Raw genomic sequence first — 115,343 nt, forward strand, 5'->3', positions numbered from 1 at the left:
ATCTTACCTTTAGACAAAATTTACGCTATACCAAAAATACCCAACGATTTAAATATATGGTATACACTTTTGATGATGATAACTCTAATACGAGCATCTACCGTAGACCACAGACAGAACATATTAATAATAAAGAATTAACGGTTGATACTCGCCTTGAATCATTATTTGATACCGGCATGGTAACACACAATGCCACTTTAGGTTTTGATTATAAGTGGAATCGTGATGATAATCAGTTAAATCGAGCTTCAAATGGTTATATTATTGATTGGAAACATCCGCGTTACCATATTACTGTTCCTAAAGCTGGCGATAAATTGAATCCTCAAGATGATAATTTACAAGCATTAAAACAAATTGGCATTTATCTACAAGATCAACTTGAAATAGATAAATGGAATATTTTATTAGCCGGACGTTACGATAAATCAAAAGTGAATATCAAAAATCGTCTTGTAACTGGTAAGGATAAACGAATAGCAATTGACGATAATGCTTTTACTACGCGCTTAGGGGTATTATACGCTTTCGATAATGGTATATCGCCTTATGTTAGTTACAGTACTTCATTCCAACCCAATGCAAGTCTAGATATTAATAATAAAGCGTTTAAACCATCTAAATCAGCTCAAATTGAGACTGGTATAAAATATCAAATTCCAAATAGTAAAACCTTGTTAACTGCAGCTGTATATCATTTGAATGAAAAAGATGTATTAACTTATGATCGTTCTATTTGGCATAATGTACAAACTGGTAAAGTACGTTCTCAAGGCTTTGAATTTGAAGCACATTCTGAATTAACACCTAATATCGATTTAATAGCTTCTTATAGTTATGCTGATACTGAATACAAAAAAACTACAGTAGTTGGTCTAAAAGGAAATCCTATTGAGCAGACACCAAAACATCAAGCATCTATATGGGCGGATTATAAATTTATTGATGGTGCACTAAATGGATTATCCAGTGGTTTTGGTATACGTCATACAGGTAGTTCAAGTGGTTTTGAAAACAAAAATAATGATTATAGTCGTAAATATCGTTTTGCCGTATCTTCCTATACATTATATGATTGGACTCTGCGCTATGATTTTTCTGCAAAAATGCCAAGTATGAAAGGATTATCTTTGCAAGTTAATGCTAATAATTTATTTAACAAACATTACGTTTCCTCATGTGCTGGCGAATCAGCTTGCTTCTACGGTCTAGAACGTCAAGTTTCAGCAGCTTTAAATTATGATTGGTAATTTTTTGTCACATAAAAACAAGCAATTCTATTTAGGTGGAATTGCTTTATTAGCATTACCTTTATATGGTAATGCTAATTTACCTTGTATAGCTTTGGCGCCAGAAGCAACGATGGACAGCCAGCAATTGGATGATTCAGGCAAACTTTGTATACAGACCTATTTCAAACAAGATGATTTGATTGAAGGAAGTTATACTTCGCTAGATAAGCTAGATCTTTTGACCAAAGATCATAAGCATTTACGACAATTGAGTAGCAATAATAATGAATTTATTTTTACGGTGCCACAAAGTGATAATTATCAACTTATTTTGAGCGGTCAACCTAATCAATTATTTAAACTATCTTGGCAAGTCACACCAACCAACACCCCTAAAGCCTATACATTAATTAGTCCTGAGTTAATGAAACTTGAACAATCTTTATCAACCAATAAAGATACTAGTGTTTTTTGGCATAAAATCACTGAGCAAGGCACCCCTTTAATCGAACCGTATGATGAAAATCATGTGATAATGACATTTTTATGGCGGGGAGAGTTAAAAAATATCAAAATATTTGGTTCACCAACTGGTGATCACGATGACTTATATCATCTGGCTAATAGTGACGTTTGGTTTCGTAGTTACATCGTGCCTAAAACCACTCGTTATAGTTATCAGCTCGCACCTAATATTCCCATAACCGCAAAACCCATAGCGCAGCAAAGGCATGCTATTGTTGCAACGGCACAGCAAGATCCACTAAATCCTCATTTTTACCCAAGTGATGGGGTCGATAAATTTCATCGACAATCTTATGTTGAACTCGCTGACGCACCCGTACAATTTGGTATTAAAGCAGAAATAAACTCACCTAAAGGCAGTTTAACTCAATATAAATTTAAAAGTCATATTCTAAACAATGAACGCGATATCACGATTTACTGGCCAGCTAATATCAAAACATTGCCACTAGATGATCTAAACTTAGTTATTTTGTTTGATAGTCGCCAGTATCAACAAAAAACTGCTATTATTAATATAATGGATAATTTAATCGCGCATAAAAAAATCAGTCCGACGATTTTGGTGATGCTTGATACCATGGATAGCCAAACACGTTCCCAAGAATTACCGCCTTATTCAACAAAGTTAGCTGATTGCTTAGCCACCGAATTATTGCCATGGTTGAAACAACAACATATTGATGTTAAGTCAACTAATACCGTTATTGCTGGTTCTAGTTTTGGTGGATTAGCTTCGTCTTATATTGCTTTTTTATATCCACAGTATTTTCCTAAGGTATTGAGTTTATCAGGCTCTTATTGGTGGGGGCCAAAAAATCACACTGGTGAATGGCTCAGTGAGCAATTTGCCCAACAAGCACCTAAACCAATTAAATTCTACCTTAATGCAGGCTTATTTGAAGGCAACTTGCTAACTAGTAATCGTCATTTTAGCAATATTTTACGTGCTAAAGGCTATACTTATTTTTACCATGAAACAGCTAGCGGGCACGATTACTTACATTGGCAAGGCGAATTTGCCGAAGGTTTGCAATATTTATTAAATACGCACCATTAATATACCATAAATGATATTAGGCTTTATTATATGGTTCCATTGCTATTAGTCAACGGAACCATATTTTTTACTGCTTAATACTAAATAATGTTATTTATTTTTGTTAAACGCAGCGGCAAACGCATTTCCCATAGCACTATTACCCATAGAATGGTTATGATTTTGAGATTTAGCCGTTACTGATTTACCATTAGCCGGTTTTGTCGAATCTTGCTTAGGCATGACTGCATCATCTAGTCGCATGGTTAACGCAATGCGTTTACGAGCAATATCGACTTCCACTACTTTTACTTTAACAATATCACCAGCTTTAACTACTGTTCTAGGATCATCAACAAATTTATTGGATAAAGCTGAAATATGCACTAAACCATCTTGATGTACGCCAATATCAACAAAGGCACCAAAGTTAGTTACATTGGTTACCGCACCTTCCATAACCATACCGACTTTTAAATCTTGCATGGTTTCAATATTGTCAGCAAACTGCGCAGTTTTAAATTCTGGTCTCGGGTCACGCCCCGGTTTATCCAATTCTTTAATAATGTCAGTCACGGTTGGCACACCGAAATGATCATCCACATAATCAACCGCTTTAAGTGATTTTAAATAATTAGTATCACCTAAAATGTCTTTTAGTGATTTATGATTCTTATCTAAAATCCGCTCAACTACAGGATAGGCTTCTGGGTGCACGGCTGATGCATCTAATGGATTGTTGCCATTGGTAATGCGTAAAAAACCAGCACATTGCTCAAAGGCTTTAGGACCTAATCGCGCTACTTTTAATAACTGTTTACGGTCAGAAAATTGACCATTTTCATTGCGCCAATCAATAATATTTTGCGCGATGACTTTATTTAATCCGGCAATACGCGCCAATAACATCATTGAGGCGGTATTTAAATTCACCCCAACCGCATTTACGCCATCTTCCACCACTGCATCAAGCTTTTTCGCCAATAAGGTTTGACTCACATCATGTTGATATTGACCCACTCCAATTGATTTTGGATCGATTTTAACTAATTCGGCAAGGGGATCTTGTAAGCGCCGGGCAATAGATACCGCACCACGAATTGATACATCAAGATCGGGGAACTCTTGGGCTGCCAGTTCCGAAGCGGAATAAACTGATGCGCCGGCCTCACTGACAATCACTTTTTGCGCTTTAACTTCTGGGTATTTCTTTTGTACATCTAAATAAAAGCGTTCAGTTTCCCGTGAAGCGGTACCATTACCAATTGCAACCAGTTCAACTTGATACTTAATACAAAGTGCCGCTATTATCATGGCTGCCTTATCGGCTTGCCCAGTATGTGGGTAGATAGTTTCAGTCGCGACCAATTTACCGGTGGCATCCACTACTGCAATTTTAACACCAGTGCGTAATCCAGGATCCATACCCATGGTCACTTTCATACCCGCAGGGGCCGCCATTAACATATCATGCAAATTAGCCGCAAATACGTCGATCGCTTCTTGCTCTGCATTTTCGCGCAGAGTAGTCATTAATTCAGTTTCCATATGCAGCAAAATCTTAATGCGCCAAGTCCAATTAATTACTGCTTTACGCCACTTATCTGCTGGTTGATCATTAAAATGTACACCTAAATATTCAGTGATGATCTGTTCGCAATAACTTTCTTTAGGCGCTTCTTCATATTGCGGATCGGCATTTAATGAAAGTTGTAAAAAGCCTTCATTCCGCCCACGAAACATCGCTAAAGCACGGTGTGAAGGTACTTTTGAGATCAACTCACTTTGGGCAAAATAATCACGAAATTTAGCGCCTTCTTCCTCTTTACCACTAACGACTTGCGAAACTAAATGCGCATTGTTCCACAGATAGTGACGCACTTTGGCTAATAATGCTGCATCTTCAGCGAAACGTTCCATTAGAATGTAACGAGCCCCATCTAACGCAGATTTAGTATCAGCCACACCTTTATCTGCATCTAAATATTTCTCGGCTTCAGTTTCCGGATTTAATGTTGAGTTTTGCCATAAATCATCAGCAAGCGGTTCTAGTCCTGCTTCAATGGCAATCTGACCGCGAGTACGGCGTTTAGGTTTGTAAGGTAAATAAAGATCTTCAAGTTCGGTTTTACTAAGCGTTGAGATAATACTCTTAGATAATTCCGGTGTTAATTTACCTTGTTCTTCAATAGATTTTAAGATGGTTTGTTTACGATCTTCAAGTTCACGTAAGTAACTTAAACGGCTATCTAAAGTACGCAATTGGGTATCATCAAGCCCCCCAGTTACTTCTTTACGATAACGGGCAATAAAGGGAACGGTACTACCTTCATCTAATAATTGGATTGCAGCTAAAACTTGTTCTGGTTTTACGGTTAACTCACCAGCTATAATATGGCTAATTTGATTATTTATCATGATGTCTCAATATATTTTTTATCAATTAACGGAATTTGTTTTTATTATGAAAGGTGCTAATTATATAACAAGAGAGGGCTACTTAACACTCGAGTGTGAATTGAAATATTTATGGAAAGAAGAAAGACCCAAAGTAACTCAAGCCGTCTCAGATGCCGCAGCACTAGGGGATCGCAGTGAAAACGCGGAATATATATATGGTAAACGTCGGCTGCGTGAAATTGATAGGCGAGTACGTTTTTTAACCAAACGATTAGAATCACTCACCATTGTTGACCCTGATCCTCGGCAAGAGGGCAAAGTCTTTTTCGGAGCATGGGTAAAATTAGAAGACGAAAATGGTAATTTACAAGTTTATCGCATTGTTGGCGCTGATGAATTCGATCCTAAAAAGAACTGGATATCCATCAATAGCCCAGTTGCCAGAGCATTAATCGGTCACAAAGTTGATGATGAAATCTCAGTCATGACACCCAATGGCACTGCATTTTATTATATAACGGCAATTAGTTATAAAAGTCTAGATGTGTAAGGGTGTTTAAAATATAATCATTAATAATAGTGGGTAAGGGTTATCACATTGAAAAATATCAATAATTATCAGGAATAAATAAAACTAATCTGCTGCTCCAAGAATAGCGTAACGCCAAGACAAGGAACGATGATATTAATTGGGGTTTTTGTATTGGTATCTTTTAGAAAATGTCTTTGTGTGAATAAAGCATAACCGCACAATAGCTAAAAGATATGACAAATTGGCGAAAGATTATGTCAGCACTTTAATACTAGCTTGTTGGATAATGTAAAACGCAAAGTAAAACGGTAAAAATCATGAAATCGAAAAATCAACAATCCATAATTGGCAAACTATTTTTTATCAATAACTACAATAATATAGACAGTTTTATTAATAGTCTTATAATGCACCCAATATTAATGTCATTCATGAGAAAGGGAAAAATGGTATGAAAAAACTAGTTTTAGTTTCATTGTTAAGCATTCCAATGGTTGTTGCTGCATCAAATTGCGATCAAGTCAGTACCAGTATAGCCGAAAAAATTCAAAAAAATGGTGTTAAACCATCTCAGTTTCAATTAAAACTTTTGCCTACTGAGCAGTCACAACAACAAGTTGAAGGGAAAATTGTAGGTTCATGTGATGGTGGTAAACAAAAAATTATTTATGTGCGTTTAGATAAAGTACCTACTGCAACTAAAGCACCTGAAACAGCGCCGACTTCGCCAACAACTGAAGCAGCGAATTCAGTAGATGAATCACAGATAGATACTCAAAAACAAGAAACACCAGCACCTGCTTTAGAACCACAACAACAGCCAGAAGTAGAATCTGTTCCTGAAACATCACAAGATCAAGAATCTAAAGCAAATTAGTCTGATTGAAAACAAAATGGATTAAATTAAGATAGAGATTTAATCCATGGTTTGTTTTATATTAGGTCGCATTGACTGAGATTATACCAATTGAGCTTGATACGATTAATACTAGTAAAAGTAAAATAGTAATTATTTCAAATAATAAGCCTGATTAGTTGCTCCTTAATATTTTGATTACAAAAAAGGCAAAGTCACTTATTAGAGATGAATTTTATATTTACATTTGGTGTAATCAAAATTAACGTCATAGCGAATTAGATTGAATACAAACTAAATCTAACTTTCCCATTAGTTTAATAATGGGAAAATAGTTTAATTATAAAAAGTTATAGCAGATGCTGATAATGTTGTTTTATTGAATCATTCCAAACACTTGCTTGAACTTGTCCAATATGTTTTTGTTGCAAAAGTAGCATGACTAATCTGGATTGACCAATACCACCACCGATGGTTTGTAATAGTTGACCGTTGACTAAGGCTTGGTGCCATGCAAATTGTAAGCGTGGTTCATCATTGGTAATTTTTAATTGGCGTTTCAAGGTTTCTGGATTAACGCGAATTCCCATGGATGAAATTTCAAATGCACTGCTTAAAACTGGATTCCAAACTAAAATATCACCATTCAATCCTTTGGAACCTAATTCATTATCACTACTCCAATCATCATAATCAGGTGCACGTACATCATGTTTTTCATTGTTAGATAAATTACCACCAATACCTATTAAAAATACGGCACCAAGTTCTTTAGTAATAGCATTTTCACGTTCTTTAGGCGATAAGTTAGGATAACGTTTTAATAATTGTTCACTATCAATGAAAGTGATGGTTTCAGGTAAAAAACGTGATAAGTGATATTTTTCAGCAACAACTTTTTCTGTCGTTTTTATAGCAGAATAAATCTTTTCTACCGTCTGTTTTAAATAAGTTAAATTACGATCTTCTGGGCGCATAACTTTTTCCCAATCCCATTGATCAACATAAACAGAATGGATAGGAGAAAGTTGATCTTCATCTGGGCGTAATGCCTTCATATTGGTGTAAAGACCTTCGCCAACTTCAAAGTGATGTTCACTTAAGATTTTACGTTTCCATTTTGCCAGCGAATGAACTACTTCAAATTGTGCATTTGGAATAGCTTTAACTTTGACTTGAACTGCTTTTTCGGTTCCGGATAAATTATCTTGAATTCCATCACCAACTTGGCTTAATAAAGGTGCTTGAACTTCAATAAGTGATAATTTTTCAGCTAATTGCTCCGCAAAAAAATGTTTTACAAAACTAATTCGTTGTTGTTGTTCTTTGAATGATATTGTCATGTTTTCTCTCTAATATTAGTTAACTTGTGCTTATGAATTTAAATAAAGTAAACTAGAAAATAAAATTATGCAAGTTAGAATAATGGCTTGTTTACTGTAAAGATGTTTCAGGTTAAGCATATGTTTCAGTATAAAAACAGCCCCTATATTCAACTGTAGCCAGTGATGATTTGAAAAGAATATATAAGATCTAATTTGCAGAAATATAGGCTTTCAAAATATATATTTGGGGATGTTTCAAATAATAAAAAAAACTAATCTTTCAACGAAAGATTAGTTTTTTATCATGTTACTTGGTTTTTGATATTTAATCTATGCTTGATATTTTTTCATAACAATTGAAGCATTAGTACCACCGAAGCCAAAGCTATTTGACATAACTGTTGTCAATTCCCGTTTTGTCGGTTCTGTAATAATATTCATACCAATGGCTGCTTCATCTAACTCGTCAATGTTGATACTTGGAGTAATAAAACCATGCTCTAGCATTAATAAAGAATAGATTAATTCTTGGGCGCCTGTAGCACTTAATGAGTGGCCGGTCATTGATTTGGTTGATGAAATTGCTGGAATATTATCACCAAAAACTTGTTTAATTGCCCACAATTCTTTGACGTCACCAACAGGAGTCGATGTACCATGAGTGTTGATGTAATCAACAGGTACATCAAGGTCTTGAATAGCTAGTTGCATACAACGCATTGCACCTTCACCAGATGGGGCGACCATGTCATAACCATCGGATGTTGCTGCGTAACCTACTAATTCACCATAAATATGAGCGCCGCGGGCTAGTGCATGTTCTAATTCTTCTACCACTACCATGCCTGCGCCGCCGGCAATGACAAAACCATCACGATTGGCATCATAAGCACGTGATGCTTTTTCAGGATTGTCATTGTATTTAGTTGATAATGCGCCCATAGCATCAAATTCACATGACATTTCCCAACAAAGTTCTTCACCACCACCAGCAAAAACAATATCTTGTTTACCAAGTTGGATTAACTCAGCAGCGTGGCCAATACAGTGTACTGATGTTGCACAAGCAGAAGTCATTGAGTAGCTAACACCTTTAATTTTAAAAGGCGTTGCCAAACAAGCAGAAATTGCAGAAGACATTGATTTGGTGACTGCATAAGGACCCACTCCGCGTAATCCTTTCTCTTTCATTCCAGCGACAACTGCATATTGGGTTTTAGTTGAACCACCATAACCAGCGATTAATCCTGTTCGAGGATTAGATACTTGTTCAGGTGTTAATTTAGCGTCTTCAATTGCTTGTTGTAAAGCAAGATAGCCATAAATAGAAGCATCATTCATAAAGCGAACAACTTTACGATCAATAAGTCCTGTGGTATCTAATTTTACATTACCACATACATGGCTACGCATTCCACTATCTTTCATTTCTTGTGAAAAAGTAATTCCACTACGTCCAATTTTTAGCGATTCCAACACTTCTTTAGTATTATTACCTATACTTGAAAGAATCCCTAAACCTGTAATCACAACACGTTTCATTTAATAACCTGCTCCTAAATTATCTGGCTTCATCTGAAAAATTGTGGAGATTATAGCGTACACTTGTAAGCTGAACAATAGCCGTTATCTATTTATTCAGGTTATACAGGACTATTTATTTCTTTTTTACGATAAATTGTATGTTGATTATTCATATTTTCGTAGCTCTATTTAAATTTTTCATGCTATATCATGCTTTTTTTATTTACTTGCTTAGATAAATAATCCAGCTATAATGCTGTATATAAATACAGTTATTTAGGCGGAGTTAAAATGAATGAGAACATAATGACTAAACTTGAAATATTAGCCGAATCGGCCAAGTATGATATTTCTTGTGCTTCCAGTGGGACTTCACGAAGCAATAAAAGCAAAGGAATTGGTAGTGCATATGGTTGGGGAATTTGCCATACTTTTACTGCTGATGGTCGATGTGTTTCATTACTTAAAATAATGCTAACAAATTACTGTATGTTTGATTGTGCATATTGCATAAACCGTCAAAGTAATGATATTCCAAGAGCAGGATTTACGCCCAGAGAATTAGCTGAATTAACTATTGAGTTTTACCGTCGCAATTACATCGAAGGCCTTTTTTTAAGTTCTGGTATTGTTAGAACCCCAGATCATACTATGGAAAAAATGATACGAGCGGTAAAAATATTACGTAACGAATACGCTTTTAATGGCTATATACATATGAAAGCGATTCCAGGGGCAAGCAATGAACTAATTAGCCAAGCAGGGCTATTGGTTGACAGAATGAGTGTCAATTTAGAAATCCCAACCGAAAAGAATCTAAAATTACTTGCACCCGATAAAGATCATCAAAGTATCTATCAGCCAATGCACCATATTCAACAAAACTTGCTTGAGAATATAGAAGATCGTAAAAAAATAAGATCGACACCAAAATTTGTACCAGCAGGGCAGAGTACCCAAGTTATTATTGGTGCAACTGACGAAACCGATAAGCAAATTCTACAATTAACTGCCAAACTCTATAAAAGGCCAAGTATGAAGCGCGTATATTATTCAGGTTTCATTCCGGTTAACAGTTATGACAAAAGACTTCCAGTGTTAAAAGAAGTACCAAGAGTACGTGAAAATCGTTTATATCAAGCTGATTGGTTATTGCGTTTTTACGATTTTGATGTCAATGAAATAGTGAATGAACAGTACCCCGATTTGGATCTAACAGTAGATCCCAAACTTTCATGGGCGATACGCAACCCACAATTTTTCCCGATTGACGTGAATCGTGATAGTTATCAAAAGATTTTACGGGTTCCAGGCATTGGAGTTAAATCAGCCAAATTAATCATTATGGCGAGAAGACATCGCAAATTAAATCTTGAAGCGCTTAAACGAATTGGTGTAGTGTTAAAGCGAGCGCAATTTTTTATTGTTTGTCATGAAATGAGACGATTTAAATTACTTGATTCTTCGGCTGAATATATCCGACTTTCTTTACAGGAAAAGCCATTACTTGAGGACAAACCATCGAATATGCCACAACAATTGGTCATGGGATGGTAATTTATGTTAGTTTTTTATTATGATAAAACCTTTGAAGGGTTATTTTGTGCAGTTTTTGATGCTTTCAAACTTAAAAAAATGCCGGAAAGTTTATTAGCCCAAGATGAGGTTGCTCCGTTATTTGCTACTGAAAGCCATCATGTTGAAATTCGTAATAATAAGTATGAGCGGGTACAAGCAGCACTAAAAAAGAAGCTCAGCAAAATTACTCGCCAACAATTAGTGAATGTGTGGCTTTCAGAATTGCCAGACAGTGATTTAATTATTTTCCGTTATGTATGTAAAGTATTTAGATCGCCACATTCGATAGAGACGGATTTTGCCGATCCCGATGTTCTCGCGGTGCGAGAAATATCGCGAAAAGTAAGCAAGGAACGTGAATATCTAATGCAATTTGTACGCTTTAATGTCATTGAAAATTTTGTTACTAAGGCCGATAAAGAAGTAAAAGAAAAAATCTATTTTGCTGTTATTGCTCCACTTTATAATGCGTTACCGCTGACACTCAATTTTTTTAAAGATCGTTATGCCGATCAAAAATGGGCAATATATGATGAAAAACGGCAATATGGGTATTTATATGATTTGGAGCGAATCAAACGTATATCACTTGGCGATAAAAATGATCTAATTATTGATAGTCAAATTAATCAAGAATATTTGAGCCCAGATGAAGTTATTTTTCAAACCATGTGGTATCGTTATTGTGAGGCATTAACCATTAAGGAAAGGATCAATCCTAAATTACAACGACAGCAAATGCCAAAACGATTTTGGCAATATTTGCCTGAAATGAAAAATAGGTAACACTAAAAAAACCGTCGGTAAAAGCGACGGTTACGAGAATCTTTTAACAATACAAAAATTATTGAGAATCTATATCATTTATAAAACTATTGATGCTCTCTTGCCGTTGTTCTTGTTTTTCTTCATCAACTTTACCACCAGATGCTACAAAATCATGACGTTGGAAGTAAGCATTACGCATAAAATTATATGGATCATCACTATTTTTAAGTAAATCTTCGTACTCAATCGCCATAGCTCGCGCTTCTACACCGTCTACTACACCACGCACTAATGCCCATTGCCAATCAAGCCAAACTAAAGGAGGATAAAGTGTGTCCACTATACTGCCTCCATCATCTCGTAAGGTTGCCGAACCATAAAATGGTAAAACTGCATAAGGACCATAAGGAACATTGTAATGGCCTAATACATTACCAAAACTATATTTATTACCTTTTTGCAATTGAGGGTCAGACATACTTGCAACATCCATGATACCAGCAAAGCCAAAAACTGTATTTACAAAAAATCGTGCTAAGTGAACGCCAGCCTTATGTCCTTCACCTTGTAGTAAATTATTAACCATTGAGGCTGGCTCAGAAAGGTTAGAAGAGAAATTCACAACACCTGTACGAACAGGAGATGGCACATAATCTTTCCATGCTACAGCTGCTGGTCGTAAGATATAGGGATCTAGTGCGTAGTAGTTAATATTAAACATAGCCTTATTGAATCCAGACAAAGGATCGCTATATGAATTGGATTCAGGTTCATATGATGCACAACCAGTAAGTGTTATTATAGAAAATAACATACTAACAATTCTTTTTTTCATAATTTATTCAATTAAATCTATCTAATTATAATTAAGTTAATTGTATCATGTTTAGCCAAAATAGAAAATTTTTCGTTATTTGGTTAGCATTATCTTTTTAAATTTATTAAAATGAATAGTCTATGACCTCATAGTTAAATGGATATAACGAGCCCCTCCTAAGGGCTAGTTGCAGGTTCGATTCCTGCTGGGGTCGAAATTACTTAAACTCAGAATCACTTTAATTTACTTTATTTCCCACACACCACAAGGCTTTCAAGAGATTTAATCACTCAGGTTAACTCTCTTTTACGTTTGACAACGCAAAGCTAATCACGGTATATTTACGGTATATTTTAATCCCTCTCTCAAAAAATACCGTAAATATGTTAACTGTAAAAAACATCGAATCCGCTAAACCCAAAGAGAAGCCTTATAAGCTACCGGATTATGGTAGCTTATATTTATACATCACACCATCAGGTACCAAGTCCTGGCGTTTTGACTATCAATTCAAAGGTAAACGCAAAACGTTAACGATAGGTAAATACCCCCTCCTTAGTTTAACAGAGGCTAGGCAAGAAAGAGATCTTGCCAAAAGTATGCTTGCGCATGGACGAGATCCATCAGTGGAGCGGAAGAAGAAAACATTACTTTCTAACATAGCGCATGGTAGTAACTTTAGTAAGATAGCTATTGAATGGTTTGAAACCAAAAAAAGAAGTTGGTCATTAGATACCCGAAAGATGATAACAACTTATTTTGAAAAAGATATATTTCCTTATATCGGTGATATGGAAATATCGGAAATTAAACCTATTGAAGTGCTAAGTTGTTTGAAACTAATTGAAAACAGAGGGGCCTTAGAGATTGCTAAAAAGATGCGCCAACGGTGCGCAGAAGTATTTCAGTATGCAATCATTACGGAACGAGCGGAAAATAACCCGGCAAGGGAGCTATCAAAGGCGATGATATCTCGCACCTCGAAAAACTATGCATTTTTGATGGAAGATGATATGCGCGAATTCCTGAAAGCTTTACAATCTTATTCAGGTAATATACTTGTAAGATATGCTACCGAGTTATTAATAATAACCGCAGTGCGTACAATGGAATTGTTACGGTGTAAATGGGAATATGTCAATTTTGAAAAACAATACATTTTAATACCCGAGGAGTTAATAAAAAAAGGTAGGGTCCACTTAGTTCCGTTATCCGAACAGGCTATAAAAATACTGAAATTCTTACACCCGATAACCGGGCATTGCGATTACGTTTTTCCAGGCAGAAATAACCGCCAGTCTCATATGTCCAACGGTGCTATTCTGGGGTTGATAAAGCGGCTAGGGTTTGCCAACCGCGCAACAGGTCACGGTTTTAGGCATCAATTTTCAAGTGTGTTAAATGAACAAGGTTTCAACCGCGATTGGATAGAGAAGCAGCTAAACCATGAGGAAAGTAGTGTGCGTGGTATTTACAACCACGCACAGTATTTGGAGGGTAGGCGGGGGATGATGCAATGGTATGCGGACTATATAGATAGCTTAACCGCGTAGCTGTTTTTCCTGGCGCTCTTGCTTTTTCTGCTCAAGGTAGGTGTTAATGGTGGATAGTCGCCACCTTGGGCTTCTGCCTAAGTATAGATCGGGTTTAGGAAATGCCTTAGATTTTACCCACCGATCTAGTGTTCTATCATCTATACTAATATACCCGCACGTTTGGGTTTTGTTGTAAAGAGGATCTTCTATTGTATAATTATTTGCCACTAGTAATATCCTTCTGGGATAGCGAAAATTTTATTAATTCAATAGCTCTCAGGTATTGCCCTTCGTATATATTACCTTTATGAGTTTTTAGTACCTGCTCCGTAAATTGCTCAACCGTGCCAAAGAAGCAGCCCACCACCACCCATGTAAGGCCTAATGCGCCACGGTAAGCCGTTAACACATCTGAACGAGAGCCAACCGGATACAAACACAGGTAATCTTTATTCGAAGATATCTGCGCGGTGCCACATACCCGTGCTTCGCCGGATACCTGCGCATCGCCGGATACCTGCGCATCGCCGTATACCCGCGCTCTGCCGCTAACTTGTGCACCGCCGCTAACTTGTGCATTGCCGTATACCTGCGCATCGTCGTATGTTAATACGTCGCCGTATACCTGTGCTTTGCCGTGTACCTGTGCTCTGCCAGCCGCGGAAACGTAGCCGTATACCTGCGCATCGCCGTATACCCGCGCATCGCCGAACACTTGTGCATTGCCGAACACTTGTGCATTGCCATATACCCGCGCATTGCCATATACCTGCGCATCGTCGTATACCTTTGCGGTGTCATACACCCACACTTCGCCGCTAACTTGTGCATTGCCGTATACCTGTGCCTTGCCGTAAACCTGTGCTTTACTGTATACTTGCGCATCGCCGAATACCTGTGCTTCGCCGTATATCCGTGCGCTGTTATGTACCCACGCTTCGCCGTATACCTGTGCCTTGCCGTAAACCTGTGCTTCGCCGAATACCTGTGTATCGTCGTATATTATTACGTCGCCGTATACCTGTGCTTTGCCGTATATCTGTGCGCTGTTATGTACCCGCGCATCGCCATATACCCGCGCATCGCCATATACCTGCGCATCGCCATATATCCATGCTTTGCCGTATACCTGCGCTTTGCCGTATACCTGCGCGTCGCCTCTTACTTGTGCTTTGCCTCTTACTTGTGCTTTGCCGCTTACCTGTGCTTTGCCGAATACCCGCGCATCGTCGTATATCTGTGCGCTGTTATGTACCCGCGCTTCGCCTCTTACTTGTGCCTTGCCGTAAACCTGTGCTTCGCCGTAAACCTGTGCTCCTCCGGCTATGTACGCACCTTCAAATACCTGTGCACCGTCACATACCCACGAACATCCTACAAAACTTAAATTAGCTTCTGACTCTATGAACCCGCCTTTGCTTCCTGCTTTTATCACCCCCAATGAGGTATTTATATCTATTAACGCCCTGATTCTGTAGAGTTTATGCCCCTTGACTTCTAGACTTTCGTCTGTTAATTCGTATTTAGTATTTTTCATAATTATTTCCTTTAGATAATAGTATTCATGTGCTTTAAAATGTGGGCTATAACGTCAACAGTCCAACCATTGCCGAGAGTTTTATAGCGTTGAGTGTTGCTAATTCCTGCGGTGTGATTGTCTGGTAGTGTTTGAAGTCGTTCGCATTCGATTGGGGTTGCACGTCTATATTTATTTTCCGAAATTTGAATAAAATTACCATTCCAGCTCGCATATTGACGTGCTGTCATAGTTATAGCTTTACTGTTATCAGTGCATAAAGCGGAATAACATTTACTAATTTGATAATCCTTGTTGATATTCCACCACTCAACCCAGCCGTCAGTGCATATATCTACATCTGAATAATCGGATTTAATATCTCCGAATAAAATTCCCTTATCTTCTGGCTGCTCTACATCCCAGTTACACCAGTAAAGGCGTTTTCTATCCTGCGCCGACACTAACGCGCTATTAATCATGATAGGCTCAACACCAACAACAGATGTAATTACACGTTCATAATCTTTTTTCATCCTGACATTTTCGAGTAAAAATTTAATGCCAGAATTGAGTGACTTAACATGTGACAGTATTTCAGCAAATCTGAAAAATAATGCTGAACGTTTATCATCAAATGCAAGTTGTTTGCCCGCAAATGAAAACCCCTGACATGGTGACCCCGCTAATATCAAATCAATATCGGACCAGGGAATGCCCCAATCTTCCCAATTGTTTATATCACCAAGTCGGATTATGTCCGGGTAATTGTTTTGACTGACTTGGATTGCATATTTATCAATCTCGCTAGCGTAGTATGTTGTTACATTAATATTTGCGCGTTCGAGCGCAACTCGACCGCAACTTATGCCGTCAAATAAAGAAAGTACGTTCATTTTTTTTAAAAACCTTGGTGGGTTGAATAGGGCGTTAATACCCTTTCTTTTTCATGGATTCGAGTAGTATTTCTTGCATACTACGTTTAGTTTTTTTACGTTCGATAACGTCCTCGTCAACGGTACCGCGGGCTATAATTTCGTAAACAAAGACTGGCCTGTCGTAACCGGATTGCGCTTGGCGGGTGGGTCCTATGCGTTCGAGGATCTGATCTGAACTTTCGAGGCCCCACCAGTGAGCGAAATATACAAGGATATTACCGCCGTCTTGTAAATTTAAGCCGTGCCCGGCACTGTCCGGGTGGGCTAGTAGTATTGGTATCTTGCCCGCGTTCCAATCCCGGATTGTTTTCGGGTCGTTATCAAGTAACCTTGCTTGCTTAAACGCTTTTAATAATCTAACTTTGTCATGCTCGAAGTGGTATGCAACCAATACCGGCATCCCGTTAGCCTCACTCACAATACTTTCTAGTGCTTGTATTTTTTGGTCATGCACTTCAGTAAAATTCTTTTGGGTGTCGGTATAAATTGCACCATTTGCAAACTGTAAACATTTAATAGTTTTGGATGCCGCATTTAGCGCTTCAATTTCGCTATCACCAATTTCTAAAAACATTTCGCGCTCAAGCTGTTTGTACTGGCGATGTAGTTTATCCGGCAGATCAACATATACTTGGGTAATAATAGGGTCGGCAATATCAAACCAGTCTTTAGCATCTAGGGATATACATACATCTTTAAGCCTTTCTTGTATTTGTGGCTGTGCAAAGTCTGCGGGTATGATCTTGTGATAATCCCCATTAGGCACAACGTTAAACCACCTTTGGGTGAAAGCTTTAAATGTGCTCCCCAAACGTTTCCCTCCATCAACAAACCAATTTTGACCCCATAGATCAATCAACCCGTTAGGAGCAGGGGTACCTGTCAAATTTTGCCAACATTTAACCCTTCTAAATGCCACACGACGTAAGGATGCCGCGCGGACCCCCCCTTTACGTAACCTGAACGATTTAAGCTTAGTGCTTTCGTCGGCAACAACTTGTTGAAACGGCCAGCTATCTCCCAACGTTTCAACTAACCAAGGTAAATTTTCGTAATTAGTGGTGAAGATATTCGCATGTTTGTTTCCTAACGCCTCTAATCTTCGTTCGGCTGTACCGACGATAGGCTGTATACCAATGTTTTTAAAATCCCACTTGTTCACTTCATCGGGCCATGTTGATTGCGCAACCCGGAGTGGTGCGATAACTAAAGTAGGTGATGTGTAAAGTCCGCTCATATATGCAATATCTAAAACGCATAATGTTGATGATGTTTTCCCCATGCCCATGCCCGCCCACGTATTACCACGGGGTAAATCCAGTTGATGGCTTACAATTAGGCTTTGATAAGGGCGGGGGGTAAAAGGTTTGTTATTCATACAGAAATTTCCCATAGCAATGCACGATACGGGATTCCCCGTATCGTATTAGATTAACTAAATCGTTTGAGTTAATGGCTTTGTCTTAATGCTTCTTCTTGAATAAATTCTAATAGATCAAGCGATAGCGATTTACCGTAGGGATAGAAACTAAGCATTTGCGCGGTCTCTATAAACATACTAATATGCGCAAAAGTATCTTCTTTAGTAAAGCTACTTGGCAACAGGGTTTGTTTAGCTTTGGCTTTATTTGTGCGTGGTTTTTGAATTTGTTTAATTTCACCAGTTGAAGTAAATCTTTTTTGCGCTTCAAGGGCTTCGGTGATTGTCGGGAATACACCTACTTGGATCATCTCGCTACCATTCCATACGCATGCGCGATATGGGTTATATTTGCTTTTGCAGTGGTATATGCCTTTAGGTAGTACTTCCCTATTTGGTTTAACAACGATAGGGGGGTTGCCCACTTCTTTGTCCAGTATATCTAACACCCATTTACGAAAATCTTCCGCAACTGGGGTACGCGCAAACATGGCGATTAGATGTACCCCTCTAAGTGAAAAGATACGGGTTCGAGCCTTTAAATTCAACGAGGTACTCGAATCAAGTACGTTGGACATACCCGGTTTAAATTCTTTTTTGTAATTGGCATAAAGCCCCGTAACGGAACGGCTATTAGCATACCCTAACGCATTAGCGATATCTTTTGATTCAAACCAGATTTGATTATCAATATAGTGCGCTCTTAACTGGTGGTTGTTGAATGTAAAAATAGATTGATTAGACATGATTATGTCCTCTTATGGTAATTTTCGATATTAACCCAATTTCGACATTGGGTGCCAAGAGGTTCGAAAGCCCACCATAAGCAGGGCTGGAGTTATTCCCGTTACCGGTCTTTTATTCCTCGCCCTCTCGGCATAGATTTTGAGCATAAAAAAAAATCACGCTAACGGGGCGATTAATCCGCTTATGGCTATAGGTTTCGACACCTCAATAGCCAATATATCGCAACATGATATTTGATGTCAATTAGTCATATAAAAATCTCACATCGTGGGAGTCTAAAACCTCAACACGAAAACCTAGTTTGCGTAAGCGTTCGTGCTCCCTTATTTGCCCCATCCGAGGCCTTTCTCCTGGGCGTTTACATTCAACAAAAATAAGTTTTCCACCCGGTAGCATAACTAAACGGTCGGGCTTGTTTACCCGCCCGATAGGGGAAAGCTTATAAGTTATTCCGCCTAGCTCCTCAACCCTGCGGACAAGGTTGCTTTCTATTACGGATTCAAGCGGTTTCATTCTTCATCCCTATCAATTAGTGGTATTACTTCTAGTTTAATGGGCTCCACCGCATCAGATAGCTTAATTCCTTGGACGATGTTTCCGTTGATAAGTCTTACTGCGCAAAACCCTTCAACTCTCCCCAAAGCTTTAATGCATATATCCCCGTTGTGTATAAATGTATCGCCCGGGGCTAAATCATCAAAAGGCTTGGTTTTCTCAAAAATTGTATTGCTAATTTTCATCATGCACCTCCCATAAAATTTTATTAACTTCTTCGTCGGTTAAAGGCTCTATTAATAGGCTATCCGGTAGCCATTCTCTTGCTGCGGATATTCTTGTGTATATGCCAATCTCTCTAACAGGGCGTTGTTCTGTAGGATCATCGGAAAGCGTGATAATGTGTACAAGTACACCGTTATCGAATTTGAAATAATCAACGTTTTCTTGTCCCTTCTTTTTACGTCGGTATTTAAGCAACGGTTCTGAGTATTGCATGCTATTAATCCTTCTTATATCTGTAGGCTTCAAATCCTGCCGCGGCAAGCGGTAGGCCTTTTGCCCATTGGGGTGGGGTTGATAACATTTGGCTTAGATATTCATGCGAGTATTCAGGGGTGTCCGGCGCTTCGGTGATTATTTCATCATGTACGGTTAATACGATGTTAAAACCAATTTCATCTATACATGGCATGGACCAAGCCATGACATCACGCGCTACCGCTTGGGTAATGTTTTCGGCAATCTTACCGCCGTAGGTGTTAATACGTTCCCATTTTCGGGAATAGGTATTTAATCCCATATAGCTAATTTTGCCGTTTTCATCGATACGCGCGCCGGGATAGCACAGATACCTCCCCGACGGTAATTGAATGCGTAGCCATGCGCCTACCTTGTCTATAACTAGCTTATCGTTTACGTTGGTGGTTCGGGCTCCTCCTGTGATTACGGAACGCATATCACAATCTAACGATTTCCATAAATCAACTATATTTGGGTGAGCTTGTCGCCAAGAACGCTTAAACGCATCGCATACAATGTAAGCCTTATCTGATAGGCCGTAAGTACGTTTATTTTTTAGCGCCCATTCGTAAGCGTTTTTAGCTGAAAATAAGATATCTTCATCTACATTATGTAGCGCGGCATCCGCCATCGCGTCTAAGTCGATGCCGTATGCGGTGCTGAATGTAATAAAAGCGCCTACGCCGCCCTCGTAGCCGAGGGCTAACTCTTGGACTTTACCGATCTGGCGTTGGTCTTTTGTGACGCTTTCCGGTGATACGCCAAACGATTTAGAATAAGACAACTTGTAAAGGTCGTGACCTTCGCCGTTGTCGTAATCGTGAAACGCTTTTATTTTCCAACTTTCACCTGCAAGCCACGCCAGCACGCGCCCCTCAATATTGGATAAATCAGAAACCACAAGCTTTTTACCTTCCGGGGCGCAAATGCAACCCCTTAAGGTGTTACTGGTTAGCTTCATGATGTTATCGGTTAGCAGGTCGGCGTTACCTGATTTAATAGCTTCAATGCCTAGATCGATTTGCCATTGCGGTAGTGTAGGCCGCGTTAAGTTTTGGGGTTGAAATCCCCGACCCGCCCAGCGCCCTGTACGTGGGGCACCCATGAATTGAAGGGTACCGCGCAACCTACCGTCGCTATTAACACGATTAAGTAACGCTTTGTATTTACTGGTACTTGTGGTGCTTGCTTGTTGCCTGACGGCTAGTAGTTCTTTTAGCCCATCCGGTAAATCTGGGTCGCCTAACCGGCGTTCTATCGTAGCCGCGGTTAAGTCACTTAGCGTAATGCCGTATGCTCCTGCGATATGCTTTAGCATGGCATCACGTTGGGTTGCTGTTTGTACTTCGCCATCGGTCATGGTGTGGGTTTCATCAGCTAATCGCTGCTGTTCAACGTCGATACATTCAACAGCTTTTTCGGCCAAATCAACATCAATACAAACACCTCTATCGTTAATACGCTGATCTAAGTGCCAAAGTTGTAACTCTGTGCTACCTTCTTGCATGTTCCAATTGGGCATCCTTTTGACCACTTCGCGCATAGATACGATATCTTGTGTAGCATAGTGTTTAAATTTATCCCAGTCGCCCGGGTGAGTTTTGCGCGTAGCCCTGCGGATCTTGCTTGTTTTCGGGCGAGGTTTACAAAAAAGTTGAACTAAGGCTTTTCCTTCCTTATCCTTTGCTTGGTCGTTATCCAATTTGAATATTTCACATAGATCACCCAGCCCACCTTTTAAGCTGTGAGCGTAGGCAATGACCATGCTATCCCGCCAGCGATTAGGGTCGCTAATCGCTTTTACAATATCGGGCCTGCCTTTAAATAAATTGCCCCTTGCTAATACTGTTCGATCAAACATTGAATTTTGAGCAAATAGAATTACTTTAGGGTTTAACAAAAGGTTAATTACTTCCTGAGGGAAGGCATCCCCGTTTGCCAAATCAACAACATAAACTGGGCTATCGTTAAATGCATATTGAAATAACATGGTTTCAACGGTTTCGGCATAAGCGTAAACACCTTTACTTATAGGTTGCTCGTTATATGTTTCAGTGTCTAGATAAAGGATCGATTGCATCAGGACCCCTTTTTATACTAAACACCTCGTCAAATACGGAGGATATCCCATCATATGCAAACTCTTGGATTTCAGATTTTAACTTTTCGATATCCACACCCCCGAATGCATCGAGTTGCATAAAAACTTTCGCTAGTTCTAAAAATACGTTAGGTCTTGCGTTTTCTCGGGGGGCGTCTTTATGCAACCCGAACCCCTCACGGAATTTCCCATCAAGGTTTAAAAGCACCGCCATAGTGATAAGCTTTTTAGCGTCTGTATAAGTATCTAATTTAGACATGTTTGATCTCCCCTTAATTTGTTGTGTACTAACCGACTAAATCGTCAACGGAATCGTCAACCGATAAATCGTCGAAATCTTCATCTGATGCGATACCGCCACCTGTAAACGCATCGCCATCTTTGTAAAATTGAACCCCGGATAACGAAGCGCAAATACGTTTACCGAATTTGTTATCCATTGCCCATATGTCTATAACTGCATAAACATAACAACCTGCGTAAATTACGCCGTCGTCAGGGTTTAATTGGGTTTTATCCCTGTTGATAACATACGGCCGGGTTTTATTGTTTGCATTCAAAAAGTAGTTACCCTCAAAGCCTTCGATTTCGGCTTTTAAATCACCATCTTTTAAACAGCTTTTCAACTCGGCGTTGATTTTTTTTAGTACGACCTCGGCTTTATCCGCCCATTTTTCTTTTGCAACTTGTTCGATTGCTTTTTCGATATCTTTTACATTGGGATGGTTCCGTGGTAATAAAAACGTTGCATTGAATTGCGGATCACCTTCACCATTCACCTGTTCGGCTTTGAATAGTTGGGGAAATGCTAAACGTACGTTTTGTAGTTTTACTTTCATTATTAAATTTCCTCTTGTGTTAAGTCTGTAAAATCGTCCGCGTGTGAAATAGCGGAGCGTTTATCGGATTCTGGTACTATTGTTGGTTTACCCTCGGGGCGGGTTATGATCCCTTCAAGTTTTTTGATTCGTATTTCCGAACCTTTTAAAACCTTAAGAGCTTGGGTTGGGTTTATAAGTTTGCGGTTGTACATTTCATCTTGTTTTAGCCTAAAGCTTTTCAACGTATTTTCTGCATCTTCTTCGCTAGTCCATGATCGATTACCTTGTCGGCCTATAACAAGCTTGTACCCAGGTACGGGGTTGCCTATTTGTAACTGGGCTTGTACTTGGGTTTCAACCGCTTTTATCCATGACTTGATCATGTCTACGGCTTTAAACTTATTTGCTAAGTTTTCGCCTTCCTCGTTACTAATCTGCTCAATTAACGATTCATCTAAATTGGTAAAATCAGCGCCGACAGTTTTCACTACTTCATTGGCTAGTGCTTCGCATTTACCTGCGGCTTTACAAAAGCGGCATTGTGATTCACCTGCACAAAAATCGGTATCACTTTGCGGGCCGTTTAAGTATAAGTTATATGCACGACCGGCCTTTTCTTTTAGCTCTTTACCAAATTCGAGTAGTTCATCGGGGGTAACGCTGAATTCTGAGTAGTGGTTTAAACGCGGTTGATGTATGTGAATTGATACCTTGTTAATATCGTTTATCAGACTGTAATAATAATATGCGGCTAATGCATAAATAAGTAACTGCTTGTTATTTTCTGCACTGACGCGTACGCCTTTGCCGTATTTTAAATCGTGGATTTGTAACTCATTGTCACCCAGTAAAACGACATCCGCAGTGCCAAAAGCTTTTTCCACTTTATATTCAGTATTCATTACGTTTATGTTGTCACTGATATCTAATAAATCCGTAAAATCTAGCCTTTGTTCCACATCAAACACAATTACCTTTGACATTGAATCCCTGATACCGTTTACTGTGTCAACGTACTCTTGAATTGAGTCGGCCATTTCTTCATCAACGTCAATATCGTTGACAACGGTTTTCATACCTATTAAATTTTCAGCCCGTTTATTAAACTTAAAGCAGTATTCAGCTAATGCGTGGGCCGTTGTGCCTTCCGCTGCATAAATCGATGCTTTGTCGGGTTCATCTTTACCTAACCAAAGTGAAGCGGGGCATGAAAACCACATATTGGCCCCTGATGGTGATAGTATCGCGTGACCTGTCATGCTATACCTCGGATATTTCCGCTAGTTTATCTTTAATCGCTTTGAGGAAGTCTCGCCATTGGTTTTTAGGCACATCAACCGCTTTAGCAGCTTTAAATTGAGCTAGTACAACAACGGCGGCCTCTCGTTTTATCTTTGCAAGTTCTACGAAACTCTTGATGACTTCCTGTTCGGTGGGTTCGGTTGTTGTTGTTGTTGGTATATTCGCGGATTTGGTTGGTGCCGTTTCTGGCTTATCTTCCACCATTACCGATTGCGTTTTTTTAGTCGGCTTAGGTGGGGCGTTGTTTGTAACTTCATTTTCAGGAGAGGCGGGGGTGTTTCTAGAAAGAAGTAGTTCCCTGATCGAAACTAATACCGCGGTATTTTCGATGATAGCTTGTTCTAATGACATTTTCTTATACTCCAATTATGCTTATTAATATAAAGGTTATGCCAGAGGCAAAAAATAAAGGGATATCCCATTTTGACGGTGTATGACTTTCTGTATATCGTGGGTTGCGTTTAGCTTGTTCCCTCTTTAGTTTTTTAGCATTTAAGTCGATCATGTTTTATTTCCTAATTATTTAGAGAAAAGCTAGCTAAGCCATATGGGGAACCTAGCTAGCCTTAGAGTGGTGGATTATTACAAGTAAGAGTTTTCGCGTATGGAGCGAGGTATTATCAGCCTCTACGCGCATACCTAAGGGATAGGGTAACACTGGTTTCCCTACTTGCTGGCCCCATCCACCAAGGGTTGAGAAAAAAAAAGGGAGTTTTTTAATCCTCGTGATTTTAGTTAGTTTTTCATCAAGCTATATGGTTCTCTTTGAAAGCCTTATAGCTTGAAGGCCGCCCGGTGGGCGGCTTTGTTATTTGGATTTTGCTTAATTCGGCGTATATTATGTATCCTGATTTTTAAAGAGCAATTGCGTTAAAGAAATTAAATTTCTTATTTGCAATGGATACAGTTTACATAAACGAAATTATCGATGCAAATTTATTTTCCAATTTGCAATCTAATTGGTTAATATTTGAGCTAAATACGGTTTCTTACCGATGTAAAAAAGCCCGCGGGGAAGCGGGCTGCGAACATGTTTGTAATATTTATGGTGTAGGTACGTTTTTAGAGGTTACATACCTTGGCGTCATCCATATCTATTGAATTTGTGGGTTTGACTGAGCAAAACTTTACCTTGTATAAAAAACTGGTCCATTTCACCGTCGGATATCTCCCATTGTGAATAGTGTTTATTATCTGAAATTACTAACAGCCTATCCTTAACCCTTTGTAATCGCTTTACAAAGAGAGTATCACCGTAAACAAAAATATAAATACCGTCACCATCGTAGTAACTTTTTGATACATCAACAAAAACTAGATCGCCGGCTTCGATGGTTCCGGACATGCTATCCCCCCTTACCGTTAAGATCTTAACGTTATTAGCTGGTAAACTCCCGAAAATTTGATGTGCCCTCTCATTACTGTATTCTATCGCGCGTACTGAATCTATGGATTCGGTATCAACAAGGGTGCCCGCTCCGGCACTAACTTGAACATTTAACACCTCCACTAAAAACCCTTTAACCTGGTTTGGCGTGGGTTCTTTATCCGTTTTTATATCTCCTGTAGATGTTATTGTAAACTCGCTGATATCAAGATTTTTTAACACCTCGATCATCTCTATTGCTGGGGGTACCCTGGTTCCTGAGATCCAATGTGATACCGTGCTGGCTGGTTTTTTAATTAATGTGCTTAGCTCCACTTGGTTTATTTCCCTTTTGTTCATTTCTATTTTTAGTAAGTTGCTCCAGGCTTTCATGTTATCCCCCCTTATATAACAGTCACTTAATACTATCATCACTTGTAAAATATCTAAAAAAAGCTAAGGTTTCGTTTTTGCGGTTGTTATTTTCTATTTTTAATATTAAAATTGCAAAAACGAAATTTTAAAGAGGACAAAAACGAATGAAAAACCCGCAGGAAATTATTAGAATATTAATAGGGTTAGGCTTCACTCAGCGTGAAATTTCCGAGCATACGCAAGTACCTGCATCAACAATATGCAAAATACTAAAGGGTGATCAAAACCCACGATGGCAAACTGCCGCCGCTTTACAGTCTTTTCTAGATACCGTTAAACAATTTGATGACGAGAATATTTAATATGAAAATATATGGAGCATCTCCGTGTGATTGGTTACATTTTGATTTAGCGCTAGGGTTGACTGAAGATCTGTTACCTGTGGTATCAAATCCTAATGCGGTTATTTCAGATAATAGTACATTAAAATCACTAGGTAAAACACCATCGCGTTATAACCGGGAGGGTAAAGCGGTGGGTTTTCCGAGTTGGACTAATCACATCACAAACTCAAAGCAAATAGAAACTTGGTCAAAGAATCCCGATTACGGCATTTGTATTCAGACGCGGAATATACGCGCAATTGATGTTGATGTGTCCGATCCGGGGTTAGCTAGTAATATAAAGAGTTTTATAATTTCTCATACCGGGATAGATTTTCCATGTAGGTTTCGCGCTGACAGTAGCAAATTTTTATTAATGTTCTGTATGCCCGGTGAATTTTATAAGCAAATTATCTGCCTCGAGACTCATGGAATTGTCGAATTTTTAGCAAACGGGCAACAATTTGTTGCTGCAGGTACGCATCCGAGCGGGGGTCGTTATCAATGGGAAAATGCTTTACCGTACAGGGTTCCTACGCTATCAATAGAAATTTTTAATAAGGTATGGGAGGGTATATCCAAAAACTTTAACGGTAAAATAATTAGTTCTCGAGTAAATAGAAATAGAGATATTACTAAAAATCAAGGTATTGCAGAAGACGAAATTACTAAATACTTAGATGAAAACTGGAATGTATTAAGCATCGGTGATGTAGGTGAGCGTTATATTGAATGCCCTTTCGCCGAAACCCACACCACCGAATCAAACGAAACCGCGACCGCGTATTTCCCTGCTGGGACTGGTGGGTTTAGCCAGGGCCATTTTAGATGCTTACACGCGCATTGCATGGATAAAGACGACGGGGATTATTTAAACGCTATCGGCTATCGCTCCCAAGACTTTGATGTTATCCCGGTACCTGAGGGGGAAAAGCCCCTACCAGCTTTTAAACGAGATAAAAACGGCAAGATAGAATCAACCATTAATAATGTTTATCTTGCCGTACAGCGCGCCGATATTTGTCAAATTAATATTAAGTTTGATCAGTTCCGCGATGAAATCATGTTTACTCCGTTGGGTAGCGACCAATGGCAAACGTTCACCGATGCGGATTATTCACGACTACGTATAGGGTTAGAAAAAGGGGGGTTTAAACCAATTGGGCGCGAACTAATACGCGATATCGTTTTACTCGTTGCTGATGAAAGCCCTTTCGATTCTGCTACAGAATGGCTATCACGCTTAAAGTGGGATGGTGTACCGCGTATCAAAACGTTTTTATCTGATTATTTTAATGCGGATGCAAACGAATATACCGAAGCGGTATCGCAATACTTGTGGACTGCGCTTGCCGGCCGCGTTCTGGAACCCGGGATCAAGGCGGATATGGTACCAATTTTAGTTGGTGAGCAGGGTTGCGGTAAATCAACCGGGGTGGCGGCCATATCGCCAAGCCCGGATTATTTCTGTGAAGTCTCGTTTGCTGAAAAGGATGATGATTTGGCCAGAAAGATGCGGGGGCGTTTGGTGGGCGAAATAGGGGAGTTACGCGGGTTGCATTCTAAAGAATTGGAAACCATCAAGGCCTTTATTACTCGCACACATGAAAACTGGATCCCTAAGTATAGAGAGTTTGCGACCCAATTCCCTAGGCGTTTAGTTTTCGTTGGTACCACAAATCAAGATGAATTTTTATCAGATGATACGGGCAATCGTCGTTTCTTACCCGTGCGGGTGAGTAACGTTAATGTAAAAGGCGTCAAAGCTAATCGTGATCAGCTATGGGCGGAAGCCAAGCAAGCATTTGCTGATAGTGGTATTCAGTTCAGCGCGGCGGAGCGTTTAGCGGCAAGCGAACACGATCAATATATGATTAAAGACGTTTGGCAAGAAACGGTTAGCAGATGGCTAAATGAGCCGGATATAACAACCGGTGAAAAGCCAATTGATAAAAATTATCTAACAGCTAGCGAGGTGTTGAGGTGGGCTATCGGGCTTGACCTAAAAAATATAGGTCGCCGTGAGGAAATAAGGATCAGTAAAAATTTACAAGAATTGGGGTATAAAAAAACCGTAACAAAAGTGGAAGGGAAAAGTTTAAGGGTGTTTGCGAAGTGTAGAAATCTACACTAATTTATACTACTAGTGTAGAAATTTAGTTAAGTGCGCGAAAGGCTTTCTACACTTTCTACACTTTCTACACTAGTTATATAAATGGACACCTACAAACGACATATATAGTGCCTTAAAAGTATATATAGGAGAAGAACGGTAGAAAGTGTAGAAAGTTGGAGGGGGCACCCTTTAAAAATCCTTTATCAATAAGGGTTAGCCAACGGTTATAAGCTTTCTACACTTCTATTAAAATTATATGACTTGCAAAAATTTGCAAGTCGAGGATGAAAGATGCAAAAAATAGATTGGTTTACGATTATTAGCGATTTAAAAAAAGCCGGAATTTCCGGGCGGGAGATAGCCAGACGGCTAAACGTCAGCGTGTCAACCGTTGTTATGTGGAAAAACGGATCATCACCAAGTTACGAAAAAGGGGTTAAGTTGATGCAAATGTGGGAGAGCGTAAAGTAAAAAGCCCAGCTAATAGTTGGGCTTTTCCACTTATTCAGCGGTTTTTATCCTAAAAGGAACAGAATTAAATATTTCTAAACAACCTATTCGGTTGTAAGGTTTTAAAATAAAGACAAAATTTAATGTTTCTAAACTACTTATTCAGTAGTAATTTTTTAAAAAGAAACTAAATTTCATATTTCTAAACAACCTATTCGGTTGTAAGTTTTCAAACTATCTAAAATAATTAGATTTTCTAAACCGCTTATTCAGCGGTAGCTTTAATTTATGCTTTTTCTTATATGTTGTCAATTAAAATTGAATATATCTATACCCGCTTCTGACATTTCATTTCTATAATCAAAAAACATAGCTATTACATCTTCTATAAAATCATCTTCAAAGTCAAAAACTTTAACCCCCTTTGATTGTTGTATCCTAATATAACCAAGCAAACCTCGAACAAATCCAGCGAAAACCTGATCGGGCATAATCTCGTAACCCGAACTTTCGGGATTTATTTTAGACCAGCGCCCAATTTTATTTTTATTTACGTTCGGGTACCCCCCGATTGCCAGTATATGACTTGTTACCTCAGATTTTTTGCTTAATCCAGTTAATTGTAGAAATCTATTAAATATAAAATTAGTATTCATTTGTTAACCACGCTTTTAAGCATGTAGCATCACGAGCTACACCGCGACTGGAAACATTAAAAGTGCCCACATACACACGGGAGTTATCAATATATTCAAACACTTGAAAAATAGTAACAGATTTACCCTTAAGTTTGGCGGTTTCTTTTGCCTCAATTGAATATTCTTTTTCAGCTTTTAAATCTTCATTTGTTCTTTCAAAAGCTACAGAATGTTTATGCCACCCAAAATCACCTAAAGCGCCTGGTTTAAGATGATAGGTTGTTACAAGATTACCTTTTTTTCCGTTTAAGATAACTGCTTTTTTCTCACTGCGAAAAGTTTCATTTTCCATTTTTATATCCTATGCTATTAGTATTTTAATTCGACCTTTGATATATAGTTCATATATAACAGATACCTGTATCTTAAATTCTATCGGGTCGGTTTCTTGTAATTCGTACGGTATCTTTATTTCTTTAGTCCCGCGGTCGAGATGATAAGCTAATATCTCAGCGCGGCGTTTTTTAACGTTTTCAACATTTTGTTCGATACCCTCCGGGATATTAAACTCCCCTTTTTCCCAACGTTGCCAGCTCCGGCGGTTCACACCGTTAGGGTGTTCTTCATCTGCTGCAAGAAGCCTTGCGGCTTCTGCGTCTATGTCTAAGTTTAAAAAATTTCTTATTGCAATCAATTCTTCATTATTCATTTAAAATCCTCAAAAGTTTAACGATCATCTCTCGATCTATTTTAACCGAAAAGGTATAAAGGTTTTGGTTAAAAAGGTGAAATCTTAAAGATGCTGTTTTATAAGCTTTTTTGATTTCTGTTTGTGTAGCACTAGATTGTGATATGTTTAATACGTTGAATGCTTCGTTGACGTTCATAGTTTAGCCCTCTTGTTTGACTGTAACCGCGGACCTTTCCGCGGTATGTAAGTTTATTATGCCCCATAATGAGACGTTAGTCAATAGTTATTTCTAAAAGTTTTTGTTAACATTTTTATCTAACCATTTTTGTAAACAATCTTGTATTTCTTCGATCGGATAATGATGATCTCTAACACACGCGACTGTCTTATCTTTTAACTTGAACAAGCGTTTGATGCGAAACATTTCATTAGTTTCAATGTGTGTATCAACGCGCTCTACGCACCATTTTTCGCTGAAAGTATTAATACGAACCCACTCCAAAAACTCACCGACCCCCCGGCTTGTTTTAATAATGAATTTAATCGCGCCACAATTTTGATAGTCGCTAAACTCTGTTTCAAATTCTTTTACATGCATTTCAAAGCTGTTCATAAATTGATTTGTTACTTTCATTTTTAAGTCCTCATTTTGACGTTAATCGCGAACCTTTTCCGCGATTTGTTGAGATCATTATGTCACATCACGGGACGTGTGTCAATATCTATTTTTAACATTTTGTGCTGTTATATTTTATTATTCATGTAGATGATACAATTTAACTCTCTTTTATCTCGCGCGTGCGCGCGTTTACGCTATGAATGCATATTATTAAAAGTTAATTGAGTTTGCTTATTTTTTAACCTTAAATTGCGGTATTAATACAGTATTTAATAAAATAGCTAATCGCATCTTGTTGATTTATATTTACATTTATTCTAAGTTAAATTCTTTATAGAAACTTCAATCATCAAATGATCGGGATTGTGAACACGTGTTCATGCTATAAACGACGTGCATTTTTTTACAAAAAAAATATAGGTTATGGCAAATAAAATCGACTGGACACGATTAATTAACGAGATACTGAAAAGTGATAAGTCACTATCGTTAGCGCTGATTGCTAAAAGCATCGGCTTAGCGAAAAGCTCAGTTGTTCGTATGCGTCTACTCGAAATTGAGCCCAAGTACCACATCGGTGATGCGTTGATCACGCTCTGGCGGCGGTCCACCAACCAACCCGATACTAACCCCCCCCAGCTAAAAGATAGGTGCAAACATGGCAACTAAGAAGAAAATCGAAACTCCGGGCGCGGCTAATACTGAATTAGATACAGCATTAGGTACCGCATTAGATACAGCACAAACAAACGTAACAACGATTGAAACTAAAGCTAAAAATATCGACGAAGCAATAGCCCAGAATCAAGCGGTTATTGATGATGCTAACGCGCTTGAAGATGAAAAAGCGCAAGCACAGCTAAAACTTGACGCGTTACTTGAAACAAAAACTTTAATCGATGCTACGTTGGTATCGGCTAAATTAGCGCTAGAATCTATTCAAAACCAAGTACAACAACAAGCCGCAACAGTTCGTAAAACGGACATGTCAGCGGTAAATGTTCAGAGTAACAGCGCTAACCCTTTAGCGAGCCCGCATGTTGAACTAACAGAGGCCGGGTATGTTATCAAAGCACGTACGCAGCAGGGGGCTAAAGAATGAGCGGAAAAGGGATAGGTAAAGCTCTCGGCGGCGGGTTGCTCGGCGGCGGCGTTACAAAAGCTGTAAGTGGTTTACTTGGGGGCGGGCAAAAACCCGCTAAAATCGTTGACAATACTAAGCCTGCGCAAGATACAGCGCAAGAAGAAGTCGATAAGAAACAACAAATTGTAAATACTGCTAAAGCTCGCAAAAAAAATCGAAGTATATTGAGTACTGGCGCGATTAGTTCTGACGCCGGAGCAGCTAATCAAGCACAATCTAAAAGATTACTTGGTGAGTAAGTGAACGATAAAGTAGCAGATAAAGTCATTGAACGGGCTAACAAAATGCGTAGCGAGCGCGCGTCACTTGAAGAAGTTTGGCGCGATTGCTACGACCACACGTTTCCAATTCGCGCGTCGGGCTTGCTAGGTAATAAGATTACAGCAGATCAAGCTAAAAACAAAACAGCGGATCTACTGACAACAGAGGGCACGCGTGGCACGCGAGATATCGCATCAATCATCGTCGGCGGAATGACGCCAGCAAATGCAATTTGGTTCGATCTTGTTATTGATGATGCAGATAACGACGAATCTGATGCACTTAAAAAAGCGTCAGAGATCATATTCAAAAAGATTCATTCATCAAATTATGATAGTGAAGCCGTTGAAAGCATGATTGATAACGTTGTGGCGGGGCAGTCAGCAACGTACATCACAGATAACGAAGACGGCACCGGATACAGTTTCGAGCAATGGAATCTAGCAGACGTGTTAGTATCATCAACACGACGTGACGGTGTTATCGATACCGTTTATCATTGCTACTCAATGACGGCAGAGCAAGCTGTTACAGAGTTTGGCGATAATGTTAGTGCTAAAATTAAAACGGATGCAGAAAAGCAACCGAACACAATCTATAAATTTATTCATTACATCGCACCGCGCACGAACTATTTACCGGGTTCACCTTTTCAAAAAGACTTACCCTTTCTTAGTTATCATATCGATGTAGATAACAAGTCAATCATTCGTGAAAGTGGGTATCACGAGTTCCCGGTGTGCTTCCCGCGCTGGCAAAAACAAAAAGAGAGCGCGTACGGTGTAGGGCTTGTTTATGATGCGCTGCCGGCCATCAAAGAGCTTAACGAGCTTAAGCGCTTAGAAAAGCTTGGTTTAGGTATCGCCGCCGCGGGGATGTATGTAGTTGCTGATGATGGGATACTCAACCCCAGCATGATAACAGTTGGTCCGGGCGTAATTGTGCAAGCAGCATCAACTACTACAAGTATCGCGCCGCTGGCATCTTCTAGTAACTTTAATGTGACATTTTCACAAGAAGACAGATTACAAAATGAAATTCGCGCAACGCTGATGGCTGACCAATTACCGCCAGTTGATAGCGGAGTGCGAACCGCCACAGAGTTTCATGTTAGATTGCAATATCTACGCCAATTACTCGGCCCCGTGTTTGGTCGATTAAATTCAGAATGGTTGCAAGTTCTAGTTTTACGTTGCTTCGGTATTGCGTTCCGAAACGGCTGGATCGAGTTGCCCGAATCCTTATCAAACCGTGCATATAACATCAAATACTTATCTCCGCTAGCGCAAGCGCAACGTGAATCTGAAATAGCATCAGTTGAGCGCTTTATACAACAACTTGGCGTAATTATGCAAGTATCGCCCAACGTTATTGATAATGTCGATACTGATGAAGCGGTGCGGCAATTAGCTGAAAAGCAGAACATTGTTGATATTATAAGACGTCCGCAGGAGGTTAAACGCATGCGTGAAAACCGGGCAAAAGAAGCTGAAGCGCAACGGCAACAGGATATGCAAGATCAGGTTAATCTAGTAGGTGCAACAGAGCATGCAAAGGTAATGGCTAATGAAAAATAACAATGATATTTGTTTTGAATATGAAAAGCTATTTGGTTTACAAGATCCGATAGGTGGTCTAGTTATACAAGATTTGATGAATAATTTTGGGCACGCTACGGGTGAATTCGTGGTTGAAGACGAAAGCGGTCGTCGTACTGCATATAATTTAGGCCAATCGTCAGTAATAAAATATATCATTGCTCAAATTAATATTGCTAGAAATAAAGCTAAGGAAAACTAATGTTTACAGGTATTAAATATGTATTACTTAATCTCGATAATGTTGGTGGTAGCGATGGCGGCAACGGCGCCGCATCTACTGAACAAACGGCGGCATCCGTGGCGGATGCGTTATCAGCTTCCGATGTTGGCGAAGGGGAAGGCGCGAAAAACCCTGAATCGTCTTTACTTGCTAGTGCTCAAAGTACGGCAGAAGGCACAAACTCAGGTCAAGAGGGTTTATCGTTTCCCGAAAAATATGCTGTAAAAAATGAGGACGGCACGGTAAACGTTAGCGAATCAACGCGCAAGTTGCTCGATGGGTATAATAACCTTGCTAAAAAAATGGGCGAAACAGGTGGTGTTGTACCAGATAGTGCAGAGGGTTACAAGATTGATTTTAACCCACAGGAATTAGGGTTACCGGAAAGCATAACGCCCGAAGTTTTAAAAAACGATGCGGATTTCAAGCAGTTTGCAGAAGAAGCACACAAAGCGGGTTTCACTAATGAGCAGGTCAATCTAGTAGCAACTAAATACTTAAACGTAGTCCAGAGCGTGCTTGACCGTCGAGATGAAAACGACATGGCGGCATGTAAAGAAGCGTTACTGCAGACATGGAAAACCCCGGCGGAGTTGGATGTAGGTATAAAAAATGCATATAAAGCTTTTAACCATTTCGCATCGGATGAAGACAAAGCGCTATTAGATACGATCGGTAATAACCCTCTAATCGTTCGTGTATTGGCTAATGTTGGTGCGATGATGCGTGAGGATTCGCCTGTACGCAATGCCCAACCTACTGAATCAAGGGAAACGATCACCGCACTAATGAAATCCGAGGCGTACCTAGATTCCAAGCACCCGGATCACGAAAGGGTTAGCAATCAGATATCACAGTACTACCGAGATACGGTAGGCGAGGATTAAACGTTATTTTTTTTTACATAGCCGCTACAGAAGCGGCTATTTTTTTTATCACTTTTACAAACAGTGCAAAAACGCACCAAGATCAATGTTATATTCCGCATAAACGGACCCAACGGCGGTTGGATACTCCATCACTGCACATAACGTCAAGCCGACAGCGTTATGTTTTATAGAGCCGTATTCGCGATAACTCTTTCGGTGTATAACAGGATTTACAAAAAATGACTTTTGCAGCTAATCAAAACAAAATTACAGCGGCATATGTAACACAGTTTCACGACACGTTTGAAATTAACTGTCAGCAAAAAGAATCACGTCTTTTAAAAACCGTGCATAATCGCGGTAAGATCACAGGTAGCAGCTTTACCATTAATGATATGGGTTCTCTCGAAATGAAAGAGCGTACACGTTATGGTAACACTGAATGGGATTTACCAGATGCCGGAACGCGTCGAGTTTATTTAGCCGATAAAGATTTGGCAGTGCCTATCGAAAAAATGGATATTCCTAAACTTTTGGCAGATATCCAAGGCCCATATATGAAAGCGTGCGTTTATGCATATCAACGCAAGGTTGATGATGTTATCTATAACGCTTTAATCGGCGGTATAGATCGGGTGGATGCCTACAATGGTGCGGTAACCAAAGTTCAATTGCCGAACACTCAGATTATTACTCACAGCGGTACTGGCATTACAAAAGATAAGATTTTAGTAGCAAAATCTATTTTTAGAGCAAATGAGTGCGACGAACAGAACGGCGAAACCATTTACATGACATATGATGCCGCCATGATGGTCGAACTTCTAGGAGACACTACGCTCACAAGCGCTGACTTCATGAGTATTAAAATGCTTCAAGCGGGGCAAGTCGGCGTGAACTGGTGTGGCGTAACTTGGATCCCTTACGAAAAACTAGCTAAGAGTACCGATGGCGCTTATAAAAAAGCGGTTATGTATACAAATTCCGCGGTACATTATGGACAAGGTTCTGCGTTTGATGTTGATATCTCGAAACGACCAGATAAGAACAATACGCTACAAATATATGTCGATGCGTCTATGGCTGCGGGTCGTGCAAACGAACAGAAGGTAGTAGAGGTTCAAATCGCAGCGTAATGTATAAAAGGGCGGCATATGACAACAAAAATTAAAATTTGCTCGGATGCAGCCCTTTTAGTGGGTTGCGCCCCTATAGCTGATTTTTCAGATGATAATACTCAGGCGCGTTTAGTATATAATTTGTTTGAGGATGTTAAAGATAGTTTATTAAGATCACACCCTTGGAATTTTGCGATTAAAAGGACGAAGCTATCCCCTTTAGCCGACGTTCCTGCGTACGGCTATAAATATAAATTTAACACACCATCAGATCTAATCCGCCTCCTTAGTATTGATAGCCCGGCTATCGGGTTGGATTTTAAGCTAGAAGGTAGCCACATTTTGACGAACATCAATTCGCTTAATCTCCGTTATGTGTTTAGAAATGATGATATTTCTACTTGGCCGTCGGATTTTATTTCAGCAGTCAAGTATGAATTAGCCTCGCAAATTGCATTTCCTATAACAAAATCGGATTCGATAAAACAAAGCCTAGAACAAAAAGCACAGTATAAACTTACCATTGCCAAACTTGCTAATTCTTTAGAGAACCCATCGCAACGTTTGGTCAGCAACCCTTTGCTATATGCGAGGTATTAGCTTATGCCTTCTCAGTTTAGACAGGCACAAACAAGCTTTTCATCTGGTGAAATATCTCCGGAAATGTATGGGCGGACGGATACCGCTAAGCACCAAAACGGACTTAAAAAAGCGGTTAATGCTTTTATTTCACCCTTTGGCGGCGTTGTTAGGCGTCCGGGGACAAGGTTTGTTAGCCAAGCTAAATATCCAAATAAAGACGTAATATTAATTAAGTTTGTATATGGTGTAGATCAATCTTACATGATCGAACTGGGCGAATATTATATGCGATTTTATATCAATAGCCATGTAATTAGAGATCAAAACGGTGATATCTATGAAATATTGACACGATACAACGAATCTGATCTGCACGATATTAAGTACACACAACGCCAAGATACTATGTTTTTAGTTCACGAAAACTACCCGATATTAGAGTTGAAAAGGTATGGCGATGCTAAATGGTCTTTAAAGGAGGCTGTGTTTGACCCGATGCCGTTTGAGGAAACCACACCAACTCCGTATGCATATTTAAAAATTACTACAGCGGATAAAGAAATTGGTAAACGTATTACTGTAACCTGCTATAACAACGAAGCGGCAACAAGTAAGCACTACGGGTTTACTCATAACGATATTGGTGCTCGGATATCCGTTAACAGTGGGGTTATGCTTATAGAGGGCGTCAATGATGCATCCGATGGTAAATATTGTACGGCAACGGGTAAGGTTGTGTACGCTTTATCCTCAACAATTACGGCAATACCTCAATCATGGACGCTACTGCACCCCGGTTGGAGCGCGGAACTTGGGTACCCATCAGCAACATATATACACCAACAACGGTTAATCTTTGCAGCATCTAAAAAGTTTCCGCGAAAAATTTGGATGTCTACCACGGGTAATTCATACAACTTTGATACTGCGGATAGTAGCGATGATGACGCGTTATCCGTTAGTATAGATGATAATCAGGGCAATAAAATAGTTCACTTGACGCAAGACCAAGTATTGCTTGCCCTTACCGCTGGAAATGAATTTTCTATTACAGGCGGGTATGAAAGTGGTATAAAACCTAGCAATATTAACATCCGCTTACAGTCCGCTTTTGGCTGTTCTAATGTTCGCCCTATAAATATAGATTCCTCCATGTTTTTCGTGCAGCGGGCGGGGAAACAAATAAAAGCGATAACAAACGGCGGTTATTATGGCACGGACGTTGAGTGGTCAACGTTATCGGAAATGTCGAGGCATTTACTGACAAGCGGTATTAAATCTATGACATATCAACAAGATCCTAACTCTATGATATTTGTTGTATGTAATGACGGAAAAATCGCGGTTTTAACCTACAATTCTGAGCAAGAGGTAGCCGGTTGGGGATCGTTTGAAACCCAAGGACAATATTTATATGTGTGCTGCATCCCTGAAAAACATAAGGATGTCGTTTACACCGCGGTCAAACGTTATATAGATGGTGAGCCTGTGGTATGTATAGAAGTGTTCGACCCGGATTTAAATACCGATTGTGCTATACCAGGAAAGGATACGGAGGGCGCGGATGTTTGGACCGGCTTTGACCATTTGAACGGGCATACCGTTGCTATTGTTGCCGACGGGGTCGTAATGCCGGAACAAAGGGTAACAAACGGATCTATAACCCTTACTAGAAATGCAAAGGATATTGAGGTTGGCATTAACTACGAAACGCATATTGACTTATTATTTCAAGATTTCCCAACTGCTACAGGATCGACAGTCGGCACACGTCTAACGTTAAGCGATGTCACCTTTAAATTTCATAAGACTAAAGGTGCGAGTGTGTATTTATATGGTGCAAACAGCAAACAAATACTGACATCCAGGAAGTTCGGTACCGAATTACTAGATAAGGGCCCCCAATACCTTAGTCCTTCGATAAAACTGGATTCTTTGGGGTGGAATATTAACGAAATTAATTTAACTATAAAACAAACACAGCCATTACCCTTCCATTTAATGTCTGTGTCTTATGTGGTGACCGCGGGATGATTAAAGAAGCTACGTTATTAGATTTGCCTAAAGTGTTTGAGATTAGTAAAGAGGTTTATAGTGCAGCGGTAAACCACCGCAATATATATGCATGGGATGATAGCAAGGCATTGTTGATGTTGAAACATTACATAGCCAGCGATAACGCAGCTATCATTATCGATGAAAATAGTCAAAAGTTAAAGGGTTTTATTATTGTGGAACTAGTAACACCCGCCGCGGGGTTAGAATTGATAGCATCAGAGGTGGCGTTCTTCGTAAGGCCTGAGTTTCAAGGAAGTATTACAGCCTTTAGGTTAATAAAGGGGTATGAATCTTGGGCCAAGCAAAAAGGCGCCAATCACATCGAATTAGGGGTGTCCTCAGGTTTGAATCAGGAAAGAACATTATATATGTATTCTGCTTTGGGGTACCGCCCTTCATCTGTGACTTATATTAAGGAGGTTTAGCGCATGGCTTGGTGGTATTGGGTTGCAAAAGGTACAGCCGATACGGCTAACTATTTAGCGGATTTTGTAGATTATAAAACGCAGCGAGGGCTACTAAAAGCACAAGCAAAGATGTACCAGATGAATGCGAAAAACACGCTTTGGGAAGGGCAGCAAAATGCTGATAAAATTTCGCGTGAGGGTGAACAGGCTCAAGGAACGGTTATACAAGATTTCGGTGCGTCTGGTGTAGATGTTAACGATTCGCAAACCGTAGCTAGCTCGCAACGGACTTTGCAGAAAAACATTAACGATGATGTGTTCGCAACAATGTATAGCGCGGCTAAAGAAGCCAATCAACAGACTATTAACGCTAAGATGGCTAAATATAACGCTAAACAACTTAAGAAAGGCTTTATATTTAGATCTATTGGTACGTGGGCTAACAATGCAGCTAAAGCTATGTCGGCATCTAGTATGATGGGCGGTGGTGGTGGGGGTAATTAATGGCTAAGATCCCTTCATTCGGTAATCTGCAATTAGGTGGGGTCAATACAACGCTTCCCGGTGTTGTTTCCATTGCCCCTGATGTGCATAAGCTTGGTGACGGCTTGAACGCGGTTGCCGATATGATGTTACAAAAGAAACGTGAAGATGACCAGCTCCAATACCAAAAGGCCTTACTGGATTTGGATGCGTTTGGAAATGACGAATTAAATAACCCAGAGAGCGGGTATCGTAATCTTAAAGGCGAAAATGCGTTAAACGAAGCTGGCAACTATAACCAACGCTATACTGATAAGATTGCTGAAATTAGAGAAGGTTTAAAGGGTAACTCATTTTTAGATAAATTTGATTTACAAACCAAAGACATGCAAACCTCTTACACCAGGCAATTAATGGTGCATGAAAGTCAGGAGCAATCAGCTTTAGCTTTAAAGACCATGCAAGCCAGCATGGATGTGGCCATGGTTAACGCTCAAAATCTGTATGGGGATCAAACATCCCTAGCAATGGGGTTTGATAACCTTTTAGCTCGTATGGATCAGTTTTCCCAAGAGCAAGGGATGCCCGAGGAAATACGACAAGCTCAAAAAGAACAAATTACACAACAATATTTTTCTTCTGCATTGGATGGGTGGATTGCACATACAGAATTAACTAAAGGTAGTTTTGCTAGCCTTGCCGGGCGTATGAAAAAATCATTAGCATATAACAAGCTTAGTGAAATCAATAAAGCAAAGTATATGCTAAAACTTGATAGCATGATTAAGCACCAAGGAAACGTAAACAAAGATAGCTTAGCCTTAGATTTGACTAATGCATGGGCAATGCAACAAAGGGGGATAGAAGCTGAAAACATCCCGCTTGCTAGATTCAATGCGGTATACGGATCGAAAGGGCAAAGGGAGTATGATGCCTATCAAGATAAGCAAGCTATGGCGCGCAATATCGGTGCTATGCAAAATATGCCGACTAGTGAAATTATTAAATTTACCCAAGAGGATATATCGAAGGGGGGGAACTCGACAGCAGATTTAACCGCGGACATTAGCCACCCTAATAACTTTGCCGAGAGGGTGTACCTGCAATCAATAAGGGCCAAGGCCGCCGTTGCTTTGCTAAAGCAAAGGGGGCAGGACCCTATAGCAGCAGCTTACCAAGCCGGGGAAGTCGAGGACTTAGATTTTAGCCCAGAATCGTTAGAAAAACGCGCAACACAGGCGGTGAGAATTAGCCAGGATTACCAAACCCCCATGAGGGTTTTCTCAGATGCCGAGGCTAAAAAGATTTCCGAAATGGTAGACAATTCTGGATACGCCCAGCAATTGAATTTATTACAGGTTTTAGAGAAAGCATCGAACGGCAATGATGATGCATATAACGCTATGCTTAACGACATAGGAATGCCTAACCCAGCCTTTGCGGTTGCCGGAAGCATATTAAATAGCCCGAGTGGTAGGACTGTAGACGTAAATAATCATTGGTTTAAGGCAAATGATAAGCTAGATAAGCAAACAATCGCCGGTTTTATTTTGAAAGGTGCGGAGGCTTTAAAACCCACGGGTAGAGGCGATTCCTCTGTTAAAGGGGTATCCTTACCTGGTAAATGGGTTGAGGATTTCGACAGCCAAGCAGGCGCATACTTTGCCGATGATCCAGAATCAAAGCTAGTGCTTCAAAGCGCGGTAATGAATTACTATGTTGGTAAATCGATTTCTATGGGAAACTATGTTGATACACACACTATAAATTCAGATTTGCTCAAGGAATCCATTAACGCCGTAACTGGTGAAAAATCCCAACGGTATAACGTTCGCATGCCGTGGGGGATGGATGAACAAACTTTCACAAGTAACGTTGAATCCCAATATTTACAGATAGTGAAAGCTAACGGTTGGGGTGAAACACACCCCTATCTTGAAAACCGTTTTCAATTAATACCTGCTACAAATAAAAACGGTTTACCAGACGGTCGATACTTTTTTAAAGTAGGTAATGGGTTTCTTGCGGATAAAGACGGCCAAACCGTTGTTATAGATGTTTTAAGAGGTGTTAACAGCATTAAGGACATACCGGAATGATTTTTGAAAAGTTGTACCAAGAAGCACAAGCCAACCCGGTAGACTTCTTTGATTATGAGCCTACACTATCGGAAAGTATTAAAAATGGAGTAGATAGCGTGCTGTCCGGGGCATATACAGGATTATTGGCCAAGCCTTCAACTTTAATGGGTGGCTTCATGGTTGCTACTATGGAAAAATTAGATGATATCGCGGGGCTTGAAGGGGACAGTAATGTTACACAATACCTTAAAAACTCGTTAGCGGCAACGGTAAAACAAACTCAACTAATGGAGGAGACCGCACAAAACTCGGGGCGCTTAAATGCTACCCTTTACTCTATGTCGGATGTACTGAGTACGTTTGTCGGCGCGGGGAAATTTGCTAAAACCGTAGGCGGCGTTTCAGCTACAGCGGGAGCGGTACAAGGTTATGCCGATTATGAACAAGGGTTAGCTGATGGCCTAGATAAAAACACCTCGGCGGAAAAAGCCCTTGTATCCGGCGGATCGGTTGCCCTTGGGGGTTACATCCCTTTAACCATGGGGTTTAAATTTACCCCTACAGCTAAAGCCTTTATTGAATCACAATCTAAGCTATCTAAAGCCTTTGCGTATACAAATCTGGTATTGCAAGATGTTACCTACACCGCAGGCGCGAATATCGCAATTGGCGCAGGGCAAAGGGGCTTCACAAAAGAAATACTTAAAGCGAACGGCTATGGTCAAATGGCGGATCAATATAACGCTCTCGATAGTGAGGCCATGATGGTTGATGCTGCTTTCGGTTTAATATTCGGCGGCGTGGCCAAGTATGCGGAATTAAGGCAACAAAGGTTTGTAGATGCTTTACTTGCAAAGAATAACCAGCTACACCAGAACGATGCGGCTATGGGTATACCTACAGATGTAGCATCATTAAACATGCACGACAAAGCCTTAAATAAGGCATTTGAGGATATGGTCAACGGCCGCCCGGTTGATGTTGCATCCATACTTAAAGATAGCAATTTTATTTTAAAGCACGATGCTGATTGGCAAAACGCTTTAACTCACGCAATCGCTAAACACTTTCCAGGTGAGGCCTTGTACTATACCAAAAACGGTACCCCGATACCAAACAGCGTTATCGATGAAATTAAAAGCGATATTGTATCCAAGAAAAAATTAACCAGGCAGGATAAAAAAAATATTGTTAATTTAAACAACGGTATTATTCCTAAATACCTAACCCAAAAGCTAATCGATAAAGTAGGGCTAAAAGCTAGTGATGTTAAAGAATCTTTTGACATATACCAGCGCCCGGAAACCGTTAACGATTCTGAATTTAACACCATGAAGAAAAATGCTGTGCCAGATGAATTAACCGACCAAGATGTAATTAACCAAATACTAGAAGGTAAGCCAGATATGCAAATTAAGCATATTGATGAAAACGGTATAGAAAGCACGGTAAAGGCATCCGACCTGTTAAAGTTGTTAAGCGATGAAGTGTCCCAAGCCCAAGCAGATAAAAAACCCTATGCTGCTGCGGTGGCCTGTATGTTAAGGAATTCGTAAATGAAGCAATGTTATCAAGCTGTTATCAATGCCGCAACCGGGCGTAATTTATCTAAAGCAGAAGTGCAAGAAATTATTAATAACATTTTAAAAAATCAGCAAAAACTAGCCCGGCAAGATCCTAACTGGCAAACACTACCTGCAGAAGAAAAACTACGTCAGGCGGCCGAATACAGTGTTAACGAAGCCATACACAAAAAAGAGTTAAAGCGGCATAGGGTAGCCTTAACAATTTTGGCACGGGATCGGATTGAAAACCAGATCGCGGATATGGTAAAAAGAGGCGTTGCTAAAAATCAACTGGAAGGTTTAAACAGGTTATTAGCGTATAACCCGGATAATAAAACGGGTTACCAAGCCTTAGATACTCGGGCTACTGCAACAAGGAATTGGGCGGTGGGGCAAACTTTAGACGCCTTTGATCAATCTAAACTCTTAGGATTATTTGAGGATGAAAAAGGTATAACAGATCTAGTCCACGAAATGTTTGGCGAGGATACGGGCAATCAAAAAGCCAAGTTGGCCGCGGAACATTGGAAACAACAAACCGACTTACTACGTGAAACTTTTAACAATGCTGGTGGGGATATTGGCCATCTTAGAAACTGGAACTTACCGCAAGAACATTCGCAAATAAAAATATCTAAAGTGGGGCCAGAGGAGTGGCTCAATGACATAATGCCAGCGCTAGATCGTTCTCAATACGTCCACCCGGACGGGCAACCAATGACGGACCATGAGGTACGAGAATTATTTTCACATATATACGATACGGTATCCACAGGCGGAGTAAATAAACTGACTGCGAGTGGACAAAAGATATCTAGTATGACAGCTAACCGTAGAAGTGATTCCCGTCAAATATTCTTTAAAGATGCGGATAGCTTTTTACAGTACCACCAGAAATACGGCGATCACGGTATCTTTGATATCATGATGGGTCACATATCCGGGGTGAGCCGCGATATCGCCGCTATCGAAACTTTCGGCCCTAATCCTAACCTGATGTTTAGATCATTGTTAGATGAAGCGCGCCAAAATGCAGTAATGTCTGATAGGTCTAATACTTCACAAATTAACGGTTATGCTCAAAAAACTAGTAACCTATTTGATTATGTAACAGGTAATTATAGTCCAGTAGTTAGACCACGTTTTGCCGGGGTTATGGATAGCTTGCGCAATCTGCTAACAGGGGCACGTCTTGGAAGTGCTACCATCACATCCATAACCGATCAGGGTACCTTACTTTTGATGGCTAAAACTAACGGCATGGCGCTTGGCCCTGCTTATAAAAGTATGATGTCCTCTCTTAACCCTTTAAGCCATAGTGATAAACGCTTTGCGCAACGTAACGGGTTAGCGCTAGAAAGTACATTAGCCAGTCTTAACCGTTGGGGTGTCGATAATATGAAAACCAACTGGTCAAGTAAAGCAGCATCTACCGTGCTACGCTTATCTGGGCTAATGAAAATTTCAGACGCGGCAAAGGAAGGCTATGCTACTTCGATGATGTCCTCTATCGGTCATGTGGTTAGCACGAATTCAGACTTAGCGACACTTACTAAAACTAGCAAATTTGATGCGGAGTTAATAAAGCGCCATGGCGTGAGCGATACCGATTTTGCTATTTGGAAACATGCAAAACTTGACGAATGGTCCGGGGTTAATAATTTGTTAACACCTGAAAGTATTATGGCGGTACCAGATAGCAAGATAGCACATTTAGGAAATCCGCAACATATTAAGTTTGATGCAGCAAGAAAGTTAATAGGTATGCTATCCGAGGAGGCGGACATGGCCGTAATCACTCCGGGCACCCGTGATCGCTTACGAATGGGGGCGAACTTACAAAGAGGTACCGCAGGGGGTGAGATTATGCGATCAATTACCCAGTTTAAAGCCTTTCCTTTTGCGTTGGTCGCCCGGATGTGGGCGCGGGGTACCGCACTGCCAACCCGGTTGCAAAAAGCCTATTTTGGCGGTTCACTTCTTTTAGCTACCACTCTTTTTGGCGCCGCGGCTTTGCAAACAAATAATATTGCGTCAGGAAGAAAACCACAGGATATGAGCGATGCCAATTTTTGGTTGGAATCCATGTTAAAGGGCGGCGCGTTAGGTGTTTACGGCGACTTCATTTTCTCAGATAAAAACAGCTACGGCGCCACTATGGGTGAAATGGCTATAGGACCGTTAGGATCTAGCCTAGCACAATTTGCAGATTTGACGCTAGGTAACGCTAGACGGGCTATTGCTGGGGAGGATACCCACGTTGGCGCCGATGCGGTCAGGTTTGTTAAGGGGGTAACGCCGGGTGCTAACCTTTGGTATACAAAAGCGGTTACAGACCACTTGTTGTTTAATCAGTTACAAGAAGCGGTTAGCCCTGGATACTTGCAAAAATATATGAATCGTCAGCGAAATGTTTATGGTCGCGAATATTGGTGGCGGCCTGATGAAATTATACCGGGGGATATGTAATGAATCAGCTTGAAAAATTAAAACAGTTATCTGATAAGATGGTCGGTATAGTTATCGCAGAAGCCGATCCGGATACATGGGCGGGGGCCAATAAAAAACTAGATGAAATGTCAGAAGACGAGCGTGGTGATCGCTACTGGTGTAAGAAAAACGCTAATCAAGTTATCACAACGGCGGTTAAGCTTGAAACCTTAATTGCGTTATATGAACGTAAAGGAAGCCAGCCAAAAGATAATAAAGTGACCGAGTTAAGCGATAAAGTAATCCAGTTTGAACAAGCAGCCAAAGAAAGGTTGGAACGTTTAGCAAATGGCTAAGATATCAACTGCCGCCTTTTTAATGATGTGGAATGATCACCTAAACAGAGATACTCCGGATTGTCATATTCGAATAGCTGATTGGCTGGATAAACCAGCACCGACTAAAGTGTTGCTATGCCACCGAGGGATAGGTAAATCAAGTACGCTAGCGCCTTATAACGCGTGTAAATTCTATAACGATTCCGGCTACCAGATTTTGCATCAATCGGAATCTGACCCATCCGCCCGTAAAATAAGCAGGGCTACACAAAGTATTCTACGTCGTCACCCCTTGACTAAAGATATACTCCCTCCGTGTAAGATGGATGTTGAAAGGTGGAATATTAACTATATTGATGATTTACCTGATCCTCTACATAGTAGTATGCTTGCAAAGGGTATCATGTCCAACGTAACTGGGTCGCGTGCTGATCAGGTGCAAAATGATGATATAGAAGTACCTAGAAACATCACTACCCCAGAACTTAGGGGGAAACTACGCGAACGCTTAGACGAACAAACCCACATACTTAAGCCTGGGGGGGAACGGCTTTTTGTAGGAACCCCGCACACCTACGATTCAATATATACCGAACTAATAGAAAATGGTGCGGATGTGTTAATCATCCCGCTGTTTTCTAAGGAAAAAAGATTTGACAGCGTCAAAGCGGGTGAAAGCTATCATGTAGGGTTTGCACCTGAGACGGTATTTATAGGGATACATAAAGCCACTGAACTGTTAGAAGAAGGTATTCACTACCAAATAACGGGGGAAAACATCATCTTCGCCTCGGATTACGACGGCATTATAGATTGTTATGCGGACGTTTCGTGGCCTGAAAGGTTTACTCCGGAAGATATACTAACACGTAGGAAAGAAACCCGAACAATAAACGCATGGGACAGCCAGTATCAGTTGCATGCAAAACCTGTGGTAGAAAGCCGATTGGATCCTGATCGTATCCGATTGTATGAGGTAGAACCTAACATCATAGAAGCAAACGGGGAGGTGACCATGATGTTAGGTAATACTCGTATTGTTGGCGCGACAGCCATATGGGATCCGTCTGCGGGTAAAATTAAATCCGATGCAAGCGCGTTCACGCTGTTGCTAACGGATGCTAAGGGGCATTTATATTGGCATGTTTGTAAAGGCCTTACCGGTGATCTAGCGGTGTTTGGTCATAATGATCAGATAGTAGGGGGGCAGGTTACCCAAATATGCGATCTGGTTATCAAATACAATATACCGTCAGTAGTCATTGAAACCAATGGAATAGGCGGATTCGCGCCTAACATATTGCGTCAAGCTTTTAAGAGCCGGGGTATATCGTGTGGTGTAATCGAAAGCCACGAAACTAGAAATAAACAAATGCGCATATTAGAAGCGCTTGAAGCCCCTTTACAATCACGTTTCTTATGGGCGCATGTCAGTATTGCGGATGAAGATAATAGCCCCGTATTCGGACAAATGCGGGATTTTAATCCGGAGGTGAGCGATCAGCCAGACGATTACATCGATTCCCTTGCTGGCGCAATTCTCCGTACACCTATTCGTATTGCTAAATCGGTGCAAAAACGCACCACAACATCAGATACAATCACCTCATGGCGACCTAACAACGCCCAGATAAAAGCAAAAATAAAATATTAACGCTTTCTTTAAACAGCCTCAAACGGAGGCACATTATGAAGATTAAACGTATGCCTATAAGAGACCCCGATAATGTCAACTGGTTCGTTGTCATTTATCTATTCATCATAACATCGCTTGGCTCACTAGCTAGCTACTGTTATCACGTTCTGAACGGTGACCAATTCCGAATAGGAACGTTGATAGCGCAAATATTTATTTCCACATTTGCTGGTGCGTTGGTCGTGCTTGCAGCTAGTTATTTCAACTGGGCTTTTGAGTTTGCAGGTGGTATTGCTGGTTTAGCCGGTTGGTCCGGTGCAACCTTGATTAAAGCATTGGAAGAACGATTAATAAAAAGAGCCAAAGGAGATGGACAATGAAGCTTACCGAACATTTTACGCTAGAAGAATTTACACGCTCAACGACTGCGGACAGCTTAAAGATTGACAACTCAGTGCCGACCGAATTAATGCAGAATGTACAATTAACTGCCACCAAACTTGAATCTGTCAGAAAAGCACTAGATAAGGCGATTAATATCACGTCTGGTTATCGTTGTCCGGCTTTAAATGCACGAGTAGGCGGAGTATCAACTAGTGCCCATACTAAAGGGTTAGCGGTTGATTTTCATTCTCCATTTGGTACACCTAAAGAAATATGTCAACGATTAATTGATGCAGGCGTCCAGTTCGACAAACTCATTCAAGAGCATAATCAATGGGTGCATATTGGCTTTAGTCCTAATAATAATCGTCAAATAGTATTAACAGCAGTTAAGCAAGACGGTAAGACGGTTTATAAGAGTGGTCTAGTATGATGGATAAATTAAAGCTCATTCATAAGCTATTACCGATACCTTTAGCCATTATTACCGCCTTTGCTATCTACTTTGCTTTCAACTGCTGGCAAGATGAAAAACTTGCAGCAGCAAGAGAAAATCAAATCAAAACAGAATACGAACAGTATAAACAAGATAACAACGCAGTTAAGCAAATTGAAACAAACATTATCGAGGCAATAAAAGATGGTCATGCTAAAACAGATGCTTTGCGCAATGATGTTGATAATGGTCTTGTCGAGTTGCGCGTCCAAGTTGAAACCGTCGAGCGAGATAGTACCGCCACCAGCGATATTGCTTACCGAGCCTTACGACTTGCAAGGACTTCTCAACAAGATTATTACAATCTCTCCAACGCAATCGAATACAACAAAGCAATAATTAGCGGTTGGCAGGAATACTACTGCAAAGAGATTGCACCTAAAAACAAAACAGAGTTTATGTGTAAAGGGGGTGGTTGATGGCCGTCAATAGACAACGAACAAGATACGAATATGTCGCGGATGGTAATACCACCGTTTTTCCCTTCTCGTGCAGGGTTGTGTATGAGTCGGATTTATGCGTAATGATCGACGGTGATCGCGTTACCAGTTATACGGTAACTGGGCTTAATGTGGCATCTGGTGGTAATGTGGTATTTTATAGTCCGCCCCCTACTGATAGCCGGGTGTTAATAACACGCAAGATCCCCCTTAGGAGGGAAACCGACTATCAAACGAACGGGGATTTTTTAGCATCAACGGTAAATAGCGATTTTGATCGCATTTGGATGGTACTGCAAGATTCAAATGGCGAAAACGAACGCGCTTTAATGTACCCCTTGGGCGGATACCATTATGATGCAGAAAATCGTAAAATCGAAAATTTAGCAAATCCGCAATTCCCTACAGATGCAGCGACTAAGCGCCTAGTGGATGATAGCTACCGATCACTGTACAATCAAATTAACGTACTTGATCATCTGCAAGGCCCTCCAGGTCCGAGAGGCGAGCAGGGGGTACCGGGTCCCCGCGGGCCCCAGGGGGAGAAAGGGGAAAAAGGCGACCCTGGGGATAGGGGGGAGAGTGGAGTAGTAACGCCTATCAATAATGGTTATATCGCGTTTTCGATTTCGGACGAGGGGGATCTGTTAGTCCACTGTAGCAATGATACTTCTCCTCCAAATTTTGCTATTGTTGATGGCGATTTAATTTATAGTTTTTGAGGAAAAAAAATGGCACAAATTATTAATTTAGGTCGTGTAGTTGGCAGAACAGGACCACGGGGTCCACAAGGTGAACAAGGTATCGAGGGGCCACAAGGGCCACAAGGCGAACAAGGCCCGCAAGGCATTCAAGGTCAACGGGGTTTAATAGGCCCGCAAGGGGAGCCGGGGCCTCGCGGTTTAACCGGTCCGCAAGGAGAGCCGGGGCCAGCAATTAAGTTAAGTTCTTCAATATACAGCGATGCCGAAAATGTAGCAGCCACATCGAAGGCGGTAAAAACCCTTAACGATAAGGTTTCACCTATATATAATCACATGTGGTCCGTTAGTAACCCTCAAGATGGGCGTACGGAGATTATATCAGCAAACGGAAACTCGTGTTTTAGCATCCGTGATGACGGTCGCTGTGGGCTTTGGTATGGGCCTGAAAATCGGTGGAAGTTTTTATTTGATCAGAGTGGAAATTTAGTAGCGGGCCGCGCGCCATCCTCAGCAGGGTTGGGGGTAGGTCAGAACTGGCAGTCTAGATTGAATAAAAGCGCCAGCGGAGTTACATTTACCAACACTACGGGCAGGCCTATCTTCGTTTTGGTGGTTACCGGGGCGGATGGAAACGGCTTGACAAGGGATATTCTGATTGTGAATGGCCTCAGTTTATTAACGGCCCCACAAACGTCGGGCTATACTGTATGCGCAATTGTACCTGCTGGCGGAACGTACCGTTCGGAGGCTAGCAAAATTTTAAGTTGGCGTGAGTTAAAATAGGGGTTACATTATGAAATATTATAAAAATGGTAGTGATCAAGTTTTTGCATACGAAGCGGACGGCTCACAGGATGAATTCATCCCCGACGATCAGATATTGATATCGGAAAAAGTAGCGCAGGAATTAATAAAAAAAATGCTGGACGCTAATTACGGGGAGTTTGTCCCGGATTCTGTTAGCAGATTTCAAATGATATCTATATTAAAAATAACAAAGTTTGAAGATGGTACACCTATGTTTCAAGTAGTAGATGAATATATAAAATCGCTACATGATGAAACCGACGAGAATATTATCCTCAAAACCGCATGGGAGACCGCAATGAGTTTTAACCGGGATTCGCTACCGGTACTAACCGCACAGCGGTTGTTAGGTTTGACGGATGCACAGGCGGATGAAATATTTAAAAAAGCATATGAAATAACAACATAAATGCGTATAACGGTATTATCTACGGTATTTTATATAGATTTGTTTAAAACTTATAATAAATTAAAGTCATATATCTGCTGTTAGTTTCCTGCTGGGGTCAAGTTTCAATAAGTCCATAACGATTATGTTATGTGTAAAAAACGGTTTTTCCAACGTTAATATAAAAACCACAGGATAAATAAGGGCTATTTTTAGTTGTTTATTTTTGTGAGTATCATTAACAGTATTTTATTCGTATCATATATAATTCTTCTAAAATATATTATCTATCATGAAAATTAAAGCAGCTAACGCATAAGATAAGTCTTATCACGTACTTTATTTTATAGTTTATTGCCCTAAAAGCTGTAACTTAATTAAAATTAATTGAATAAAGTGGGTATTAAACCTGTTATTACTAGATTTGATGAATAAAACCGCCGAAGCGGTGAAAATATTATTTTTTTGTATCAATAAATGGTAGTGTCGAATTAGGTAATACTGTTTCTGGTAACTTACCATCCCATTTTTCAGCTTTAGTCAATTCAACTAGTGCTGAATTAGCTTGTAATGCCTGAGTTTTTGCTGTAATAGCTTTAGCTTCTGCTTCACCTTTTAATATCACGGCTTCAGCCTCAGCTTTAGCTTGTGCTAGTGTACTATCTGCAATTGCTTGAGCCTTTGTAACTGCAATTTCTGCTGTGATTTTTTCTTTCTCCAGATTCTGTTTTTGTGTTTGAACTTCAACTTCAGCCTTCATTCTATCTTCTACGGACTGTTCATAAGCTCGTGAAAAATCGATATCCTCAATTTGTACAGACTCAACAATAATAGGGTAGTTTTCTAATGATTGTTTAATTGCATCATTCACATCTTTGGTTAGTTGTGCACGTTTTTGGACTGCCTCGATTGCGCTATAGTGACCAAATACGTTTTCTATTTGATTAGGTACTTGACGTTCAATTGTGTTAGATGACAATCCTTTTATATCTTTGAAGTTTAAATAAACACTTTCAACTTCACCGCTAGGCACTTTAAACGTTACAGATGCTTTAATTTTTGCCGGTTGCTGATCTTTACTGTAAGTCGATAATTCATTAAATGTTTGATTTTGGGTACGAGTGCTAATATATTTTACTGTATCAATAAAAGGCATTTTAAAATATAATCCAGCATCCACAGATCGGCAAATTGCACCATTGCGTAATTGAATAGCTTTTTCACCTGCATCTACGGTATACCAACCAGAAAAGGCAATGTATACCCCAATTATAATAATAATTGCTATTAAAAAAATTTTACTCGGTGATATCTTAGCAGCAATGGTTCCTTTCATTTTGTTCCTCATTTTTTATATTTTTACATAAGAATTAATAAAATAATAATTAGTAGCGCAAAGGTTACTTTGTTTAAAGACTATAGATTGAAATCCAAGTCAAAAATAAAAACGCTACATAAAGTCGTTAAGTCTATAACATATTGATTTTAAAATTTAATTTATTAAGCTGCAAGCTGTTTAATAAATTCTACACGTTCATAGCCATTAACTTTTTAATCAAACTATTTTTGTTTGATGTTAGGATTGATATAGTTGGTTTTATAAGGAATTGAATCAGGCTAAGGCTGATAGGCGAAATACGTACTGTTCACTTACAGCATTTCATAAATGCCGATCGCATTATCAATCTGGTTGTTGCGCAGACTTTGCTACCCAGCTTAATTGCATGTAAAATAAGTTAATTTCTCTATAATAATCAATTAATTAACAGCAAAATTGCAAAGAAAATAACCAATAGGGAATATATAAAAATAAGATTGGTACGCCCGGGTGGACTCGAACCACTGACCCCCACCATGTCAAGGTGATGCTCTAACCAACTGAGCTACGGGCGTATATTTGAAACACGCAAATATTAGCTTCCAAATGACTTTCTATCAAGTAAAAAAATTAAAAATAGCCTGTTTTTTAGTCTATTAAACAAAATTGATTACAAAACAAGCGTTATCTCATCTTCGATTTGTTTTCTTTCGCAGTTATCTAATTTTTTTGAGACATTCTTTTATTTGTTTGGATTGAAGCCGTTTTAATATTTAATTGTAAATAAATATAAGTTCTCGGTGGTTTGTTTAGGTTAATTTAGCTATACTCAATCTATCTGTTAAGCATTTAGTGTTTAGGTTAGTATGTCAATAAAAGATCGGATTGATGATGTTTTGCATAATGTTTTTGGCTATAAATCATTCCGGAATCAACAAAAAGAAATTATAGAATCAATTATTGATGGGCGAGATACATTAACAATTATTCCAACAGGAGGCGGTAAATCATTATGTTATCAAATTCCTGCTGTTATTTTACCTAAAACTGCTTTGGTAATTTCTCCATTAATTTCATTAATGAAAGATCAGGTTGACCAATTATCCGCTAATGGTATTCCAGCAGCTTATCTTAATGCTACCCAGTCGTCTGATGAACAACATCGGGTTATTGAGCAGTACTTAAATCATACAATAAAACTGTTATATATCTCGCCGGAACGATTAGCTGTTGCATCATTTTCGGCATTAATTGAGCAACATCATCCTTCATTAATAGCTATTGATGAAGCTCATTGTATTTCTCAATGGGGACATGATTTTCGACCTGATTATCGTCAATTAGGGCAACTTTCACTGCGCTTTCCAAATTTGCCTATTGTTGCGTTAACGGCAACTGCCGATAAAATGACACAGACAGATATTATTCACCAACTCAACTTAGTCGATCCCTTAATAGTGGTGCGAAGTTTTGATCGTCCTAATATTCGTTACACAGTTGTGGAAAAATTTAATCCTACTGAACAACTGGTTTCTTTTATTGAAACCCAAAAAGGCAATAGTGGCATTGTTTATTGTTCAAGTCGTTCTCGAGTTGAAGATATGACTACCCGATTAGCTGCGCGGGGGTTTTCGGTCATTGCTTATCATGCAGGATTAACTAACCATGAACGTCAACAAGCACAAGAATCTTTTTTAAAAGATGATGTACAAATTATTGTAGCAACGGTGGCTTTTGGTATGGGTATTAATAAACCCAATGTTCGTTTTGTGGTTCATGCTGATTGCCCTCGAACTATTGAAGCTTATTACCAAGAAACAGGGCGAGCAGGGCGTGATGGTGTGCCAGCTGAGGCGCTGTTGTTATTTAATAGCCAAGATCTCAATTGGTATCATCGGCAAATCGCCGAAAAAATGGATGGTGCACATAAAGATGTTGAATTGCATAAGATTAATGCAATGGAATCATTTGCACAAAGCTTGACTTGTAGAAGAATAGTATTACTAAATTATTTTGGTGAAAATCGTACTGAACCTTGTAATAATTGTGATATTTGTCTTTACCCACCAGAACTCTATGATGGTTTAATTGATGCACAAAAAGTCCTATCATGTGTTTATCGGGTAGAACAATGTTATGGTGCCCAATATATTGTAGATGTTCTGCGAGGGTCTGCGCGTTCACAAATTAAAGACAATGGACATGATAAATTATCTGTTTATGGTATTGGCAAAAAAAATTCATCTGATTATTGGTTAAGTGTAATTAGACAATTAATTCATCTTGGTTATTTGAGTCAAAATATCGCGACTTACACAACACTACAGTTAACCTCTAACGCTCGCCGAATACTACGTGGTGAAATTAACTTAACGTTGGCTAAACCACGCTTGGAAATTGTTAAGAAAAGCCGCTTAAATCGTTATGCTAGAGCAATTAATTTGACCACTATTTTATCTTATGAAGAGCGAATCTTATTTAATAACCTAAAAAGGCTTCGAAAAGATATTGCAGATGTTGAAGATATTGCTCCTTATATTATCTTTAGTGATGCTACATTACTTGAAATGGTACAAACTATGCCGGAAAATAAAAAAGAATTACTCAATATAACAGGTGTGGGTAATATTAAACTAGAAAAATATGGATCACTATTTTTAGACGAGATTAATAATTTCATTATCAAAAATATATAATCATTAAAAATTAAATTAAATTAAATTAAATTAAATTTAAGTATTAGCATTTATATCTAAATAGGTATAATTTTTCTAAGCAAATAAGTAATTAACAACTATAAAAATGGAGTTTTTTATGTCATTAATAAACGACATGCCACAAATGTTAGCATTAGTGCTATTATTGATCATCCTTTATCTTGGCGATATTGTCTCTACACGAACCAAAGCATGGATTCCTTCCGTATTTGTTTGTGCGGTACTATTTTTATTAGGCTATTGGACTTTTTTCCCAGTTGATATTGTGGCACGAGCTGGCATACCTAATGTCGTAGCTGTCATGTTTATGTACCTACTAATTGTCAATATGGGTACATTGCTATCAGTAAAAGAGTTATTACGCCAATGGAAGACAATTTTAATCTCACTTGCTGGCATTATCGGTATAATCATTATTACAATTATTATCGGATATTTATTCTTTGACCGTAATACGATAATAGTGGCCATTCCACCGTTAGTAGGTGGTATTGTCTCTGCTATTATTATGGCTAAAGGTGCAGCTGATGCCGGATTAGATAACTTAGCGGTGTTTGCCATTATTATCTATGTAATGCAAGGATTTATTGGTTATCCCCTTACATCAATTATGCTTAAACGAGAAGGGCGTAAAGTCTTACAAAAATATCATGCTGGAACTTGGTCATCAAAGGAAGATGCTAAAGCTAGCTTAGAAAGCAAAGAAGAAGTTACAACTGACGAAAATCCAATGCCACATTTATTTGCTAGCATTCCAGCTCGTTATAACTCCTCTTATTTCATCTTTTTACGTATTGCAACTGTAGGCTTTTTAGCTTATTTTTGTTCAGAAGTTCTAAAACCGATTGTTAGTGTTAGTCCTTTCGTTTTGTGTTTATTATTTGGTGTCATTGCCTCATCATTTGGTTTTTTGGAACGTCATCCTTTAAAAAAAGCAGGTGGTTTTGGTCTGGCAGTAATGGGATTAATGCTGTTTATTTTTAACACCCTTAGCAAAGCTACCCCACAGATGTTAATTGATCTTATTACTCCTCTTGTTGTCTTCATTTTAGCTGCTGTTGTGGGAATGTTTATTTTTTCTATCATCGTAGGATGGGCACTAAAAGTAAGTAAAGAAATGGCTTTTTCCATCGCATTGACTGCGCTATATGGCTTCCCTGCTGATTATATTATCACCAACGAAGTGATTAATAATTTGACCAACGATCAGACTGAAAAAGATATTCTTACCAGCCACATGTTACCGCCGATGTTAATTGGTGGATTTATATCAGTGACGATTGTATCAGTTGTACTTGCTGGGGTAATGGTTAACATGATTGTAGGGCCTTTAACCCCTATCAATTAAATTGGACTTGAACTAATTGAAATATAAAAGGTATAAAAATGATAAATCAAGAAATCAAAACATTAATCAAGCAAAATGTTGCTGATATGATCGCTTTTCGTCGTGACTTACACCGCCATCCAGAATTGCCATGGGAAGAGTTTAGAACTACAGATAAAATTGCTGAACAGCTCGATAAAATTGGTATTCCTTATCGCCGTACTAAACCAACAGGTATTATAGCTGAAATTCAAGGTGGTAAACCAGGCAAAAGGATTTTATTAAGAGCAGATATTGATGCCTTACCAGTACAAGAATTAAGTAAAAATATTGATTACAAATCTACAATTGATGGCAAAATGCATGCTTGTGGGCACGATACTCATGCTTCTATGTTACTTAATGCTGCTAATGCACTCTATGCAATTCGTGATCAATTAAAAGGTAATGTTAGATTGGTATTCCAACCAGCCGAAGAAATTGCCCAAGGTGCAAAAGGTATGATTGAACAAGGCGTTCTTGAAGGTGTTGATAAAGCCTTTGGTATGCATATTTGGTCATTAATGCCAGTAGGTAAAGTTTCTTGTGTGGTGGGTTCAAGTTTTGCATCTGCTGACATACTAACTGTTCGTTTTAAAGGCAAGGGGGGGCATGGTTCAATGCCACACGATACGGTTGATGCGGTGATGGTAGCATCAGCGTTTGTGATGAATGTGCAAGCGATTGTCTCGAGAGAAATTGCCCCACTCGATCCAGCAGTTGTAACGATTGGGCGGATGGAAGTGGGTACACGTTTTAATGTTATTGCCGAAAATGCAGTGCTTGAAGGTACAGTACGTTGTTTCAATGTTGCAGTACGCGATAAAATTGAAGCAGCAATCCGACGTTATGCTAATCAGGTTGCTTCTATGTACCGCGCAACTGCTGAGGTAGAATACGTTTATGGAACCTTGCCAGTCATTAACGAGAAAGAAAGTGCATTATTAGCTCAAAAAGTCATTGTAGAATCATTTGGTGAAGATACACTATATTTCGAACCACCAACTACAGGTGGTGAAGACTTTAGTTATTATACTGAAAATATTCCCGGTGCATTTGCTTTAGTTGGTTCAGGTAATCCAGATAAAGATACGCAATGGCCACATCATCATGGTTGTTTTAATGTTGATGAAGATGGCATGAAAGTAGGCGCAGAGCTTTATGCACAATATGCATGGGCATATTTGAACGAGCAGAACTAAATTATAATTAAACCAATCGCTAAATTGGTTAATAGTGATTGGTTTGGAATATTAATTTTCTTTAAGCAGCTTTTTTATTTATTAATTTAGTTAATCAGATATTCATATGGAAATTTAAATAAAATTGAACCCGATAATGCCTCGCATACCGGGTTTATTTTGCAAAGTAAATTAATACGTTATAATATGAGAACAAGTCATTTTTACTAAGTACTTCTTATTATTCTATAACAGCCGTTTAATAATTCTGTCAACTTTAATACGACTTAATCGTTTGATTAGTTTGCGTACATTTTTTGGGTAAAATTGGCTGGCTTGAATTTGTTGAAAGTGTGTAACTAACGTAGTCTTGTCGCGTATTGTGTTCAGTTCTTGGATAAATTGATGTTGTAATTCCTGTTTAGGATCGTGGACTAAAATTCCATTTTCTAGATCTAATCGCCAAGCTCTTGGATTGAGATTATTACCAGTTATCAATACCCATTCATTATCAACCCAAATACCTTTTAAGTGATAAGTCTGTTCTTGGTCTTTCCATAACCGAATGATCAGTTGTTGTTTATCAACAAAAGATTGTAATCGTTCAATGAAGTTCCTTAAATTGATCTCATATAGATAAGGTAAGCCACCAGAAATATTAAATGGTTTATCTTCCGGAATATAAAAATCATTAGCAACTTTATCCCCAATTATAATTTCAACTTGGCAACCTTTACGAAGTAATCGAATAATATCTCGTATCAAAATATTAGGTAGATTAAAATATGGAGTACACAATATTATTTTTTGTTGGGTTGTGTTAATCAAATGATGAATGATTTTATTTAGTTGATTATTACGACCTAATCCCGAAATTGGTGATACTGATAAGACATCATTATCAGCATCACCAGTATATTGATATTTAGCATCCATAAGATGTTGGCGTAACGCTTTGATCTCGGTTTTAATCTGTTTGCGAGTTTTGTGTTCAGCAATATCTAATCGTTGTAACCCATCGAATGGTAAAAAGTGATTATTTACATAGGTCACCATGCTGTCGGCTAAAACTTTATTGGTGATAAAGTGATAACGATCATAACGATATTTATCAAGTTTATGTAAATAGACATTATTGATACTGGCACCGCTGTAAATTACAGTGTCATCAATGATATAGCCTTTAAGATGTAACACGCCAAGAACTTCACGGCGATTAACCGGCACACCATAAATCGGGATATCAATATCGGGGTGTTGTTGTTTAAGTTGGTAATAATAACGCGCATTGGTTTGAGTTTTGTCATCACCAATTCTGCCACGTTGCGCTCTATGCCAGTCAACAAATATTTTTATATCTAGATTTGGTCGCTGTTGTTTGATTTGATAAAGCGCGTCGAGTATTTCTTTTCCAGCTTCATCGCGTTCGAGGTAGAGCGCAACGATATAAATTCGATGTTGTGCTTGATAAATATTTTCTAATAAAGCTAAACGATAAGCCTTGGCATCATAGACAATACGATATGAATTGGCATTTTGCTGAATTTTAGCCAATTCATTAAGATGCTTTTGATGATTATATTTTATAAATGGTATTCGCATAATTCATTATTATTGTAACTAGCTTAATTTTGTAGAATAGCACACTTTAAGCCAGAAAATAACCTCATTTTTATACAGTTTGTGATAATAATTACGCATAAAACACAACAATGAAGTACAGGTGAAAAGTTAGTTTTCTGAAATAATTAAAAGAAATTATAATTTTCTTTCATATTATTTATTATCACATCAATATAAACAAAAAAATATTAACTATCATGGTAAATCTTTATAATCAATATTATCTAATCCATCATGGTACCAACGGAGAATCTTGAAATCAATAATATCATCAGGGACTTCCGCTATTGTTCCTATCATTCCTTTTTTCTCATCTCCGACAAAAATATATTCATTTTCCTCTTCTTCAATTTTTCTATAAAATTCAGCTAATAATGCTGTGTTTTCTCCCGGTATCCACTTACCAAAATAAAAAAAATTATCAATTTGCCCATTTAATAAATAACCAATAAATTGTTTTTTCCAAAAAACTTTTTCTTTATCCATTTCATTTACCTTTTCTTTTGACATCCATTATTTCAAATCCAGACTTACTTTTTCTTTACCTTTTGCTGCTATATAGAGATCTTTTATTTCATTTATAAAAAAACGAACAACTTAAATCTAAACATCTAAAACTTTTTTGGAATTGCACCTTTTTTTATTGGATCAAACCCTTTAGGCCATTTTGTTTGTTGATCAAAAATTGCATTTTTAAAGGAAGCATTTTCATAACTTAAAAATAATAAACTGGCACCACATACATCTGTATCATCAAAGCTAGCGCCGGAAACGTTTGCATCATTAAAATTTGTATATCTTAATATCGAATTATTAAATTTAGCAGCTATAGGTAAAGATCGAGTAAAAATGCTACCAGAGAAATTAGAATTTCTTAAATAAGCATTCATTAACGCTACTTCTGTAAAATCAGCATTGATACATGATGTGTTTTCAATATTTACATTTCGCAAATGAGATTTATTAAAGACTGCTTTATCAAGACATATTCCATTAAAAATAGCTCTATGTAAATTTTGAGAACGAAAGTCCCAACCAATTAATGAATTAGTAAAGAATTCAATAGATTCTCCTGTTTCAAACTTTATTATCATTGATGATTACCTTAGGAATTTTATCAATAATCAAATACTCAACAGATTTAGTGCTTGCCAACTTACGAGGAACAAATTGATTTGGTATTATTTCTGGTACTACTTTATACAATTATGATTCTTTATATCATTGATTTAAAGATAAATAATACTATTATCAACTTTTATTGATGTTAGAATGTTGTTTGCTAAAATTAACTAAAAATCAATAAATGGAAAGGTTTCTCTAAAGCGTTTTTCGATCTCGGGATGTTGTTGCAAGGCATTTAAAGCTTCTTCATCAGAAATGTGATCATCATCTGTTATATCATCATTTGTTAATCTATACCCCCTCCCTCTCTTTATGGCAATTGCATATAATGCGATGGACTGTTTTTTAGAATGTTTCCAGTCAGGAACAAATCCTATTACTTCATAAATATCCTTGAGATAACTATCAAAATCCATCAGATCAATAATATACATTGGTAATTCATCAACATTATTGTTTATTACTATATTAATCGCCCAATCATTTAACTCTTTTATGTCTATTGCTCGTTCATACAAAGCATCAACAACGAACCCTATAACATCATCATTTTCACGTGTTAATCCTTTCATTTATCATCTCCGTTTTGGATTTGCTTTATCACCTATAGATCAGTATGTTAGGTTGATCTATCGGTGCAAGTTATATTCTAATTTTGTTTTCGATGGGTCCATTTAAAAACGTAAATTTATAGGGACTAACTCTAATTCGTTTTAACTGTTCTAAAATAAATCTATTCATTTACTACTATTATCGATAGGACTATGCTGAATGCTTAAGTAGTCATTTTTAACTCGTTATTTATTTTAAATTACATAGATTGTCAAAGATAGATACTTTTTGGATATACTTAAGAAGTAACAACGATGCGAAAATTAGTCATAAATGTTAGGGCCTTTACAACTTTTTCTATCAGATTTTGCCTATCTTTATCACTCAAAATAATCAGATTTAGGTTTTCATCATAGATTAAATTTATATAGATATACATAATGCCTTTTTCGAAAGGTATATCCCATCCAAATTCATAATATATTTTGTATGTTGAACAAGCATCTTTATAACCGATATAATCTCTTCCCGCAGAATAGACTTCATAACCTGAAATATGACGAACACTTTGTTCCGTTATTTTAGTAAATTCAGCCATTTTATTTCCTTTGTTATAATATTTGAAACTTCAATATTGATTCCTAATTTAAGGAAATGTGTTGTATTAAAATTAGAATCAGATTTGCATTTAATTATAAGAACAAATAAACTGATAAAATACCATAGAATTAAAGCAAATAGGTGAATTTATGAATAATAAAGAATTAGTTATTAATTTTTATAAAGATATTTTTGAAAAAGGAGAGTTGGCTAAAGTTGCTAATTATATTGCGGATGATTATATTCAACATAATCCAAGAGTTGCTACAGGTCGAGTCGGTTTTATCAAATTTATTGAAGAATTTATAAAACTACAACCTAAAATAGAATTTATCAATGTAAGTAGTGAAAATAATTTTGTTTATGTTTTTTTTAAATGCACTCTTGCTAATGGTATTATTAATAAAGTATGTGACATTTATCGTATTGAAAATTCAATGTTAGTTGAGCATTGGGATGTTATTGAACATAATGTAGAAATAATCAAAGCTGTACATAATAATGGCATTTTTTAGCGTTTTATTTGCTGTTTAACAATTTATTAATTTTTTCTGATATTCAGATGACTTTTAAATTCATTTTATCAACTATTTTTTAGCTAACTATCAGCTACCAAGTGTATTAATATCTTCACCATCAATTTTATTCCACTTGCCTTTTTACGACTTTGGCGTAATTTCATTTTGCGATATTTAGCTATAATGACGTCATAATTGTTTATAACTTTGAGTTTTTCCTTTATTGGGTACAAAATATTCGCTTGACAAAACACTATCGAACTAGTTTAATAGTACAAAATTAATTACCTAGTTTAACTTATCATGAAACGACAATACCTAGTCACTAAATTTATAAAAACAACTGTTTTTGGTTGGTGGCGTATCACTGTTGGCGGGTGAGGTGAAGTCGTATTGTCTGTTTCACAAAACCCGCTGACTGCGGGTTTTTTAGTTTGTGGATAATAATCAAAAACAATGTGATAAAAATTAAAAAGCAGAGAGTTAACAATGAATAAGCCAACATTAACACAGATAACCAAATCAATGGGGTATTATCAAGATCCGACTCAGGTTTTTAATCAATTATGTGCAAGTCGCCCGGCAACGTTGTTGTTGGAATCTGCCGAAATTGATAATAAACAGGGCATTAAAAGTGTAATGATTGTTGATAGTGCGCTTCGTATTTCCGCAATTAATAATCAAGTAACCATAAGTGCATTAACCAGCAATGGTGAAAAATTATTACCATTATTGCAGCAAGCACTGATTGAAAAAGTCGCTGATAGCCAACTGGCGCAGCAACAACTTATTTTAGTGTTTCCTGCAATAGATAACCTGCAAGATGAAGATTCAAGGCTTAAGTCAGTATCTGTTTTTGATGCCTTAAGAACCTTGTTACACGTGGTTAATGTACCTACCGATTGTAGTCAAGATGCTTTGTTTGTGGGTGGCTTATTTAGCTATGATTTAGCGGCTGGTTTTGAACATTTGCCGGTATTACCAACCGATCAACGTTGTCAAGATTATTGCTTTTATTTGGCCGAAACCTTATTAGAAATAAATCATAAAGATCATACTTCTATTTTAAAAACTACGGCTTTTACCTCCGATGCTAATGACATTGCTCGTTTAAAACAAAGATTAGACGAATTACAAACAATTTTACAGCAACCCAGCAAACCAATTAATAAGCAGTCACTGGCAAATGTGCAAGTCACTTGTAATAAAAGTGATGATGATTTCAACACCATTGTTAAAAAAATGCAAGATGCCATACAACAAGGCGAAATTTTTCAAGCAGTGCCATCACGGCGTTTTAGCTTACCTTGCCCGCAACCGTTGGCGGCTTATCAAGTGTTAAAGACTAATAATCCCAGCCCATATATGTTTTACATGCAAGATCAAGATTTTGTCTTGTTTGGTGCTTCTCCGGAAAGTGCGCTTAAATATGCTAAAGCTACTAATCAAGTGGAAATTTACCCCATTGCTGGTACCCGACCTCGTGGCATAACCGCTAATGGTGAGATTGATCATGATTTAGATAGCCGTTTAGAACTCGAAATGCGCACTGACAAAAAGGAACTGGCTGAACATTTAATGTTGGTTGATTTAGCACGTAATGACTTAGCCCGGATTTGCCAGCCTGGTAGTCGTTATACCAAAGAATTATTGAAAGTGGATCGCTATTCTTTTGTGATGCATTTGGTTTCACGAGTAGTAGGGCAGTTGCGGGATGATTTAGATGCGTTGCATGCCTACCAAGCAACTATGAATATGGGGACGTTAACGGGGGCACCTAAAATTCGTGCCATGCAGTTAATTGCAGAAACCGAAAAGTGCAAACGCGGCAGTTATGGTGGAGCGATAGGTTATTTTACCGCCAATGGTGATTTGGATACGTGCATTGTGATTCGTTCGGCTTATGTAGAGGAGGGCATCGCCACGGTACAAGCTGGTGGTGGTGTGGTGTTGGACTCGGAACCACAATCTGAATCAGATGAATCACGCAATAAGGCGCGCGCAGTAGTGCGGGCAATTATGGCAGCACATAATGTAGAAGGTGTATTCTAATGGCTAATATCTTATTTATTGATAATATTGACTCGTTTACCTATAACTTAGTCGATCAATTACGTAGCAGCAAACATCATGTGACTGTTTATCGTAATACCCTTCCTGCTGATGTGATTATCGAAAAATTAGCGCAGATGCAAAATCCGATTCTATTCTTATCACCAGGCCCCGGCGCGCCAAGTGGAGCAGGGTGCATGCCGGAATTGCTTAAACGCTTAAAGGGTAAGTTGCCAATTATTGGTATTTGCCTTGGGCATCAGGCTATTGTTGAGTCTTATGGTGGCAGCATTGTGCCAGCAGGTGATATTTTACATGGTAAAGCCTCACTAATTGAACATGATGGGCAAGCTATGTTTCAGGGGTTACCTAATCCGTTACCAGTCGCGCGTTACCATTCATTAAAAGGTGAAAATATCCCAAAATCACTCACTATTAATGCAATCTGCAATAATATTGTTATGGCAGTACGTAATGATCAAGATCGCGTTTGTGGTTTCCAATTTCATCCGGAATCAATTTTAACTATTTATGGTGTGAAATTATTAGAACAAACTATTGAATGGGCGCTTAATCCTCCTGAACAACAATTACCATCACAATCGCAACCAGAAGCCATTGTCGATAAGCAAGAATACAATATTCAACCGATTTTGAATAAACTGTATCTTGGCCAAGTTTTAACTCAGGAAGAAAGTAAAATACTATTTAACTTGATTATTCAAGGAAAGATTGAACCAACGGTTTTAGCCACAGCAATAATTAGTATGAAAGTCCGCGGTGAACAGCCAGACGAAATTGCCGGCGCGGCTTTAGCTTTACTCGAAAATGCCGATCCTTTTGCCGCCCCAAGTTATGACTTCACTGATATTGTCGGTACCGGTGGTGATGGCACTAACAGTATCAATATTTCAACAGCCAGTGCCTTTGTAGCGGCGGCTTTAGGTTATAAAGTGGCTAAGCATGGTAATCGTGGCGTTTCCAGTAAATCGGGTTCATCTGATGTACTTTCTGCACTAGGCATTAAATTGAATATGTCTGCGGAGTCCTCTCGTAAGGCCTTAGACGAATTAGGTGTATGTTTCTTATTTGCTCAGCAATATCATTCAGGGTTCCGTCATGCCGCACCTGTTCGCCAACAATTAAAAACACGTACCATTTTTAATGTACTTGGGCCATTAATTAATCCATCACGACCTAAACGTATTTTATTAGGGGTATATCATCCTGATTTAATTAAACCGATTGCCGAAACTTTAACAATGCTTAACTACACTCACGCTTATGTGGTGCATGGTGCTGGTATGGATGAAGTCGCCATTCATGGTGACACCCAAGTTGCTGAAGTTAAAAATGGTGAAATTCGTTACTTTAACCTTACTCCGGATGACTTTGGCTTGCAAACATTCACTTTAAAAGATATTGAAGGCGGAACACCCGAGATGAATCGTGATATGTTAGTGGCTATTTTACAAGGTCATGGCAAGTTAGCCCATGAGTCGGCTATTGCAGCTAATGTAGCTATGTTAATGAGCTTGTTTGGTGAGCCAGATTTAAAACACAATGCTAAACAAGCAATTGAGATGATGCGCAGTGGTAAAGCCTATCAACTCTTACTTCAATTAGCGGCAAGGCAGTAGAGGGACAATAATATGGCAATTGCAGCACTAACTAAAAATGTTGAAATGGCAACAGTATTAAAAAAGATTATTGAAGACAAACAAGTCTGGTTAGAAGGTCGCCAAGCACAACAACCTTTGGCAACATTTAAATCAGCCATAACCGCCAGTGATCGTGATTTTTATCAAGCCTTAACAAAACCTAAAACGGTATTTATTTTAGAATGCAAAAAAGCCTCGCCGTCAAAAGGTTTGATTCGTAACGATTTTGATCCAGCCAGCATTGCTAGAGTTTATAAAGATTATGCTTCGGCTATTTCAGTATTAACCGATGAAAAGTATTTTCAAGGTAGTTTTGATTTTTTACCTATAGTCCGTAACGAAGTCACTCAACCAGTGCTATGTAAGGATTTTATCATCGATGAATATCAAATTTATTTGGCCCGTTATTATCAAGCTGATGCAATATTATTGATGTTGTCCGTGGTTACAGACGAAGAGTATCAACGCTTTAGCCAACTTGCTCATCAGCTAAAAATGGGAGTATTGACCGAAGCCAGTACCGCCGATGAAGTCGAGCGTGCAATTAAATTAGGCGCTAAAGTAATTGGCATTAATAATCGAAATTTGCGTGATCTCACCGTGGATTTAAATCGGGTAAAAACCTTAGCTAAGAGCATACCGAATGATCGCATTATTATTAGCGAATCGGGTATTTATACTCACCAACAAGTTAAAGAACTGAGTAACTATGCTAATGGTTTCCTAATTGGTAGTGCGTTAATGTCGGAAAATAATTTAGCTTTAGCTATTCGTAAGGTCATGCTTGGTGAAAATAAAGTGTGTGGTTTAACTCGAATCGAGGATGCACTAAGTGCTTATAAAGCTGGAGCTGTTTATGGTGGCTTAATTTTTGTTAATAATTCCCCGCGGTATATTCAGCCGGTTAAAGCTCGTACGGTTATTGCGGCCGCACCATTAAATTGGGTGGGAGTATTTAAAAATGCCGAAGTTGATGAAATATCGCAAATAGCTAAACAGCTGTCATTGTATGCGGTGCAACTTCATGGTAGTGAAGATGAAGACTATATACAAACATTGCGCCGTAACTTGCCTGAAAAATGCCACATATGGAAAGCGTTAAGTATTGCTGACAACATTCCTGAACATAATAATCCATTAATTGATCGTTATGTGTTCGATAATGGTTCTGGCGGTAGTGGTAACAGTTTTGATTGGTCATTATTAAATGACCAAAATCTTGAAAATGTGATTTTAGCTGGTGGTATTAATCCACAAAATATTAAAGCAGCGTTAGCAAGCGGTGTGATAGGTGTTGATCTTAACTCTGGAGTGGAACTGTCACCGGGGATAAAAGATCCACAAAAAATAACAGCTGTATTTGCACAAATTTGATCGAATAATTTTAATTAAAAGGTAATAATTATGTCTAAATTAAATCCGTATTTTGGCGAGTTTGGTGGGCAATATGTTCCCCAAATATTAATGCCTGTACTTGAGCAGCTTGAGCAAGCCTTTTTAGCCGCTAAAGACGATCCTGATTTTCAAAAAGAGTTTAACGATCTACTAGTCAATTATGCTGGTCGCCCTACAGCGCTAACCTTATGTAAAAATCTAACAGCCGGTACTAAAACTAGGCTTTACTTAAAGCGTGAAGATTTAGTGCATGGTGGTGCCCATAAAACTAATCAGGTATTAGGGCAAGCATTACTAGCCAAACGCATGGGTAAAACCGAAATCATAGCTGAAACTGGCGCTGGCCAACATGGGGTTGCTTCGGCGTTAGCTTGTGCTTTATTGGGATTAAAATGCCGCATTTATATGGGTGCTAAAGATGTTAAACGGCAAGCACCTAACGTATTTAGAATGCGCTTAATGGGCGCAACGGTGATCCCGGTAGAAACAGGTTCCGCAACGTTAAAAGATGCCTGTAACGAAGCCTTACGTGATTGGTCAGGTAGTTATGAAAAAGCACATTATATGTTAGGTACTGCTGCTGGTCCGCACCCTTTCCCAATGATTGTGCGTGAATTTCAGCAAATGATTAGCCGTGAAGCCAAGCAACAGATCCTCGAAAAAGAAGGGCGCCTGCCAGATGCCGTCATTGCTTGTGTGGGTGGTGGCTCAAATGCAATTGGCATGTTTGCCAATTTTATTGATGATAAATCGGTGAAGTTAATTGGGGTTGAGCCAGGTGGTCATGGCATAGAATCGGGACAACATGGCGCCTCACTTAAACATGGTAAATTAGGCATTTATTTTGGGATGAAAACACCAATGATGCAAACTGACGAAGGGCAAATCGAAGAATCTTATTCTATTTCTGCCGGACTTGATTTCCCGGCAGTTGGGCCACAGCATGCTTACTTAGATAGTATTGGACGTGCCGATTATGTGTCAATTACTGATGATGAAGCCTTGAATGCGTTCCAAGCATTATCACGTCATGAAGGTATAATTCCGGCACTTGAATCATCCCACGCTTTGGCTTATGCCTTAAAGATGATCAAACAAAATCCGAATAAAGAACAGTTATTAATTGTTAATCTATCCGGTCGGGGAGATAAAGATATCTTTACCGTTTATGATATTTTAAAAGCAAGAGGAGAAATAGAATGAACCGTTATCAACAACTGTTTAATCAATTAACAGCCAAAAATGAAGGTGCATTTGTTCCTTTTGTGCCAGTTGGCGATCCTAATTCCGAACTGTCCTTGCAAATTATTCAAACTATGGTGGATGCAGGGGTGGATGCTTTAGAGTTAGGTATTCCATTTTCTGATCCTATGGCCGATGGACCAACCATCCAAAACGCCAATATCCGCGCCTTTAATGGTGGGATCAGCGTAGAAAAATGCTTTGCAATCTTAACCAAAATTAGGGCTAAAAATGCTGATATTCCAATTGGATTACTGATTTATGCTAATTTAGTGTTTAAAAATGGCATTGACAATTTTTATGCTAAATGTGCTAAAGCGGGTGTCGATTCGGTATTGATTGCTGATCTTCCGGTGCAATACTCACCAGAATTTACCGGAGCGGCCAATAAATATGGTATTGCACCGATTTTTATTTGTCCGCCTAATGCTGATGATAATGTAATTAAAAACATCGCCAAACATGGCCAAGCCTATACCTATTTAGTGTCGCGAGCTGGTGTTACCGGCACCGAAAATCGCGCCAATAAACCATTAACTCATTTGCTCGATAAATTAACGCAATATGGTGCCCCGCCAGCAATTCAAGGATTTGGTATTTCTGAACCTTGTCAAGTAACAGAAGCAATCAAAGCTGGCGCGGCTGGCGCAATTGCCGGTTCAGCAACAGTTAAAATTATCGAGAAAAATCTCAACAATCCAGAAAAAATGTTAAGTGAGTTAGCTGAATTCGTAAAAACTATGAAAGCAGCGAGTAAAAAATAAGATATTAATCCGCTGATTATTCAGCGGTTTTATTAATTATGATGACATGAATTTGGTCGTTGAATATAAAAAATCATTATTTACAAATAAAGATTAAAAATACTATTTGAAATTTATCAATAACTTCTAGAATAGTTAATAAAATTTGTACTCTTTCCAGTTGCATTTTATTCAAAATACAGTATACTCCTCACCCATCTAGCGCGGGGTGGAGCAGCTTGGTAGCTCGTCGGGCTCATAACCCGAAGGTCGTTGGTTCAAATCCAGCCCCCGCAACCACTTAAATTTTCATCAACAAATCAATCTACCCTGTTATTGTATGAAAGTTCGAATCAAGTGGCTTCATTATATTAGTTTTGAATGTAGCCTCGCTTGTCGAGGTTTTTTTGTGTAAATTTAAGCGTAAGTTTAAAAGGAATATTGGGCTTTATGCCCTTTTTTATTTTCTGCGATGGAGGTTTGTTTGGCTAATATAGAACAGCAATTAACCAATATTATTCAAGAGCCAGTTAATGCACTAGGTTTTGAATTTGTCGGGCTTGAATATATTCGAGGTCGTTATCCGGTATTACGTGTTTATATTGATAGTGAAAATGGTATTACTGTGGATGATTGTGCAGATGTTAGCCGACAAATTAGTGCCGTACTTGATGTCGAAGATCCGATAAAAGATGCCTATAATCTTGAAGTATCCTCTCCAGGTATGGACAGACCTTTATTTACGCTTGAACATTACCTGCGTTTTGTTGGTGAAGAAATTACGGTAAGTTTACGTATTCCTGTTGCTAATCGTCGTAAGTGGAAAGGAAAAATTAAGTCAATCGACAATGAGATGATTACTTTGACAGTTGATAATAATGATGAGGTATTTGCTTTTAGTAATATTCAAAAAGCAAATATTGTACCTAATTTTAATCTAAATAAATAAAATACGGGTGTAAAAGGATGAATAAAGAAATTTTAGCTGTGGTGGAAGCAGTATCAAATGAAAAAGCGTTAACTCGAGATAAAATCTTTGAAGCGTTAGAAACCGCATTAGCGACCGCCACCAAAAAAAAGCACACTGTTGATATTGATGTTACGGTAAAAATTGACCATAAAACTGGTGATTACGATACATTCCGTCGTTGGCTAGTAGTTAATGACGTGACCCAACCAACCAAAGAAATCACCTTAGAAGCAGCTCAATATGAAGATCCATCTAAAAAAATTGGTGATTATGTTGAAGAACAAATAGAATCAGTGGCATTTGACCGTATTACTACGCAAACAGCTAAACAAGTGATTGTGCAAAAAGTTCGTGAAGCAGAACGGGCGATGGTTATTGATATGTTCAGAAACCGAATTGGTGATATCGTAACGGGTATTGTTAAAAAAACCAACCGTGAAAGCGTTATTCTTGATTTAGGTAATAATGCGGATGCGATGATGTCACGCCATGATATGTTACCACGCGAAAATTTTCGTATTGGTGATCGCGTACGCGGTATACTATACTTAGTAGAACAAGATAATAAACCTGCGCAACTGTGTATTAGTCGTTCTAATCCTGAAATGATGGAAGAGTTATTTCGTATTGAAGTGCCTGAAATTGGCGAAGAGATGATTGATATCAAAGGTGTCGCTCGTGATCCTGGATCTCGTGCTAAAATTGCGGTAAGTAGTAATGACCGTCGCATTGATCCAGTTGGTGCTTGTGTCGGTATGCGCGGTGCTCGTGTGCAAGCTGTATCAAATGAATTTGGTGGTGAACGCATTGACATAGTGTTATGGGACGACAACCCGGCACAATATGTAATTAATGCGATGGCGCCGGCTGATGTTGTATCAATAGTAGTTGATGAAGATAAACATACAATGGATGTCGCTGTCAATGCTGAAACTTTACCACAAGCAATTGGTCGAAATGGCCAAAATATTCGTTTAGCTTCGCAGCTAACGGGTTGGACATTAAATGTCATGAGTACTGAGGATTTGCAAGAAAAGCATCATGCAGAATCCTTTGCGGCAATTACTAATCTAATGAAACATTTAGATATTGATGAAGGGCTTGCTCAACTATTAGTTGAAGAAGGCTTTACATCATTAGAAGAACTTGCTTATGTACCTGTTGATGAGCTACTTGAAATTGAAGATCTTGATGAAGAGTTGGTTGAAGCATTAAGGAATCGAGCCAAAGATGCATTAACCACTCTAGCACTTGCACATAGCGGTGATAAGAGACCAGCACAAGATCTATTGGATTTATCAGGTATGACACAAGAATTAGCTTATCAATTAGCGCAGCATGATGTTATTACCTTGGAAGATTTGGCAGAACAAGGTACCGATGATCTAGCAGATATTGAAGGTTTAACAAGTAAACAAGCTGGCGATTTTATTATGGCTGCACGTAATATTTGTTGGTTTGCAAATGAATAATTGAGGGATAGTAATACATGACCAAAGTATTAATAGAAACACTGGCTCAAGAGATAAATACTCCAGTGCAAACACTTTTGCAACAGTTTGCTGATGCAGGGATAAAAAAGACTGCATCTGATACTGTCAGCCAAAAGGAAAAAGAAGCTTTGCTTGCCCACTTGAATCCTCAGCAAGGCCCAACAAAATTAACGCTACAGCGTAAAACTCACTCAACACTTAATGTGTCTAGTGGTGGTGGTAAAAGCAAAGAAATTAAAGTCGAAGTCCGCAAAAAACGTACTTTTGTTAAACGCGATCCTGCTGAGCTCATTGCTGAGCAAGAAAAGGAAAAAGCACGTCAAGAAGCTGAGCAAAAAGCTAAACAAGAAGCCGAACTCAAAGCACGTCAAGATGCAGAAGAAAAGGAAAAATTAGCAGCAGAAAAGGCGAAAAAACGTCAAGAAACTCAAGCTAAGAAACGTGCTCAAGAAGAAAAGGAAAAACAAGCACAAGTACAAGAACAGCAAGTTGATCCTAAAGTGAAAAAAGCACAAGAGGAAAAAGCGCGTTTAGAAGCGGAAGCACAAGAGATTAAACGTAAAGCTGAGGAAGAAAATCGTCGCAAATTAGAAGCCGATGCCAAACGCATGGCTGAAGAAGCACGTAAGCTTGCGGAACAATATAGTGATGTTGATGATAATGAACATAGTGATGACGAAGACTATCATGTCACCACTTCTAAATATGCAAGAGCTGCCGAAGATGATACCGATCGCGAGGTGGAAAGTGCCCGCGGTCGTGGACGCAATGCAAAACAAACCAAGCAGAAAAAGAGTAGTAAATTATCAGAAGGTAAAGCAGAGCGTGAAGAAGCGCGTGCTGCTACCCGTAGTGGTCATAAAAAGAAAGGTAAGAGTACCTTACAGCAAGGTTTTAATAAACCTGTACAAGCAGTTAACCGCGATGTGGTCATTGGTGAAACCATCACCGTTGCTGAACTCGCTAACAAAATGGCAGTAAAAGGTTCGGAAGTAATTAAAACCATGATGAAAATGGGCGCAATGGCGACGATTAATCAGGTTATCGATCAAGAAACTGCACAATTAGTTGCTGAAGAGATGGGCCATAAAGTAGTACTGCGCCGTGAGAATGAACTTGAAGAATCACTCATGAGCGATCGTGACACTGGGGCTGAAAAAGTATCGCGTGCGCCGGTGGTTACCATCATGGGGCATGTTGACCATGGTAAAACATCGCTACTAGACTATATTCGTAAAGCTAAAGTTGCTTCCGGTGAGGCTGGTGGGATTACACAGCACATTGGTGCATATCATGTGAAGACACCAAATGGCAAAATAACATTTTTAGATACACCGGGTCATGCTGCATTTACCTCAATGCGAGCACGTGGAGCTAAAGCGACCGATATTGTGGTACTCGTTGTTGCCGCTGATGATGGTGTAATGCCACAAACCATTGAAGCAATTCAGCATGCAAAAGCAGCGAATGTGCCAATTGTAGTGGCGGTAAATAAAATTGACAAACCAGAAGCCGATCCAGAGCGAGTTAAAGGTGAACTCGCTCAGTACGGTGTTATGTCCGAAGATTGGGGCGGTGACACCCAGTTTGTGCATGTTTCAGCTAAAACGGGTACTGGTATTGATCAGTTACTTGAAGCAATTTTGTTACAAGCTGAAGTGCTTGAACTAACCGCCTATGAATCAGGCATGGCTAGTGGTGTGGTTATTGAATCTTTCTTAGACAAAGGTCGTGGTTCGGTGGCTACCGTATTAGTTCAGTCTGGTACTTTACATAAAGGTGATATTGTTCTGTGTGGTTTTGAATATGGACGTATCCGTGCGATGCGCAATGAACTTGGTAAAGAAGTAACAGAAGCTGGTCCATCTATTCCGGTTGAGATTCTTGGTTTATCAGGCGTACCATCAGCAGGTGATGAAGCGACAGTAGTACGTGATGAGAAAAAAGCCCGTGAAGTGGCGCTTTATCGTCAAGGTAAATTCCGTGATGTTAAATTAGCACGTCAGCAAAAAGCTAAGTTAGAAAACATGTTTACTAACATGACTGAAGGTGATGTATCTGAACTTAATATTGTATTAAAAGCAGATGTTCAAGGTTCAGTCGAAGCTATTTGTGATTCATTACTTAAACTATCAACTGACGAAGTTAAAGTTAAGATTATTGGATCTGGTGTTGGTGGTATTACCGAAACGGATGCTTCATTAGCCGCAGCTTCAAATGCCATTATTTTAGGTTTCAACGTGCGCGCGGATGCATCAGCACGCAAAGTCATTGAATCGGAAAATTTAGACTTACGTTATTATTCAGTTATTTATGACTTAATTGATGAAGTCAAACAAGCTATGAGCGGTATGCTGGCACCAGAGTACAAACAAGAAATCATTGGTCTTGCTGAAGTACGTGATGTGTTTAAATCACCAAAATTTGGTGCCATTGCTGGTTGTATGGTTGTTGAAGGCATGGTCAAACGTCATAATCCTATTCGGGTACTTCGTGATAACGTGGTTATTTATGAAGGTGAACTTGAATCATTACGCCGTTTCAAAGATGATGTGAACGAAGTACGTAATGGTATGGAGTGTGGTATAGGCGTACGTAACTATAACGATGTTCGTGTTGGTGATTCAATAGAAGTGTTTGAAACTATAGAAATTAAACGTACTATTTAATTACTGTGTCGTTATGTTATAAGCAAGGTGCAAGCCTTGCTTATTCATTTTAAGGAAAATAGATATGGCAAAAGCATTTAATCGTTCATCCCGAGTCGGACATGAATTACAAAAAGAAATTGCGATAATCTTACAACGTGAAATTAAAGATCCTCGCTTAGGTATGGTCACGGTTTCTGGGGTAGATATTTCACGTGATCTTGCATATGCAAAAGTATTTGTAACTTTCTTAAATGATGAAGATCCTGAAATTGTTGAGCAAGGTTTACAGGTACTCAATGATGCCAAAGGCTATATTCGGACTTTAATTGGTAAGGCGATGCGACTGCGCATTATTCCAGAAATAAAATTCTTTTATGATGAGTCACTGGTCAAAGGTATGCAAATGTCAACTCTGGTATCTGATGTCATTAAACACGATAATGAGCGACATAAAGACTAATATTAACTAAGCAGATCGGAATTTTTTGTAAAGAAGTTTCAGGAATGCTATACGTTTGAGTATAAATTAAATATTATGAATATAAAGAAAACACGCCGTGATCTTCACGGCGTTTTGTTGTTAGACAAACCGCAAGGCATGACATCCAATGATGCGCTACAAAAAGTTAAATGGTTATTTAACGCTAAAAAAGCCGGGCACACAGGTGCATTAGATCCACTAGCCACAGGTATGTTGCCTATATGTTTTGGTGAAGCCACCAAATTTTCACAGTACTTACTGGATTCTGATAAACGTTATCAAGTGATTGCCAAACTAGGTGAACGAACAGATACTTCGGATGCTGATGGTAAAATAATTTCGACTAAAGACGTAATTATTACTGAGTCAGATATTCAGCAAGCACTCACACATTTTCGTGGTGATATTTTACAAGTGCCAACTATGTTTTCAGCGTTAAAATATCAAGGCAAACCCCTTTATGAATATGCTCGCCAAGGTATTGTTATTGAACGTGAAGCCAGACCGATTACAGTCTATGCAAATCAATTCTTAGGTTTTAATGCAACAAATAATCACCTAAGTCTAGAGATCCACTGTTCTAAAGGCACTTATATTCGCACCATTATCGATGATTTAGGTGAATTGCTCGGTTGTGGTGCACATGTTATTTACCTCAGGCGTTTACAAGTGGCCAATTATCCTATCAAAAACATGCTGACATTAGACGAATTGCAAACCATGTCTGAACGTGATCATGTATTAATGCCAGTAGATAGTCCTTTACAAGATTATTCAAAAATCACGCTTACACAAGCGCAAGGTAATAATATCTTATTAGGGCGAACCATTGAGATAGAAACTTTTACGCCAAATGATACTTTAGTGCGAATTTATCAAGGTGAACAATTTATTGGCGCAGGTATTCAATTTGGTCATCAATTATCACCCAAACGTTTGATTTCAACCATAGCATAATGTCCATTTATTGTAGATAAATGATTGAGTTAACCACAAATGTTAATTTTTACTGTCGTGGCAAAAAGTTGTCATGACAGGAGTCTAATAGATGATCAAGCATTCACAAATATCGGCTCAGTATTAATAAGGTGATATTGTTTAGTTAACATATTGCTATTTTTAAGGTACTCACAGAGTAAAATCGCGGCTTGTTGCCCCATCTTATATAAAGGCTTATAGATTCTATTTAATCTATCAAGTTCATTATATTGTCGCTGCTTGGTGTGACTAATATAAGCTAAAGCAAATGCAGAGATTTGACTTTCACGTATTTGATCTAATGCGCCAAGCACTGTTCGGTATGATGATTGGTAATGTTGTTCGCTGTAATATTTTTCATCCATATAATTTAAACAGATATTATCCGCGCAAATAATTGCTGTTGGTGGTTTATTGCTTTTGAGCAAATTTTTAATTGCTAACCGTCCATGCTCATAGGTAAAACAATCTTGAATAATGTAGTTAGAATCTAGGGTTAGATTTGCTCTATGTAATGCTTGTTGATAACCTTGCAAAAATTGTGTTGAACTTATCTTATCGTAGTGGCTTAACAAAATTGCAATTTTAGAATGAGAATGTTCTATTAAATATTTGGTCATTTGATGACCTATCATAAGGTGATCAAAATAGACACAAGTAAAATCGACATGAAAATGATTCACCAAAATAATAGGTGGCATGGTAAGGGTATATTGACTGAGCTTTTCTAAATAGGGTGCATCGTTAATTACTATAATACCGTCAAATAAGTTTTGCGTTACATATCTAACTAAATGTTGAATATCATTATTATTTGAATAAGGAAAACGTAAATAAAATAGCTGATAATCAGCGTGTTTTAAAACATGTTCTATGCCATAGTTAATTAAGCTATGAGAAATAAGTTGATTATCAATAATTAATATCTTCTTGGTTATCTCAGTTGTTTGATAATTATCTATATTATGATAGGTATCGATATTTAATTCTTGAATAGCTTGATAAACTTTAGACTGAGTAAGTGCAGAAGTCTGTTGTGGTTTTTTTAATACTCTTGATACTGAAGCGATAGATAAATTAGCTTGTTTAGCAATTGTTGCTAGAGTGGTTTTTGCCATAATCAATTAACCAGGTCAACAAATAGATGCTTTACTTTAGCGTTAATCATCAAATTTGTAATTTACCTTTATTGATATTTTCGAACTATCTTCCAAAAATATAATCCTCAACAATTAACGATACTACTAATCGTAAGGTGATAAATGGATTAAGTGGGTAAGTCATAACCGTTATACCTTAACTATTGAGGCATTATCGAGTCCAATTTCTATCTTATTATCAAGAAGTTATTAATTATCATAAAGAGTGGTCACTGGACTATTTTATTTATGTTCGTTGGTTATTTGGTAAAGCAGGAATGGTATCGCAATTTAGCTCAACACAACCAAAACGCTTTAATTCGATTCATTTTTGGCAACGCGAATTTGATTTTAGTACTGACACCATGCAAATCATGCACATATCAGAGGTCACTTCGATTTTACTTGATTCAACCCATTCTGAAATAAAATTTGAGCAAGACAGTGCCCTATGGGACGAGCTACTTAGTAATCCTGAAAGCATCTATTACATTATTGATTATAACAACCCTAAAGGCATCGATCGAGATGAAAAAGTTTATGTTGATTTTACTGGTCAACAATTTTATACCCCAAAGGATTTACTAGAAAAAGCGACTAATTTTGCAACTGTTTACAATGCCTATCAAAAAGAAAAGGAAGAAGAAAAATTAAAAAATAAGCAAAAAGTACTAAATGAAAATAAAGAAAAAATCGACAGTGAAATTAAACAAACTAAGCAAAAAATAAAGGAACTTGAAGAAAAAAAACAAAAAATACCTGCAAATGATCCCAAAGCACGCGAAGAGCTAAGACGCGCTAAAAAAGAGTATGAAAATAAGATTAGACAATTAAACAAAGAACTCGAGTCAATTAATCAAGAATTGTCAAAAATATCAAAAGCAAACCAACATACGACATTATCAGCTGAAAATAGTAATACTTATCTAAATCGTACGGCATTAAAAAAACAAGCGGTACTAGCTCAGGACAAATTACATTTACCCATCGAATCACATTGGATGCGACTCAATGCTTTCGATCAGCTTGCCAAACTTGGCGCGCTGCCGGTTGAAATTCATGTGCAAATTAGACCAGCCAATATCGCTAAAATTCAGTATTTATTAACTCAAATGCATCAAAGTTTTTACAACCGGGGGATTAATCATCCGCATGAACTTGAATTTTTGAAAAGTTTTGATATTGAAGAACAAACGAGTAAAACAGGCACAGTAAAAACTAAACATGCCAAATTTACACTATGTTTTCCTGATAAAGAAAGTAAAGCCATATTTGTGGCATTTATTAACCGTTCTAACGGCATATTAAGTCCACATAGTTTAAAAAAATTTATGGAGCAAGAATTTAAATCTTACTTCAAATTAATCCATAAACAACAGAAAATTGTTAACGAGCTTAACAAAAAAGCCAATGAAGTAATAGACACGGGCAGAAAAAAATTAAATAAAGCTGCAGACAAAGTAAAACAAAAAATCGGCAGAATAATACCGAAATTTGAAGAGAAAATTACCGATCTTCAAAAAAAATCAGATGACATCATACGTCAAATTGTGAAAGGCAAAATTGAAACTGAGATCAAACTAGGTATAAACTCCGTTAGGGTCAATCTTGCGGTCAGTGCAATAACAGGTTACTTTACCTTACTGGATATTTTAGATAACCTCAAAGAGTGGGATAAAGCCAAAGAAGGGGACGGTGAACTAAACCAAAAAAATCAGTTGGTTAAAGATGTAGTATCACTGGCATTAATAGGTATCGACTTAACCAGCCAATATAAAAATATCAAACTCAATATGCAATTAAATGAAGCAATCAACGTTAACGCTGATGTGACAAAAATTGAAGCTAAACTGCGTTTAAATGGCTTAATTTCTAAAACTGTTACCAGAGCATTTGCGGCAATTACGGTACTAGAAGCAATCGGCGAATTAAAAAGTTCGTTTGATATGGTGAATATGGAAGATAAAACTTATTTCATGGCTAGACTTTTTGGAAGTTTAGCTTTGGGTTTTGGGGCTGTTTTATTATTATGTTCTAATCCATTCACACTTCTTTTTGGTTTTATAGCAATGCTAATAGGCACAATTGCGATTATGTTTAGCAAAAAATACGATAACTTTACCCCTATTCAGCATTGGCTAACTCGCTGTTGTTTTGGTAAACAAGATGAATTGGAGTATTTAGGCTATAGCGCCTATCTCGAGGATGATTACAGCGCCCACAGTGGTTTTGGTTTAGCCCTCAATGATTATGCCGTTATGACGTATAATATTCAAACCTTTATTCGCTTAAAACCGCTGTATAATCCATTACGGGCTAAATCACCGCAAGATCAAGCCAATATATTTAACCGGCATGTCTATTTTTATTTAGATATTCCTAATTTTGCTAAAACCAGTCAAAACGAATCAGCAATAGCTATGATTCGCTTATTTACTAATGACAGTCGAAGTGTTGACAAGCAACAGGACGCAATAACCAAGAAATATATGGATATAACATGCCGGGTGACGTCACAACATATTAAAGTAGTAGACATTAAAAACCATACTGGCTTTAACGAGTTTATTTGCACTGATAAAAAAGCCTATTTTGATAAGTATGAACGTAAAAAAGAGCCCGGAATTTGGTCACAGGAACCAACAAATGACGAACCTGCTGAATTTACCCTAACCTTGTCAGCCAATCATGATATGAATGATGAACTAAACCAATCCGAAGATATCATTATAAATGGGCTCATTATTAACAAATGGATCGCCGGAACAATTGGTGCAAATACTTTTAGAAAATATCAAATCATGATCCAATACCATAACCGTGAAGAAGTGCCATTAATCATAACCAAAACAAATAAACTATAATTAAATATAAGGGGGAATAACCATGCCATCACAATATCGTCCACAAATCTTTGGTTGGATAGGTGATTTAGATAAAGGTACCAAATATATAACTGGTGCCGATGATCGCTTGCTATATGCTAATGATAACTATTGTGCTTTTATCCGCAAGACAAAATCAGATCAGATTTTTTATTTATGTATTAGTTTGAGTCTATCAATTTCATTAATTTTTATAATACCTCTAGTAATATATTTGCTAACATGGCTACCATTGAAATCTATTGATTCTATAGTTCCGTTTATTCTTCTGTTGATAGTCATAATTTGTTTTATTCTTGCTTTATATTTAATGATACCAGAATGCTATCAAAACTTGTTTACACGCCGTGGTAGTCCGATTATTTTTAATCGTAAAACTGGTAAAGTGTATGTGAATGAAAGCTATTTTTTTAATTTTAAATCATTACGCAATCCGCTGACCTTTTTCCATCCGAATAAAAAGCGCATTAAAGAGTATGATTGGGCACATTTGCAAGGGGTGGCAATACATAACTTTTCACCATATTCCCTCGTTAGCATTATTTTAATGGTGTGCAAGCCCCATAGCCATAAAACCATTGACCATATAATGTTAGATCCGGCACGCAATGGCATCGGTAGTTATCTGGTCTGGGGTTGGGTGAATAATTTTATGTGTGCCAATGATTTGATTAGTTTAAATGACGGCATCTATAAATGGGAGCAAGAAACGCAGTTTAAAAAAGACATCATCAAAGGTCAAGGCTGGCCAGACTGGATGGTTGAAGCGTTTAACGCCACATCGCAAAAAGAGTTAGCTGACATTAAGCAGAAATATAATGTTAAGTCGTAATGAGCAAGCTTGGATATTAAGTAAAATAATAAGGAATAACCATGCCTTCACAATATCGTCCACAGATTCTAGGTTGGATAGGTGATTTAGATAAAGGCACCAAATATATAACTGGTGCCGATGATCGCTTGCTATATGCTAATGATAACTATTGTGCTTTTATCCGCAAGACAAAATCAGATCAGATTTTTTATTTATGTATTAGTTTGAGTCTATCAATTTCATTAATTTTTATAATACCTCTAGTAATATATTTGCTAACATGGCTACCATTGAAATCTATTGATTCTATAGTTCCGTTTATTCTTCTGTTGATAGTCATAATTTGTTTTATTCTTGCTTTATATTTAATGATACCAGAATGCTATCAAAACTTGTTTACACGCCGTGGTAGTCCGATTATTTTTAATCGTAAAACTGGTAAAGTGTATGTGAATGAAAGCTATTTTTTTAATTTTAAATCATTACGCAATCCGCTGACCTTTTTCCATCCGAATAAAAAGCGCATTAAAGAGTATGATTGGGCACATTTGCAAGGGGTGGCAATACATAACTTTTCACCATATTCCCTCGTTAGCATTATTTTAATGGTGTGCAAGCCCCATAGCCATAAAACCATTGACCATATAATGTTAGATCCGGCACGCAATGGCATCGGTAGTTATCTGGTCTGGGGTTGGGTGAATAATTTTATGTGTGCCAATGATTTGATTAGTTTAAATGACGGCATCTATAAATGGGAGCAAGAAACGCAGTTTAAAAAAGACATCATCAAAGGTCAAGGCTGGCCAGACTGGATGGTTGAAGCGTTTAACGCCACATCGCAAAAAGAGTTAGCTGACATTAAACATAAATATAATGTTAAGCCGTAATAAGCAAACTTGGATATTAAGTAAAAACGATTTTAAAAGCAATTGTGATAGAGTGTAACAACGTTATCCACGCTAACCAAATGAGATAAAGCAGAGATTATTATGCTTTTTTCTATTAATCACATTTAATATAATTAGTTAATTTATAATAATATATCAAAGAGTAAATAATTAAATATGATAATTGCAATTGACGTTTATTACATTGAAAATCGAGCTAAAACAGTCGGTATTTTATTCGAGCATTGGGCAGATTCGAAGCCTGATATTAAGGCGATAGTTACTGATTACCAAGATAATGTGGCACCATATCAGTCCGGTCAGTTTTATCAGCGTGAATTACCGTGCATAATGTCACTATTAGCTAAAATTGATTTAAATAATATTACCGCTATCGTTATTGATGGCTATGTACATTTGGATGAAGGTAAATTTGGGTTAGGTGGGCACTTATATAATGCGTTAGATAAATCTATACCTATTATTGGTGTGGCAAAAAAGCCTTTTTCAGGCAATAGCCAATATTTAGTTGAAGTGATGCGAGGTCAGAGCAAACATCCGTTATATGTCACCGCAATAGGGACTGAATTAGAAACTGCCGCGGCAAATATAAAATTAATGGCAGGTAAATATAGGATGCCTGATTTACTTAATTATTTAGATCAACAGACAAAATTGTTTAAATTAGAATAATTTTTGGGCTCATTACTTTAATTATTATATTACCAATAACGAGTAATGAGATAATCAACGATTGTCTTAATAAAATATGCAATTTGTATTACGACATTTATAATTACTTTTGGTAAGTAAAACTCAGTTTTATTATTTAATGAACTGAATTTAATCAATATTATAATTAATAAATATAATCTCAATTGACTACTAAATGCTGAAAAAATAATATTACTCGCTTAGTGATCAACCATCTTTTTCCGCTATCTTAGGCAATATGATGGTATAATGCCTTATGTTTTTTTAATTAGGCTTAAGATATGTCAGCTTGGAATATTGCCATTGTCGGGGCGACAGGGCAAATTGGTTCTGCGTTGGTTGAATTATTACAACAACGCTCAATAAAAATTGAACATCTTTATTTAGTGGGTAGTGATAATAGTGCTGGTGAAATAGTTAGGTTTGCCGGTAAAAACTTGACGGTTATTGATAGTAGCCAAATGGAATGGAGTGACTGCCATTTTGCTTTTTTTGTTGCCGGAACTAAAACCAGTGAAAAGTATGCACAAATTGCAGCTCAATCAGGGTGTATAGTGATTGATGCTAGTGGTTATTTTGCCTTGCAAGATCACATTCCATTATTAGTGCCACGAGTTAATAATCCTGTGTTAACTGAATACCGTAATGAAAATATTATTGCGGTGGCTAGTGCCACGGTTTGTCAATTATTACGAGCGGCTGCCTCATTAACCAATATTGAACTGTTAACAAACTTGCATATGACCAGTTTTATTCCTGCGTCACTATATGGTAAACAAGGTGTTGATGAGTTAGCAGGGCAAAGTGCCAGATTATTAAACGGTATGCCGGTAGATAATGTGTTATTTGACCAGCAATTGGCATTTAATTTATTACCTGTATCACATCAAATTAACGATTCAGTATTAGGTGAGCAATCGCAAGTTAATCAAATTCGTAAAGTTATTAGCAACTATCAGTTGCCAGTATCAATTGAATCAGTGGTTGTGCCAGTTTTTTATGGTCTTGCCCAAGCAGTTAATGTAAGTAGTAGTTTGCCGATTGAATTAGATACAGCACGAGTTAGTGAATATGGTGTTGAGTTACATGAGGGCGATTTGCCCACTCCTGTCACCCAAGTTAGCAATGATTCGGAACAATCACTGGTGATTAAAATTGCCAATTTAAGGCACAGTTACGGTAATTATGAGCAAATTCAATTTTGGTCGGTTGCCGATAACGTTCGCTATTTGGGCGCATTAATGTTGATTGAGACTTTAGAGATCCTCATTAATGAATACCTGTAAAATTGCGCTAGGTATTGAATATGATGGTAGTGACTATTTTGGCTGGCAGCGCCAGCAATCTGTGGACTCTATTCAACAAAGGTTAGAAACAGCCTTATCAATTATCGCTAATGAAACAATTACGTTATTTTGTGCAGGTCGAACCGATGCTGGTGTGCATGCCACTGGGCAAGTTGTTCATTTTCAAACCCGAGCTCAGCGATCACATAGTGCCTGGACGATGGGCGTTAATTCGCATTTACCCCACAATATTGCTGTACGTTGGGCAAAACAGGTTGATGAAAATTTCCATGCCAGATATAGTGCCAAGGCTCGGCGTTATCGTTATGTGATTTATAATCGTCGTTATCGTCCGGCAATTTTAGCTAAAGGGGTTTCTCACTATTATTTACCATTAAATGCAGAGTTAATGCATCAAGCAGCGCAATATTTATTAGGGGAAAATGATTTTTCGTCTTTTCGCGCCGCACAATGTCAGTCACTTACGCCGTGGCGTAATATTCATCATATTGAAGTGACAAGGCAAGCTGACTATATTATAGTCGATATTAAAGCCAATGCTTTTGTGCATCATATGGTGCGCAATATAGTCGGCAGTTTGTTAGAAGTGGGCTGTGGCAATAAACAACCGAAATGGATTTTTGAACTATTGCAAGCTAAAGATAGAACTTTAGCTGCTGCCACAGCTAAACCGGAAGGATTATACTTAGTTCAAGTCGATTACCCATTAGAGTATCAAATACCTAATCTAGCTTTAGGGCCATTATTTTTAGAATAAGCATAACTGCTTAGATATGAATTAAATATAGAGAAAAATAAATGCAATGAATATTGATGAAACTAATAGCAGTAAAGATGCTAAAAAATCAAAACTGCATAATATAAAATTACCGCCGCATTCAATTGAAGCGGAGCAAGCTGTTTTAGGTAGTTTAATGTTAGATAATCAGCGTTGGGATGCGGTTGCCGAGATGATTACAGAGCGTGACTTTTACTCGCGACATCATCAATTGATATTTTCTGAGATGCATACTTTGGTTAGCAAAGGTACGCCGATAGATTTAATTACACTTTCTGAAAGTCTAGAAAGCAAAGCGGTATTAGCTGATGTTGGTGGTTTTGCCTATTTAGCTGAACTTTCAAAAAATACCCCTAGCGCCATTAATGTGGTGGCTTATAGTGATATTATTCGACAGCAGGCTATTTTACGTGAATTAATTAGTGCTTCCAATGAGATTGCCGATAACTGTTACTCGACCGAAGGACGAGATAGTAGCGAAATTTTAGATTTTGCGGAAAGCAAAATTTTTCAAATTGCTGAAAGTCGAACTAAGCAAGGGGAAGGACCGAAAAGTATTACCGATGTGTTGGAAGCAACTGTTGCTAAAATTGAAGAGCTCTTTCAACGTCCACATGATGGCGTGACAGGTGTTTCTACAGGATTTATTGATTTAGATAAGAAGACCGCTGGATTACAGCGTTCTGATTTAATTATTATCGCCGCTCGTCCATCTATGGGGAAAACGACTTTCGCCATGAATTTATGTGAAAATGCCGCGATGATGCAAGAAAAACCAGTGCTTATTTTTAGCTTAGAAATGCCATCCGAACAAATCATGATGCGTATGCTAGCTTCACTATCTCGAGTGGATCAAACGCGTATCCGTACCGGTCAATTACAAGATGATGATTGGGCAAGGATTTCTAGCACGATGGGGTTATTGCTGGAGAAGAAGAATATCTATATTGATGATTCATCTGGTTTAACGCCAATGGAATTGCGTTCAAGAGCTCGGCGAATTTACCGTGAACATAAAGGTTTAAGTATGATTATGGTTGATTATTTGCAATTAATGCGCGTGCCAAATATCTCTGAAAATCGTACCTTAGAAATAGCTGAAATATCTCGATCTTTAAAAGCGTTAGCTAAAGAGTTACAAATTCCAGTGGTGGCACTTTCACAACTTAATCGTAGTTTGGAACAACGTGGTGATAAACGGCCGGTGAACTCGGATTTGCGTGAATCTGGATCAATTGAACAAGATGCCGATGTGATCATGTTTATCTATCGTGATGAAGTTTATAATGAAGCATCAGAACATAAAGGCATTGCTGAAATTATTTTAGGTAAACAGCGTAATGGTCCAATTGGTAAAGTTCGTTTAAAATTCCAAGGTCATTTTTCACGCTTTGATAACTATGCTGATGCCAGCAAATATTTAGATGATGAATAAGTGATATTTGTTAATACATTGTAGGCGTATCGCCCCATTAAATGAGACGTTACGCCATTGTAAAATTATTTTCTTTGCTTTATTTGGTTGTTAATAACTCGATAAAGCTGAGCTAGCATAAATATAATTGCTTGCAAAATAACAATACAAGCACCAGTTGCACCATCTATATAAAAGCTAATCAACGTTCCGGTTACGGTTGAAAATACTGAAACAATAACGGCAATAATTAACATTAATTCAAAGCGTTTACATAATAAAAAGGCAGTAATACCTGGAGCAATTAGCATTGCGATGACTAATATCACTCCAACAGCTTGTAAAGATGCCACAATGGTTAAGGCCAAAACGCTAAGTAAGCCATAGTGTAATAGTTTTACAGGTAAACCAATCACTTTAGCTTGCACCGGATCAAAGCAAAATAGCATAAGATCACGACGTTTAATAATCACCAAAATCGAAACACTGATAGCGATAGTTAATATTTGTCTTAAATCAGCGTAGGTGGTACCCAGGACGTTACCAAATAAAATATGATTTAAGTGTTGTGATGTGTCGACTTTGGAAAATAACACTAGACCAAAGGCAAACATTCCCGAAAACACAATTCCCATAACAGTGTCTTCTTTTACTCGGCAATTTTCTTTAATATAACCGGTAGCCACAGAACAGCATAAACCGGAAGCAAATGCACCAATAATAATCGGGATAGCCGCTAAATAAGCTAGCACAATACCCGGTAGCACCGCATGTGAAATGGCATCACCCATTAACGACCAGCCTTTAAGGACTAAAAAGCAGGACAGTAAAGCACATACTAATCCGGTAGCCAGTGCTGCTAAAATTGCCCGTTGCATAAAGGCATAGGTGAAAGGGTGACTGATATAATCCCATAATTCAATCATATATTGGTCACCTTATTTAATTGGTTGCGTCTAATCCTTAAACGATTAGGGATTAAGCCATGTTGTGGTGCAAATAGGAAAGCGGCAATGAAAATAAGGGTTTGTAATGTCACAATTACACCACCGGTAGCGCCATTTAAAAAATAGCTGAACCATGCACCAATGGCACTGGTTAATCCGCCAATAACTACGGCAATAATAAGTAACCGTGAAAAACGATTAGTCAATAAGTATGCAGTTGCTCCTGGTGTGACCACCATAGCGATGACTAAAATAGCGCCCACGGTTTGCAGTGCCGCTACCGTACAAGCGCTTAAAATAGTAAAAAACAGGATTTTTAAACGCAATGGATTTAAACCTATCGATCTGGCATGTACTTCGTCAAAAAAAGTCACCAACAAATCTTTCCATAGAAAAAACAGTAAGATAAAAGAGATTAAAATAATAATCTGTACTTGCCACATATCACTATCGGCAATACCTAAGATATTACCAAATATAATGGTTTGTACATTAACCGAAGTTGGATTTAACGAAATAATTAACAAACCAATAGCGAAAAAAGTAGAAAAGATAAAACCGATGATGGCATCTTCTTTCAAACGAGTTAATGCACGGATAAAGGCAATGGAAAGGGCCGCTAGTAAACCAGTAAAAAATGCGCCGATTGAATAAGGTAAACCAAGCGCATAAGCACCGGCAACGCCCGGAACCACCGAATGTGAAAGAGCATCACCCATTAGCGACCAACCTTTTAGCATCAAAAACGCCGATAAAAAAGCACAGGCCGCCCCCACAATACAACTTACCCAAATAGCTTTAAGCATATAGTCATAAGTAAATGGTTCAAATAATAGTTCCATTTAGCGTTATCCTTGTGGTTTATTATCGGAATGTTCAACAAGCAAATCTTGATGTGGTGAATCATGTTTACCTTCACCATAAAAGATGGCTGCACGTTCATCATCGGTTAATACTGAGACCATGCGAGGATCGGGATCCTCGTGCAATTTGTCACCAGACAAACTTAGATACCGCAACGCACCACCAAAAGTAGTCATTAAATTTTCGGGCGTAAAAGTTGTTTTCGTTGGCCCAAATGCCAGCACCGTTTGATTAATTAACACCACTTGATCGCAAAATTCGGGCACACTACCAAGATTATGTGTAGAAACTAAAACTAAATGCCCTTCGCTACGCAGAGCCTTTAACAGATCGATAATTGCATTTTCTGTTTTGACATCCACCCCAGTAAAAGGTTCATCTAATAACAGCACCTTACCTTGCTGGGCAAGAGCACGCGCTAAAAACACCCGCTTTTTTTGCCCACCCGAAAGTTCGCCAATTTGCCGATGTTTAAATTCAGTCATATTGACGCGTTCAAGTGCAATATCAACTTGCTTTTTATCTTCTTGGCTGGGGATCCGCAAAAAAGACATATGTCCATAACGTCCCATCATCACCACATCGGACACTAGAACCGGAAAGTCCCAATCAACTTCTTCCGTTTGTGGCACATAGGCAATAATATTTTGCTTCAATGCTTGTTTGACTGGGGTGTTATTTAAACTAACATGCCCCATGGTTGGCCGCACCATCCCCATGATGCTTTTAAATAGTGTCGATTTACCACTACCATTAACGCCAACCAACGCACAAATGGTGCCGCCATTTAAGATAAAACTGGCATCATGAATGGCGGTGTGCCCATTGTTATAAGTAACAGTAATGTTATCAACATTTAAGCAAATATTCGTCATTATTTTTCAAACCCTTTGGCTATGGTTTCTACAGTAACTTTTAATAAATCAATATAGGTTGGTACAGGTCCATCTTGGGTTGACAGTGAATCTACATATAATACGCCACCATATTTAGCATTAGTTTCTTGGCTGACTTGGATAGCGGGTTTATTGGAAATAGTACTTTCACTAAATACAACGGGTATATTATTAGCTCTGACTACATCAATGACATGCTTGACTTGTTTTGGTGTGCCTTGTTGTTCGGCATTAATAGGCCATAAATAGGCTTCTTTTAGATTATAATCGCGAGTTAAATAGCTAAATGCCCCTTCACTGGTCACTAACCAACGCTGCTCTGCAGGGATTTTGGCTAAACGTTCGCGTAATGGTGCATCTAACGCTTTAATTTTGGCGGCATAGTTAGCAGCGTTTTGATTATAAACACTGGCATTATCTGGATCATACTTAACTAAAGCCGCGCGAATATTGTCAATATAGGTTATAGCTAAGGTCGGGGACATCCACGCATGTGGATTAGGGTTACCTTTATAACTACCTTCTTGAATCGGCATGGGATCAATGCCTTTGGTAACGACTATCGCAGGGACATCTTTAATGTCTTCGAAAAAACGTTCAAACCAGCGTTCTAAGTTTAAACCATTCCATAACACTAAATCAGCCGATTGTGCTCTTACTATGTCTTGAGGAGTAGGTTCATATTCATGAATTTCCGCGCCCACTTTGGTGATTGATTCAACGATTGCGGCATCACCAGCAACATTTTTAGCAATATCTTGAATAATAGTAAATGTGGTAACGACTTTAAATTTTTTGTTGGCGGCTAATGCTGAATCTGATAATCCTGTAATCATCATCAAACAAGTCAAAATTGTCAATAATAACTTCTTACAATTTTTCAAGAAATTGAACCTCATTGAACACTCCTGTTGTTTAAAATATATTTAAAAAATAGATCTTTAAAAAAATAAATGTGAATAAATTAATTTTTAGTCATCATTTAACTACACTAACGTATTGATATTTTAAAAAGCTATAAATATAATTCAATTAAATGGTAATGAGAATTATTATCATTTGATAAATGAATGTCAATTTCTTTTTTATTTTTTGCAATTAACAGTGCATAACATGATTATGGTTGATATTGTAGATGCAAATGACTCAAAATAGCAGTCAATTCGATCTATTTAACTAATAGATAGTATGGAAAATTAAATAAAAAAAGAAAAGTAAAAAACACATCTTTAACACATAAATATTTATAAATTAATATTATCAATCGGTTAAAGTTAGATAATTTAATCCCAAAGGGAGATAGAACAACTTATACAACCCAATTCAAGCTGTGAACTAAATCTCACGTAATATGATTTACCATCAAAATAAGAAATTGTTATTTATCATGGTATTGAATAAGTTAAACCCGGACATGATTAACTTGCCGCAAATAAGTTGTTGTTAATTAATTCTAGGCTAAATTGACATCAGCCTTGCTGTACAAGAAAAGTAAGCACAGTAAAACTGTTGTCAAAATTGAACCATTTTATTTGAAACAGAATAATAATTTGAATGTAGGATACATTTTATACTTAAACGTATGCTTGACCTGAAACTTTTTAACATCATTTTTTGCTTAACTTGCTATCTAATCTAAACGGTTAAAGTTTGCTAGATAGAATCACTACAATTTATTGTTATCAACATCGAACATCATTGATAGTATTTTAAATATAAATAACATGATTTAGTAAGCAGGTAAGGACAGGTCATCTAACTGTTTAATTAAAAATAATAATTGGCTTACCTCATCTTGTTCTTTGAGTACTTCTTCAAAATAAGGATGCAAAGCAAACCCTTGAGGTAAATCAGCTTTCGCATCAATTAATGCACGCATACGCGGAATAAAAATCCATTGTAACCACTCATGTCCCTCCATGGTATCAATGGCAAAGGGTTCTTGACTTAAAAAGGCATCGGCTTTAGGGGGAGTCATTTGCCATAACTTGATTTTATGCATTTCATCTTCAATTTGATTTAGTTGATTAGCAATTAATTCAATTTGTTTTTTTTGTGAGATCAATTTACGATAATATTGCCAATTAAAATAAGGACCTGGATCGGTCTTACGATTTGGGGCAATATCACTATGCCCAGTAATATCATTAATAGGATAATGTTGTTGCAACATTACCGTTATCGTAGCTAATTGTTGATATTGTTGCTCAGTGAAAGCATCGGTATCGCAACCTTCTAACTCTATACCAATAGAAAAATCATTACAATTTTCCTGCCCATTAAATTGAGATTTTCCGGCATGCCAAGCTCGTTTATCAAAAGGTACAAATTGAATTATTTCCCCATCACGGCGAATAAAAAGATGACTGGATACTTGTAGTTGATAAATAGAAGCAAAATAGGGATGAGCCTTAGGATCGAGTTTTCCGGTAAAGAGTTGTTCAACATAAGGACCACCATATTGATTGGGCGGTAAACTAATGTTATGAATCACTAATAACCTAATTGATTGGCCTTGTGGACGCTCATTATAAAAAGGTGAAATCACCTGTTTTACATTTTGTAACCAACCATTAACGATGTTAAACGACATCTTGACTCCAATTATTTTGTGCAATTTGTTAATTCGATCTGTTTATATTTGTAATATATCTCACAATTATCGACAAACGAAAGTGAATTACTAATAGATTTTTATAACTCATCTTCCAATTGTTAGCGCTAATATTATTTCATTTTTTGCTATTGCTATAAAGTCATCTGTATTACACCACCTTATCTATTTATCGAGAAAATATATGACTAATCAATCAGGATTTACCTTATTTGAACTTATGATAGCCATTATTGTAATTGCAATTTTAACCGCTATTGGCTTACCCGCCTATCAAGGATATGTTAAAAAAGCAGCTATGACTGATATGTTACAAACCATGACTTCTTATAAAACCGCTATCGAAATTTGTGCTATTGAACAAGGTGCACTTACTCATTGCAATAATGGTAGTAATGGTGTACCCACGTCCAAATCGACTAACTATGTCACTTCGGTTACGGTAAACAGTGGTGTAATCACTTTAGTTGGCCGTAATGCGTTAGGCGGATTAACCACCACTTTAACCCCAGCATTCAATGCTACTTATGGTAATTTAGATTGGAGCCGTACCTGTGTAACATCACCCGTGGATGCCAGCTTGACAAGTGCTTGTGAAGATATTTTCAAATTTTAATTAAATGATATTGAATAAAGTGAGATCAATTTATGCAAGAAGATCAATTGGTTGATAGTATTGATAAGTTATTACTTGATGCATTAGTAAAACGTGCTTCAGACATTCATTTTGAACCTTACCAACATAGTTATCGAATTCGTATGCGAATTGATGGTGTTTTACAAGATATGCTTTCACCATCGCTTGTTCTAGCCAAACAAATTGCTGCCCGGCTAAAAATTATGGCGAAGTTAAATATTGCAGAACAACGATTGCCCCAAGATGGTCAATTAGTCATTGATCAGTATGCGATGCGGATTGCAACCTTACCCGTACTTAATGGTGAAAAAATTGTCTTGAGAGTTATGGATAATCATCAAAATCAACGTGCTATTACAGATTTAGGATTAAGCGAACAACATTTGACTATTTTTCAACAAATCCTACATAATCCACAAGGTTTGATTTTAGTCACTGGGCCAACCGGTAGTGGTAAAACCATTACTTTATACAGTGGATTAAAAATACTCAATCAAACTGATCGTAATATTTGTAGTGTAGAAGATCCCATTGAAATCCCCTTAGAAGGTATCAATCAAACACCTGTTAATCTAAAAGCTGGGTTAACCTTTGCAGTCATTTTGCGTGCTTTATTAAGACAAGATCCAGATGTAATGATGATCGGCGAGATTCGAGATAAAGAAACCGCCGAGATTGCTATTCAGGCAGCACAAACTGGACATTTAGTCTTATCTACATTACATACTAATTCAAGTATTGAAGCAATCACTCGATTAAATCAGATGGGCATTGAAAATTACTTGTTAGCTTCGAGTTTAAAATTAGTTATAGCTCAGCGTCTGGTTCGTAAACTATGCCCTCATTGTAAAGTTGTAGCAAGTGAACTGATTCAATTTGAAAATGAGATGATACCGCATTTTATTGCTAAGGGTTGCGATCACTGTATTGGTGGTTATCAAGGTAGAGTCGGTTTGTACGAATTTTTAGTTATTACCCCTACCATTCAACAGCAAATAGCCAACCATCAAACTATTACTCCTACTGAGATGATTTCATTAAAAAGTGCCGGATTACATTTAGTCAAACAAGGCATGACGTCGCTAGCAGAATTACAACGTGTTTTGGGTGATTTACTATGAGGCGAATCTATGTTTGGTATGACGCTAACTTTAAACAACATAAACTGATAGCCAATTCATTAAAAGATGTTAAAAGGCAGTTATTATTACAAGGTCATATTGCTGTCAGAATCAAGGTTGGCAAGCGTATAAGTGCTCATAGTTTTAATCATTCAGAATTGTTAATTGTCACTCGGCAATTAGCTACCATGCTAAAAGCTGGGTTATCGATTGTTGATAGTTTACAGTTACTAGCTAATGAACATCCTAAACCTCACTGGCAATATCTGCTAGCTGACATTGAACGTCAAATCAGTACTGGTGAGTCATTATCGCAAGTGTTATTGCAATATAAAACTTTTTTTCCAATGCTTTATTGTGAGATCATTGCTACTGGCGAACTAACAGGTCAACTTGATGTTAGTTTTGAACAATTAGCAACACAACTTGAAAAATCAATTCAACTGCATAAACGGATCAAAAAAGCACTACGCTATCCGATATTTTTGTTATCGGTTTCCATTATCGTTATGTTGATAATGTTGTTATTTGTCTTACCACGATTTTCTGATATATACCAAAATTTCGATGCAAATTTGCCTTTTTATACCCAATGTCTTATCGATTTTTCCGATTATTTACAAAAAAATTGGTTAGTACTATCAATCATTTGTTTTTTGGGTTTGCAAATTTATCAACGTTATTTAAAATTACGTTATCAAAGCAAAATTGATGCTTGGATGATAAAACTCCCCCTTTTTGGCAAAATTATTCAAACCAATTGCTTAACTCAAATTTTTCAAACCTTAGCTATTACGCAACAAGCCGGAATCCCCTTACTTGCAGGGCTAACTGCTGCGGCTAATACAGCTTACAATAGTCATTATCGTACTTATATTAATCAAATGATGACCAAAATTGAACAAGGTCATAGCTTTAGCCATGTTTTAAATCAACAAACGTTATTCCCGACTTTATGTCATCAATTGATCCGGGTAGGTGAAGAATCCGGCACATTAGATCTTATGCTAAATAGACTAGCTAATTATTATCAAGATCAAAACCAAGTATTAACCGATAATTTATCTCAGGCATTTGAGCCAATATTAATGCTGATATTAGCTTTAATTATTGGTGGGTTAATTGTGGCTATGTACCTACCTATCTTGCAACTTGGTGAGGTGATTCATTAATGCTTATGGTGATTGGTTGCTTGGGTTTTTGTGTTGGTAGTTTTATTCATGTTGCCTATTGCCGTTTTTCTCCTTCACAAACACCTTTGCAGTATTTGTTTGCGATCACAATTAAGCGTTCTGCTTGTCCACAATGTCAAACTAAGCTAACGGCCTGGCAATTAATACCGGTTATCTCTTGGTTGATTTTAAAAAGAAGATGTTATGTTTGCCAACAACAGATTGCTTCTCGGTATATTGTGCTGGAATTACTAATGGGTCTATTATTTATGCTAATTGTGATGACTAAAGGTATCAACAATCATAGTTTGATTTTGATGACACTGGCAAGTTACTTTGTACTTTTAGCTTTAATTGATTTTAATTACTATTTACTTCCTGATTTTTTAACACAACCATTAATGTGGTTAGGATTGATATGTGCCTATTTTGAATTGTCCGACATTACCATTAAGTCAGCATTAACCAGTATTTTGTTCAGTTACCTTTTACTAAAAATCCCAGCAACAGTATTTTACTTTATTACTCAAAAGCATGGTTTAGGTCAAGGTGATGTAAAATTATTCGCCGCAATCGGGGCTTGGCTTCCTTATGAATGGTTACCATTTGTATTGGTATTAGCTTCATCAATTGGCATTTTTTATTATCTGTGTTTAAAGTATGCGTTAAAACAAAAATGGTTAACAGTGATTCCTTTTGGTCCTTGCTTATTAATTTCTGGATTTTTAATTGATTATTTGGTTTAACAGATCTTAGCTGGCATATTATGTGCCGATCTACAATAGCACCTGGCTAACCAATAGCCGGAAGCATTCTATAAATGTGTTATATAACTAAATCAACTAATAATTGTAAAAATAGTTATTTTTATCCAAGCAAAAATAGCGCTATAGTTAGTACTGATATTGTTAGTAATTTAAAATTAAGTAATAAACCAAGGAATTAATAATGAAAACGACTATTGCCGCCCTTAAAGAAGAAATGATAGCTTGGCGTCATCATATTCATGCTCACCCAGAAACAGCTTTTGAAGAAAAAAACACTACCCAATTTATTATTGAAAAACTGCAATCATTTGGTATCACCGAATTGTACACTGAGTTTGCTCCAACAGGCGTTGTTGGTATTATTAAGGGTAATAAAGAGGGGCGGTGGATAGCATTACGAGCAGATATCGATGCTTTAGATATTTTAGAAGAAAATAAAATGGATTATCGTTCAACGGTTGATGGCAAAATGCATGCCTGCGGTCATGACGGTCATACGGCGATGTTATTAGGCACTGCCAAATATCTAGCTAAACATCGTGATTTTGCTGGAACCGTGGTGGTTATTTTTCAGCCAGCAGAAGAAAACGAAGGTGGTGCGCGTGTCATGGTGGAAAATGGATTGTTTGATCGATTCCCGATTGAAGCTGTATATGGCATTCATAATCAACCAAATATGAAACTTAACCATTTTTATATCACCCATGGTCCTATCATGGCTTCGTATGATGTATTTGATATTAAAATCACTGGCGTTGGTGCACACGCTGCTGCTCCTCATTTAGGTAAAGATACTATTTTAACAGCTACACAAATTGTTAATGGTTTACAAAGTATTGTTAGCCGTAATGCCGATCCGCTGAGTTCATTGGTGGTTAGTGTAACTCAAATTCATAGTGGTGATACTTGGAATGTGTTACCGCAACAAGCGGTTATTCGTGGCACAGTAAGAACATTTAATGCGCAAGTTCAAGATATGGCTGAAACACGAATTAAACAGATCGCAACAGGTATTGCCTCAACATTTGCAGCCAAAGCAGAAATTGACTATCAACGTCGTTATCCGGCAACAATAAACTATGCCGAGCAAGCAGATATAGCAATTAAAGCCGCCCAAACTGTAGTAGGGCAACAACAATTAATTATCGATCCATTACCATCAATGGGGGCGGAAGATTTTGCCTTTATGTTGCAAAAAATTCCTGGTGTTTACGTTTGGTTAGGTGCGGGTGAAGGGGCTAATTTACATAATCCTAAATATAATTTTAATGATGAAGTATTAACTACAGGTGTTGAATATTTTGTTGCCATAGTTAATCAAGAACTAGGGCACTAAGTTCAAAAGCATAAACTATCCCAAAAGACTTCTTTGCTGGGTGCAAGCTAAACCATTAATTTGTTAATAGGTTAATTAATATAAGTTTAGCTTCGAATTATTTTGGTTACGATTATTAATTAGCAAAATTATATTTTGCTAACTACTAATTGTAACGGAATAATAATCAACATTAGCTTTTAATAAAAAGTTAATTGACTTTGAGTTTGACCTTTTATTCTAAATTGTGACTTTATGTCAATGTCATTATTGAGTACAACTTGTACATAAATATTATTATCGTTGAGTTTCAATGCCGCTAACACTTGACCACTTTCACGCCAGTTGCCATCAATTTGATACTCAAGATTATCACCAATAATAGGTAGTACTTCACTTTTACCCGCTAGTAGATAAAGTCCACGTTTATTTGCTCCACGAAATTGCGCCCGAGCAACCATTTCTTGTCCACAATAACAGCCTTTATCAAAGCTGATAGCATCAAAATGCTGTAAATTACAGGCTTGTGGTAACAAGCTTTCCATATTTTCAGCATCGATAATGGCATAGCCCGCTTCTAAATCTAACTGTAACCAGTTACTACATGGTAATAAATTATCACTTAATGGTTGAGGGGTAATAACGATAATACGTACTTCAGGTAAGGGTAATTTGATATAAGTATTATAATTGCTTGTAAAACAATTTTTATCAGCTAATTGAGCAAGAATTTCACTTGGAATGCTATCACCAACTAATCCAAAAATATTGAGATCTGTAATCGCTTCAATGGTGACTTTAGAAAAAATAGCATATTTTTTTAATGCTGCGATTTGTTTCTCAACAACACTTTTACGGACAATATAGTAAATATCTTGCTCACGTTGAAATAATAATAAATTAGTCCACATCTTACCTTTCGCATCACAATGAGCAGCAATTAGCGCAGAATGTTCAGAAAGATTGTTCATGTTAACGGTGACTTGTCCTTGCAAGTATTTATGGTTATCCTCACCTGATACTTTTACTAACTGCCAATCAGCAAGAGAAATCGGTTTAAAAGAGATGTGGCTCATCATAACTCCTGTTTCGAAATGATTGTATTCTAGTTCAATTGATAAGTTACATTAAATGCTTTTGAGTGTATATAAAATTAGTAAAAATAACAATAAAATCAATAAATAATATTTTTATCCAAAAAAACAATATTTTATTGAAATTTAAGAAAGATATTTTTTTTGATGTGATTAAGTAATTTATCACTGGCATTATTGACTTTGTTGAGTTTGTCTAATAAGTTAAACGAAAATAAATTTCTATATTATCTAAACGTAACATTGGAGGCTACAACCATGGCAAAACTGTCAGGTGCGGAGATGGTTATTCAATCTTTGATTGACCAAGGAGTAAAACAGATATTTGGTTACCCAGGTGGGAGCGTGCTAGATATTTATGATGCCATTCATACCCTTGGTGGTATTGAACATATTTTAGTCCGCCACGAACAAGCCGCAGTACACATGGCAGATGGTTATGCTAGGGCAACAGGAAATGTTGGAGTGGTATTAGTCACTTCTGGCCCCGGTGCCACAAATACCATTACTGGCATTGCAACTGCTTATATGGATTCTGTACCTCTGATTGTCCTATCTGGACAAGTTGCCAGTAATTTAATTGGGAATGACGCTTTTCAGGAATGTGATATGGTTGGGATCTCTCGTCCAATTGTTAAACATAGTTTTTTGATTAAAGAGAGTAAAGATATACCAGAAATCATTAAAAAAGCCTTTTATATTGCCTCGACTGGCAGGCCTGGACCGGTAGTTATTGATTTACCGAAAGACATTGTTAATCCCGCCAATAAATATAATTATCACTATCCAAAATCAGTTTCGATGCGTTCTTATAATCCAACTATTCAAGGTCATAAAGGTCAAATTAAAAAAGCTTTAACTACGTTATTAGCGGCTAAAAAACCGGTACTTTTTATCGGTGGTGGCGTAATAGCTGCTCAGGCAAGTGATGAAATTAAACAATTAACCGAAAAACTAAATTTACCGGTTGTTTCTACCTTAATGGGGATTAGTGCTTTCCCTGGTACTAATAAACACTATTTAGGTATGATAGGGATGCATGGTGTCTATGAAGCAAATATGTCAATGCATAATGCCGATGTGATTTTGGCTATTGGCGCGCGTTTTGATGATAGGACAACAAATAATGTTGAAAAATATTGTCCTAAAGCGAAAATCATCCATGTTGATATCGATCCTACCTCTATTTCAAAAACCATTTCCGCAGCGATTCCAGTTGTTGGTGATGCGAAAGTGGTGGTACAAACCATGTTATCTCAATTTGGTGAAGTCACTGTGGATCGTGATTTGGATGCCTTGGTCGATTGGTGGAAGCAAATTGAACATTGGCGTGCCCGTCAATGCCTCGCTTATAGTCATGAAGGTGAAAGTATAAAACCTCAAGAAGCGATAGAAGTACTATACAAATTGACCAAAGGAGAGGCGTTTGTAACAACTGATGTTGGTCAACATCAAATGTTTACGGCACTTTATTACCCTTTTGATAAACCTCGTCACTTTATAACTTCGGGTGGATTAGGTACCATGGGATTTGGCTTCCCTGCTGCATTAGGTGTTAAGCTAGCCTTTCCTAACAAGCGTGTAGTTTGCGTCACCGGAGATGGCAGTATTCAAATGAATATTCAAGAATTGTCAACCGCATTACAATATGGCTTACCAGTATTAATTCTCAATCTTAATAATCGGTTTTTAGGTATGGTTAAGCAATGGCAAGATATGATTTATGCAGGTAGGCATTCGTGTTCTTATATGGAATCATTACCAGATTTTGCCAAAATAGCTGAAGCTTATGGTCATGTTGGTATGGTTATCGCTAAGCGAGAAGAACTTGAAACTAAACTTAAACAAGCATTATCAATTAAAGATCGTCTGGTTTTTGTGGATGTGATGACTGATGCAACAGAACATGTTTATCCAATGCAAGTTCGTGGCGGATCAATGAGTGAAATGTGGCTAAGTAAAACGGAGAGAACCTAATGCGTTATATATTATCAATTTTAACCGAAAATGAACCGGGTGCTTTATCTCGAATTATTGGCTTATTTTCACAGCGTGGTTTTAATATTGAAACCATAACCACTGCACAAACAGAAGATCCAACCATGCACCGTATGACTATTCAGACAACTGGCGATGAGCATGTACTTGAGCAAATCCAAAAACAGTTGCATAAATTAGTGAATGTTTATCGGGTTCATGATTTAACCGAAGGTCCGCATGTAGAGCGCGAAATTATGTTAGTCAAAGTTGCAGCTAAAAGTTCTGATGCCCGTGATGAAGTTAAACGATGTGCAGATATTTTTAGAGGTTCAATTGTCGATGTTACCGCATCACAATATATTATACAGTTATCAGGAACCAGCGAAAAACTTGATTCATTTTTATCATCTATACGAGAAACTTGTAATATTGTTGAAATAGTTCGTTCAGGTATTATTGGTCTATCGCGTAGCGAAAAAACAGTGAAATAGTTATTGCTAAGATTTGATTATAACTTTGATTATAGCAAGGCGCATCAAGTGCCTTGTTAATAAATGGTTATTTTTACTGCTATAATGTTGCAATCTTCAATGCGTTTATTATGAGTATTACATGGCAAAAATGATGTAATAATATTATCAATCAAAAAGGCATTTAATGTGTTTTTTATAAAGAATCATTGCTAAATCGGATGATTCATTCATATTATTAACTAACTGTATTAAAATCCTTTGTTTATTGTCACCCTTATTTTTAATTAAAATTTACACTTAGTATTTGAATTTAAGTATCACTAGCATTGATAAATAATAAAAATATAGCGATAATTCAACCTAGTGTCGATAATAACAGCATAGTTAGGTATAATTGATTAAATAAGGTGTGAACAAAGGTTAAATAGAATTTGTCAACCAACAGGCACTAAGCATGGTTGTTTAAATTAGTATAATAAGTAATAAAGTAGATATATAAGGAAATAAGGGAGTAACATGGATTTATATTTGATCTTTAAAATTGGTCTATTAGGCTTTGCATTATTGTCTTGGATTGGTTACAAATATGATCGGAGTAAGAATAAACAGAACTTAAATGAACTCATTGATAGTCATATTCCAACAAGGGAATTAAGCACCGATGAGATTTTACTTTTAGAACCTTATTTAAATAAAACATTACCAGTATTTCCCTATAAACATCAATCTTCGTTAGTTAATATCAATGTATCTGAAATAATAGGAACTTGTATTCGCCATAGTTTACATACTAATTCTAATGAGACATCTTATTACTATGAAATCAATGGAATAGAAGTATTTTTTCCCTATAAAATGGAACGCTATCTTGAAGAAACGAACGTCATAGAGGTTGTGTTTACAGAGAGTTATGCGTTTATTGTCAAAATTAATGGTTATGATTTGCAAACCGCGGTAGCTGGTATTGAAGAAGAAGAACAAATTGAGGAAGAATGGCAAACAGGTCGCTCAAACTCTTATACCAATATAGCAGATGAAGAAGATGATGATATTTCTGATGCATCACAACCATCTGAAAAATATAAAAAACGCGATTATGAAATTATTGAGCAGCGAGAAGAAACACCATTAGAATCTGCGATTAGAACTAAACATAATACGGGTTGGCTTACTGCGCTGTTTTTGGTATTAGCTGCAATATTTTTTGTTAGCTATTGGTCTTTTGGGGAACCCAAAATAATCATTTTTATTATTATTTCTCTACTTTTGGCCTTGTTTTGTTATTGGCGTAGACCAAAATCAAAAATATGTAAAGTAAATCGCGTGCTGGGCAACATTGACGCTAATAATCCAGTGGAACGTAAAGTTGTAGTAGGTAATACGCTGCTTTTCAAATATCCTGACCATTGGCAGTCATTTCTGCCGGAAAATACCACAGCAAATGTTGAAATGGATGTTTCCGTGGATGATAACAAACTCCTGCGTTATGGTTATACATTATCAATTGGTCGAGAAATAGAACAGTTTGGTTCGCCAAAGTTTTTAAAACGTAATTTTTTACTATTTCTCACTGGACTTATTATATCTGGTATAGTCCTTTATGTGTCTAATGTGAAAGATAATGCATTATTCACTTATCGAATCGTCAATAACACAGCCAATATCATCAATATTGACGATACAACTTCGTTAAAAAATATCTCATTGCAAAAAGGTGATTTAGTTAATATACAACTAAGTGGTGCATCATGCGATGTTACAAGCTCAGCAGAATATAATAAATGCCAAAAAATCATTATTAACACTCAACCAACCACAGATCCAAATTATAGTTTGAAGGCAATACCAAATTGGGTAATTAATCTATTTGATGATAATTTGATTAAAACTAAACGCGATAAGTCTGTTGAGCGTGCTGAACTCCATTTACGATTAGAGATGGAATTACTCAATCAATTATATAAAAATCAATCTTATTACTCTTCTTATAGTAAAGATGTTAAATTAACTAAATTATTAAATGTTGGGTATTTAATTTCTGTTGTCAATGAAAGTTGTGAGTTAGTAGATCTATCAGATTGTAGATCGGTTAAAAATACCTTATTGGAATTGATAGTACCAGAAAATAAACCTTTTGAAAATTGGTCTGATTTGGTTGAATTTGGCAATAAAAGGCAAGATTATGAAGAGATAATTACTGAACAAGATAATCTTAATTTATATTTCGCAATTAAAAGAATGAGTACTGGATTGTTAACCAAACAAATTGATTTAATCAAGTCTGATGTCAAAAATTATCAAAACAATGAATCGCGTTTTAGTTTAACCTTAGCCGATAACCAATATACCGAAATAGCAATGCTAAATAATGATATTAATTATAAAAATGAAGCAGTATTACCATTAATTCATTATTACAATACATTATTTGGTATTGGTGGAAAAACTAATATTACTGGCTTGGTGACCGGAATTGATTATCATGATGATAATTCGATTGCAAATTTATCTGTAAATATTGATCCTCATTATAGTCTGGCTAAAGACGAATTAACGTCATTTACTTCCCCTATAATAATTAATGTTGTGTTTTTTGCAATTATTGCATCAATTACTTTATGGAATGGATTGATGTTCTTTCTGAAACTAATAGCTAATCGCCGTAGGTATAAAAAGATTATTAGTAATTATGCCAACCAGATAATATAAGCTTGATTTTGAGGTAACTATTGCTATTAAATTTAGCTGGCTAGCAAATAAAGTCAAACATGAATTATGCTAGCCAGCGTTATTCAAACATTGGTTAAAGTTAATTATTCAATTGAGAGATAAGTGGGTTTCTGTTATACTATTTTACCGTCTGATTCTTCGAATATTGTGTTGTTTTTCTGATTAAAAAGCAACGCAATGTGATTCTAATAAATTAATAAATGGTCTGGTATTAATGGTCACAAATTATATCTTTGTTACAGGCGGTGTCGTTTCTTCTTTAGGTAAAGGCATTGCCGCAGCATCGTTAGCTGCAATTTTGGAAGCCCGCAATTTAAAAGTTACCATGTTAAAACTTGATCCCTATATTAATGTCGATCCGGGGACGATGAGTCCTATCCAACATGGTGAAGTTTTTGTAACGGAAGATGGCGCAGAAACTGATCTTGATTTAGGTCATTATGAGCGTTTTATTCGAACCAAAATGACTCGCAAAAACAACTTCACAACTGGCCGTATTTATTCCGATGTGTTACGTAAAGAGCGTCGTGGTGACTATTTAGGGGCAACAGTACAAGTTATTCCCCATATTACTAACGCAATCAAATCTCGCGTCATTGATGGTGCCAAAGGCTTTGATGTTGCCATTATTGAAGTCGGTGGAACGGTAGGTGATATTGAGTCACTGCCATTTTTAGAAGCTATTCGTCAATTAGCGGTGGATGTCGGCCGTGAACATACCTTATTTATGCATTTAACCTTAGTTCCTTATTTGGCCTCATCGGGTGAAGTTAAAACTAAACCAACACAACATTCGGTTAAAGAGTTACTATCAATTGGTATTCAACCAGATGTATTAATTTGTCGTTCCGATCGTAACATTCCAGCCAATGAAAGAGCTAAAATTGCCTTATTTTGTAATGTACCGGAACGTGCAGTAATTTCTTTAAAAGATGTTGATTCAATCTATAAAATTCCGGCACTATTAAAATCACAAAACCTAGATACCTTTGTCTGCAATCGCTTCCATCTTGAATGTAATGAAGCTGATTTATCTGAGTGGGAACAAGTTATCTATGAAGAAGCCAACCCAGTTGGTGAAGTGACTATTGGAATGGTAGGTAAATATATTGCCTTACCTGATGCCTATAAATCAGTGAATGAAGCACTAAAACATGGTGGCTTAAAAAATCGTTTAACTGTGCATATTAAATATATTGATTCGGAAGATCTTGAATCACGAGGTACTGAACTACTGCAAGGCTTAGATGCAATTTTAGTGCCTGGTGGTTTTGGTTATCGAGGGGTTGAAGGCAAAATCATGGCTGCACGTTATGCTCGAGAAAACAAAATCCCATATTTAGGCATTTGTCTTGGCTTACAAGTCGCTATGATTGAATTTGCCCGTAACGTAGCAGGTATTAAAGATGCTAATTCAACCGAATTTGTTAAAGATTGTACAAGTCCTGTAATTGCTTTAATCACCGAATGGAGTGACGAGTCTGGTCAGGTCGTTCAGCGTAATGAAAATAGTGACCTTGGTGGCACCATGCGTTTAGGTTCGCAAATTTGTCATTTAGAGCCGAATTCCAAAGTGATTGACATGTATAAAAAAGAGTCAATTGCTGAGCGTCATCGTCATCGTTATGAAGTGAACAATAATTTATTACCAGAAATTGTTAAAGCGGGATTAAAAGTAACTGGGCTTTCAACCGACAGGAAATTGGTTGAGATTATTGAAAACCCAGATCATCCTTGGTTTGTTGCTTGTCAATTCCACCCAGAATTTACCTCAACACCGCGCGATGGACATCCGCTGTTTAGTAGTTTTGTTAAAGCTGCCAAGGATTATCAACAGCAGCAGCAAAAATAGTTTATATTTATATTATCTGTCATATAGAGGAAAATAACATGGCAAAAATCGTTAAAGTACATGGTCGTGAAGTAATCGACTCTCGTGGTAACCCAACTGTTGAAGCTGAAGTTCATTTGGAAGGTGGCTTTGTTGGTTTAGCAATCGTACCATCAGGTGCGTCAACAGGTTCACGTGAAGCATTAGAACTTCGCGATGGTGACAAATCTCGCTTTTTAGGTAAAGGCGTGTTAAAAGCAGTTGAAAATGTTAATGGACCAATTGCTAAAGCCGTTTTAGGTAAAGATGCCTTAGATCAAGCTGCAATTGACCAAATTATGCTTGATTTAGATGGTACTGACTTTAAGTCTAACTTAGGTGCTAACTCAATTCTTGCTGTATCTCTAGCTAATGCTAAAGCAGCTGCTGCCGCTAAAGGTGTGCCACTTTATCAACATATTGCTGATCTAAATGGTACTCCAGGTCAATACTCTATGCCATTACCGATGATGAACATCATCAATGGTGGTGAACATGCTGACAACAACATCGACTTACAAGAATTTATGATTCAACCAGTTGGAGCGAAAACTGTACGTGAAGCAATCCGTATTGGTTCTGAAGTATTCCACAACTTAGCTAAAGTATTACATGCTAAAGGCATGAACACTGCTGTTGGTGATGAAGGTGGTTTTGCGCCTAACTTAGGTTCAAATGCTGAAGCGCTTGCCTGCATTAAAGAAGCAGTAGAAAAAGCAGGTTATGTACTAGGTAAAGACATCACTTTAGCGATGGACTGTGCTGCTTCTGAATTCTATAACAAAGAAACAGGCAAATATGTGTTAAAAGGTGAAGGTAATAAAGAATTCACTGCTCAAGAATTTACTCATTATTTAGAAGGTTTAACTGAACAATATCCAATCGTGTCTATCGAAGATGGTTTAGATGAAAGCGATTGGGAAGGTTGGGCATACCAAACTAAAGCATTAGGTCACAAAATCCAATTAGTGGGTGACGATCTATTTGTTACTAATACCAAAATCTTCAAACAAGGTATTGAAAAAGGTATCGCTAACTCAATCTTAGTTAAAGTAAACCAAATCGGTACGTTAACTGAATCTATCGCCGCCGTTAAAATGGCGAAAGATGCTGGTTATACCGCAGTTATTTCTCACCGTTCTGGTGAAACTGAAGATTCAACTATTGCTGATTTAGCTGTTGGTTTAGCTGCAGGTCAAATTAAAACTGGTTCAATGAGCCGTTCAGACCGTATTGCTAAATACAACCAATTAATCCGTATTGAAGAAGCTTTAGGTTCAAAAGCACCATTTAATGGCTTAAAAGAAGTTAAAGGTCAATAATTATATTAACTAATAAAATAATTAGTTGATTGATAAAAAACGGTGAACAATTTCACCGTTTTTTTATTTTTTATTTAATCTTACCTTATATAAGTAAGGTTGCACTGGCTTATATTGTGTTGTACTCTTAATGCCTATTTTTATGACTCATCTTTAATTAAAAACTGTTGTTTATTAATTAAGTCAGCTTATAAATTTTTACAAACTAACTAACTCGATTTAATTTGATTTGCTTATGAATAATATTACCAATATGTCCCAGCCGAAAAGTAAATGGCAATTATTTAACTGGCTTTGTACAGGTAAACTTCCATTAAACGAATTATGGCTTAAAGCGACTTATCGATATAAATTTTTTTTCAGAACCCTATTTTTAAGTCCTATTACCCTTAAATTGCTGGATAAATTACGACAATATCCACTACTTGGCTACTATCTTGCGTGTCAAACCAATTTGCCATGTAAATTACAACGACCTTATTTATCATCTTGTTTGAGCCAGCAAGAACGTTTTGAGGCTTTAGCTTATCATTATGATTTTTTATCACAGCAACCAGATAGCATGTCCCAAGCATTTTATAATCCGGATGTTCCTTTTGTACTGGCTAATGTTGCGGTTAAAAACGAAGCAAACATTCAAATTGCTATTCAAGCCCGGAATAAGTTTGCCAGAGAAGGGGAAATCAGCCTCTATTTTTATGACAATGACGGTATTGACTTAGCCACATTAACTTTTACTATCACACAATACCAACAACAATCGACCTTATTTATTGCCGGATTACAAGGGACTGGGCACCAAGACGCTCGAGCTCGAGTGCAAAAAGCAACAAAGGATTGTTATGGGCTTTTTCCTAAACGAGTGGCATTAGAGGCAGCACTAACGGTGGCGCGTTATTTTAAATTAACGCAAATTGTGGCAGTGGGTAACAACACCCATGTTTATAATAACTGGCGCTACAATAGCCGCCAAGAACGAATTCTATCTGATTATGATGATTTTTGGTTAACTATTGATGGTAAACCAGATGCCAAAGGCTTATTTGTTTTGCCTAATGAAATTCATCGTAAATCAATAGAAGAAATTGCCAGTAAAAAACGCTCAGAATATCGCAATCGTTATGCTTTACTCGATCAATTAGCGATTAATATTGAAACACAATTAGCAACATTAAAATAAAATACATGAACATATAGATATTGACTGTTTGTAAAGTCTGGTATTTATTGGTAAAGCGTTATCACCAACCTCATTTTTAAATTATTTTATAAAAATAAATGTGATGTAAAAAAAGGAATAAAGTATGTACTACGGTATTTTAATTGCGCTGGTTCCTCTATCTTTAGGTTACTTAATTAAACTCAAAGATAAAAAATGGCTAGCCAAAATTAACCAAATCCTAAGTTGGATGGTCTATTTTATTCTCTTTATCATGGGAACCGAACTAGCCCATTTAGATAATCTCAGTGCCAACTTACAAACTATATTGTTTTATACTGTCGTTATTTTTATTTGTACATTCGGTGGTAATTTTATATTTTTAATGTTGTTTGATCTGTTTTTACCGTGGAAAACCACTCATACCAATCAAACTTTTGAATCACGCTTTAAAATGATCCTCGAATCATTGCGCGTTTGTATTGCGTTAGTACTAGGATTTATTGTTGGACTTTTCCCACTATTTATATGGCAATATACCGAAAACATTATTCAAGTTGTCTTAGTATTTTTATTATTGTTAATTGGAATACAACTCCGCGGTAACAACATTTCACTTAAGCAAATTCTACTTAACAAAGTCGGAATAGCCACCACTATTATCGTTACTTTCAGTACTTTTCTAGGTGGCATTATTGCCGCATTAATATTAGAACAACCCCTCCGGGTTGGGCTGGGAATGTCATCTGGATTTGGTTGGTATTCATTATCAGGAATATTAATGACCGAAGCGCATGGACCAATTATAGGTAGTGCCACATTTTTAAATGATATTTTACGTGAATTATTGGCAATAATCTTGATTCCTAGCTTAATCAAGCGTTACAAACTCACAGCACTTGGTTTATGTGGTGCCACCTCTATGGATTTTACCTTACCAATGTTGCAAAAAGGTGCGGGTATAACTATTGTGCCCGCAGCTATTGTACAAGGCTTTTTACTGACAATATTAATGCCAATTGTGATGACTTTGTTTAATTATGGTATGCGATAGATGGATGGTGTAATAACCACTTATCATCTTATTTCTTATCTTCAATATCTTGATTAGGTGATGTTAATTAGATCAATTAAATTCTTAGTTTTTATGTGAACATTCACAATATCATTCGAACTATTTTATAGCTAATGTTACCTAAAGTTGGGTAATAAAATTTTTAAAAACTCTAATCAATATTTGCCTATTTAATAAACTTTGTTTATATTTAGACCTTTCCAAATTATTCTATATAGAAACAATTGGAAAATATCACTTTAAAATAATATGTCGGTTAATTCATTGAGTTATGTTTTTTTTATTTATCCGGCTGTTGTTTTTGCAAAAAAATAATTGAGAATAATTTTAAATAACAAGGAAAAAGGAATGAAGAAGTTTCTATTAATTAGCTTTATTGGTATTGCTTTAGTTGGATGTGCTGAAGAAGAAAAAGAAAAAAAGGTTACCAATGAAATGCTGGTTGGAGAGTGGAAATGTGATTCTAGTGAATTTCAAGCTGGTTGGAAAGATGGTCATTTTCAAGATTATAGTGCTCCAAAAGTTATCCATCAGAAAGTTAAATATTTTATGAATAATGATGCATTCATGGTTATTTTTGATGAGAATAGACCCCTTCCATTTGATTTAGAAAAAATTCTAAAGGCTAATAATCAAGAACTAAAAAATGACAAAGTTAAAATAAAAACCACTACTGAGTTTAATTATGTTAATGATGATGAATATAACTTCAAACAAATAAGAGAGTTATCTTTAGTCAATGCAACAGAGAAAGAACAAATTGATAATAATCACAAACAGGAAATTAATTTAGCTTGTACTAGAGTCAAAGTAAATTAACAGTACATTTTTCAAATGGTTTAGCAATTAAATTTTTAATTTTAGCAGCTTTATCATTACCAATATTCATCAATTCCTCTTGGTCGGGTAGCTTTTAAGCGCCTGACCATTTTATATTACCTAAAGTACAAAATAATAAGTGACGCTCCACACCCATTTTGGTTTGATTTTAATCTAGTATGGTTAATCTAAAAATCTATTTTTTAAAGCAATTTTATTTTAAACAAATTGACACAATTGTTGACATTTTGCGAGTATAAAAAAAATCAAAATATCATTTTATTTTTGGTTATTATGCGTTATTTATTACTAATCACAATCTGTATCACCTTACTAAATATGATTAAATTATCGTTACCATTATCTGATAATATATTACAAGTTAGTTTATAAAACACTCGTTATTTATACAAAACTATGTTAATTTATGGTTCGTATTTAAATTGAATTAATTTATTATTATCATGGATATGATTCATTCTTCTGATCTCAAAACCATTATGCATTCCAAACGAGCCAATATCTATTATTTGGAACATTGCCGGGTTTTAGTCAATGGTGGGCGGGTTGAATATGTTACCGAGCAAGGGCAACAATCTTTATATTGGAATATCCCTATTGCTAATACCACTTGTATTTTATTGGGTACCGGCACTTCATTAACACAAGCTGCTGTGCGTGAATTGTCAAGAGCCGGGGTGATGATTGGATTTTGTGGTGGCGGCGGCACGCCGCTGTTTTCGTCAACTGAATCTGAATTTGCCTGCCAATTTTTTTCTCCCCAAAGTGAATATCGCGCGACTGAATACTTGCAAAGCTGGTGTCAATTTTGGTTTGATGACCAACGAAGATTACAAGCAGCTAAAACACTCCAGCAACAACGATTACATATTATCCAGCAATGTTGGCCGCAGTTTGATTGGCATGTTGATGATAGTCAGTTAAATAATATTGTTAATGATGCAACAGCGCAATTTAATAATGCTGATAATAGCCAAGCCCTTTTAGCAGCAGAAGGCCGGATTAGTAAACGCCTTTATGCAATGGCAAATCAATTAACACTACAAGATGATAAATTTAAACGTGAGCAAGGTACACATGGCAAAAGTCACGATCCTGCCAATCAATTTTTAGATCATGGTAATTATTTAGCTTATGGACTAGGTGCTACCGCTTGTTGGGTTTTAGGTTTACCTCATGGACTGGCTATTTTACACGGTAAAACTCGCCGTGGCGGATTAGTGTTTGATGCGGCAGATATTATTAAAGATGGCATGGTGTTACCACAAGCTTTTTTATCCGCTAAACAAGGTGACAGTGAAAAAGAGTTTCGCCAAGCCTGTATCTCACAGTTTACTCAATTGGGTGCGCTGGATCTGATTATTGACACCTTAAAATTAATAGCAGAGGCAACATGAATATTCTACTTGTTAGCCAATGTACTAAAAAGGCGTTAAGTGAAACTAGACGCATCATCGATCAGTTTGCGGAACGGTGTGGGGAACGGACTTGGCAAAGCGCAATGACCGAAGCCGGATTACAAACACTCTATAAACTATTACGCAAAACCGCGCGTAAAAATACCGCGGTTGCTTGCTATTGGACGCATGGCAAAAATTTAACCGACTTACTTTGGATTGTTGGTGATCGTAGCCAATTCAATCAACAAGGGCGCGTCCCCACTAATCGCAGTAAACGTAATATTTTGCGCAATGATAGTGAATATGGTTGGCAATCTGCGACTTCCATCCAATTGATAAGCACAATTGCGGCTTTGTTGCATGATTTAGGCAAAGCGAGCGTCGGTTTTCAATATAAATTACGTGCTAGCGAAATAGAAGGAAAAAGGTTGCCTGCCGATCCCTATCGTCATGAATGGATTTCCTTGCAACTGTTTTTATTAATGATTCAAGATTGCCCCACTAATCAAGCCATATTGGAACGGTTAGCTAACTTTGCTCAATTTCAACAACAACAGCCAACATGGTACCAAGATCTTACCCGAACAGAAAAAGGGGATCTAAGTCAATTAGCGCCTTTGGCGCAATGGATCGCATGGCTAATAATGTCGCACCATCGCATGCCGTTTTTAATGCCAATTAAGCCAAAAGATTATCAAAGTAAGCAAACTGATGACTTTGATATTTCGGGTTTAACCATCCGTAGTTTTTATAAAACATTAAAAGCTGTTGAGGGATGGGTTAAAAATAGTCATAGTCAGCATTCCTCGCCTGATGACTTTTGGCAGCTTAAAAGTAGTGTTACCCTTAGTCAAATTTGGCTTAAAAAGTTACATCGTTATGCCACCAAAGCGTTAAATCATATTCTTTTAGTGCAGTTAACTAGCATTGACGCCTTTTTATTACATATGTCACGTTTAAGCCTGATGGTGGCTGATCACAATTACTCAAGCTTGTCATTATCTAATACCGAGGCCGATAAAGATCACCAAATATTGATTGCTAATACCAATTACCTAAAACAGGCAAAACAGCGTTTAGATGATCATCTACTTGGTGTTGCCAATTTTAGTGCGCGTTTTGCGCGGTTATTACCAAAAATAACTATCGAATTACCGGCTATCAATCAACATAAACCGTTTACCCAAAGAACGACAGTCAAACGCTTTCAATGGCAAAACCATGCCTTTGATTTAGCTAAAAGTTATCAACAATTAAGTGAAGATAATGGCTTTTTTGGCGTCAATATGGCCTCAACCGGTTGTGGTAAAACCCTAGCCAATGGTCGCATTATGTATGCGTTAGCTAATCCTAAGCGAGGAGTGCGCTTTACCATTGCGTTAGGTTTACGCGTATTAACCTTACAAACAGGTAAAGCATTGCGCGAACGATTGCACCTGAGTGATGAACATCTAGCGATTTTAGTCGGTGGGCAAGCAACGCAAACCTTATTTGAGTTAAATAATGAATCAGAACAACCAGATAAAGATCAAATAGACCACGGCAGTGAATCAATAGAGCCATTAGTAGATGAATTTGTGGATGTCGCTGCCAGTGGTATAGCAGATCAGGAATTGGGCACCATTATTGAAAATAGCAAAGCGCGTCAATTACTGTATGCGCCAATTGTGACTTGTACAGTGGATCATATTATTCAGGCTAGTGAATGTGTACGGGGTGGCAAATATATTGCGCCAACCTTAAGACTATTTACCGCCGATCTCATTTTAGATGAACCCGATGACTTTGACCAACAAGACTTACCGGCATTGGCTCGCTTAGTCCATTTAGCGGGGCTTTTTGGCAGTAAAGTGTTACTCTCCTCGGCAACGTTAACCCCTGATTTAATTACCGGATTGTTTGATGCTTATCAAGCAGGGCGAAAAATTTGGAATCAACATAATCAAAAAACCACTAATAACGTCGTTTGTGGTTGGTTTGATGAATACCAACAATCCATTGAACTCATCGCTGATACTGATAACTTTAAACATCAACATCAGCAATTTGTTGAAGCCAGAATACAACAACTTAAACAAGGTTTAGTCCGCCGTAAAGGACATATTGTTAACTTATTAGATTACCATACAGCTAAACCAGAAAATGATAAGCTAAATTACACTATATTGGCTAAACAGCTATTAGATGAAGCTTACCAACTTCATCAACAACATGGGCAAAGTGATCCAAAATCTCGCCACAAAATCAGTGTAGGTTTAATGCGGTTTGCTCATACCGAAGATGTGATTTTATTAACTAAACAGATTTATGAGCAACAGGGTTTACCTGCGGATACCGAGTTTCATATTGTGGTTTATCATGCTCGGCAATTGCTGTTATTACGCAGCCAATTAGAAGAAAAACTCGATAGAATACTAAACCGTAGTGATCCCAACCAACTATTTAACCAACCCGAAATCCGCACAGCAATAAAAGATAGTGATAGTAACAATCATATTTTCATCGTGATTGGCACGCCCGTGACCGAAGTCGGGCGCGATCATGATTACGATTGGGCAATTGTTGAGCCGTCCTCCATGCGCTCAATTATTCAGTTAGTCGGGCGCGTTTGGCGCCATCGTCCGAATAAAATAGCTAAGAACGCCAATGTGAAGATTTTAGGAAGTAATATCGAGTCAATAAAACAAGGTTCAAATTATGGTGTAGGTAAAGCGTGTTTTACTAAGCCAGGTTTTGAACAAAAACCAGCGTTTTTATTATCAACACACCAAAGTCGTCAGTTAATCACAGCAGAGCAATTGGACAATATTAATGCCATTGCGCGTATTGTTTCTTCACCGCAAGCGATTTTAACTTTGGCGGAATTAGAACATAAAGTCATGGCGCATCTATTTGCGATTAATGCCCGTAAAAGTAACTATGTCACGAGTTATTGGCAACCCGATTTGGCACATCATCATTGTGTACATTTACAACTGATTTCACCTTTCAGAATGCAGCAATATAAACAAGACGAATACATTTGCCAGTTGGATGACAATGGTGAGCACCAATTTAGCTATGCCGATGTAGCATGGCAAACACCCGACGATTGTTGTAGTAACACGCAAAATAATCTAATTAATTACGATAATAATTGGTCATTTGCAAACCGACAAATTCAACCGTGGTTAACCAATACCGTAGCACAAGCCATAGATAAAATAGCCGACCACTTTCCTAATAAAAACCAATATCGACTGGCAAATGAGTTTTGTCGTGTAAGCCTGGATAACAAAAGACGCTGGAGTTTCCACCCTGATTTTGGATTTTATGAAAATAAACAGTAATAATGGTAGATTTTATACTAAAACGTATAGTGTTCCTGAAACATTTTTACAAATTCTAAGCAGATGATCTGTGCATGCTAGTAATATAAAAGTAATTACTTTATACTGATTCAGACTACTGCATAAGTAGCTTAGAAATATGAAATTTAGTTTGAAACTTGAAAATTATAAATTTACCGCCGCATAGGCGGTTGTTTCACATTATTACTGATATGCAAATCCTCAACTTTTTTAGTTTATCCCTATTAAATTATTTTATATATGTCCTTATGACATTTATTTTAATTTTGTATAAAAATTGACATTGCTTATTTATATAGATAATATTACAAAAATGTAATGTAAGTTACATAAAAAAGTCACTATTAAATTATAGTGCCAAATATAAGAAAACCCCAAATGTTGCAGCATTTGAGGTTTGAAATTTTATAAACCAACAGTCAAAGGAGTATAAAATTATGACTAAGCATAAAACCTACACAATGCAATGTCAAATTTCATTTGATAAATTAGCACTAATTAAATTACAAAAAATTGGAATGGATGTACCGGCAGCCAATGATGAATTAAATCTGCTATTACCACACAAACCTAAATATTATTCAATTAAAGATCTAATCAAAATCTTGCATATTCCAACACGAAAAGAAGTTGAATATTTGATTAAAAAATTAAATCTTGAGCAAGCAAAGTACAGACACATTAATTCAAGTAATGAATGGGTTTACAACGATAATGCGCTTAATCTATTAAATCTTTATACCAGATTCAAAGCATCATAAAAACAAATTTAAGGGCTTATATTGAGATATAAGCCTTTTTTATTTTAAAGTTATAAAAATATAAGGAGGGCCAATGGATAGTATTTCTTGGCAAGATATAAGAAAGGTCATTGTCGACTTTCTTCAGCAACGGCTTGCTAATAATAGTAGCTATAAATCGGAACTGGCAAAATTAGAAAAAGCTAAACAAGCCGGGGACGTTGTTGCAGTAAATGAGTCACAACAACAGCTTTCAGAATTAGCCAAACGATTTGATTTTGAAACCTGGATGGAAGATGCTGCAATGCGTAGGATTTCATGGATTACCATAGGAACACATATTAGCAAAGGTATTCATTCTTCAAGTCTCGGTGAAAATATCAATTATTCAACTCAAACTAAGCCAATTAATCAAAATTATATATTATCTGCTACACCATTATCTTTAAATGTAGATTGTTCAGGTAATGCTGCTGCATTGGATATATTCTCTTTATTAAATCAAATTGTTAAAGATGATAAAACAATTTTGCAATTAATTATTGAAGATCATCTGGCTGTTGTAACCGCACTTTCAGATGATAAACAAAAAGCATCTCTTTATTTGGCTAATATTAAAAAAGCGATCTTTGATGATTTTCAACATCCCAAAGCATCCGAGCTAAATAAGCAAATTTTTTGGCCTAACGCAGAGGAGACTTATTTATCTCAGCAAGATGATAATTATCGGTTATTAATTCCTCTACACCCGAGCAGCTTATGCCACCTTGTCTATCAAAAGGTACAAACAAGATTCTCGGATGAAAATAAAAAAGCACGGGAACAACGCCGTATTAAGGATGTTGAACATCAACCTTATTTTAGTTTCCATCATTTAGCTGTAGTTAAATTGGGTGGTAGCAATCCGCAAGGAGTAAGTCAGCTAACCAGTAATCAAGGTGGGCGTAATTTTTTACTCCCTTCGATGCCACCTAAATTCGAAAAGTCACCAATTCCATCAATTGGCAAGCAACAAGAAACCATATTTAATCATGCATTGCAATACTTTTGCCGTTTTGGTTTTCGGTTACTGTTTGAGATGGTAGCCGCACCAGATAATGTGGTCGAAGAAAGGGATAATCGAAAAGATGCCTTTGCGGTGATTTTATCTTTGCTACTTAAGTTTGCCAGACATATTCAACACACAATGCCGGCAGGATGGAGCCGTGAGTCATCCCTCAATTTTAATCAAAAATTATGGTTGGATCCTAAACGAGCAGAGTTGGAGGATGAAAGCGATTTTAAACAACAGTATGAATTAGGCAATTGGCAAGATGAACTTGAAAAGCAATTTGCCTTTTGGATCCAAACAGCTTTACAGGATAAATTCCCCACAATTCAACAACAATTTGCTGATCCTGAATTTAGAGAATGGCGCCGTGAATTTGGAAAGGCGGTAAAAGCAAGTCAACGTAAGCAGGAGGGCATCTTTTAATGGCAATGTTACGTTATTACTTATTATTTGATCATATTAAGATTCATAATGCTAATGCAATATCCAGCCCATTAACCTATGGCTTTCCAGCTATTTCTGGCTTTTTGGGGGCGATTCATGCCTTAAATCGTAAGATTGAATCTGATAACCCTATTTACCTTGATGGCGTGTTAATTGCTTGCCATGATTGTGATGTGCAAGTTTATAGGCCGAATGATTTTGCTGATTATACCTTCCGCTTAACCCGTAA

The 115,343-nt window shown here is 37.6% G+C and carries 105 protein-coding genes, 3 tRNA genes and 2 pseudogenes (2 of these 110 running past the window's edge); 73 read left to right on the forward strand and 37 right to left on the reverse strand.

All coding sequences use genetic code 11. The features are described from left to right. Nucleotides 1-1,253, forward strand: partial view of a TonB-dependent siderophore receptor gene (locus Q0K76_RS00575; protein ID WP_294609640.1) — the 3' portion only. Its footprint begins 940 nt before the window's first position; 1,253 of the gene's 2,193 nt are visible here — the last part of the coding sequence; its start codon lies off the left edge, out of view; its stop codon occupies nt 1,251-1,253. After that, nucleotides 1,243-2,820 (forward strand): alpha/beta hydrolase-fold protein, encoded by a 1,578-nt coding sequence (locus Q0K76_RS00580; protein WP_294609643.1) that lies wholly within the window; start codon nt 1,243-1,245, stop codon nt 2,818-2,820. The genes Q0K76_RS00575 and Q0K76_RS00580 overlap by 11 nt, the downstream gene beginning before the upstream one ends. A 90-nt stretch (nt 2,821-2,910) precedes the next feature. Here the strand turns inward: Q0K76_RS00580 and Q0K76_RS00585 are convergent, their stop codons facing one another. Next, nucleotides 2,911-5,217, reverse strand: a complete 2,307-nt coding sequence (locus Q0K76_RS00585) for a Tex family protein (RefSeq protein WP_294609645.1) — start codon at nt 5,215-5,217, stop codon at nt 2,911-2,913. A 46-nt stretch (nt 5,218-5,263) separates the two neighbouring features. Here Q0K76_RS00585 and greB point away from each other — a divergent pair, with 46 nt between their 5' ends. The 3 genes and pseudogenes from greB to Q0K76_RS00595 all read left to right on the forward strand — a co-directional run bounded on the left by greB (nt 5,264) and on the right by Q0K76_RS00595 (nt 6,608). After that, entirely contained in the window at nt 5,264-5,749 is a 486-nt protein-coding gene (gene greB, locus Q0K76_RS00590) for a transcription elongation factor GreB (RefSeq protein ID WP_294609648.1), read from the forward strand. Nucleotides 5,750-5,894: 145 nt separating this feature from the next. Next, a pseudogene (locus Q0K76_RS12960) lies at nt 5,895-6,023 on the forward strand (IS5/IS1182 family transposase); the annotation flags it as partial. A 159-nt stretch (nt 6,024-6,182) separates the two neighbouring features. Further along, the gene (locus Q0K76_RS00595) at nt 6,183-6,608 is read left to right on the forward strand and encodes a DUF1161 domain-containing protein (protein WP_294609650.1); all 426 of its coding nucleotides are present in this window, start codon (nt 6,183-6,185) and stop codon (nt 6,606-6,608) included. 329 nt (nt 6,609-6,937) lie between these two features. On the opposite strand, the gene asnA is transcribed toward Q0K76_RS00595, so the two are convergent. Continuing rightward, nucleotides 6,938-7,930, reverse strand: coding sequence for an aspartate--ammonia ligase (gene asnA, locus Q0K76_RS00600; protein ID WP_294609653.1), 993 nt, complete (start codon nt 7,928-7,930; stop codon nt 6,938-6,940). Between the two features lie 312 nt (nt 7,931-8,242). Then, a complete protein-coding gene (fabB, locus tag Q0K76_RS00605) occupies nt 8,243-9,454 on the reverse strand; it encodes a beta-ketoacyl-ACP synthase I (protein WP_294609656.1) in 1,212 nt (403 codons plus the stop codon). A 273-nt stretch (nt 9,455-9,727) separates the two neighbouring features. Here fabB and Q0K76_RS00610 point away from each other — a divergent pair, with 273 nt between their 5' ends. Next, complete coding sequence (locus Q0K76_RS00610; RefSeq protein WP_294609659.1) at nt 9,728-10,993, forward strand: putative DNA modification/repair radical SAM protein; 1,266 nt, start codon at nt 9,728-9,730, stop codon at nt 10,991-10,993. A 3-nt stretch (nt 10,994-10,996) separates the two neighbouring features. Next, complete coding sequence (locus Q0K76_RS00615) at nt 10,997-11,800, forward strand: TIGR03915 family putative DNA repair protein (RefSeq protein ID WP_294609662.1); 804 nt, start codon at nt 10,997-10,999, stop codon at nt 11,798-11,800. A 58-nt stretch (nt 11,801-11,858) separates the two neighbouring features. Here Q0K76_RS00615 and Q0K76_RS00620 read toward each other — a convergent pair whose 3' ends face one another. Continuing rightward, nucleotides 11,859-12,617 (reverse strand): MlaA family lipoprotein, encoded by a 759-nt coding sequence (locus Q0K76_RS00620; protein ID WP_294609666.1) that lies wholly within the window; start codon nt 12,615-12,617, stop codon nt 11,859-11,861. Between the two features lie 124 nt (nt 12,618-12,741). On the opposite strand from Q0K76_RS00620, the gene Q0K76_RS00625 reads away from it, so the two are divergent. Continuing rightward, nucleotides 12,742-12,813, forward strand: a tRNA-Arg gene (locus Q0K76_RS00625). 169 nt (nt 12,814-12,982) lie between these two features. Continuing rightward, a complete protein-coding gene (locus Q0K76_RS00630) occupies nt 12,983-14,152 on the forward strand; it encodes a tyrosine-type recombinase/integrase (protein WP_294609669.1) in 1,170 nt (389 codons plus the stop codon). A 199-nt stretch (nt 14,153-14,351) separates the two neighbouring features. Here Q0K76_RS00630 and Q0K76_RS00635 read toward each other — a convergent pair whose 3' ends face one another. The 14 genes from Q0K76_RS00635 to Q0K76_RS00695 form a co-directional block, all read right to left on the reverse strand. Further along, nucleotides 14,352-15,671, reverse strand: coding sequence for a hypothetical protein (locus tag Q0K76_RS00635; protein WP_294609672.1), 1,320 nt, complete (start codon nt 15,669-15,671; stop codon nt 14,352-14,354). A gap of 11 nt (nt 15,672-15,682) precedes the next feature. Continuing rightward, the gene (locus Q0K76_RS00640; protein ID WP_294609674.1) at nt 15,683-16,546 is read right to left on the reverse strand and encodes a DNA cytosine methyltransferase; all 864 of its coding nucleotides are present in this window, start codon (nt 16,544-16,546) and stop codon (nt 15,683-15,685) included. Nucleotides 16,547-16,580: 34 nt separating this feature from the next. Beyond that, a complete protein-coding gene (locus Q0K76_RS00645; RefSeq protein WP_294609677.1) occupies nt 16,581-17,966 on the reverse strand; it encodes a DEAD/DEAH box helicase in 1,386 nt (461 codons plus the stop codon). A 71-nt stretch (nt 17,967-18,037) separates the two neighbouring features. Continuing rightward, on the reverse strand, nt 18,038-18,754 hold the full coding sequence (locus Q0K76_RS00650) for a BRO family protein (protein WP_294609680.1): 717 nt from the start codon (nt 18,752-18,754) through the stop codon (nt 18,038-18,040). Nucleotides 18,755-18,998: 244 nt separating this feature from the next. Beyond that, complete coding sequence (locus Q0K76_RS12965; RefSeq protein WP_363322352.1) at nt 18,999-19,268, reverse strand: VRR-NUC domain-containing protein; 270 nt, start codon at nt 19,266-19,268, stop codon at nt 18,999-19,001. After that, a complete protein-coding gene (locus tag Q0K76_RS00655) occupies nt 19,265-19,495 on the reverse strand; it encodes a hypothetical protein (protein WP_294609683.1) in 231 nt (76 codons plus the stop codon). The genes Q0K76_RS12965 and Q0K76_RS00655 overlap by 4 nt, the downstream gene beginning before the upstream one ends. Then, complete coding sequence (locus Q0K76_RS00660) at nt 19,485-19,748, reverse strand: hypothetical protein (protein ID WP_294609685.1); 264 nt, start codon at nt 19,746-19,748, stop codon at nt 19,485-19,487. Before Q0K76_RS00660 ends, Q0K76_RS00655 begins: the two co-directional genes overlap by 11 nt. Before the next feature lie 4 nt (nt 19,749-19,752). Beyond that, nucleotides 19,753-21,852: a DNA polymerase gene (locus tag Q0K76_RS00665; RefSeq protein ID WP_294609688.1), complete on the reverse strand. Its 2,100-nt coding sequence runs from the start codon at nt 21,850-21,852 to the stop codon at nt 19,753-19,755. Then, nucleotides 21,824-22,132, reverse strand: a complete 309-nt coding sequence (locus Q0K76_RS00670) for a hypothetical protein (RefSeq protein WP_294609691.1) — start codon at nt 22,130-22,132, stop codon at nt 21,824-21,826. Before Q0K76_RS00670 ends, Q0K76_RS00665 begins: the two co-directional genes overlap by 29 nt. A gap of 28 nt (nt 22,133-22,160) precedes the next feature. Continuing rightward, on the reverse strand, nt 22,161-22,712 hold the full coding sequence (locus Q0K76_RS00675; protein ID WP_294609693.1) for a DUF2815 family protein: 552 nt from the start codon (nt 22,710-22,712) through the stop codon (nt 22,161-22,163). Nucleotides 22,713-22,714: 2 nt separating this feature from the next. After that, nucleotides 22,715-23,953 (reverse strand): DUF2800 domain-containing protein, encoded by a 1,239-nt coding sequence (locus Q0K76_RS00680; protein WP_294609696.1) that lies wholly within the window; start codon nt 23,951-23,953, stop codon nt 22,715-22,717. Nucleotide 23,954: 1 nt separating this feature from the next. Then, nucleotides 23,955-24,347 (reverse strand): hypothetical protein, encoded by a 393-nt coding sequence (locus Q0K76_RS00685; protein ID WP_294609700.1) that lies wholly within the window; start codon nt 24,345-24,347, stop codon nt 23,955-23,957. A gap of 4 nt (nt 24,348-24,351) precedes the next feature. After that, nucleotides 24,352-24,501, reverse strand: coding sequence for a hypothetical protein (locus Q0K76_RS00690; RefSeq protein ID WP_294609703.1), 150 nt, complete (start codon nt 24,499-24,501; stop codon nt 24,352-24,354). 579 nt (nt 24,502-25,080) lie between these two features. Next, nucleotides 25,081-25,755 (reverse strand): helix-turn-helix transcriptional regulator, encoded by a 675-nt coding sequence (locus Q0K76_RS00695; RefSeq protein ID WP_294609706.1) that lies wholly within the window; start codon nt 25,753-25,755, stop codon nt 25,081-25,083. Between the two features lie 146 nt (nt 25,756-25,901). On the opposite strand from Q0K76_RS00695, the gene Q0K76_RS00700 reads away from it, so the two are divergent. From Q0K76_RS00700 to Q0K76_RS00710, 3 genes are all read left to right on the forward strand, one after another. Then, nucleotides 25,902-26,099: a hypothetical protein gene (locus Q0K76_RS00700; protein ID WP_294609709.1), complete on the forward strand. Its 198-nt coding sequence runs from the start codon at nt 25,902-25,904 to the stop codon at nt 26,097-26,099. Next, the gene (locus tag Q0K76_RS00705) at nt 26,092-28,254 is read left to right on the forward strand and encodes a VapE domain-containing protein (protein ID WP_363322356.1); all 2,163 of its coding nucleotides are present in this window, start codon (nt 26,092-26,094) and stop codon (nt 28,252-28,254) included. The genes Q0K76_RS00700 and Q0K76_RS00705 overlap by 8 nt, the downstream gene beginning before the upstream one ends. Nucleotides 28,255-28,527: 273 nt before the next feature. After that, nucleotides 28,528-28,707 carry a helix-turn-helix domain-containing protein gene (locus Q0K76_RS00710; protein WP_294609714.1) on the forward strand — a complete coding sequence of 60 codons (180 nt, stop codon included), beginning with the start codon at nt 28,528-28,530 and terminating at the stop codon, nt 28,705-28,707. Between the two features lie 287 nt (nt 28,708-28,994). Here Q0K76_RS00710 and Q0K76_RS00715 read toward each other — a convergent pair whose 3' ends face one another. From Q0K76_RS00715 to Q0K76_RS00730, 4 genes are all read right to left on the reverse strand, one after another. Beyond that, nucleotides 28,995-29,342, reverse strand: coding sequence for a hypothetical protein (locus tag Q0K76_RS00715; protein ID WP_294609717.1), 348 nt, complete (start codon nt 29,340-29,342; stop codon nt 28,995-28,997). Then, nucleotides 29,332-29,676: a hypothetical protein gene (locus tag Q0K76_RS00720; RefSeq protein WP_294609720.1), complete on the reverse strand. Its 345-nt coding sequence runs from the start codon at nt 29,674-29,676 to the stop codon at nt 29,332-29,334. Before Q0K76_RS00720 ends, Q0K76_RS00715 begins: the two co-directional genes overlap by 11 nt. Before the next feature lie 9 nt (nt 29,677-29,685). Further along, nucleotides 29,686-30,033: a DUF1870 family protein gene (locus tag Q0K76_RS00725; RefSeq protein ID WP_294609722.1), complete on the reverse strand. Its 348-nt coding sequence runs from the start codon at nt 30,031-30,033 to the stop codon at nt 29,686-29,688. 271 nt (nt 30,034-30,304) lie between these two features. Further along, nucleotides 30,305-30,649, reverse strand: a complete 345-nt coding sequence (locus Q0K76_RS00730; protein ID WP_294609725.1) for a hypothetical protein — start codon at nt 30,647-30,649, stop codon at nt 30,305-30,307. Between the two features lie 643 nt (nt 30,650-31,292). Between Q0K76_RS00730 and Q0K76_RS00735 the strand changes: the two genes are divergently transcribed. From Q0K76_RS00735 to Q0K76_RS00835, 21 genes are all read left to right on the forward strand, one after another. Continuing rightward, nucleotides 31,293-31,736, forward strand: a complete 444-nt coding sequence (locus Q0K76_RS00735; protein ID WP_294609728.1) for a hypothetical protein — start codon at nt 31,293-31,295, stop codon at nt 31,734-31,736. Continuing rightward, on the forward strand, nt 31,733-32,017 hold the full coding sequence (locus tag Q0K76_RS00740; RefSeq protein ID WP_294609731.1) for a hypothetical protein: 285 nt from the start codon (nt 31,733-31,735) through the stop codon (nt 32,015-32,017). The genes Q0K76_RS00735 and Q0K76_RS00740 overlap by 4 nt, the downstream gene beginning before the upstream one ends. Further along, the gene (locus tag Q0K76_RS00745; RefSeq protein ID WP_294609735.1) at nt 32,018-33,616 is read left to right on the forward strand and encodes a portal protein; all 1,599 of its coding nucleotides are present in this window, start codon (nt 32,018-32,020) and stop codon (nt 33,614-33,616) included. After that, nucleotides 33,606-33,839 (forward strand): hypothetical protein, encoded by a 234-nt coding sequence (locus Q0K76_RS00750; protein ID WP_294609738.1) that lies wholly within the window; start codon nt 33,606-33,608, stop codon nt 33,837-33,839. The genes Q0K76_RS00745 and Q0K76_RS00750 overlap by 11 nt, the downstream gene beginning before the upstream one ends. Next, a complete protein-coding gene (locus tag Q0K76_RS00755; protein WP_294609740.1) occupies nt 33,839-34,747 on the forward strand; it encodes a hypothetical protein in 909 nt (302 codons plus the stop codon). Before Q0K76_RS00750 ends, Q0K76_RS00755 begins: the two co-directional genes overlap by 1 nt. Before the next feature lie 221 nt (nt 34,748-34,968). Next, entirely contained in the window at nt 34,969-35,865 is an 897-nt protein-coding gene (locus Q0K76_RS00760) for a phage capsid protein (RefSeq protein WP_294609743.1), read from the forward strand. Between the two features lie 18 nt (nt 35,866-35,883). Continuing rightward, complete coding sequence (locus Q0K76_RS00765) at nt 35,884-36,447, forward strand: hypothetical protein (RefSeq protein WP_294609746.1); 564 nt, start codon at nt 35,884-35,886, stop codon at nt 36,445-36,447. Nucleotides 36,448-36,450: 3 nt separating this feature from the next. Then, nucleotides 36,451-38,463, forward strand: coding sequence for a hypothetical protein (locus Q0K76_RS00770; protein WP_294609749.1), 2,013 nt, complete (start codon nt 36,451-36,453; stop codon nt 38,461-38,463). Then, the gene (locus tag Q0K76_RS00775) at nt 38,460-38,912 is read left to right on the forward strand and encodes a GNAT family N-acetyltransferase (RefSeq protein ID WP_294609752.1); all 453 of its coding nucleotides are present in this window, start codon (nt 38,460-38,462) and stop codon (nt 38,910-38,912) included. The genes Q0K76_RS00770 and Q0K76_RS00775 overlap by 4 nt, the downstream gene beginning before the upstream one ends. Before the next feature lie 3 nt (nt 38,913-38,915). Continuing rightward, nucleotides 38,916-39,398 (forward strand): hypothetical protein, encoded by a 483-nt coding sequence (locus tag Q0K76_RS00780; RefSeq protein ID WP_294609755.1) that lies wholly within the window; start codon nt 38,916-38,918, stop codon nt 39,396-39,398. Then, the gene (locus Q0K76_RS00785) at nt 39,398-41,476 is read left to right on the forward strand and encodes a hypothetical protein (RefSeq protein WP_294609757.1); all 2,079 of its coding nucleotides are present in this window, start codon (nt 39,398-39,400) and stop codon (nt 41,474-41,476) included. The genes Q0K76_RS00780 and Q0K76_RS00785 overlap by 1 nt, the downstream gene beginning before the upstream one ends. Continuing rightward, the gene (locus Q0K76_RS00790; protein ID WP_294609760.1) at nt 41,473-43,014 is read left to right on the forward strand and encodes a hypothetical protein; all 1,542 of its coding nucleotides are present in this window, start codon (nt 41,473-41,475) and stop codon (nt 43,012-43,014) included. The genes Q0K76_RS00785 and Q0K76_RS00790 overlap by 4 nt, the downstream gene beginning before the upstream one ends. Then, nucleotides 43,015-45,492: a hypothetical protein gene (locus tag Q0K76_RS00795; protein ID WP_294609763.1), complete on the forward strand. Its 2,478-nt coding sequence runs from the start codon at nt 43,015-43,017 to the stop codon at nt 45,490-45,492. Further along, nucleotides 45,492-45,809 (forward strand): hypothetical protein, encoded by a 318-nt coding sequence (locus tag Q0K76_RS00800; protein ID WP_294609766.1) that lies wholly within the window; start codon nt 45,492-45,494, stop codon nt 45,807-45,809. Before Q0K76_RS00795 ends, Q0K76_RS00800 begins: the two co-directional genes overlap by 1 nt. Nucleotides 45,810-45,834: 25 nt before the next feature. Further along, on the forward strand, nt 45,835-47,445 hold the full coding sequence (terL, locus tag Q0K76_RS00805; protein WP_294610146.1) for a phage terminase large subunit: 1,611 nt from the start codon (nt 45,835-45,837) through the stop codon (nt 47,443-47,445). 50 nt (nt 47,446-47,495) lie between these two features. Next, the gene (locus Q0K76_RS00810) at nt 47,496-47,807 is read left to right on the forward strand and encodes a phage holin family protein (RefSeq protein ID WP_294609769.1); all 312 of its coding nucleotides are present in this window, start codon (nt 47,496-47,498) and stop codon (nt 47,805-47,807) included. After that, nucleotides 47,804-48,244 carry a D-Ala-D-Ala carboxypeptidase family metallohydrolase gene (locus Q0K76_RS00815; RefSeq protein ID WP_294609772.1) on the forward strand — a complete coding sequence of 147 codons (441 nt, stop codon included), beginning with the start codon at nt 47,804-47,806 and terminating at the stop codon, nt 48,242-48,244. The genes Q0K76_RS00810 and Q0K76_RS00815 overlap by 4 nt, the downstream gene beginning before the upstream one ends. Then, entirely contained in the window at nt 48,241-48,726 is a 486-nt protein-coding gene (locus Q0K76_RS00820) for a lysis system i-spanin subunit Rz (RefSeq protein WP_294609775.1), read from the forward strand. The genes Q0K76_RS00815 and Q0K76_RS00820 overlap by 4 nt, the downstream gene beginning before the upstream one ends. A gap of 104 nt (nt 48,727-48,830) precedes the next feature. Next, nucleotides 48,831-49,469, forward strand: coding sequence for a collagen-like protein (locus Q0K76_RS00825; RefSeq protein WP_294609778.1), 639 nt, complete (start codon nt 48,831-48,833; stop codon nt 49,467-49,469). A 9-nt stretch (nt 49,470-49,478) separates the two neighbouring features. After that, nucleotides 49,479-50,234 carry a tail fiber protein gene (locus Q0K76_RS00830; protein ID WP_294609781.1) on the forward strand — a complete coding sequence of 252 codons (756 nt, stop codon included), beginning with the start codon at nt 49,479-49,481 and terminating at the stop codon, nt 50,232-50,234. A gap of 10 nt (nt 50,235-50,244) precedes the next feature. Then, complete coding sequence (locus Q0K76_RS00835) at nt 50,245-50,667, forward strand: hypothetical protein (RefSeq protein ID WP_294609786.1); 423 nt, start codon at nt 50,245-50,247, stop codon at nt 50,665-50,667. A 436-nt stretch (nt 50,668-51,103) separates the two neighbouring features. On the opposite strand, the gene Q0K76_RS00840 is transcribed toward Q0K76_RS00835, so the two are convergent. Both Q0K76_RS00840 and Q0K76_RS00845 read right to left on the reverse strand, forming a co-directional pair. Next, complete coding sequence (locus Q0K76_RS00840; protein ID WP_294609789.1) at nt 51,104-51,982, reverse strand: prohibitin family protein; 879 nt, start codon at nt 51,980-51,982, stop codon at nt 51,104-51,106. Nucleotides 51,983-52,462: 480 nt separating this feature from the next. Further along, a tRNA-Val gene (locus Q0K76_RS00845) sits at nt 52,463-52,539 on the reverse strand. Between the two features lie 291 nt (nt 52,540-52,830). Between Q0K76_RS00845 and recQ the strand changes: the two genes are divergently transcribed. The 3 genes from recQ to Q0K76_RS00860 all read left to right on the forward strand — a co-directional run bounded on the left by recQ (nt 52,831) and on the right by Q0K76_RS00860 (nt 57,249). Continuing rightward, the gene (gene recQ, locus Q0K76_RS00850) at nt 52,831-54,660 is read left to right on the forward strand and encodes a DNA helicase RecQ (RefSeq protein ID WP_294609792.1); all 1,830 of its coding nucleotides are present in this window, start codon (nt 52,831-52,833) and stop codon (nt 54,658-54,660) included. Between the two features lie 136 nt (nt 54,661-54,796). Beyond that, the gene (locus tag Q0K76_RS00855; protein WP_363322357.1) at nt 54,797-56,029 is read left to right on the forward strand and encodes a hypothetical protein; all 1,233 of its coding nucleotides are present in this window, start codon (nt 54,797-54,799) and stop codon (nt 56,027-56,029) included. Between the two features lie 38 nt (nt 56,030-56,067). After that, complete coding sequence (locus Q0K76_RS00860) at nt 56,068-57,249, forward strand: M20 family metallopeptidase (RefSeq protein ID WP_294609798.1); 1,182 nt, start codon at nt 56,068-56,070, stop codon at nt 57,247-57,249. Nucleotides 57,250-57,474: 225 nt separating this feature from the next. Here Q0K76_RS00860 and pssA read toward each other — a convergent pair whose 3' ends face one another. From pssA to Q0K76_RS00885, 5 genes are all read right to left on the reverse strand, one after another. Then, nucleotides 57,475-58,830, reverse strand: coding sequence for a CDP-diacylglycerol--serine O-phosphatidyltransferase (gene pssA / locus Q0K76_RS00865; protein ID WP_294609801.1), 1,356 nt, complete (start codon nt 58,828-58,830; stop codon nt 57,475-57,477). Nucleotides 58,831-59,046: 216 nt separating this feature from the next. Further along, nucleotides 59,047-59,337, reverse strand: a complete 291-nt coding sequence (locus Q0K76_RS00870) for a hypothetical protein (RefSeq protein ID WP_294609804.1) — start codon at nt 59,335-59,337, stop codon at nt 59,047-59,049. 125 nt (nt 59,338-59,462) lie between these two features. Further along, entirely contained in the window at nt 59,463-59,945 is a 483-nt protein-coding gene (locus Q0K76_RS00875) for a pentapeptide repeat-containing protein (protein ID WP_294609806.1), read from the reverse strand. 198 nt (nt 59,946-60,143) lie between these two features. Next, nucleotides 60,144-60,548, reverse strand: a complete 405-nt coding sequence (locus tag Q0K76_RS00880; RefSeq protein WP_294609810.1) for a hypothetical protein — start codon at nt 60,546-60,548, stop codon at nt 60,144-60,146. A gap of 278 nt (nt 60,549-60,826) precedes the next feature. Beyond that, the gene (locus tag Q0K76_RS00885; protein WP_294609813.1) at nt 60,827-61,126 is read right to left on the reverse strand and encodes a hypothetical protein; all 300 of its coding nucleotides are present in this window, start codon (nt 61,124-61,126) and stop codon (nt 60,827-60,829) included. Between the two features lie 151 nt (nt 61,127-61,277). On the opposite strand from Q0K76_RS00885, the gene Q0K76_RS00890 reads away from it, so the two are divergent. The 12 genes from Q0K76_RS00890 to truB all read left to right on the forward strand — a co-directional run bounded on the left by Q0K76_RS00890 (nt 61,278) and on the right by truB (nt 75,291). Continuing rightward, nucleotides 61,278-61,643, forward strand: a complete 366-nt coding sequence (locus Q0K76_RS00890; RefSeq protein WP_294609816.1) for an ester cyclase — start codon at nt 61,278-61,280, stop codon at nt 61,641-61,643. A gap of 492 nt (nt 61,644-62,135) precedes the next feature. After that, nucleotides 62,136-63,698: an anthranilate synthase component 1 gene (locus Q0K76_RS00895; RefSeq protein ID WP_294609819.1), complete on the forward strand. Its 1,563-nt coding sequence runs from the start codon at nt 62,136-62,138 to the stop codon at nt 63,696-63,698. Next, nucleotides 63,698-65,338, forward strand: coding sequence for a bifunctional anthranilate synthase glutamate amidotransferase component TrpG/anthranilate phosphoribosyltransferase TrpD (trpD, locus tag Q0K76_RS00900; protein WP_294609822.1), 1,641 nt, complete (start codon nt 63,698-63,700; stop codon nt 65,336-65,338). The genes Q0K76_RS00895 and trpD overlap by 1 nt, the downstream gene beginning before the upstream one ends. Before the next feature lie 12 nt (nt 65,339-65,350). Then, a complete protein-coding gene (trpCF, locus tag Q0K76_RS00905; RefSeq protein WP_294609826.1) occupies nt 65,351-66,733 on the forward strand; it encodes a bifunctional indole-3-glycerol-phosphate synthase TrpC/phosphoribosylanthranilate isomerase TrpF in 1,383 nt (460 codons plus the stop codon). A 27-nt stretch (nt 66,734-66,760) separates the two neighbouring features. Then, complete coding sequence (gene trpB / locus Q0K76_RS00910) at nt 66,761-67,957, forward strand: tryptophan synthase subunit beta (protein ID WP_363322358.1); 1,197 nt, start codon at nt 66,761-66,763, stop codon at nt 67,955-67,957. Further along, nucleotides 67,954-68,760: a tryptophan synthase subunit alpha gene (trpA, locus tag Q0K76_RS00915; RefSeq protein WP_294609832.1), complete on the forward strand. Its 807-nt coding sequence runs from the start codon at nt 67,954-67,956 to the stop codon at nt 68,758-68,760. Before trpB ends, trpA begins: the two co-directional genes overlap by 4 nt. 202 nt (nt 68,761-68,962) lie before the next feature. After that, nucleotides 68,963-69,039: transfer RNA gene (locus tag Q0K76_RS00920), tRNA-Met, on the forward strand. 184 nt (nt 69,040-69,223) lie between these two features. Continuing rightward, nucleotides 69,224-69,688, forward strand: coding sequence for a ribosome maturation factor RimP (rimP, locus tag Q0K76_RS00925; RefSeq protein WP_294609835.1), 465 nt, complete (start codon nt 69,224-69,226; stop codon nt 69,686-69,688). 17 nt (nt 69,689-69,705) lie between these two features. Continuing rightward, a complete protein-coding gene (gene nusA / locus Q0K76_RS00930; protein WP_294609838.1) occupies nt 69,706-71,181 on the forward strand; it encodes a transcription termination factor NusA in 1,476 nt (491 codons plus the stop codon). 17 nt (nt 71,182-71,198) lie between these two features. After that, the gene (gene infB / locus Q0K76_RS00935; protein ID WP_294609841.1) at nt 71,199-73,871 is read left to right on the forward strand and encodes a translation initiation factor IF-2; all 2,673 of its coding nucleotides are present in this window, start codon (nt 71,199-71,201) and stop codon (nt 73,869-73,871) included. Between the two features lie 64 nt (nt 73,872-73,935). Then, a complete protein-coding gene (rbfA, locus tag Q0K76_RS00940) occupies nt 73,936-74,313 on the forward strand; it encodes a 30S ribosome-binding factor RbfA (RefSeq protein WP_294609843.1) in 378 nt (125 codons plus the stop codon). A 75-nt stretch (nt 74,314-74,388) separates the two neighbouring features. Beyond that, nucleotides 74,389-75,291, forward strand: coding sequence for a tRNA pseudouridine(55) synthase TruB (gene truB, locus Q0K76_RS00945; RefSeq protein ID WP_294609846.1), 903 nt, complete (start codon nt 74,389-74,391; stop codon nt 75,289-75,291). A 95-nt stretch (nt 75,292-75,386) separates the two neighbouring features. Here the strand turns inward: truB and Q0K76_RS00950 are convergent, their stop codons facing one another. Then, nucleotides 75,387-76,430, reverse strand: a complete 1,044-nt coding sequence (locus Q0K76_RS00950) for a LacI family DNA-binding transcriptional regulator (protein ID WP_294609849.1) — start codon at nt 76,428-76,430, stop codon at nt 75,387-75,389. Between the two features lie 185 nt (nt 76,431-76,615). Between Q0K76_RS00950 and Q0K76_RS00955 the strand changes: the two genes are divergently transcribed. From Q0K76_RS00955 to dnaB, 7 genes are all read left to right on the forward strand, one after another. Further along, nucleotides 76,616-79,315: a hypothetical protein gene (locus tag Q0K76_RS00955; protein WP_294609851.1), complete on the forward strand. Its 2,700-nt coding sequence runs from the start codon at nt 76,616-76,618 to the stop codon at nt 79,313-79,315. Nucleotides 79,316-79,337: 22 nt separating this feature from the next. After that, the gene (locus Q0K76_RS00960) at nt 79,338-80,168 is read left to right on the forward strand and encodes a DUF6708 domain-containing protein (protein ID WP_294609854.1); all 831 of its coding nucleotides are present in this window, start codon (nt 79,338-79,340) and stop codon (nt 80,166-80,168) included. Between the two features lie 41 nt (nt 80,169-80,209). After that, nucleotides 80,210-81,040: a DUF6708 domain-containing protein gene (locus Q0K76_RS00965; RefSeq protein WP_294609857.1), complete on the forward strand. Its 831-nt coding sequence runs from the start codon at nt 80,210-80,212 to the stop codon at nt 81,038-81,040. Between the two features lie 177 nt (nt 81,041-81,217). Next, the gene (locus Q0K76_RS00970; RefSeq protein ID WP_294609860.1) at nt 81,218-81,733 is read left to right on the forward strand and encodes an endonuclease V; all 516 of its coding nucleotides are present in this window, start codon (nt 81,218-81,220) and stop codon (nt 81,731-81,733) included. Between the two features lie 302 nt (nt 81,734-82,035). Further along, nucleotides 82,036-83,040: an aspartate-semialdehyde dehydrogenase gene (locus Q0K76_RS00975; protein ID WP_294609863.1), complete on the forward strand. Its 1,005-nt coding sequence runs from the start codon at nt 82,036-82,038 to the stop codon at nt 83,038-83,040. Beyond that, entirely contained in the window at nt 83,027-83,818 is a 792-nt protein-coding gene (gene truA / locus Q0K76_RS00980; RefSeq protein ID WP_294609866.1) for a tRNA pseudouridine(38-40) synthase TruA, read from the forward strand. Before Q0K76_RS00975 ends, truA begins: the two co-directional genes overlap by 14 nt. Nucleotides 83,819-83,864: 46 nt before the next feature. Further along, a complete protein-coding gene (dnaB, locus tag Q0K76_RS00985) occupies nt 83,865-85,274 on the forward strand; it encodes a replicative DNA helicase (RefSeq protein ID WP_294609869.1) in 1,410 nt (469 codons plus the stop codon). Between the two features lie 65 nt (nt 85,275-85,339). Here the strand turns inward: dnaB and Q0K76_RS00990 are convergent, their stop codons facing one another. The 6 genes and pseudogenes from Q0K76_RS00990 to ampD all read right to left on the reverse strand — a co-directional run. Next, a complete protein-coding gene (locus tag Q0K76_RS00990) occupies nt 85,340-86,179 on the reverse strand; it encodes a metal ABC transporter permease (RefSeq protein ID WP_294609872.1) in 840 nt (279 codons plus the stop codon). Continuing rightward, on the reverse strand, nt 86,176-87,042 hold the full coding sequence (locus tag Q0K76_RS00995) for a metal ABC transporter permease (RefSeq protein ID WP_294609875.1): 867 nt from the start codon (nt 87,040-87,042) through the stop codon (nt 86,176-86,178). The genes Q0K76_RS00990 and Q0K76_RS00995 overlap by 4 nt, the downstream gene beginning before the upstream one ends. A gap of 6 nt (nt 87,043-87,048) precedes the next feature. Further along, nucleotides 87,049-87,939 carry a manganese/iron ABC transporter ATP-binding protein gene (locus Q0K76_RS01000; protein ID WP_294609878.1) on the reverse strand — a complete coding sequence of 297 codons (891 nt, stop codon included), beginning with the start codon at nt 87,937-87,939 and terminating at the stop codon, nt 87,049-87,051. After that, nucleotides 87,939-88,799, reverse strand: coding sequence for a metal ABC transporter substrate-binding protein (locus Q0K76_RS01005; RefSeq protein WP_363322359.1), 861 nt, complete (start codon nt 88,797-88,799; stop codon nt 87,939-87,941). Before Q0K76_RS01005 ends, Q0K76_RS01000 begins: the two co-directional genes overlap by 1 nt. Before the next feature lie 890 nt (nt 88,800-89,689). Beyond that, the gene (locus Q0K76_RS12970) at nt 89,690-90,025 is read right to left on the reverse strand and encodes a YqcC family protein (RefSeq protein WP_363322360.1); all 336 of its coding nucleotides are present in this window, start codon (nt 90,023-90,025) and stop codon (nt 89,690-89,692) included. Then, nucleotides 90,008-90,553 (reverse strand): annotated as a pseudogene (gene ampD, locus Q0K76_RS12975) (1,6-anhydro-N-acetylmuramyl-L-alanine amidase AmpD); the annotation flags it as partial. The pseudogene ampD and the gene Q0K76_RS12970, both read right to left, overlap by 18 nt. A gap of 205 nt (nt 90,554-90,758) precedes the next feature. On the opposite strand from ampD, the gene ppdD reads away from it, so the two are divergent. The 5 genes from ppdD (at nt 90,759) to Q0K76_RS01035 (ending at nt 95,607) form a co-directional block, all read left to right on the forward strand. Continuing rightward, on the forward strand, nt 90,759-91,190 hold the full coding sequence (gene ppdD / locus Q0K76_RS01015) for a prepilin peptidase-dependent pilin (RefSeq protein WP_294609886.1): 432 nt from the start codon (nt 90,759-90,761) through the stop codon (nt 91,188-91,190). A 32-nt stretch (nt 91,191-91,222) separates the two neighbouring features. Further along, on the forward strand, nt 91,223-92,332 hold the full coding sequence (locus tag Q0K76_RS01020; protein ID WP_294609889.1) for an ATPase, T2SS/T4P/T4SS family: 1,110 nt from the start codon (nt 91,223-91,225) through the stop codon (nt 92,330-92,332). Then, the gene (gene hofC, locus Q0K76_RS01025; protein WP_294609892.1) at nt 92,329-93,504 is read left to right on the forward strand and encodes a protein transport protein HofC; all 1,176 of its coding nucleotides are present in this window, start codon (nt 92,329-92,331) and stop codon (nt 93,502-93,504) included. The genes Q0K76_RS01020 and hofC overlap by 4 nt, the downstream gene beginning before the upstream one ends. Beyond that, on the forward strand, nt 93,504-94,250 hold the full coding sequence (locus Q0K76_RS01030; RefSeq protein ID WP_294609895.1) for an A24 family peptidase: 747 nt from the start codon (nt 93,504-93,506) through the stop codon (nt 94,248-94,250). The genes hofC and Q0K76_RS01030 overlap by 1 nt, the downstream gene beginning before the upstream one ends. 202 nt (nt 94,251-94,452) lie before the next feature. Further along, nucleotides 94,453-95,607, forward strand: a complete 1,155-nt coding sequence (locus tag Q0K76_RS01035) for a M20 aminoacylase family protein (protein WP_294609898.1) — start codon at nt 94,453-94,455, stop codon at nt 95,605-95,607. 179 nt (nt 95,608-95,786) lie between these two features. Here Q0K76_RS01035 and ygfZ read toward each other — a convergent pair whose 3' ends face one another. Next, entirely contained in the window at nt 95,787-96,662 is an 876-nt protein-coding gene (gene ygfZ, locus Q0K76_RS01040; protein ID WP_294609903.1) for a tRNA-modifying protein YgfZ, read from the reverse strand. 276 nt (nt 96,663-96,938) lie between these two features. On the opposite strand from ygfZ, the gene ilvI reads away from it, so the two are divergent. The 13 genes from ilvI to csy2 form a co-directional block, all read left to right on the forward strand. Continuing rightward, the gene (gene ilvI / locus Q0K76_RS01045) at nt 96,939-98,657 is read left to right on the forward strand and encodes an acetolactate synthase 3 large subunit (RefSeq protein ID WP_294609906.1); all 1,719 of its coding nucleotides are present in this window, start codon (nt 96,939-96,941) and stop codon (nt 98,655-98,657) included. Beyond that, nucleotides 98,657-99,151: an acetolactate synthase small subunit gene (gene ilvN, locus Q0K76_RS01050; RefSeq protein WP_294609909.1), complete on the forward strand. Its 495-nt coding sequence runs from the start codon at nt 98,657-98,659 to the stop codon at nt 99,149-99,151. The genes ilvI and ilvN overlap by 1 nt, the downstream gene beginning before the upstream one ends. Nucleotides 99,152-99,649: 498 nt before the next feature. After that, complete coding sequence (locus Q0K76_RS01055; RefSeq protein WP_294609912.1) at nt 99,650-101,842, forward strand: IgaA/UmoB family intracellular growth attenuator; 2,193 nt, start codon at nt 99,650-99,652, stop codon at nt 101,840-101,842. 235 nt (nt 101,843-102,077) lie between these two features. Continuing rightward, entirely contained in the window at nt 102,078-103,715 is a 1,638-nt protein-coding gene (gene pyrG / locus Q0K76_RS01060) for a glutamine hydrolyzing CTP synthase (protein ID WP_294609915.1), read from the forward strand. A gap of 38 nt (nt 103,716-103,753) precedes the next feature. Continuing rightward, nucleotides 103,754-105,055, forward strand: coding sequence for a phosphopyruvate hydratase (eno, locus tag Q0K76_RS01065; protein WP_294609918.1), 1,302 nt, complete (start codon nt 103,754-103,756; stop codon nt 105,053-105,055). 235 nt (nt 105,056-105,290) lie between these two features. Beyond that, the gene (locus Q0K76_RS01070) at nt 105,291-106,235 is read left to right on the forward strand and encodes a VirK/YbjX family protein (protein ID WP_294609921.1); all 945 of its coding nucleotides are present in this window, start codon (nt 105,291-105,293) and stop codon (nt 106,233-106,235) included. A 124-nt stretch (nt 106,236-106,359) separates the two neighbouring features. Further along, on the forward strand, nt 106,360-107,268 hold the full coding sequence (locus Q0K76_RS01075; protein WP_294609924.1) for a lysine exporter LysO family protein: 909 nt from the start codon (nt 106,360-106,362) through the stop codon (nt 107,266-107,268). Nucleotides 107,269-107,637: 369 nt separating this feature from the next. Further along, nucleotides 107,638-108,108, forward strand: a complete 471-nt coding sequence (locus tag Q0K76_RS01080) for a hypothetical protein (RefSeq protein WP_294609927.1) — start codon at nt 107,638-107,640, stop codon at nt 108,106-108,108. Nucleotides 108,109-108,572: 464 nt separating this feature from the next. Further along, a complete protein-coding gene (cas1f, locus tag Q0K76_RS01085; RefSeq protein WP_363322353.1) occupies nt 108,573-109,526 on the forward strand; it encodes a type I-F CRISPR-associated endonuclease Cas1f in 954 nt (317 codons plus the stop codon). Beyond that, nucleotides 109,523-112,858, forward strand: a complete 3,336-nt coding sequence (gene cas3f / locus Q0K76_RS01090) for a type I-F CRISPR-associated helicase Cas3f (RefSeq protein ID WP_294609932.1) — start codon at nt 109,523-109,525, stop codon at nt 112,856-112,858. The genes cas1f and cas3f overlap by 4 nt, the downstream gene beginning before the upstream one ends. Nucleotides 112,859-113,316: 458 nt before the next feature. After that, nucleotides 113,317-113,640, forward strand: coding sequence for a hypothetical protein (locus tag Q0K76_RS01095; RefSeq protein WP_294609935.1), 324 nt, complete (start codon nt 113,317-113,319; stop codon nt 113,638-113,640). 73 nt (nt 113,641-113,713) lie between these two features. Further along, nucleotides 113,714-115,093: a type I-F CRISPR-associated protein Csy1 gene (csy1, locus tag Q0K76_RS01100; RefSeq protein ID WP_294609938.1), complete on the forward strand. Its 1,380-nt coding sequence runs from the start codon at nt 113,714-113,716 to the stop codon at nt 115,091-115,093. Beyond that, on the forward strand, nt 115,093-115,343 hold the 5' end (the start) of the coding sequence (gene csy2, locus Q0K76_RS01105) for a type I-F CRISPR-associated protein Csy2 (protein ID WP_294609941.1). The gene runs 673 nt beyond the window's last position; only the first 251 of its 924 coding nucleotides appear in the window; its start codon is at nt 115,093-115,095; its stop codon lies beyond the right edge, outside the window. The genes csy1 and csy2 overlap by 1 nt, the downstream gene beginning before the upstream one ends.

Source organism: uncultured Gilliamella sp. (genome assembly GCA_945271295.1).
In the GTDB taxonomy this organism is placed as follows: Bacteria; Pseudomonadota; Gammaproteobacteria; order Enterobacterales; family Orbaceae; genus Gilliamella.

Coding starts and splice junctions, on each gene's coding strand:
- Q0K76_RS00825 (WP_294609778.1), top strand. CDS start 48,831: ATGATCGACGGTGATCGCGTTACCAGTTATACGGTAACTGGGCTTAAT.
- Q0K76_RS01075 (WP_294609924.1), top strand. CDS start 106,360: ATGTACTACGGTATTTTAATTGCGCTGGTTCCTCTATCTTTAGGTTAC.
- pyrG (WP_294609915.1), top strand. CDS start 102,078: ATGGTCACAAATTATATCTTTGTTACAGGCGGTGTCGTTTCTTCTTTA.
- Q0K76_RS00895 (WP_294609819.1), top strand. CDS start 62,136: ATGAATAAGCCAACATTAACACAGATAACCAAATCAATGGGGTATTAT.
- ppdD (WP_294609886.1), top strand. CDS start 90,759: ATGACTAATCAATCAGGATTTACCTTATTTGAACTTATGATAGCCATT.
- dnaB (WP_294609869.1), top strand. CDS start 83,865: ATGAATATTGATGAAACTAATAGCAGTAAAGATGCTAAAAAATCAAAA.
- Q0K76_RS00670 (WP_294609691.1), bottom strand. CDS start 22,132: ATGTCTAAATTAGATACTTATACAGACGCTAAAAAGCTTATCACTATG.
- Q0K76_RS00645 (WP_294609677.1), bottom strand. CDS start 17,966: ATGAATAACAAACCTTTTACCCCCCGCCCTTATCAAAGCCTAATTGTA.
- Q0K76_RS00580 (WP_294609643.1), top strand. CDS start 1,243: ATGATTGGTAATTTTTTGTCACATAAAAACAAGCAATTCTATTTAGGT.
- Q0K76_RS00755 (WP_294609740.1), top strand. CDS start 33,839: ATGTTTACAGGTATTAAATATGTATTACTTAATCTCGATAATGTTGGT.
- Q0K76_RS01000 (WP_294609878.1), bottom strand. CDS start 87,939: ATGACGAATATTTGCTTAAATGTTGATAACATTACTGTTACTTATAAC.
- Q0K76_RS00675 (WP_294609693.1), bottom strand. CDS start 22,712: ATGAAAGTAAAACTACAAAACGTACGTTTAGCATTTCCCCAACTATTC.
- Q0K76_RS00700 (WP_294609709.1), top strand. CDS start 25,902: ATGAAAAACCCGCAGGAAATTATTAGAATATTAATAGGGTTAGGCTTC.
- Q0K76_RS00635 (WP_294609672.1), bottom strand. CDS start 15,671: ATGAAAAATACTAAATACGAATTAACAGACGAAAGTCTAGAAGTCAAG.
- Q0K76_RS00750 (WP_294609738.1), top strand. CDS start 33,606: ATGAAAAATAACAATGATATTTGTTTTGAATATGAAAAGCTATTTGGT.
- Q0K76_RS00870 (WP_294609804.1), bottom strand. CDS start 59,337: ATGGATAAAGAAAAAGTTTTTTGGAAAAAACAATTTATTGGTTATTTA.
- Q0K76_RS00770 (WP_294609749.1), top strand. CDS start 36,451: ATGCCTTCTCAGTTTAGACAGGCACAAACAAGCTTTTCATCTGGTGAA.
- Q0K76_RS00885 (WP_294609813.1), bottom strand. CDS start 61,126: ATGGCTGAATTTACTAAAATAACGGAACAAAGTGTTCGTCATATTTCA.
- Q0K76_RS00820 (WP_294609775.1), top strand. CDS start 48,241: ATGATGGATAAATTAAAGCTCATTCATAAGCTATTACCGATACCTTTA.
- Q0K76_RS00660 (WP_294609685.1), bottom strand. CDS start 19,748: ATGCAATACTCAGAACCGTTGCTTAAATACCGACGTAAAAAGAAGGGA.
- Q0K76_RS00695 (WP_294609706.1), bottom strand. CDS start 25,755: ATGAAAGCCTGGAGCAACTTACTAAAAATAGAAATGAACAAAAGGGAA.
- Q0K76_RS01035 (WP_294609898.1), top strand. CDS start 94,453: ATGAAAACGACTATTGCCGCCCTTAAAGAAGAAATGATAGCTTGGCGT.
- Q0K76_RS01070 (WP_294609921.1), top strand. CDS start 105,291: ATGAATAATATTACCAATATGTCCCAGCCGAAAAGTAAATGGCAATTA.
- Q0K76_RS00785 (WP_294609757.1), top strand. CDS start 39,398: ATGGCTAAGATCCCTTCATTCGGTAATCTGCAATTAGGTGGGGTCAAT.
- Q0K76_RS00630 (WP_294609669.1), top strand. CDS start 12,983: ATGTTAACTGTAAAAAACATCGAATCCGCTAAACCCAAAGAGAAGCCT.
- cas3f (WP_294609932.1), top strand. CDS start 109,523: ATGAATATTCTACTTGTTAGCCAATGTACTAAAAAGGCGTTAAGTGAA.
- Q0K76_RS00730 (WP_294609725.1), bottom strand. CDS start 30,649: ATGAAAGTAACAAATCAATTTATGAACAGCTTTGAAATGCATGTAAAA.
- Q0K76_RS00960 (WP_294609854.1), top strand. CDS start 79,338: ATGCCATCACAATATCGTCCACAAATCTTTGGTTGGATAGGTGATTTA.
- Q0K76_RS00740 (WP_294609731.1), top strand. CDS start 31,733: ATGAGCGGAAAAGGGATAGGTAAAGCTCTCGGCGGCGGGTTGCTCGGC.
- Q0K76_RS00610 (WP_294609659.1), top strand. CDS start 9,728: ATGAATGAGAACATAATGACTAAACTTGAAATATTAGCCGAATCGGCC.
- Q0K76_RS00775 (WP_294609752.1), top strand. CDS start 38,460: ATGATTAAAGAAGCTACGTTATTAGATTTGCCTAAAGTGTTTGAGATT.
- Q0K76_RS00680 (WP_294609696.1), bottom strand. CDS start 23,953: ATGACAGGTCACGCGATACTATCACCATCAGGGGCCAATATGTGGTTT.
- greB (WP_294609648.1), top strand. CDS start 5,264: ATGAAAGGTGCTAATTATATAACAAGAGAGGGCTACTTAACACTCGAG.
- Q0K76_RS00725 (WP_294609722.1), bottom strand. CDS start 30,033: ATGAATAATGAAGAATTGATTGCAATAAGAAATTTTTTAAACTTAGAC.
- trpCF (WP_294609826.1), top strand. CDS start 65,351: ATGGCAATTGCAGCACTAACTAAAAATGTTGAAATGGCAACAGTATTA.
- Q0K76_RS00640 (WP_294609674.1), bottom strand. CDS start 16,546: ATGAACGTACTTTCTTTATTTGACGGCATAAGTTGCGGTCGAGTTGCG.
- Q0K76_RS00860 (WP_294609798.1), top strand. CDS start 56,068: ATGATAAATCAAGAAATCAAAACATTAATCAAGCAAAATGTTGCTGAT.
- Q0K76_RS00690 (WP_294609703.1), bottom strand. CDS start 24,501: ATGATCGACTTAAATGCTAAAAAACTAAAGAGGGAACAAGCTAAACGC.
- csy1 (WP_294609938.1), top strand. CDS start 113,714: ATGGATAGTATTTCTTGGCAAGATATAAGAAAGGTCATTGTCGACTTT.
- Q0K76_RS00855 (WP_363322357.1), top strand. CDS start 54,797: ATGCCACAAATGTTAGCATTAGTGCTATTATTGATCATCCTTTATCTT.
- Q0K76_RS01095 (WP_294609935.1), top strand. CDS start 113,317: ATGACTAAGCATAAAACCTACACAATGCAATGTCAAATTTCATTTGAT.
- Q0K76_RS00665 (WP_294609688.1), bottom strand. CDS start 21,852: ATGCAATCGATCCTTTATCTAGACACTGAAACATATAACGAGCAACCT.
- Q0K76_RS00710 (WP_294609714.1), top strand. CDS start 28,528: ATGCAAAAAATAGATTGGTTTACGATTATTAGCGATTTAAAAAAAGCC.
- Q0K76_RS00720 (WP_294609720.1), bottom strand. CDS start 29,676: ATGGAAAATGAAACTTTTCGCAGTGAGAAAAAAGCAGTTATCTTAAAC.
- trpD (WP_294609822.1), top strand. CDS start 63,698: ATGGCTAATATCTTATTTATTGATAATATTGACTCGTTTACCTATAAC.
- truA (WP_294609866.1), top strand. CDS start 83,027: ATGAATACCTGTAAAATTGCGCTAGGTATTGAATATGATGGTAGTGAC.
- Q0K76_RS00735 (WP_294609728.1), top strand. CDS start 31,293: ATGGCAACTAAGAAGAAAATCGAAACTCCGGGCGCGGCTAATACTGAA.
- Q0K76_RS00830 (WP_294609781.1), top strand. CDS start 49,479: ATGGCACAAATTATTAATTTAGGTCGTGTAGTTGGCAGAACAGGACCA.
- fabB (WP_294609656.1), bottom strand. CDS start 9,454: ATGAAACGTGTTGTGATTACAGGTTTAGGGATTCTTTCAAGTATAGGT.
- Q0K76_RS12965 (WP_363322352.1), bottom strand. CDS start 19,268: ATGAAACCGCTTGAATCCGTAATAGAAAGCAACCTTGTCCGCAGGGTT.
- Q0K76_RS00790 (WP_294609760.1), top strand. CDS start 41,473: ATGATTTTTGAAAAGTTGTACCAAGAAGCACAAGCCAACCCGGTAGAC.
- Q0K76_RS00880 (WP_294609810.1), bottom strand. CDS start 60,548: ATGAAAGGATTAACACGTGAAAATGATGATGTTATAGGGTTCGTTGTT.
- pssA (WP_294609801.1), bottom strand. CDS start 58,830: ATGCGAATACCATTTATAAAATATAATCATCAAAAGCATCTTAATGAA.
- asnA (WP_294609653.1), bottom strand. CDS start 7,930: ATGACAATATCATTCAAAGAACAACAACAACGAATTAGTTTTGTAAAA.
- ilvI (WP_294609906.1), top strand. CDS start 96,939: ATGGCAAAACTGTCAGGTGCGGAGATGGTTATTCAATCTTTGATTGAC.
- recQ (WP_294609792.1), top strand. CDS start 52,831: ATGTCAATAAAAGATCGGATTGATGATGTTTTGCATAATGTTTTTGGC.
- Q0K76_RS00840 (WP_294609789.1), bottom strand. CDS start 51,982: ATGAAAGGAACCATTGCTGCTAAGATATCACCGAGTAAAATTTTTTTA.
- Q0K76_RS00950 (WP_294609849.1), bottom strand. CDS start 76,430: ATGGCAAAAACCACTCTAGCAACAATTGCTAAACAAGCTAATTTATCT.
- Q0K76_RS00875 (WP_294609806.1), bottom strand. CDS start 59,945: ATGATAATAAAGTTTGAAACAGGAGAATCTATTGAATTCTTTACTAAT.
- cas1f (WP_363322353.1), top strand. CDS start 108,573: ATGGATATGATTCATTCTTCTGATCTCAAAACCATTATGCATTCCAAA.
- Q0K76_RS00835 (WP_294609786.1), top strand. CDS start 50,245: ATGAAATATTATAAAAATGGTAGTGATCAAGTTTTTGCATACGAAGCG.
- eno (WP_294609918.1), top strand. CDS start 103,754: ATGGCAAAAATCGTTAAAGTACATGGTCGTGAAGTAATCGACTCTCGT.
- Q0K76_RS00975 (WP_294609863.1), top strand. CDS start 82,036: ATGTCAGCTTGGAATATTGCCATTGTCGGGGCGACAGGGCAAATTGGT.
- Q0K76_RS01005 (WP_363322359.1), bottom strand. CDS start 88,799: ATGATGATTACAGGATTATCAGATTCAGCATTAGCCGCCAACAAAAAA.
- Q0K76_RS00890 (WP_294609816.1), top strand. CDS start 61,278: ATGAATAATAAAGAATTAGTTATTAATTTTTATAAAGATATTTTTGAA.
- Q0K76_RS00655 (WP_294609683.1), bottom strand. CDS start 19,495: ATGAAAATTAGCAATACAATTTTTGAGAAAACCAAGCCTTTTGATGAT.
- ygfZ (WP_294609903.1), bottom strand. CDS start 96,662: ATGAGCCACATCTCTTTTAAACCGATTTCTCTTGCTGATTGGCAGTTA.
- Q0K76_RS00615 (WP_294609662.1), top strand. CDS start 10,997: ATGTTAGTTTTTTATTATGATAAAACCTTTGAAGGGTTATTTTGTGCA.
- Q0K76_RS00815 (WP_294609772.1), top strand. CDS start 47,804: ATGAAGCTTACCGAACATTTTACGCTAGAAGAATTTACACGCTCAACG.
- Q0K76_RS00650 (WP_294609680.1), bottom strand. CDS start 18,754: ATGTCTAATCAATCTATTTTTACATTCAACAACCACCAGTTAAGAGCG.
- Q0K76_RS00800 (WP_294609766.1), top strand. CDS start 45,492: ATGAATCAGCTTGAAAAATTAAAACAGTTATCTGATAAGATGGTCGGT.
- Q0K76_RS00765 (WP_294609746.1), top strand. CDS start 35,884: ATGACAACAAAAATTAAAATTTGCTCGGATGCAGCCCTTTTAGTGGGT.
- truB (WP_294609846.1), top strand. CDS start 74,389: ATGAATATAAAGAAAACACGCCGTGATCTTCACGGCGTTTTGTTGTTA.
- Q0K76_RS00995 (WP_294609875.1), bottom strand. CDS start 87,042: ATGGAACTATTATTTGAACCATTTACTTATGACTATATGCTTAAAGCT.
- Q0K76_RS01020 (WP_294609889.1), top strand. CDS start 91,223: ATGCAAGAAGATCAATTGGTTGATAGTATTGATAAGTTATTACTTGAT.
- Q0K76_RS00965 (WP_294609857.1), top strand. CDS start 80,210: ATGCCTTCACAATATCGTCCACAGATTCTAGGTTGGATAGGTGATTTA.
- nusA (WP_294609838.1), top strand. CDS start 69,706: ATGAATAAAGAAATTTTAGCTGTGGTGGAAGCAGTATCAAATGAAAAA.
- trpA (WP_294609832.1), top strand. CDS start 67,954: ATGAACCGTTATCAACAACTGTTTAATCAATTAACAGCCAAAAATGAA.
- Q0K76_RS00970 (WP_294609860.1), top strand. CDS start 81,218: ATGATAATTGCAATTGACGTTTATTACATTGAAAATCGAGCTAAAACA.
- Q0K76_RS00595 (WP_294609650.1), top strand. CDS start 6,183: ATGAAAAAACTAGTTTTAGTTTCATTGTTAAGCATTCCAATGGTTGTT.
- Q0K76_RS00990 (WP_294609872.1), bottom strand. CDS start 86,179: ATGATTGAATTATGGGATTATATCAGTCACCCTTTCACCTATGCCTTT.
- hofC (WP_294609892.1), top strand. CDS start 92,329: ATGAGGCGAATCTATGTTTGGTATGACGCTAACTTTAAACAACATAAA.
- Q0K76_RS00760 (WP_294609743.1), top strand. CDS start 34,969: ATGACTTTTGCAGCTAATCAAAACAAAATTACAGCGGCATATGTAACA.
- terL (WP_294610146.1), top strand. CDS start 45,835: ATGTGGAATGATCACCTAAACAGAGATACTCCGGATTGTCATATTCGA.
- Q0K76_RS00585 (WP_294609645.1), bottom strand. CDS start 5,217: ATGATAAATAATCAAATTAGCCATATTATAGCTGGTGAGTTAACCGTA.
- Q0K76_RS00810 (WP_294609769.1), top strand. CDS start 47,496: ATGCCTATAAGAGACCCCGATAATGTCAACTGGTTCGTTGTCATTTAT.
- Q0K76_RS01030 (WP_294609895.1), top strand. CDS start 93,504: ATGCTTATGGTGATTGGTTGCTTGGGTTTTTGTGTTGGTAGTTTTATT.
- rbfA (WP_294609843.1), top strand. CDS start 73,936: ATGGCAAAAGCATTTAATCGTTCATCCCGAGTCGGACATGAATTACAA.
- Q0K76_RS00620 (WP_294609666.1), bottom strand. CDS start 12,617: ATGAAAAAAAGAATTGTTAGTATGTTATTTTCTATAATAACACTTACT.
- Q0K76_RS00780 (WP_294609755.1), top strand. CDS start 38,916: ATGGCTTGGTGGTATTGGGTTGCAAAAGGTACAGCCGATACGGCTAAC.
- Q0K76_RS01055 (WP_294609912.1), top strand. CDS start 99,650: ATGGATTTATATTTGATCTTTAAAATTGGTCTATTAGGCTTTGCATTA.
- infB (WP_294609841.1), top strand. CDS start 71,199: ATGACCAAAGTATTAATAGAAACACTGGCTCAAGAGATAAATACTCCA.
- Q0K76_RS00685 (WP_294609700.1), bottom strand. CDS start 24,347: ATGTCATTAGAACAAGCTATCATCGAAAATACCGCGGTATTAGTTTCG.
- Q0K76_RS00715 (WP_294609717.1), bottom strand. CDS start 29,342: ATGAATACTAATTTTATATTTAATAGATTTCTACAATTAACTGGATTA.
- Q0K76_RS01080 (WP_294609927.1), top strand. CDS start 107,638: ATGAAGAAGTTTCTATTAATTAGCTTTATTGGTATTGCTTTAGTTGGA.
- Q0K76_RS00795 (WP_294609763.1), top strand. CDS start 43,015: ATGAAGCAATGTTATCAAGCTGTTATCAATGCCGCAACCGGGCGTAAT.
- ilvN (WP_294609909.1), top strand. CDS start 98,657: ATGCGTTATATATTATCAATTTTAACCGAAAATGAACCGGGTGCTTTA.